Consider the following 114634-nt stretch of genomic DNA (forward strand, 5'->3'; position numbering starts at 1 on the left):
GGCGACGAGCCGCTTCAGACAGAGGTCGCGCACCCGGGCGCTGCCGTGCCGCCGCAGCATCAGCACATCCAGCAGGGGCGCGGAGCCGAGCGCGGCAGGACCGTGGTCGCTGGCGCCCTCGGCCTCGGCGACATGCGCGTACGACAGGAGAGGCAGGCCCTGGCCGCCGAGTTCGGCGGGGAGGGGCAGCGCCCACAGGCCCAGGTCCTTGGCCTCCCGCTGGAGCCCGCGCAGCGCGGCCGTCGCCTGAGGGCCGCCGCGGTCGAGCACCGGCTCCCGGGGCATCACGCGGTGCCGTACGAAGTCCGCGACCCGGTCCCTCAACTCCTGTACATCGGCCGGACATTCGGGATGTCCGGCCACCGCCGGCGTTTCGCCCTGCACCACTTTCCTCCGGCCTTCCGGGAACCCGTGGGAACGACTGTCCGACTGCCTCTCACACGGAACTGTCGGGTGCGAGGGCTCCCGGGTTCCCACCGCTTCGGGAGGGAGAGGCATGGCATCACCAGCCACCACGCGCACGGTCCGGCCACTGGACGGGCTGCGGGCGGAGACCGCGGGGCCGCCGGGCGGTCGAAGCGGTCCGGGCGGTCCGGGCGCCGGGCTCGTGGCCGAGCATCTGCGGCTGCTGGGCGCCGGAACGGATGACGCCGAGGGGTCCCGTTTCGTCGTCGAAGGTGCCGGGTTCGCCCCTCTCGTCGCCCGGACGGCATGGTCGGATGCGGGCGCCGACCTCACCGACGAGGCCACCGTGCAGGCCGCCACCGGGATCATGGCCGTGCACGGGCGGCGCGACGGCGGGCCACGCGGCATCACGGCCGACTACGCCGCGACCGCCACCGGCGTGCTGACCGTGCAGGGAGTGCTCGCGGGCCTGCTGGCCCAGGCGCGCGGCGGGCAGGTCGCACAGGTGTCGACCAGCGCGAGCCGGGCGGGGCTGCTGGCCGTCTCGCAGTATCTGGCCGCAGCCGGCGCCGACGAGGACGAGGCGGCCGAACTCGCCCCCGGCGGGCCGCCCTTCACTTCCGCCGACGGGACCGTCTTCGAACTGGAGACCCTGGACCCGGGGGCCTGGGCGGCGTTCTGGCGGGCGCTCGGTGCTGCGGAGAAGGCGGTACGGGCGGGCTGGCGGCCCTTCCAGTTCCGGTACGCCACGGCCTGCGCGCCGTTCCCCGAGGCCCTGCACATCGCGGTCCGGCAGATCGAGTGGGAGCGGATCCGGTACGCGGCCGAGGTCTCCGGCGCTCAGGTGTGCCCCCTGCGGTCCCTGGCCGACCGGGGCATCCCCGATGCGCCCCCGTGGAACCTGGTCCCGTACGAAGCGACGTACACATCGGGCGCCACCGCGGGCGGGCCGCAGCTCGCCGGAGCGCCGCTCGCCGGGCTGACCGTCCTGGAGGCCGGGCGGCGCATCCAGGCCCCGCTCGCCGCCCATCTGCTCGGCCTGCTCGGCGCCGAGATCGTCCGGATCGAACCGCCGGGCGGCGACCCCTTGCGCGGCATGCCGCCCGCCTGCTCCGGGATCTCCGCGCGCTGGCTCGCCCTCAACCGGGGCAAGAAGGCCGTCGAGGTCGACATCAAGTCCGCCGCCGACCGGCGGCGGCTGCGCGAGATGGCGGCCGGAGCGGACGTCTTTCTGCACAACTGGGCCCCGGGGAAGGCAGCCGAACTCGGCCTGGACCACGAGCACCTGGCCGCCGTGAACCCCGCGCTCGTCTTCGCGTACACCAGCGGCTGGGCGGACCGGCTGCCCGGCGCCCCCATGGGGACCGACTTCATGGTGCAGGCCCGCACCGGCGTCGGCGAGGCCGTCCGGCCTGCCGGTGAGCCGCCCGCGCCCTCGCTGATGACCCTGCTCGATGTGCTCGGCGGGCTGCTCGGCGCGGAAGCCGTGCTGGCCGGGCTGCTGCTGCGGGAGCGCACCGGTCACGGTGTACGGGTCGACTCGTCCCTGCTCGGCGCGGCCGAGGTCCTCACCGCGCCCGCGCTGGGCCGTCTCGCACAGGGCGGGGACGGGCGCCGGCCTGCCGGCTTCCGCCGCCCGCTGCCCACCGCCGACGGCTGGATCGCGCCCACCGACACATGCGCGCCCGCGGCCGCCGCCTACGACCTGCGCGGGCTCCCCACCGTGGATGCCCTGGCGCAGCTGCGCACGCACGGCCTGTCCGCGACACCCGTCACGACCGATCTGGCCGATCTGCACCACGACCCGCGCTTCGGCGGCTCGATCAGCCGCGATGTGCACGGTGCCCCTGCCGTTCCCGACCCCTGGAGCTTTCTGTGACCGTCGCACTGCACGACCTGCTGCCCGCCGAGCTGCGCCGTTCCTGGACCGTCGACGGCACCTGCCCCGACCTCGACGTCTACAGCCTCTTCCGGGCCCGCCAGATCGCCGATCTGCATCGCACCGCGGTGATCGACGCCAAGGGGAAACTCTGTTACACGGCCCTCGACCGCAAGGTGCGATGTCTGGCCGCCGGCCTCACCGCCCTGGGCATACGCCCCGGCGATGTGGTCGGCGTACAGCTGCCCGGCGGCCGCAACGCCGTCATCGCCGATCTCGCGCTGGCCGCGATCGGGGCTGTCGCGCTGCCCTTCCCGGTCGGCCGGGGCGGGCGCGAGGCGGCCTCGCTACTGGGCAGATCCGAGGCGGTCGCCGTGATCGCCGCCATCGAGCACCGGGGCTGCCGGCCCGCCGCCGCTCTGGTCGAGCTCGCGGGTGAACTGCCCGCGCTGCGTACGGTGATCGCCGCCGGGCCCGGCACGGCGCCCGAAGGATCCCTGCCGCTCTCGCAGCTGCTGCGTACCGACGCGAGCGCCTTCGTCCCGGCCCGCCCGGACCCCGATTCCGCCGTACGCATCCTGGTCTCGTCCGGCTCCGAGGCCGAGCCCAAGATGATCGCGTACTCGCACAACGCGCTGGCCGGGGGCCGCGGCAACTTCCTGGCATCCCTGATGAAGGACGGACAGCCGCCGCGCTGCCTCTTCCTGGTCCCGCTCGCCTCCGCCTTCGGCAGCAACGGCACCGCGGTCGCGCTCGCCCGGCACGGCGGAACCCTGGTGCTGCTCGACCACTTCACGCCCGCGGCCGCTCTGGACGCCATCGCCGAGCACGAGCCGACGCATGTGCTGGGCGTGCCGACGATGATCCGGATGCTGCTCGACCACCTGGCCGAGCAGCCGCGCGAACTGCCGTCGCCGACCGCGCTGGTGCTGGGCGGCTCCGCCCTCGACGCGGCCACCGCGGAAGAGGCGCGCCGCGCCTTCGGCTGCCCGGTCGTCAACCTGTACGGATCGGCGGACGGCGTCAACTGCCATACGGGGCTCGGTGATCCGCCCGTGCCGGTGGACGGGCCCGGGGTGCTCGCGGGACACCCGGACCCGCGGGTCGCGGACATCCGTATCACCGTCCCCGGCAGCGACGAGCCGGCGGAGGCACCGGTGGGTGCGGTCGGTGAGATCGTCGCCCGCGGCCCGATGACGCCCCTGTGCTACGTGGGCGCGCCCGAGCTCGACGCCCGCTACCGCACCGCCGACGGCTGGGTGCGTACGGGAGATCTCGGCATCCTGGGGGAGGACGGCGCGCTGCGGGTGGTGGGCCGGCTGAAGGACGTGGTGATCCGCGGGGGCGCGAACATCAGCCCGGCCGAGGTCGAGATCGAACTGGCCGCGCATCCGGGGGTACGGGACGTGGTGTGCGTCGGCGTCCCCGACTCCCTGATGGGGGAGCGGCTTGCGGCCTGTGTGGTCGCGCGGGACGGGCATGTGCCGCCGACGCTGGACGAGTTGTGCGCCCACCTCGACGCGCGGGGGCTGGAACGCCGCAAGCACCCGGAGCGGCTGCTGGCGCTGACCGCGGTGCCGCTGACTCCCGCGGGCAAGCCGGACCGGACGGCACTGCGGGAACGGAGTGCGCTGTCAAGCCCGTCCGGCGTTTGAGGACGGACAGTGCGCGGGGCCGCCCGGGCGTTCCCGGGCGGCGCCACCACACACCGCTCACGCCCCGCCCATCGCCGCCTTCACCGCAGCCGCCGCAGCGCGGTACACCGGAAGCAGATCCAGGTCGTCACCCGGATAGTTGACGATCTTCACCTGCTTCGCGCCCGAGTCCGGCAGCACCGTCCCCGTCGACATATGCGCGTTGTCCAATACCAGCGCCGGCTTCTTCGCCGACAGCCCGGACAGCTGCTTCGCGGTCACCGCCTCGGGCCCGTACGTCCCGACCACATCGGCGCCCGCCATCTTCGCCGACCACGCGGTGAAGACCTGGGTGACGACGGACGGGGCCCTGCCGCCCGGCCATGCGGCCTTCAGCTCCCGCTGCAGCCCTGCGTACTGCGTGCCGAAGGTCTTCTGCCAGCTCGCCGCCGCGTCCGCCGTACCGAACAGCTTGCCCAGCCGGGCGACTTCGGCCGTGGCCTTGTCGGCGTCGTTGTCGAGGTTCACCTCGACCAGTTCGGCGTCGGAGCCCGCGGCCTCCTTGATCTTCTCGGCGTACGGCTCGAAGGGCGCGTAGAGGACGAAGTCGGCGTCGGCGACAGCGGCGAGGTCGGAGGGCTTGGGGTCGTAGTCGGGCGCGTGCTGCACCGACTTGGGGACGATCACCTTCACGTCCTTCGCGCCCGCCGCCTTGGCGAAGGCGCCCTCCCAGGTCGTCGTGGCCACGACCACCGGTGCCCCGTCGTGAGCGTGCCCGCCGTCGCCGGACTCGGCGTCCGAGCTGCCACAGCCCGCGGTGAGGAGCAGTACGGCGGTCAGTGGTGCAAAGAGGCATGCGAGGCGGACGCGGTTGCGCGCCATGGGCGGGTTCTCCGTTCGGGTACGAGATGGACGCCGAGGGCCACGGCCCCCGCCGTCAGGACGAGGACCGGGCCTGGCGGCAGGTCCAGCCAGAGGGCGACGAGGAAGCCGGTCGCATTGACCGCCACGCCGATGGCGACGGCCCAGGCGCTGATCGACTTCAGTGAGGAGCCCAGGCGGCGCGCGGCCAGCGCGGGCAGCAGGGTCAGCGCGTCGACGAGCAGCGCGCCGGTCAGCTTGATCGCGCCGGCGACCGCCACCGCGACGAGGACGAGCAGGATCAGGGTGAGCCGTTCAACCCGCACGCCGGAACAGAGAGCGAGTTCGCGGTCGTACAGCAGCAGGGCGATGTCGCGCCGCCGCCACCAGAACAGGGCCGGGACCAGGACGGCGAGCGTCCCGAGCAGCCACAGGTCGGCGGCGGTGACCGAGAGGATCGACCCCCACAGCAGCGCGAACGCGCCCGCGGCATTGACGCCCGAGACCGCGAGCACCAGCAGCGCCGCCGCGATCGCCAGGCTCATCAGGAGGCCCATCGCACCGGAGAGCCCGTCCGGCGTGCGGGCGAGCGGGGCGACTGAGGCGCCGGCCAGCGCGCATGCGAGAAGCGCGCACAGCATGGGGTCGAGGCCGGTCAGCAGCCCCACGGCGATTCCCAGCAGGGCCACATGCATCATCGCGAAGCGCACCGGCATGATGTCGAGCCCGACGATCACGACGCCGACGATCGGCAGTCCGACGGCGGCCAGCAGCAGGGCCGCGCCGGCCCGTTGTACGGGGACAAGCTGGAGCAGGGCGCCGATGTCGGCGGTGGCGAGAGTCATACGGCCTCCCGCAGCCGCCCGGCCGCCATCTCGAGGACCCGCTCGCAGCGATCGGCGAGCGCCCGGTCGTGCGTCACCACGACCAATGTCACCGGCAGCGACAGCAGCAGGTCGGCCGCCTCCTCCTGACCCGCGAAGTCGAGCGCGGCGGTGGGCTCGTCGGCCAGCAGCACCCCGGCCCCGGCGGCGACACAGCCGACCGCCCGCGCCAGATGCATACGTTGCAGCTGCCCGCCGGACAGGGTGTGCAGCGGCCGGTCGGCCAGCTGCCCCACGCCCAGCTTCCCGGCCGCGTCCAGAGCGTCCGCCCGCGCGCCGCTGCTCGCCAGCAACTCCCCTGCCAGCAGCGGAAACCGCCCCGCCGCGGGCTTCTGCGGAATCCAGGCACACGCTCGCCGCCGCCAGGCCCACTCGGCGGCCGTGCGCGCCTGCCGCCCGCCGACGCCGATCTCACCGTCCACCGCGCGGTGCAGGCCGAGCAGGGCCCGCAGCAGCGTGCTCTTGCCGGAGCCGTTGGTGCCGGTCAGCGCCACGTGCTCGCCCGCCGCGACATCGAGATCGACGTCGCGTACGGCGTCCACGCGGCCGTGCCGGCAGCCCACTTGGCGCATCTGCACGTCAAGCCCGCCCATTCCGCCTCCCGCTCCCAGGTCACGGGAGAGGAGTCGGACGGCAGGTGCGGTCAGTTCCCGGGCCCGGCCAGGATCTGCCCGAAGGGTCAGCCCCCGGTCCTGACCACCACCGCCTGCGTCCGCACCGTGGTCCCGTCCTTGAAGCGCAGGACGAACTCGACACGCTCGCCGAGCTCCAGCGGGGGCGGAGACTCGACCATCACATCGCCCACGGACGGGGACATCTTCACCTCGCCGCCCGCCGGGATCCGCAGCTCGGGCACCTCCTCCATCCGGCCCGCCCCGCCGGACTCGACGTCGCGGGCCAGCATGGTCGGCGAGCCGAGCAGGGGTGCCGTGACCGAGACCAGCGTGGCGTCGGAGCCACCGGTGTTGCGCAGGTCGATGTAGGCCACGGTGTCCCGGTCCGCGATCGGCTGGACGAGCCGGGCGCGGGTCACCGTGATCTCTGCCGGGGCCGCGCCGGCCGCGCCGCTCGCCACATAGGCGACGAGCAGGGCGAGCGTCACGACGCAGGCACCGACCGGAACCAGGACGGCCGCCGCCATGGCGTCCCCGGTCCCGTCGGGGTCAGCGGAGGCTGAGGTCATCGGAGCCCCTCCAGGAGCCGGTGGCGCGACGGCCGGGGAGGCCGCCAGGACGTGTCGGCCGGCTGCGCGGCCGGGTCTCTTCGGCGCGCAGCCGCAGACTGTTGCCGACGACCAGGACGGAGCTCGCCGACATCGCGAGCGCCGCGAACATCGGGGTGAGCCAGCCGGTCGCGGCCAGCGGCACGGTGACCGCGTTGTAGCCGAAGGCCCACACGAGATTGGCCCGGATGGTGGCGAGCGTGCGGCGGGTGAGACGGACCGCCGAGACGACCGCGGCCATGTCCTCCCGTACGAGAGTTATGTCGGCGGCTCCGATCGCCGCGTCCGTGCCGCTGCCCATGGCGATGCCGAGATCGGCCGCGGCGAGAGCGGCCGCGTCATTGACCCCGTCGCCGATCACCGCGACCCGGCGTCCCTCGGCGCGCAGGGCGGTGACCAGTGCGGACTTGCCCTCGGGGGTGACCTCCGCATGGACCGTGGGGATGCTCAGCTCGCGGGCCACCGCCCGGGCCGCCGCCTGTCCGTCGCCGGTCACCAGGATCGGCTCGATGCCGAGCCGGGTCAGCTTGGTCACCGCCGCGCGGCTGGACGGCCGCAGGGTGTCCCCGACCGCGAGCAGGGCCACGGGCCGGGAGTCGATCTCGACGACGACCGCCGTGTGCCCGGCCTCCTGGGCGCGCCCCAGCCCCGCCCGCAGAGCGTCCGGCAGCGTGAGGCCGGCTCGTGGACGGCGTACGGAGATCTGCCGGCCCTCGACCACGCCGTGCACCCCTTCGCCCTGCACGGAGCGGAAGTCGCTCACGCCGGGCAGTACGTCACCGCCCGGCTGCTGGCGCGCGGCGGCCACCACGGCCCGCCCGATGGGGTGTTCGGAGCCGTACTCCACCGCGGCCGCGAGCCGCAGCGCCGTCGGGGCCGTGAGCGAGTCGTCGGCAACGGCCGACTCGACGAGCGTCATACGGCCCGTGGTGAGCGTCCCTGTCTTGTCGAGGACCGCCGTGTCGACCCGGCGCAGCCGCTCCAGCGCCCCCGGTTCCTTGATGAGCACGCCCAGTTGCGCGCCGCGGCCCGTCGCCGCCAGGAACGCGGTGGGCGTCGCCAGGCCCAGCGCGCACGGGCAGGCCACGACCAGGACGGCGACCGCCGCGGTGACGGCCGCCTCGGGATCGGCGCCCGCCCCGAGCCAGAAGCCGAGCACGCACGCGGCCACCGTCACGACCGCCGGGACGAACACGCCCGCGATCGTGTCGGCGAGCCGCTGCATGCGTGCCTTGCCGGCCTGCGCATCAGTCACCAGCCGGGTGATGCGGGCCAGTTGGGTGTCGGCGCCGACGGCGGTGGCGCTGACGACGAGCAGCCCGCCGGAGTTCACGGCCGCGCCCACCACCCGGAAGCCCGGCCCCACCTCCACCGGCGTCGACTCACCGGTGACCAGGGAGAGGTCCAGCGCGGAGCTGCCCTCGGTCACCACACCGTCGGTGGCGACCTTCTCGCCCGGCCGGACCAGGAACTCCTGGCCGGTACGCAGCGCGGACACCGGGATGCGGCGTCCCTGGGAACTGCCGCCGCCCTTCAACTCGACGTCCTTCGCGCCGAGTTCGACAAGCGCCCGGAGCGCCGAGCCGGTGCCGCGCTTGGCGCGCGCCTCCAGATAGCGGCCCGTGAGCACGAACAGCGGGACGCCGACCGCGGCTTCCAGATACACATGCGCGGTGCCGCCCTCCGCGCTCGGCACCGGGCTGAACGGCATCCGCATGCCGGGGTCGGCCGCGCCGCCGAAGTACAGGGCGTACACGGACCAGAGGTAGGACGCGATCACACCGAGGGAGACGAGGGTGTCCATGGTGGCCGTGGCATGCCGCAGGCCCCGCAGCGCCCTGGTGTGGAAGGGCTGGGAGCTCCAGACGACGACCGGCCCGGCAAGGGTGAAGCAGAGCCACTGCCAGTAGTCGAACTGCAGGGCCGGGACCATCGACAGGACCAGGACCGGCACCGCCAGCAACGCGGTGATCAGCAGCCGTTCGCGGCTTTCGGCCTGCTCCTCCTCCGCGTCGTCGGACTCCTCCTCCGCTGCGGGCGTCGGCAACTGCGCGGTGTAACCCGCCCGTTCCACCGTCGAGACGAGCATGTCCGCGCTCACCTCGGGCGGATGCGCGATCCGGGCGAGACCGGTGGCCAGATTGACCGTGGCGCTCACCCCGTCGAGGCGGTTCAGCTTCTTCTCCACCCGGGCCACGCACGCCGCGCAGGTCATGCCGCCGATCAGCAGGTCCGTCACCGGCTCTCCCCCATGCCGTGCATGCCCGGCATCCCGCCGGGATCCTCGGGCCCCGGGCTCCCCGGCTCCTCGGTGCGGTGCAGCCCCGGCGCCACCGGGCCGACGGCGCGGCCCACCGCGTACGAGAGGGTCGTCAGGGCGAGCACCAGGAGCACGAACCCCAGCAGGGCCGGGGGCACGGGTAGCCGGGAAGTCCTCATGAGCCAATACCGTACGGGGGTATTGGCGCCGGACGAACCCCCGGGCGCTGTGAGGAAGAACGGCACACCGGCCGGGAACTCCGTGGGGTGGCTGCGCGACTACGTGAGGGCTCACCCAGGCTCACCCGACGGTGGGATGCCCGGCCGGGCGATTGAGCCTGTCGAGTCCGCCGCGCAGTCCGAAGCCGACAGCCCGCGGCCCGCAGGCCGCAGGCCGAGCGACCCGATCACGAGGTGAGGACTCGTCCGCACGGCCGGGCTTACTGGCGACCCATCGGCGACCGAGTGATCATTCAGGGCATGAGCCCCACGATTCATCTCGCCCAGCAGCCCGAGGCCGACGAACTGCTCGGCCGCAGTCCGCTCGCCGCCCTGGTCGGCATGCTGCTCGACCAGCAGGTCCCCATGGAGTGGGCCTTCTCCGGTCCGTACACCGTCGCCCAGCGCCTCGGCAGCGACGACCTCGACGCCGCCCGGATCGCCGCGTACGACCCGGACGCGTTCGCCGAGCTGCTGAAGCAGAAGCCCGCGGTCCACCGCTATCCCGGGAGCATGGCCAAGCGGATCCAGCAGCTGTGCCAGTACATCGTCGACGAGTACGGCGGCGACGCGAGTGCCATCTGGCGCGATGTGAAGACCGGCGAGGAGCTGCTTGCCCGGCTGAAGGCGCTGCCCGGATTCGGCGAGCAGAAGGCGAAGATCTTCCTCGCGCTGCTCGGCAAGCAGTTCGGCGTGCAGCCCAAGGGCTGGCGCGAGGCGGCCGGCCCGTACGGCGAGAAGGGCTCGCACCGCTCGGCCGCCGACATCACCGGGCCCGATTCGCTGGCCAAGGTGCGCGCGCACAAGCAGGAGATGAAACGCGCCGCGAAGGAAGCCAAAAAGGCCTGAAAATTGGCGTGTTGAAGTGGATGGGTCACGTCCTGATGTCAATGCGCGTAAATGTGCCGTGAGTTGAGGCACAACTGTTCACAGAGCTCCCGAAGATCGCTAACTTCCCCTCAACCTCGTACACACCGGGAAGGAACTCTGTGAAGGCAACCCATCGCAGAGCCGTGGCCACCATGGCTGCAGCCGCACTCGCGACCCCGCTCCTGCTGGCATCCGCCTCCCCCTCCGCCGCCCGCCAGAACCCCGGCGAGCAGGCGGCCAAGGACGCCGCGAAGCTCGCCAGGAAGCTGGTGGCGAAGTCGTCCGCAGAGGACGCGTACAAGCATCTGCAGAAGTTCCAGCAGATAGCAGACACGACGGACGGCAACCGGGCCGCCGGCACGCTCGGGCACGACGCCTCCGCGGCGTACGTCTACCAGCAGCTCAAGAAGTACGGCTACGACGTCTCGTACCACCGGTTCGACTTCCTCTACACCGAGACGCAGGCCGAGAAGCTCTCGGTGCTCTCGCCCGCGCCGCACGATGTCGCGATCAAGGCGATGACCTACACCAAGTCCACTCCGGTGGGCGGCATCAAGGCCGATCTGGCCGCCGTGCCCGAGGATGCGACCACGGGCTGCGAGCCCGCCGACTACGCCTCCGGAACCTTCACCGGCAAGATCGCGCTGATCAAGCGCGGCGGCTGCACCTTCGGCGCGAAGCAGGCGGCCGCGGCGGATGCGGGTGCGGTCGGCGCGGTCATCTACAACAACACCGACGGGGCGCTCTCCGGCACCCTCGGCGACCCGGCCACCGGCCGGATACCGACGGGCGGTGTCACCAAGGCGGACGGCGACAAGCTCGTCGCCGACCTCGCCAAGGGCCCGGTGAACATCTCCTTCGAGATCCGCCAGCTCCAGCAGAACCGCTCCACCAACAACGTCATCGCGGAGACCCGCGGCGGCAACGCGGCCAACACCGTGATGCTCGGCTCCCACCTCGACTCGGTGACCGCGGGCCCCGGCATCAACGACAACGGCTCGGGTTCGGCCGGACTCCTCGAAGTCGCCCAGGAACTCGCCAAGTCGAAGTCGAAGCCCGCGAACAAGGTCCGCTTCGCCTGGTGGTCGGCGGAGGAGAACGGCCTGCTCGGCTCGGAGGCGTACGTCGCTCAGCTGAGCTCGCTGGGCAAGAAGGAGATCAAGCTCTACCTGAACTTCGACATGATCGCCTCGCCGAACTACGGGCTCTTCGTCTACGACGGCGACGACTCGGACCACGTGGGGGCGGGCCCCGGCCCGGCGGGCTCGGCCCAACTCGAGCGCGACATCAACGAGTTCCTCGACAAGCGGGGCACCCCGCACGAGGGCACGGACTTCACGGGCCGCTCCGACTACGGGCCGTTCATCGAGGTCGGCATCCCGTCCGGCGGCACGTTCACGGGCGCGGAGGGCATCAAGACGGCGGCCCAGGCGGCGAAGTTCGGCGGCACGGCGGGGGTCGCTTACGACGTGAACTACCACGCTGCCGGCGACAACCTGAGCAACATCAACATGAAGGCGTTCGCCGTCAACATCGGCGTGATCGCCAACGCGGTGGGCACATACGCCCATGACCTGAGCTCACTGCGCAAGCCGGTGACGCCGGTCCCGACGAGCGGCGACGCGGGCAGCGGCGGCGGCCTGCACGAGGGCCACGATCACGACGTGACGGAGTAGCCCGACGCTGCGTGGCCGCCCGCGGAGCCATCCGGCCCCGCGGGCGGCCACGTCTGTGTGGGCGCCCGTCCCACACCGTGGACCCGCCACGAAGTGGCGGAGACAAACCGGGCCCGGGGGCAGTCGCGGATGGGGACGAGGGTGCTGGTGTGGCGGTGGGCACCCCGGCCTCCGGCGCGATCGGCGGCTGTTCGCTTGCGCTCATGGCGGTCTCTATTTCGGTTCTGCATCATTTTGTCCAGAATTACACCGCCGCTGCCTGGCTGCGCCGACTGCCGCTCGCCCGGTAGGCTCTCCGTGTGATCTTCAAGCGCATCGGTAACGGGCGGCCGTATCCCGACCACGGCCGGGAAAGCACCCGGCAGTGGGCGGATGTCGCGCCGCGCCCGGTCCGCCTCGATCAGCTCGTGACCACCAAGGGCCAACTGGACCTGGAAACGCTGCTCGCCGAGGACTCCACGTTCTACGGGGACCTGTTCGCCCACGTGGTGAAGTGGCAGGGCGACCTCTATCTGGAGGACGGACTGCACCGCGCCGTGCGCGCGGCACTGCAGCAGCGCCAGGTTCTGCACGCCCGGGTCCTCGAGCTGGGCTGAGCCCCGGCACCGGTCCCCGGGCCGGTGCGGCGACTGAGCCTTTCGGGCCTTTTCGGGACCCTACGGACGCAATCCATTGATCATTTAGTAGGCATTGGCTTCCGGCCGCACTACGCTGCGCCCATGAGCATGCTCACTCCCCCCGGCATGGGCGGAAAGTACCGCATCACGGGCGACAGATACCCACGAATGCGACGCCCTCGCCGGCGAGGCAGGATCATTTTGGCGGCCGTCGCCGCGGTGGTCGCCCTCAGCCTGGCCGGATGGGGAACACTGCAGCTCATCGACGTCTTCAGCGGCGACGACACCAAGTCGTCCGCGGCCGCCCGCAAGGCGGACTGCAAAGCCGCACCGAAGCCGTCCGCGCTGCCCCCCGTGTCGCTCAAGCCCGGCCAGGTCACGGTGAACGTCTACAACGCGACCCCGCGCGGCGGACTCGCCAAGGCGGCCGCCGACGAGCTGAAGAAGCGCGGCTTCGCCATCGGCAAGGTGGGCAATGCCCCGGAGGCGTACGACAAGAAGGTGCCCGGCGCCGGGATACTGCTGGGCGGCACCGAGGCACAGCAGGGCGCGTTCCGCGTGCTCGCCACGCAGCTCCGGGGCAGCCAGGTGAAGACCGACGCCCGCAAGACGGCGGACGTCGACCTGATTCTCGGTACGGCCTTCACGACCCTGGCACCGAAGAAGGACTCCGACGCGGCGCTGGCCACGTTGGCCGAGCCCGCACCGGAGCCCTCCGGAAAGTGCTGACGCCGCTCCTCCCCGCCGGTCGCGCTGCATGCCGGCCCGTCCGGCGACGGAGGAGCGGCGACGAGGACAACGGCAGGTTCTACTCCGCCGAGCCGTACATCCGGTCGCCGGCGTCCCCGAGCCCCGGCACGATGTAGCCGTGCTCGTTGAGCCGCTCGTCGACCGCCGCGGTCACCACCGTCACCGGCGTCCCCGCCAGCTCGCGCTCCATCACCTCGACGCCCTCCGGCGCCGCCAGCAGGACCACCGCGGTCACATCGTCAGCGCCGCGCTTGATCAGTTCCCGGATCGCCGCGACGAGCGTGCCGCCCGTGGCCAGCATCGGGTCGAGTACGTACACCTGGCGGCCCGAGAGGTCCTCCGGCATCCGCGTCGCGTATGTCGACGCCTCCAGCGTCTCCTCGTTGCGGATCATCCCGAGGAAGCCCACTTCGGCGGTCGGCAGCAGCCGCATCATGCCGTCGAGCATGCCGAGGCCGGCCCGCAGGATCGGCACGACCAGCGGGCGCGGGTACGAGAGCTTGACGCCCGTCGTCCCGGTGACCGGGGTCTTGATGTCCACCTGCTCGGTGCGCACGTCCCTGGTGGCCTCGTACGCGAGCAGGGTGACCAGTTCGTCGGCCAGGCGCCGGAAGGTCGGGGAGTCGGTGCGCTGATCGCGCAGAGTGGTGAGTTTGTGCGCCACCAACGGGTGGTCGACGACATGGATCCGCATGTCGTCAACAGTAGCCGGGGGTCGCATCAAGGACGGGTCCGGAGGGAAGGTGGAGGCAGACGGACTCAGCCGTGGGGTGGTGAGTGGCCGATGCCGGAGCGAGATGCCGAGCAGTTCGAGCCGGAGACCGAGAGCGACGCCGACCGCAGGCGGCGACGCGCCCAGTTCCTCCGCGAACTGGGCGAGGCAAAAGCCCTGCGCGAGCGGGTCCAGCCCCGGCGGGCCCGAGCGGCCCGGATGCGCCAGCAGATGCGCATGCGCACCTTCCGCTGGTAACGGGTCCGCCGATAACAGATCCTTCCAGAGGGTCCTTGGAAGAACTGATGGCCGACGCAACGACGGAAGACCTCTCGCAAAGCCCAGGTTTCTGCCACGATTCCGAGTGGGCGGGGCACGCAGGAGCGCACCGCCGGTCGTCACACCTCTGATCAGTGGGAGAGTCACGGTGTACTTCGCCGCACTGCTCGCGCGCACTCAAGACGGGTGGGAAGCGAGCGACACAGAGCTCGACGATGTGGAGACGCTGTCGGATCTGACCGACCTGGCCCGTGAGGCCTCGGTTGACGAGGACACGGTGCTCGTCTACATCGAGCAGGAGGACGCCTGGTTCGGCATCGTCCGGGTGGAGGGCGAGGAGGACCCTCGTATCTTCGTCTCGGACGCGGCCGCGGCCGCCCGCTCCTCGTACGGGGAGATCCTCACCAATGAACTGCTCGGCGGGGAGGATGACGACCCGGCCGACGATCTCGACACGCTGGACCTCGACGGCACCGAGGACGGAGAGCCGGACGAGGACGACGAGGAGGACGCCGAGTCGTCTCCGGCCGGCGAGCTGGTGCCGGCGGGGCCCGTCGGTGACCGGGACATCCTCATGGACCTCGGACTTTCGGAGAAGGAGTTGCTGGCACTGGACACGGACGCACTGCTGGAGATCGCGGACGCGCTGGGCGCCGCCGAGGTGCTGGAGACCGTCCGCTAGTGAATTCGGCCGTACCCATGCACGTACCCATGCCTGATCCTGTGCCCGATCCCATACGGGATCCGTGGCAGGCGCCGATGCGTCTCGCCCTCGAGGAGGCCGAGCGCGCGGTGCAGTCCGGCGAGGTGCCGGTCGGTGCCGTTGTGCTGTCCCGGGACGGCACGGTGCTCGCCATCGGGCACAACGAGCGCGAGGCGACCGGCGATCCGACGGCGCATGCCGAGGTGCTGGCGATCCGCAGGGCCGCCGCGCAGCTCGGCGAGTGGCGGCTGTCCGGTTGCACGCTCGTCGTGACGCTGGAGCCGTGCACGATGTGCGCGGGCGCGATCGTGCAGTCGCGGCTGGACCGGGTGGTCTACGGGGCACGCGACGAGAAGGCGGGCGCGGCCGGTTCGCTGTGGGACGTCGTACGGGACCGGAGGCTCAACCACCGGCCCGAGGTGATCCTCGGTGTGCTCGAGCAGGAGTGCGCGAAGCAGCTGACCGGCTTCTTCCGCGACCGCTGATCCGGCGCTCGTCCCCCGCTCGTCCGCGGCTCTTCCACCGCTGATCCACTGGGTTCGGATACGGATTTCAGAGCACGGCCCACCTTGGGCTAAGCTCTCTCCCGGTAGCGTGTCCGAGCGGCCGAAGGAGCTCGCCTCGAAAGCGAGTGTGGCGCAAGTCACCGAGGGTTCAAATCCCTCCGCTACCGCAGGTAGACGAAGGGCCCGGTCCGTTGGACCGGGCCCTTCGTGATCTTCCGTCTCAGTTCGCCCCGCTCCCGCACTGCGGTCCGGAGGCACGGGCGTGGTGCCGCAGTTCCGCCCATCGCCCGGCCCTCCATCGTGGCGGTGTCGATGCCCTGCTCGATGACGTGCCGCCCGATGCCGCGCTCGCGCAGCTCGGCGCCGAGGGTCACCAGGCGCAGCACGGAGCGGGAGAGCCGGTCGAGCCCGGTCACCTTATGGCGGCGGGCCGCCGTGGCGGTGAGCACCACAACGGCCGCACCCCCGGTCGGTGTCGGCGTCGGTGGCGGCCTGGTCGTGCGCGGCCTGCACCTCGGTCGGCAGGGACGGCCAGGCGGTGAACGCCGGCGCGGTGCGGTCCTCGACCGACTTGAGCGCGGCCTGGTGCTGCGGGGATCCCGGGTACACGCCGTCCATCGCGGTGGCCTTGTAGCGGGACCACGCCCACGAGACGGCCGCGTACAGGGCCCTGATGGCGATGCCGATCGGGACGAGCAGCGCAAGAACGATGCCCATGGCGGGGGCTCCTGTCGATGTGGTGGGCCCCGCCTTCGGGGCTGTTCGCTGGTGAGCTCCGGCTGCTCGTGCTCGAAGGCGCGCTCCTGGTCCTCCGGCGTGAGGGTCCGGTAGCAGGCGCCACAGAGGTGCTCGTCGGCGAAGCGGCCAGTCGCCTCGTGCCGGTCGCCGTACTGCGGGAAAGTCCGCTTCCCGCAGCGGGACGAGCGTCTCCCGTGCATGGATAGCGACACTATCCACTATCCGATAGTTAAACTATCAACGATAGAGGGGACCTTGGCAAGAGGCGGAAGGGTGAACGGGCAGTGCGCATTGGCGAAATGAGCCGCAGGACCGGGGTACCGGTGCCGACGATCAAGTACTACGTACGGGAAGGGCTGCTCCCGCCCGGCCGGCTGACGAGCCCGAACCAGGCGACCTACGACGATGCGCACGAGCGCAGACTGCGGCTGATCCGCGCGCTGCTGGATGTGGGCGGACTGAAGGTGGCCGCGATCGCGGATGTCCTGGCGGCGGTGGACGACCCGGGCAAGTCCGTGCACAAGGTCCTCGGGGTGGCGACCGCCCTGATCGTCCCGAAGTACGCGGACGAGGAAGCGGACGCCGAACTGGACGCGGCACGGCACGAGGTGCGCGAGCTGATCGCCCGACGCGGCTGGCTGGTCGACGGGGACTTCCCCGCTGCGGAGGCCCTGGCGGCAGCGCTCGCCGCGCTGGAGAGGGTCGGCCACGGGGCCTTCTCCCAGGTGCTGGAGGCTTACGCGGACGCCGCGGAGCAGGTCGCGCGGGCGGATCTCGCCTATGTCGCGGGCCGGGCCGGTCTTGACGACCTGGTGGAGAGCGTGGTCGTGGGCACGGTGCTCGGGGACACGCTGTTCGCGTCGCTGCGGCGGCTCGCACAGGCCGACCGCTCGGCTCGCGTGTACGAGAGCGACGAGTCCGAGGGCGGTATGCCGGGAATCGAGGGCGATTGAGGCCGCCGCCTGGCGCAATGGCTCTCACAGGCCAATGGGTAGTGCCCGGTCGCGGCGCTCCGTCTCACTTTCCGTCTCGTTCACCCCAGTCCGTCGACGTTCACGGGCGTACGCAGGCGAGGTCAGCTACCGCTCTCGTCGAAGGGCCCCGGCGCATCGCGTCGGGGCCCTTCGACGTGCCGCGCGTACGGACACCGCGGTGCCGCGCGTACGGACACCGCGGTGCCGCGCGTACGGACACCGCGGCCCGGGCGGCAAAAGGCCCGATGACCCTGTCCTTGGTCCGATAGGGCTCGGTTAGACTCACGCGACGCACGGCCAGGGGGCCAAAGGGGTCACAGGGGAGGCAGGGGCTGATGGTGCAAACGAAGAAGATCGCTCTCTATGTTGTTGTCGTCTTCGTGCTGTACACGATCATCACGTCCCCGGCCAAGGCTGCCGACCTGGTCCAGATAGGGTTCGAGGGCATTTCGAGCGCAGCGCAGAGCGTCGGAGAGTTCATGACCGAGCTCGTCAATTAGGAGTCCCCTTGATCCGCCATCTGGTCCTCTTCAGGCTCAATGAGGGCGTCGAGCGCGACGAGCCCCGTGTGGTCGCGGGTGCGAAGGCTTTCCAGGAGCTGGACGGGCAGGTGCCCGAGCTGGAGTTCTGGGAGTGCGCCTGGAACATCACCGACCGGCCGATCGCCTATGACTTCGCGATCAACTCCGCGGTCGCCGACCGCGATGCGCTGAAGCGGTACATCGAGCATCCGGCCCATCAGGCGGCCGCCGGACAGTGGCGCGAGTTCGCCACGTGGGTGATCGCCGACTACGAGTTCTGAGCCCCGCGCTCCCCGGGCCTCTCGCCATCACGGCGGGGGGCCTTTTCTGGTTTAAATGCCAACTTGCCCTCAACACGGTGTTATCGGGTGCTTGCACACAGTGGACATGTCTTGTGATGCTATGACCGCTTTTGACGAATGAGTGGACCGTTGTTGACCGCAAAGGGGTGGCGTGACCGTGCCGGCCAGTACTGCGCCTCAGGTGCCACCCCAGAACGAGCGGCCGGACGACCCTCCGGCCGCCGGAAAACCGCAGACCAGGGGCGCAGACACCCGGGCACTGACCCAGGTGCTCTTCGGCGAGCTCAAGGATCTCGAGCCGGGCACCCCGGAACACTCCCGGGTGCGCGGGGCGCTGATCGAGGCCAATCTGCCGCTGGTGCGGTACGCGGCCGCCCGCTTCCGCAGCCGCAACGAACCGATGGAGGACGTCGTCCAGGTCGGCACCATCGGGCTCATCAACGCGATCGACCGCTTCGACCCGGACCGCGGGGTGCAGTTTCCGACCTTTGCGATGCCCACGGTCGTGGGCGAGATCAAGCGGTACTTCCGCGACAACGTACGGACCGTGCATGTGCCGCGGCGGTTGCACGAGCTATGGGTCCAGGTGAACGGCGCCACCGAGGATCTGACGACGGCTCACGGGCGCACGCCCACGACCGCCGAGATCGCCGACCGGCTGAAGATCGGTGAGGACGAGGTGCTGGCCTGCATCGAGGCCGGGCGCTCGTACCACGCGACCTCGCTGGAGGCTGCCCAGGAGGGCGACGGGCTGCCCGGACTGCTCGACCGGCTCGGTTACGAGGACCCCGCACTGGCGGGCGTCGAGCACCGCGACCTCGTACGTCATCTCCTCGTACAGCTGCCCGAGCGGGAGCAGCGGATTCTGATGCTGCGCTACTACAGCAATCTGACGCAGTCACAGATCAGCCAGGAGCTCGGTGTCTCCCAGATGCATGTGTCAAGGCTGCTTGCCAGAAGTTTTGCCCGACTCAGATCCGCAAACAGGATCGAGGCGTAGCTGAAACGGGTAGACCGTTTCGGGGCCGCTTCGGGCTGCCCAAAAGCCGTACACCCCCTGTTTCCTGCATAGTTTTGCCGGATACTTGTCGACATGTCACTACAGCGTGTTGCCGACATGTGACATTCTGCGGGAACCGCGTTTGCCGCAGCTCCGCCTCCGGTATTCAGGTGGAGGCTGCGTTCCTCCGATGGTCGTGGCCGTTGCGACCGTCCGCGACCTCAAGGGGGTGGCATGTCCGTAGAACAGGGCAGCTCGAAAGTGCTCACGCTCGCCAAGAGCGCACCCGCACCCGTCGTGCCTGACAGCTCGGAAGCCATCGACACGCGCACTCTGTCCCGCTCCCTGTTCCTGCGGCTTCGCGCACTGGACGCAGAGAACGAAGCGGGCACGGGCGACACTCCGGAGCGCACCTATGTGCGCGACACACTGATCGAGCTCAATCTGCCCCTGGTGCGGTACGCCGCGGCCCGCTTCCGCAGCCGCAACGAACCGATGGAGGACATCGTCCAGGTCGGCACCATCGGCCTGATCAAGGCGATCGACCGGTTCGACTGCGAACGCGGCGTGGAATTCCCGACGTTCGCGATGCCGACGGTCGTCGGCGAGATCAAGCGCTTCTTCCGCGACACCTCGTGGTCGGTACGGGTGCCGCGCCGGCTCCAGGAGCTGCGGCTCGCGCTCACCAAGGCAAGCGACGAGCTGGCACAGAAGCTGGACCGCTCCCCGACCGTGCCCGAACTCGCCGCGGTGCTCGGGGTGTCGGAGGAGGACGTGGTCGACGGTCTCGCCGTCGGCAATGCCTACACCGCCTCCTCGCTGGACTCGCCCTCGCCCGAGGACGACGGCGGCGAGGGCTCGTTGGCGGACCGGCTGGGGTACGAGGACTCGGCGCTGGAGGGCGTGGAGTACCGCGAGTCGCTCAAGCCCCTGCTGGCCAAACTCCCGCCCCGCGAGCGGCAGATCATCATGCTGCGGTTCTTCGCGAACATGACCCAGTCGCAGATCGGCGAGGAGGTCGGCATCTCACAGATGCATGTCTCGCGACTGCTGACCCGTACGCTCGCGCAGCTGCGGGAGGGCCTGATCGGCGACTGACCGATCTCCTTGTCCTCGACCGCCGGACGGGCCTGTGCATCAGGCCGGTCCGGCGATTTGGGAACGTGCCCCGAAGGGCGTACCCCTCCGCAGGGTTCCTTATTGACGGTGCGTCAGACACACTGGCGCGATGCGACGACGTCGGAGCACCGCTCTCGCCGCGGTCGCGCTCTGCCTCGGCGGGGCGCTGACCGCGTGCGGGAGCGGGGGTGGCGACGGCTATGTGGCGGTCGGGGCGGCCGGATCCGGGCCCGATGAGGCGCCCACCGCGGCCGTGCCGCCGAAGGGCAGGGTCGTACTCGTACCGCTGGACGGTGTCACCGCGACCGGCAGCCCGGCGGGCAAGCCGCCCGCGGAGCCCGGGAAGCCGGTCGGTGGCGGCGCGAGCGGACCGGGACTGCCCGGCGTACCAGGCGCCGGCTCGGGTGGGTCCTCAGGCGGTACGGGAGCGCAGGGTGGCACAGGGGGCACCTCGGACGGTACGGGCAACTCAGGCTCCGGCACCGGCGGGGAGTCGGGCGGCTCCGGCGGCTCAGGTTCCGGCGGGCCCACGTCGCCCGGCACCCCCTCCACACCAACCCCGAGCCCTGCCCCGCCCCCCGCCACACCTGCCGTACTCACGCTGGGCGAGCCCGTCCGCACCGCCCTGGACAAACGCTGGTGCGAGAAGGTGACCGTGGAGTTCCGCAACACCGGCGGCTCGCCCGTGACGTCGGGAACCGTCACCTTCGCGACGCACATCATCGGCCCGCTCGGGATCGACTGGGCGACCATCGAGTCGACTCAGCCGCTGCCCGCGCCGATCGCGCCGAAGGCCGTACGCAAGCAGGCGTACACCGTGTGCGTGGACGCCTGGCGGGTGCCGCTGGGCATGCACATCGACACCCAGGACGTCACCGCCGTATGGAAATGACCCGGACGGGGTCGAATGACCCGGCCGAGGGACGAATGACCTAGCCGAGGGCCAGCCAGGCCACCGCGCCGAGGATCAGGACGGCCGCGATCACGCCGACGATCAGTCCGACGCGCGAAGAGGACTGAGGGGCCGGCGCCGCCGCCCGGCGGCCCTGCGGCGCGCCCTCGTCGACGAAGGCCCGGAACATCTGGGTGCTGCCCGCCGGGTCGTAGTTGCCCTCGGGGCCCTGACCTTGGGGAGCGTGGGGGTTGTGTGCCATGGGGCAGGACCCTAGCGAACCCTCGGTCGAGGCCCAACCCCGGGCGGGTAGCAGACACACACCCTCCATGACCATGAGCGGCGGCGGGCGAAGCCTTTGGTGTTCCTTTACCACCGGGAGCGCCATTTCGTTTGCCTGTAGCAACCAACAGCTTCTATGGTTGCCCTAAGCAACAAGATGCCGGGAGGGACGGCCATGGCCGCACAGAGTCAGTACGCGGAACTGGCCCGTCAGCTCAGCGCCCTCGGCGCCGTGAAGCGCGGCCTCGCGCGGATCCTTCCCGGCGAGTGCCCGTCCGGTTCGGCCGCCGTACTCACCCTGCTGGACCGGCACGGTGAGATGCGGATGAGCCGGCTCGCCGAGCTCCTGGCCGTCGACATGTCGGTGACCAGCCGGCATGTCGCCCACGTCGCCGAGCGCGGCTGGATCGAACGGCTCCCCGACCCGGGAGACAGGCGCTCCCGCATCCTGCGGCTCACCCCTGCGGGGCTGGACATGGTCGACGAACTCGCCCAGCGAACCGCCGACATGTTCGCCCGCAATCTCGGCGACTGGTCCGACGACGACGTCGGGCAGCTCATCGCGATGCTGGCGCGCCTGCGCGACTCCTTCGGAGACTGCAGGGCGCGCCATCACGATGAGTCGTACTCCCGTACACCCGTGTGCTGAAACGCTGGAAAGGAAGTAAATGGCTACGACCATACCAACCGGTGTGCGGGGCGGCCACGCCAAGCACGGCGGCGGCCACGCCAAGCAGGGCAGCGGCCACGCCAAGCAGGGCGGCGGTCACGGCTCCGACGGCGGCGCGCCGATGACACACCGGCAGATCATGGAGGCGTTGTCCGGGCTGCTGCTCGGGATGTTCGTCGCCATCCTGTCGTCCACGATCGTCTCCAACGCCCTGCCGCAGATCATCTCCGACCTCGGCGGCGGGCAGAGCGCCTACACCTGGGTGGTCACGGCGGCGCTGCTGTCGATGACCGCGACCACCCCGCTGTGGGGCAAGCTCTCGGACCTGTTCAGCAAGAAGCTGCTGGTCCAGATAGCCCTGATCATCTATGTGGCCGGCTCGGTGGTGGCCGGTCTCGCGCAGAGCACCGGCATGCTCATCGCCTGCCGTGTCGTCCAGGGCATCGGCGTCGGCGGTCTCACCGCCCTCGCACAGATCGTCATGGCCGCGATGATCGCGCCGCGTGAGCGCGGCCGGTACAGCGGCTACCTGGGTGCGACCTTCGCCGTCGCCACGGTCGGCGGCCCGCTGCTCGGCGGCGTCATCACCGACACCGACTGGCTCGGCTGGCGCTGGTGCTTCTACGTCGGTGTGCCCTTCGCGATCATCGCCCTGCTCGTCCTGCAGAAGACCCTGAAGCTCCCGGTGGTGAAGCGGCAGGTCAAGGTCGACTGGGCAGGCGCGTTCTTCATCAGCGCGGCGGTCTCGCTGCTGCTGGTCTGGGTGACCTTCGCGGGCGACAAGTACGAGTGGATCTCCTGGCAGACGTACGCGATGGTCGGCGGCGCGGTCGCGCTCGGCGGGCTCTTCCTCCTCGTCGAGTCGAAGGCGAGCGAGCCGATCATCCCGCTGCGCCTCTTCCGCAACCGCACCATCACGCTGGCCTCGCTGGCCTCGCTGTTCGTCGGCGTCGCGATGTTCGCGGGCACAGTCTTCTTCAGCCAGTACTTCCAGCTTGCGCGCGACAAGTCGCCCACGATGTCCGGCGTCATGACCATCCCGATGATCGGCGGCCTGTTCGTCTCGTCGACCCTCTCGGGCCAGATCATCACCAAGACGGGACGCTGGAAGGCCTGGCTGGTCAGCGGCGGCGTGCTGGTGACGGCAGGCCTCGGGCTCCTCGGCACCATCCGGTACGACACGGAGTACTGGCACATCGCCGTCTTCATGGCCGTCCTGGGTCTCGGCCTCGGCATGATGATGCAGAACCTGGTGCTGTGCACGCAGAACCAGGTCGCTGCGGAGGACCTCGGCTCCGCCTCGTCCGTCGTCACCTTCTTCCGTTCGCTGGGCGGTGCGATCGGCGTCTCGGCGCTGGGCGCGGTCATGGCGAACCGGGTCACCCACTACGTCAAGGACGGGCTCGCCGAACTCGGCCCGCAGGGCGCGGCGCTGGGCCGCGGCGGCACGGGCGGCGGCATCCCCGACATGGACAAGCTGCCGGCTCCGATCCGCACGGTGATGGAGGGCGCGTACGGGCACGGTGTCGGCGATGTCTTCCTGTACTCGGCGCCGTTCGCGGTGCTTGCGTTCCTGGTGACGCTGTTCATCAAGGAGGTGGCGCTGAAGAGCCACGCGCGGCCGGAGGAGCCTGCTGCCGCCGCTGTTGAGGCCCCCGCAGCCGCCCCTGCGGCCGCCGCCACAGCCGCTGACACTCCCGCGGCTCCGGTGGCCTTGGTCACGGCGGCAGTCGTACGCGGCGTGGTGCGCGGCAACGAGGGCGCGGCGGTGCCGCAGGCCGCGGTCACGCTCATCTCCCAGGCCGGACGCCAGCTCGGCCTCTCGGTCGCCCAGGCCGACGGCAGTTACGCCCTGGACGCGCCGGGTGCGGGTTCGTACGTACTGATCGCCTCCGCCGACGGCTTCCAGCCGCAGGCGTCCACGGTGGTCGTCGGCGCCGAGCCGCTTGCCCACGACATCCTCCTGTGCGGCACCAGCGGTCTCGCCGGGACCGTGCGTGCCGCCGAGGGCGAGGCGCCGGTCGAGGGCGCGATGGTCGTCGTGACCGATGTGCGCGGCGATGTGCTGGCGACCGGGAGGAGCGCGGAAGGCGGCGAGTTCGCGTTCGGCGAGCTGGTGCCGGGGCCGGTCACCGTCGCGGTGAAAGCAGTCGGCTTCCAGCCGCTGGCGCTGCCGGTGGAGATCGGCGACCGGGGCGAGACCCGTATCGAGGCGGTCCTGCAGGTGGGCGCGCTGGTCCGGGGAACCGTCCGCGGCTCGGCACTCCGGCCGCTGGCCGATGCCCGGGTGACCCTGGTGGACGCCGCGGGGAACGTGCTCGCGTCCGCGACGACCGGGGACGACGGGGCGTACGCCTTCGCCGACCTGGACGCGGGGGAGTACACGGTCGTCGCGACCGGGTACCCGCCGGTGGCGAGCGCGCTGACCGTGGCCGGTGGCGGGGTTGACGGCCACGACATCGAACTCGCCCACCAACTCGCCCACCCCGGCGAGTAGTTGATCTCCCGGCCGTGCTTCGAGCGGAGAGGCGGCCGGGGCATAGGGGGTGTCTTTTGGACCAGGCCGGATCAGTGAGCGGGGTCTGGCGTGGTGCATCGCAAGGCGGAGGAAGGAGCCCATGCGGAGCATCGGCGACTGACGACAACGCAGCGAGGTGCCGTGCCAGGGCACGCGAGCCCGGCAAGATCCGAAAGACACCCCCTAAGGGGCGGCGGGCAGGGGACGGCCTGCCGCCCCGCTCTTTGCACAGGTGGTGGGGGCGGAAATCTCTGCGATCGGCACGACGCCGAAGGCGGAGCCGGCGTCCAGGCGGTGCAGGGGGAACTCCCCTAGTCTGCGGTGCATGGCACCCAACATCGCGAGCAACACCTCGGTGGATCTGGAGCAGTTGCTGGAGTTCGTGCGCCCCCGCCACCGCGCGATCCTGCTCACGCACCGCTCCGACGGAACCCCGCAGGGGTCCCCGCTGACGTGCGGGGTCGACGACTCGGGGCGGATCGTCGTCTCGACCTACCCCGAGCGCGCGAAGACCCGCAATGCGAAGCGGGACCCGCGGGTGAGCGTGATCGTCCTGTCGGACGACTGGAACGGCCCGTGGGTCCAGATCGACGGCACGGCGGAGGTAGTCGACGCACCGGACTCGGTGGAACCGCTGGTGGAGTACTTCCGGAACATCTCCGGGGAGCATCCTGACTGGGACGAGTACCGGGAGGCGATGGTGAAGCAGGGCAAGTCGATCATCCGTGTGACACCGGAGAGGTGGGGGCCGGTGGCGACGGGGGGTTTCCCGGCGAGGCTGAGCGGGTCCTAGGCGGGGGTCTGTTCCCCTACCCGCCCTCCCCCTACGGCCTGGCGGCCGTGGGAGGTACCCCCATCCCGTAACTGGGGGCTGCGCCCCCAGACCCCTGAGGGGAAGCCCCCGGTAGCGGGCAGCTTCGCGCCGCGGAGCTGGCGCCTTCGGGAACGGGGCGTCAGCCCCGCGAACCCCGCCCCGGTAGTGGGCAGCTTCGCGCCCGTGGGACGTCTCGTCCGGCCGGAGGAGCGGAACCGCGCGCCGCGGAGCTGGCGCCTTCGGGAACGGGGCGTCAGCCGCTGACCGTCACCGGTAGCGGCAGCTTCGCGCCGCAGGGGCGTGGACGTTTCGCGCCGCAGAGCTGGCGCTCTCGGGGCGCGGGGCGTCAGCCCCGCGAGTCCCTCCCCCCGGCGGGGGTCCGGGGCACAGCCCCGGTTTCGGGAAAGGGCGGGGTGGGGGACCGCAGCTACCCCTTCGACCGCGCCACCATCGACTCGATCCCCGCCACCAGCAGGTCCAGCGCAAAGCTGAAGTCCCGCTCCCTCATCTCCTCCACCGTGTCCCCGCCCCGCGCCTCCATCAGTTCCGTCGCGCTCTCGAAGCTCTTCGCGAAGGCCGGCTGCTCGCTGATCGTCCCCATCGCCTCGCGGAAGTACTCGTCCTGGCTCATCCCCGCCGCCGCGCACCGCGCAATGAAGTGGCCCTCAATCGTGCCGAAGCCGTACACGAACTGGAATACCGCCGAAAGACCACCCATCTGGCCGTGCGGCGGCAGGCCCGTGTTGCGCATGACCTGCTGCACCGCCGTCGAGAAAGCCATCGAGTGCGGGCCGATGTTGAGGAACGTGCCGATCAGCGCCGACACCCAAGGGTGGCGGACCAGCAGATCCCGGTATCCCGTGGCCAGTTCCCGCAGCTGCTCGCGCCAGTCGCCCTCCGCGCTCACGTCCGGCAGCGGGAACGTCCCGAAGACCGCGTCGAGGGCAAGCTCCAGCAGGTCGTCCTTGGTGTCCACGTACCAGTAGACCGACATCGCGGTGACGTTCAGCTCCGCGGCCAGGCGGCGCATCGAGAACTTCGCCGCGCCCTCGGAGTCCAGCAGCCGTACCGTCGCGTCGATGATCTTGTCGCGGTCCAGACCGGCCGGCTGGCCCGACTTACGGCCCCGCTCCCGGTCCGCCTTCCCCTCCAGCCAGACACTGGTCCGCGCAGGACCCTTCGCGCGGTCGGCCGCACTCACCATCGCGCATCCTCCTCGAACTCGCCCCCGGTCCCGATGCTATGCCGCTGCCTTGGGTGAGTCTGCCCGCTCGGCCCGCCGCAGCAGCATCGCGGCCAGCAGGCCACCGGCCAGCACCGCCACCGCGCCGACCAGCTGACTCGTCTGAAGGCCCGAGGCGAAGGCGTCAAACACGCGGACGCGTTCCGCAGGGCCGTCCCCGGCCGCCAGCGCGGCGGGCAGCGAGGCTGCGCCCACCACTGCCGGCACGAGTGCGGCGAAGCGGGAGTTCAGGACCGCGCCCAGGACGGCGACGCCAAGACCGTTGCCGAACTCGGCGAGTGTGCCGTTCACGCCCGCGCCCACCCCCGCCTTCTCGGGCGGAATCGCGCTCATGATGGCGTTGGCCATCGCCGGCATGGAGAGCGCCACGCCCGCGCCCATCACCACAAGACCGAGCAGCATCCCGCCGTACCCGTGCCGCCCGCCGAGGACAGCGATCGCCGCCAGGCCCGCGGCCACCAGGGTCATCCCGACCGCGATGGTCCCCGGCGTGCCGAGCTTCGGCACCAGCCGCGCCCCGACGCCGCTCAGATTGAGGGCGACGACGGTCAGCGCGAGCGGCGCCGTACGCAGACCCGCGTCCAGCGGTCCGTAGCCGAGGACGAACTGAAGGTGCTGGGTGAGCAGAAAGAGCGAGCCGCCCATGCCGAACGCAACGAGAATCGCGCCCGCGACCGCCCCGATGAAACGCTGGTTGCGGAAGAAGTGCATATCGAGCATCGGATACGGGATACGGAGCTCCCAGAGCACAAAGCCCCCGAGGACAAGGGCGCCGACCGCCGCCGGGACCAGCACCTCGGTGGAGGTCCAGCCGTGCTCGGGCCCGGAGATGATCGCGTACACGACCCCCGTCATGCCGATCGTGGAGAGCAGCGCACCGAGCAGGTCGGGACGGTCCCCCCGGGGGTTTTTGGACTCCGGCACGAGCGCGACGACCGCGAACAGCCCGATCGCCGCGACCGGGATGTTGACCAGAAAGATCGCGCCCCACCAGAACCGGTCGAGCATCACCCCGCCGATCAGCGGACCGGCCGCGAAGCCGAGGGAGTTGACGGTGGACCAGAGGCCGATCGCCTTGACCCGTTCCGCGTCGTCGAAGATCTGCACGACGACCGCGAGGGTCGTGGTCATCAGCAGCGCGCCGCCGACTCCCATGCCCGCGCGAGCGGCGATCAGCTGGGGCGCGGACTGCGCGAGGCCCGCGGCGAGTGAGCCCAGGCCGAAGAGTGCGAGGCCGCAGATGAGCATCTTCCTGCGGCCGTAGCGGTCGGCCGCGTTGCCCGCAGTGAGCAGCAGCCCCGACTGGACCAGCGAGTACGCGTTGATCATCCACTGGATGTCGGCGGTCGATGCGTCCAGCTCCCGGGTGAGGGAGGGGATCGCAACGCTGAGGACGGTGTTGTCGAGCAGCACGGTGAGCTGGGCGAGGCAGATGACGCCGAGGATCAGCCAGCGCTGCGGATGGCGGCCCGTGGGGGCCGTGCGGTGCTCGGCGGTCGTTGCCGTCATACACGCTCCTTGTACGGTGTACGGGATTTCGCCGTACACCGTACAAGGAAATGCCATACACCGTATAGGGCTATTTCTTCGCGGTCAGGTCGTAGAGGGTCGTGCCGTCCACGGTGACCTTGGTGAAGTTCGCCTCGATCCATGTGGTGATGGAGGAGCTGGAGTTGCCGCCGGGACCGCCGCCCTGGCCGCCGCCCGCGATGAAGTAGTGGATCTTCCCGGCCGCCACGTACTGCTTGAACTGCGCGAGCGTCGGGGAGGGGTCGCTGCCGTTGAAGCCGCCGATCGCCATCACCGGCTTCTCGGTGGCGAGCTGGTAACTGGCGGCGTTCTGGGAGCCGATGGCCGCGGCGACCCACGTGTAGTCGCCGGCGTTCTGCTTCAGCTTGGCCTCGACCTCGGCGTTGACCTTCGCGCCTCCGAGGAGGCCGCCCATACCGCCGCCCATGCCGCGCTCGCCCTGGCCGGGGAAGCCACCGGGCAGCTGGCCCTGGCCCGGTGCACCCTGACCCGGAGCACCCTGACCTGTGCGGCCCTGGCCCTGCTGCCCGCCGTTCGGGGGTTGGCCCATGCCGCCACCGGGCCCGCCCTGCTGGCCCTGGCCCTGCTGCTGCCCCTGCCCCTGCTGGCCGGGCGGCAGCATCCGGGCGCCCATACCCCCGGGACCGCCCGGACCACCCGGACCACCCGGACCGAAGCGCATACCGCCACCGCCCGGACCGCCGCGCATCGACGCCGGTCCCGCCGTCACGATCGACCCCGCGTGCGCCTCGCTCACCGTGGTGAGGGAGTACGCCACCGGCCCGGCCAGCGAAGCGGCGATACCCAACGCCGCTGCTCCCAGCGCCAGTTGACGCCCGACCCGACCCGCGAACAGCAGCCCGACCGCGGCCGCCAGACCGCCGATCAGCACCGCCCACCTCAGCCACGGCAGATAGTCCGAGCTCCGGCCGAGGAGTGTGTACGACCAGTACGCCGTCACCGCGACCGTGCCACCCAGCGCCGCCGAGCCGAGCAGTTTCGTCCGCTCCTCCCACAGCACCGTGGCACCCATGCCGACGAGCGCCGCGATGTACGGCGCCAGCGCCACCGTGTAGTACTCGTGGAAGATCCCCGCCATGAAGCTGAAGATCCCCGCGGTGATCAGCAGCGAGCCGCCCCAGACCAGGAACGCCGCCCGGGCCGTGTCCGTCCTCTTGGCGCGCCAGGTGACGACGAGCCCCGCGACAAGCAGCAGCAGCGCGGCGGGCAGCAGCCAGGAGATCTGGCCCCCGATGGTGGAGCTGAACATCCGGTCGATGCCGGTCTCGCCCCAGCCACCGCCACCACGGCCGCCTCCGCCTCCGCCACCTCCCACGCTGCCGGTCTCGTTGCCGCTGATCCGGCCGAGGCCGTTGTAGCCGAAGGTCAGCTCCAGGAAGCTGTTGTTCTGCGAGCCTCCGATGTACGGGCGCGAGGACGCCGGCCACAGCTCGACGACCGCCACCCACCAGCCGGCCGATACGATCACCGCCAGCCCGGCGAGGGCGAGTTGACCGAGCCGCCGCCGCAGCGTCGTCGGCGCGCACACCACGTACACCAGAGCCAGCGGCGGCAGAATCAGGAACGCCTGCAGCGTCTTCGTCAGGAACGCGAAGCCGATCGCCACACCCGCCCAGAGCAGCCACTTCGTACGTGCCCCTTCGAGGGCGCGCAGCACGCAGTACACCGTCACCGTCATCAGCAGGGTGAGCAGCGCGTCCGGGTTGTTGAAGCGGAACATCAGCGCGGCGACGGGCGTGACCGCGAGCACCGCGCCCGCGATCAGGCCCGCCGCGGGGGTGAAGCGCCGGCGTACGGCCGCGTACACCACAGCCACCGTCGCGACGCCCATCAGCACCTCGGGGACGAGGATCTGCCAGGAGCCGAGCCCGAAGAGCCGTACGGACAGGGCCATCGGCCAGAGCGCGGCCGGGGGCTTGTCGACGGTGATGGAGTTCGCGGCGTCGGACGAGCCGAAGAAGAAGGCCTTCCAGCTCTCGCTGCCGGCCTGTACGGCGGCGGAGTAGAAGGAGTTGGCGTAGCCGGACGCGCTGAGGTCGTAGAGGTAGAGCAGCACCGTGACCAGCAGAAGGCCGAGGAAGACGGGACGCACCCAGGGGGCGTCGTCGGCCCGCCCGCGCCAGAGGCGGGCAAGCGGTCCGGCGCCGGAGCGGGCATGCGGCCGGCCCGCCGCCCGGGCCACCGCGGGCCCGTCGTGCGGAAGAGTCGTGGTCATCGGGTGTTCCTCACGTCGTAAAGAAGGTGGGTGGCGTCGGACTCGTTGGGCGCGGCGGGCTCGTCGTCGCGCCGGTCGGGGAAGACCCAGGCCCGGAAGAGCAGGAACCGCAGCACCGTCGCCGCCAGGTTCGCGGCGATCAGGACCGTCAGCTCGGTGGCGTGCGACGGATTCCCGGCGGCCGCAGACAGGGCCGCCAGCGAGCCGCTCGTCAGCGCAAGACCGATGCCGAACACGACCAGGCCCTGGGCCTGATGGCGCAGGGCGCGGTCCCGGCCCCGTACCCCGAAGGTGAGCCGCCGGTTCGCGGCCGTGTTGGCGACCGCCGACAGCAACAGCGCGCCGGCATTGGCGACTTGAGGTCCGGCCCCGGCCCTGAAGAGCGAGTACAGCAGCAGATAGACCAGCGTGGAGAGCGCGCCGACGACGCAGAAACCGACCAGCTGGCGGGCGAGTCCGCCCGGCACCCCGGTCAGCTGACGGTCGCGCGGATCGTCCCCGAAGGGTCGCGCCAGCCGGTCCAGCGGCAGCGCGCCGACCGCCAGCGCACGCCCCACCCGCCACACGCCCTTGAGGTCCTCGGCCGCCGTACTCACAATGTGCACGGTCGAGTCCGGGTCGTCGACCCAGTCCACGGGCACCTCGTGGATGCGCAGCCCGGCGCGTTCCGCAAGCACCAGCAGCTCGGTGTCGAAGAACCAGCCGGTGTCCTCGACCATCGGCAGCAGGCGCTCGGCGACGTCGCGCCGTATCGCCTTGAACCCGCACTGGGCGTCGGAGAACCGGGCGGCGAGCGAGCCGCGCAGAATCAGGTTGTAGGCCCGCGAGATGAACTCCCGCTTCGCGCCACGCACCACCCGCGACGAGCGCGCGAGCCGGGACCCGATCGCGAGATCCGAGTGCCCCGAGATCAGCGGCGCGACCAGCGGCAGCAGTGCGTTGAGGTCGGTGGACAGATCCACGTCCATGTACGCGAGTACGGGAGCGTCGGAGTACGACCAGACGGTGCGCAGCGCCCGCCCCCGCCCCTTCTCCTCCAGCCGGTACGCCTCCACCTCGGCGATCGAGTGGGCGAGCCGGCTCGCCACCTGGGGCGTGCTGTCGGTGCTCGCGTTGTCCGCGACGGTGATCCGGAAGCCGTACGGGAAGGTCCGCACAAGGTGGTCGTGCAGCCTGCGCACACACCGCTCGAGGTCGGCCTCCTCGTTGTAGACCGGGATCACCACGTCGAGTACGGGCAGGCCGGCCGTGTCGGCGAGCAGATGCTCCCGGGCCGGCAGGGTCCCCCTTGGGGTGTCGGTTCGCATGACATCGACACTCGGGGGGCGCGCTGTCACAGCTGTGTGATGCGCCTGTGGCCTGTCTGTGAGTCGTGCGCGTACGAGCCGACCGGGGCCGAGGGGGCGCGCGAGCCGGGCGCCCGCGCTGTGGGCAGACGCACGGCGAAGACCGTGCGCCCCGGCTCCGACCGTACCCCCACTGTGCCGCCGTGCGCCGAGACCACCGCCTGCACGATCGCAAGCCCCAGACCGGTGGATCCGGCGTGCCGGGACCTGGACGCGTCGCCACGCGCGAACCGTTCGAAGATGTGCGGCACGAGCTCGGGCGGGACGCCCGGACCGTCGTCCTCGACCTCCAGCACGACCGCCGGGCCGCCGCACCGCACGCGCGCGGTGACGGTCGTCCCGGGTGGTGTGTGAGTGCGGGCGTTCGCCAGCAGATTGACCAGCACCTGATGGAGCCGGGCGCCGTCGCCCAGTACCGTCGCCGGTTCGACGGGCAGCTCGAGCCGCCACGTGTGGTCCTGCCCCGCCGCACGGGCATCGCTGAGAGCGTCCACGACCAGCGGGGAGAGATCAGTGCTCTCGTACGAGAGCGGGCGTCCGGCGTCGAGGCGCGCAAGCAGCAGCAGATCCTCCACCAGGCCCGTCATCCGGGTCGCCTCGGCCTCGATCCGCCCCAGGGCGTGCCGGGTGTCCGCGCCGACATGCTCGCGGCCGCGCCGGGTCAGCTCGGCGTATCCGCGGATCGACGCCAGTGGCGTACGCAGCTCATGGCTGGCGTCCGCGACGAACTGCCGTACCCGAGTCTCGCTCTCCTGCCGCGCGGTGAGCGCCGAACCGACGTGACCCAGCATCCGGTTGAGCGCCGCGCCGACCTGCCCGACTTCGGTCTGCGGATCGGCTTCGGCGTCCGGGACCCGCTCGTGCAGGGCCACTTCGCCGCTGTGCAGCGGCAGTTCGGAGACGCGTGTCGCGGTCGCGGCGACCCGCCGCAGCGGCCGCAGCGCAACACCGATCATCGCGGCACCGGCCAGGCCGACGGCAACGAGCCCGGCGCCGGTGACGCACAGCTCGACCACGACGAGAGTGCCGACCGTGTCCTGGACCGACTTGGCCGGGATGCCGACGAGGAACGAGCCGTGCATTCCTTCCGCGTACTCGACGCGGTAGTCGCCGAGCCCGCCCGGCAGTTCGACGCTGTGCGGGTCCCGGTCGCGCGGCACATCCTCCAGCGCGTCGATCTGCGCCTTGCTCAAGGGGCTCGCCGACGGCTTGGGTGTGCTCTCCTGCGGCTCGTTACTGACCGCGGCTTCCGTGACCTCGCCGTCAGGACCGACCACCGCGCCGATGGTGCCGATCTGCTGCCCGCCCCGGACCACGAAGTCCAGCGGGCCCCCCTCCATGAGGACGAACCCGGTGCCGGGCGGCTTCAGCGTGCCGGGGGCGGGTCCCGCCGCCCGCCTGGCCACACTCGCGAGCTCGCTGTCCAGCCGGTCGTACAGCGAGCCGCGCAGCGCGACCGTGGTGACCGTCCCGATCACCGCCGCGACCACCGCGATCAGTGTCACCGCGGAGACCACGAGCCGGGTCCGCAGCGACCATCTGCGCCGTCGTCCCCTGCTCACCTATTCACCGGGCTTGATCAGATAGCCGGCCCCGCGCCGGGTGTGGATCATCGGCGCCCGCCCCGCGTCGATCTTCTTCCGCAGATACGAGACATACAGCTCGACGACATTGGCCTGGCCGCCGAAGTCGTACGACCAGACCCGGTCGAGGATCTGCGCCTTGCTGAGCACCCGGCGCGGATTGCGCATCAAAAAGCGCAGCAGCTCGAACTCGGTCGCCGTCAGATGGATGGACTGGCCGGCCCGACTGACCTCGTGGCTGTCCTCGTCGAGGGTCAAGTCCCCCACGGCCAGCAGGGATTCACTGCGTACGGTCGCGGCCCCGGAACGCCGGATCAGCCCGCGCAGCCTGGCCACGACCTCCTCCAGCGAGAACGGCTTGGTGACATAGTCGTCGCCGCCCGCCGTCAGCCCGGCGATCCGGTCCTCGACGGCGTCCCGGGCGGTGAGGAAGAGCACCGGCACCTCGGGCAGCTCGCGCCGCAGCCGCCCCAGCACGGCGAGCCCGTCCATGTCGGGCAGCATCACATCGAGCACCACGGCGTCGGGCCGGAAGTCGCGCGCGGAACGCACCGCGCCCGCCCCGTCCCCGGCGCTGCGCACCTCCCAGCCCTCGTAGCGCAGGGCCATCGACAGCAGCTCGCTCAACGCCGCCTCGTCGTCCACGACGAGCACCCGGACGGGGCTGCCGTCCGGCCTGAGCATTTCGGTACGCCCCTGGGGCGAGGTCGTGGTCATGCTGGTCACCTTGCGACCCCGCCCTGAGAGGCTCCTTGCACTTTCCTGTGAATTCCCTGAGAAAGAGCTAAGGGACGGGGAGCGCGAACAGCCGTGCGCCGTTGTCGTGGCAGACCGCGCGCAGCCACTCGTCTCCCAGCTCCAGCCGCTCCAGCGCCTGAAGTTGATGGGCGTACGGATACGGGATGTTCGGGAAGTCCGTTCCGAGCAGCACCCGGTCCTGCACCTCCAGCAGCCGTGCCCGCTCCCCCTTCGGGAAGGGGCTGAAGCGCTCGCTGAAATCGGTGAAGGCCATTGTCGTATCCAGCATCACACCGTCGTAGGACTGCGCCAGTTCCAGGAAGTCGGTGTACTCCGGCATGCCCATGTGCGCGACGACGAGGCGCAGTCGCGGATGCCGCGCGAGCAGCCGCCCCACCGGCTCGGGCCCGGTGTGCTTGCCGGGCACGGGCCCGGACCCGCAGTGCATCACCACCGGGACACGAGCCTCGGCGAGCAGCCCCCACACGGGATCGAGCAGCGCGTCATTCGGGTCGTACGCCCCGACTTGGAGGTGCGCCTTGAAGACCCGCGCCCCGCTCTCAAGAGCCGTTCGTACGTACCGGTCCACGCCCTCCTCGGGGAAGAGGGTCGCGGTGTGCAGACACTCGGGCGTCCGCGCGGCGAAGTCCGCCGCCCAGCCGCACAGCCAGGCAGCCATGCCCGCCTTGTGCGGATAGAGCATCGAGGTGAAGGCACGCACCCCGAACTCCCTCAGCAGAGCGACCCGTTGTTCTTCCTCGTGCCGGTAGGTGATCGGCCACTCCATGCCGGTCAGCGGCCCGACCGCGTCGAAGTAGGCCCAGACCTTCTTCAGGACCTGCTCGGGCATGAAGTGGGTGTGTATGTCGACGAGCCCGGGCAGTCCGAGCCGACTCCAGAACCTCTTGACGTCCTCAGCCTCGCTCAAAGCCATAGCTCCGCTCGACCCTGCCCACATGGACGGTGTAGCTGTCGTACCACTCGGTGCGTCCGCGCTTCTGCGCGGCCTGGTGATCGAGGTTCCGCTGCCAGGTGGCTATGGCTTCCTCGTCCCTGAAGTAGCCGACGGTGATGCCGAGTCCGCCGGGGGTGCGGGCGGACTCGTATCCGAGGAAGCCGGGCACGTCCTTCACGAGTTCCTTCATCACCTCGGCGGTCTCGGCGTATCCGTCGGGCCGCTCGGTCAGAACCGAGGTGAAGACGACGGTGTAATAGGGCGGTTCATGTGCGGCGACAGGCTTGATGCTCTCGATACTCATGACGCCCACCTTCCGGTCCCGGTCAGGCGGGTGTCCACCCTCATTGCCGTAAGGGATCCGAACGGGATCCAAGACTTGACCATCGGGTCGGCGCCGGTCAGAAGAGCCCGTCCTGCACGGAGTCGGGGCCGGTGCGGAGTCCGACAACGGGCACCGTCACCCCCGCCGCCGAGTCCGCGCCGACCAGGGCCCACCCGGTCATCAGCCGCGTATCGAGGACGACGAGCCGCTCCCCGGCGGTCCGCAGATGCAGATCGGGCCCGGCGGCGGCCAGCAGCCGCCCCGCGACCACCCCGCCGTCCACCAGCTCGCGCACCACGCCGGTCGCGGGCGGCAGCCCGTCGAGCCCGAACATCTCCCCGTGGTCGACGGCCTCGAACTCCAGCCGCTCCAGCGACTCGGCCCACCCGGCGAGCCCGGTCGCGCGCCGGTGCAGCTCCGACAGCTCGGCGGCCCGTTCCGCCGCGCCCGGCAGGGCGGTCCGCACGGCGCGCTTGTCGGCGTACGGAATCCGGTCCGGCACCCCCAGCGCACTGCGCAGCAGCTCCTCCGTCCGCCGCGCGGCCATCAACGGACCGCGCCCCACCCAGCTGAAGGCAACGGCCCCCTGCTCGAGGAGCCGCGCGGGCCCGCGCTGCTCGGCGGTGATGCCGACCTTGACCATCGCAGGACCGAACCAGGCGAGATAGACGCGGTACGTCCTGGGGTCGTCGGCGATGGTGTCGGCGGCCACCGAATGCGCCCGGTCCAGCCGCGCGCACTCGGCACACCGCGCCTGCGTCCCCCGCCCGGCGACGACGGCCCCGGCCGGACAGGCATTCCCGCGCGCCCCGACACACCGCCGGGGACCCTCGGCCCGGAACCCCAGCTCCTTCCCGCCGGTCAGCGGACTGACCGGGCCGCCCTCCCAACGGAGTACGGGCATCCGCGCCCCCTGCGGCCAGCTGAGCCCCGCGCACCGCCATGCCATACACACACCTCCGGCCGAAAACGGGGAGGTTACCCGAGCCCACGGACAGCGGTCGCGGCCTTGTGCCCGGTTGCCGCGAAGCGCCGGCTGCCGTTGCTTGGCGCCGGCTGCCTCAGCCGCCACCTGTCCGCGCCGCAAGACCGCGGCGCAGACACTCGATCAGCCGAGCGGCGATGCTCCCGTCGGGGTCGAGTCGGGGATTGAAGATCGTGACATCGAGGCCGACGGCCCGCTCGTCGGCAAGGGCGGTCCGCAGCACGCTCTCCAACTCGGTCCAGCTCAGCCCACCGGGCAGCCGGTAGTCGACCGCGGGCATGACCGCGTCGTCCAGCACATCGACATCGAGGTGCACCCAGTACTCGCCGAGCCGCCCGACCGCGTGCCGCGCCGCCGCGGCGGCCCCCACGGCCCGCACCCCGTCGAGGTCGACCGCATGCAACGCGTCCGGCAACGGCTGCATCCCGGCCGCGGCCGACTCGGCTGCGTCCCGGAACCCGAGAACGACGACATCCTCGTCCCGCACGAGCGGCCCGAGCCCTCCCAGATCACTGAGCACCCGCGGCCCACGCCCCGTCGCCAGGGCGAGCTCCATCGAGGCCACCTCCCCGGTCGGCTCGGCGTCCGGCTGGTAGAAGTCGCTGTGCCCGTCCAGGAACAGCAGGCCGTAACGTCCGCGCCGCCTCAGCGCGAGCAGGTTGCCGAGCAGAATGCTGCAGTCCCCGCCGAGGACGAGAGGGAAGAGCCCGCGGTCGATCACCTGGCCGACACGGTCCGCCAGCCTGCTGGAGTACTGCGCGATCCCACCCGGGTTGAGCACCCCGGAGCCGGGGTCGCGCCTCGGGTCGTACGCAGGTGCGTCAACGCGCCCGCCCGCCATGGCCCCAAGGCCGTCCGCCAACCCGGCCCCGAGCAGGGCCGCGGCCATGCCCTCCACGCCGGTGGGCCGCAGCCCGAGGACCGATGGGGCCTCGATGATCGCGAGCTGGCGCACTGGGCACCCCAATCGTGGGCGGGGATGCCCATTGTGGTGCGTACGGTCCTCGTCAGACCGCAACGTCACCGCCCTCGGCGGCGTCGGCCCGTCGCTGCTGGTCAAGGCGTCGCCCGCCGCGATGCGGCTCGGTCCTCGCGTACGCGTACAGAGCGTCCCGGCTCTCCCACGCGGACAGTGTGCAGAAGACGCGCTTCATCGGCCGGGCGACGAGGGACGCACCCAGGGCTCCCGGCGCGGCGCGCACCTGCTTCCACGCAGCGAGCGACTTCCAGAAGAAGCGGGGCACGTCCCTGAGGGTTAGCACCTCGAAGCGGGAGGCCATGACGTAAGCCTGAGTGTGGGGCGGAGCCGGGTTCGGAGTGACCCAGGGAAGTGTCGGCACCGTACTCCTCGCCTTCATAGGAAGTGGCACTATTCATATTAGAGAGTCACACTCTCCAATTGCTACCCGAGAGCGAGTACAGGTGCGCATTTCCGAACTGAGCCGCCGCAGCGGGGTACCGATCACGACGATCAAGCACTACCTCCGCGAAGGCCTGCTGCCCCCCGGCCGGCCGACGGCAGCCACCCAGGCCGACTACGGAGACTCGCACCTGCGCCGCCTGCGGCTGATCCGGGCGCTCATCGGCATCCGGGGGCTGTCGATCAGCGCCACACGTGACGTCCTGAGCGCCGTCTCCGAACACGAGGCGGACACCCACCAGGTCCTCGGCCTCGTTCTCGGCGCCAGGCCGGTCACCCCGACCGACTCCGATGAGTCCGAAGAGGCAGAGGACCGCCCGGGCGTCGCCGACGCGGACGCCCTGCTGTCGGAAATGGGCTGGGACGTCTCGCCCCACGCGCCGGCCAAACAGATCGTCGCCGAGACCCTGGAGACCCTGCGCTCACTCGGCCTGGACTACGACTGGCGCTCCCTGCTCCCGTACGCCGCCCTCGCCCAGCGCACCGCCACCCTCGACCTCGACCAACTGGACGACGCCGCCGACACGGTGGAGCGGGCCGAGCGGGCGGTGCTGCTGACGCTGCTGCTGGAGCCGGCACTGCTGGCATTGCGGCGCCTCGCCCAGGAGGACGAGTCGGCGAAACGGTACGGCGGTTGACGTCCGCTTCGGGACAACGCAAGAGGCCCCTTGGATCTCTCCAAGGTGCCGGCTGCCGGCGTTAGTAACCGGTGCCGCGCTTGATCTGGGCCCGCTCGACCTCGGTGGTCCCACCCTTGTGGTCCAAGGTGTCGCACGCGTCGGCGATGTCCTGGGTCAGACGCTCGATCTGCTGGCGGCTCAGGGTCTCCTTGACCAGGGCACGCAGGATCTTCACCCGCTCCGCGTTGGGCGGGAGCGTGTACGCCGGCACCATCCAGCCGCGCTCGGCCGAGAGCTGCCAGGCGATGTCGGACTCGTCGTAGGCGTGCTTGCCGGCGAGGCGGAAAGCGACCAGCGGCAGCTGCTCAAGGTCGCTGCCGATCACTTCGAAGCGGCCGCTGCTCCGCAGGTTGTCCGCCAACGCGCGGGCGTTCTTCTGCATCGTCTCCATGACGTAGGTGTAGCCCTGGCGACCCAGCCGCACGAAGTTGTAGTACTGGGCGAGCACCATCGACGCGCCGGTCGAGAAGTTCAGCGTGAACGTCGCGTCGGTCTTGCCCAGGTAGTTCTCGTAGAACACGAGGTCCTTGGCCAGGTCGGACTCCTCGCGGAAGACCAGCCAGCCGATGCCGGGGTAGACCAGGCCGTACTTGTGTCCCGATACGTTGATCGAGCGGACCTGCTCGAGCCGGAAGTCCCATTTCGAGTCCGGATAGAGGAAGGGCCACACGAAGCCGCCGCTGGCGCCGTCGACGTGGATCGGGATGTCGAGGTCCCGCTCCTTGCGGACGTCCCGCAGGAGCTTGTCGATCCCGACGACGTCGTCCTTGTGGCCGGTGAACGTGGTGCCGACGACGGCGACGACACCGATCGTGTTCTCGTCGATGTGGGGCTCCACGTCCTCCGGGCCGATCGTGTACTTGTCCTCGGCAAGCGGCACGATCCGCGGCTCGACGTCGAAGTAGCGGCAGAACTTCTCCCACACGACGTGGACGTCGCCGCCGAAGACCAGGTTGGGCCGGTCGACCGACAGGTTGGCCGCCTGGCGGCGCTCCCGCCACTTCCACTTCAGCGACAGCGCGCCGAGCATGATCGCCTCGGACGAGCCCTGGGTCCGGCATCCGGTGGTCCTGCCCGGCGCGTGGAAGAGGTCGGCGAGCATGCGCACGCAGCGCTGCTCGATCTCGGCGGAGATGGGGTACTCCGCGTGGTCGATGAAGTTGCGGTGGAGGTTCTCGGCGATGATCCGTTGCGCCTCCGGCTCCATCCAGGTGGTGACGAACGTGGCGAGGTTGCGCTGCGGGTCCCCCTCCATGACGAGGTCCTCATCCAGCAGCCTCATGGTGTCCGTCGCGGTCATGCCCTCCTCGGGGAAGGTCTCCGAGGGAGCGGGCTCGGTCAGGAAGCGGTTTCCGAACAGGGCCGCGACGTCTCTCTTGGTCATGCCGACGATTCAACCGTTTCCTGAGCGGGAGCCATGCTCAGGACCTCGGGTCGGGCTTGGGATTCACGAGTACGGCGCACCTTGATGACTTCTCAACGCGATCACTCCCGTGCCCACGTCCGGGAGCTGTGTCGGTCATGAAACAGACCGTTGCCGAATATCTGGCGTACTGGCTGGAGCACGTCTCGAAACCGAAGGTGCGCCGGGTTACCTGGGTCAATGACGAATCCCTGGTGCGGAATTCAAGAAGCGGCCTGAGCGCAAGCGGCGGTGCTGTGCCGTCGGAGAGTGCTGCGAGAAGTACCCATCGGATCGAACGGTGCGCTTGCTCCTGGTGCTCCTGCGGTCGGCGCTCCAGCACGCCGTACGGGAGGACGAGCTACCGCGGAACGTTGCTCGGAACGTCGAGCTGAGCACAGGGACACGACGGGAGATCGAACTGCTGTCGGTGGCAGAGGGGCGCGGTTCAGGCTGCGCGGCTCCATCGGTGTCCCGCGGCAAGCAGTCCGAGGCGTTGGGCGGCACCGGCTGAGTCATCCACAGCCGCCCGCGTAGCAGTGCAGAAGACCTGGGGACTGCCCCCGGGTCTTCGCTGTTACGGCTGGCCTACGACGACGGGGCCTCTACGGTCAGCGCGTAGTCCACGCCCGTCGAGAATTCACCTGACTGACCTCGGATCCTCAGCGCATGTGCCCCGGGCTCCAGCGATTGCAGCCGGACCCACAGGCCGCACCCAATAGCTCTGATGTGGCCTTCTGTTCCGGTGACCGCGTTGCCCCGAACGCTGTGCAACGTGATCGACTCACCTTCGTAGGTCTCCGGCTCGAGCATTTCGCCATCCAGGAACGCTGTCCCGTATGCGCTGATCATGAAGGCTGCACAGTCCGTATGATCGCCAAAGCTATTCATGACGGGGAAAGCGACCGGGCGACCGGCGGGAATGGTGCACGCACGCTTGGCGTGGCCACCGAAGGTGCCTGCCAGGAACCACATGTCTCGTGGTTGGTTTCGATCACATGCGCTTCCGTCATCGTCGGCAATGGGGTTCGTCTCCTCGGGCTCGGACGCTGCCCACGTCCACCAGTGGCCCTGCAGCTCCGCAGACGAGGCACCAGCGCCCACTGTCGTTGGAGAGGCTGGCCGGCAGCCCGCCAGTGCGGCCAGCGCAATGGCCGCAAGCCCGACCAATCCACAGTTGAACTTCATGTAGGCCCCCTCCGGTCGCGGCACTGCTGCCAGAACCCCCCGGCATGGCACGACATCGAGCGGACACCCTACCTACGCGGCTCGGCCCAGAGATCAGTAGCCTTCGGCCGTTGCTGTACTTCGCTGCTGTACGACACGACAAAGCCCCCTGCGGGATGATCCCGAGGGTGCTTTGAGCTGTGTGCACTCGGCAGGATCGCCAGTTGCCGCGCAGACATGCCCGCCGCCGACATAGCCGATCGTAGAGCAGTGTTCAAGACTTCTCCTGGGACGTTTGGGCGTTCCTCAGACGCTACTGCCGAACGTCTCAACTGTCCCTAGCTTGGGGGCAGATACGTCCTTGATGGGGCGGCACGATGCCAGCGTGGCCAAGACGGAGACAGGCCCCGAAGGCGCTCAGAGTGGCCCAGCCATGACGGAGTGGTTCCGCGTAGGCGACGTCGTAAGTGACGGCATCCGATGCCAGGTCGGTGAAGTTAATGCCATCGAAGGTGACGAACTGGAGATCGTCCGGCCGTCGGGACTGACGTGGTGGGCGTCGAAATATCACTGCCGTCAGGCCAGTCGGCGCGAGCGCGAGACTCTGGAGACGAACCGGACGCTGAAGCTCAAGGCCCTGTCACCGCACGTGTCGCGGCCTGCTTCGAGCGCCGAGGGCCGGCGGTGAGGCACTTGTACGACACCGCTGCCCGATTCACAGGCGTACTGCTGATCATCACCATCAGTTGCTCGGTCAGTTGGGGAGGTAGCTTGATGCAATGTCCAAACTGCGGGGCATCTACCCAGCAGGGGCCGACGGGAGGCTGGCTGTGCGGCACCTGCGGATGGCAAAGCGGCGTGGCCCCGCGGCCGGTAGCCTGCGCACCATGGCTGGCCCAGCTTCCGGAACCCGCACCGACCGAGATTACGGAAACTGATTGCCGCCAGTGCGGCACTCGAATCGCCGGTCTTGATGGCCGGTATGCGTGCCCCCTTTGCGGCTGGGTGAACGATCACAGTGAGGGCCATCGCCCGCTGCCCCCGGCGAGCGATGACCCGGACGGCCCAGCCAACAGGTAGCGCGCGCAGGTAGCGACTCTCCCTCTGGCCCCCGCCGGGAGAGTGAGCGCTGAGCACAGAAAGTGGCCCCCCGCCGCGTTGGCAGCGGGGGGCCGCCCTCTTACTGGGCAGGCATGGAGGGTGTGGCCCGGTCGGCGAGTTGCTCACCGGTGTTCTTTCCCCTCGGTGTCGTGGTCGGTGTTCGACCGATCCTTCGCCCGGCGCCGATCGGGAGTCTCAGCTGCGGTAGGGCCTGTGGGGATTTGAACCCCAGACCCCCTCGATGCGAGGCACCTTGATGATCAAGGCCTGTATTCTTGCCCTCTCCTGCCCTGTCAGCGGATGAGGTGGACGGTGAGCTGCGTCTCCGTGTCACTGACGTAGACAGAGTGGATGAAGCCGCGGGCGGTGCGGTAGCCCCCCGTGCCTCCGGTGATCGCAAAGTTGGTGTCGCCGGGACCAGCGCTGGTGACGGTAAACCGTCCTTGCATGGTGATCTGCCCCTGGGCGAGGGCAAGGGAGCCCGCACACTGCATGTCGAACTCATCACCAGGGGCGGTACGGGTCAGCGTGCAAATCTCGCCGTAGTTGCCGACCGCGGTGGCGCCGACGAAAAGGTCTCCACTGATGACGATTTCGTCCCCTTGGCTGGGACCGGAGGACCCGTCAACATCGATGAAACCGCTGCCCTGAGTCTGCTGCGCGACCAGCTCGAAGACCTCCTCTTTCCCCCCGGAACTGCTCGAAGCTGCCGACACTGGGTGAGAGCAGAGAAGGAGGGCAGCCAATCCGGCGGCCGTGCTCAGACTGACATGCTTGAAGTGACGCACGCTGTGCTCCTGTGAGGCCAAGGGGACGGTTCACTGACCATGTGTCATGTGAGATAACCGATTCCCAGGTCAGCCTCATGTTGATCGCACGGCTCCGCGACTCGCGCCCACCCATCCGGGTGAAACGACACGTCCTCACGACGCGAATCTGCGGTGAAGACGCAACTGCCTGTGTGGGGCCGGAAGGTAATGCCGCGAAAACGCCGGGGCCCCTGGATGAACAGGTGACCCCGGCGTCGTCGGTCCGCCCTGAGCTGGCGGGGCTACTTGCAGACTGACGCGATGCAGACGTTGATGCTCTTGATCGTGACGCTCGGGTTGAAGGACTTGTAGGTGTTCACGGTCACGTTCTTCAGGGTCGTGACGTTGACGGTGGCGTTGTTGAGGTTGTTCTCCAGCACGCTGAGCTCGTTACCGGTCAGCGTCCGGTTTCCGGTGATCTTCACGATCACTGGGCCAACGTTCGTGTTGTTGCAGGTGACTACGTTGGCGAGGCCGTTGCTGCAGCTGTAGTGGCCTGTAGCGGACGCAGTGGTGGCGCCGACCAACAGGGCGGGGAGCAGACCCACGAACACGGCAGCAGGAACAAGCTTCTTCACGATGGTGTCCTTTTCTCTCGCACAACTGAACGGGCCCTAATGCCACGCCTGGCCTCGGATTGCCAAGCTTCAGCCCACACCGCATCGTTGCCGTCGGCACACCCACTACACCGAGCGCCCAGAAAGGGCCACCCTGATAGGGGTAACTCCCGGTTGCCCTGTCGAAGACATTCTCGAAAAGCGTTCTATCCCGGGGATGATTTTCGGATTGGGCTTTCAGGTGTCGCGCCAGTTCGGCGTGGATTCACGGGTGAGTCGCCTGCGGATGATGTCGATCATCGCGAGGTGAATCATGGCTTCAAACCGGTGCGGATTGGTTTCGCAGCCGTGGGCGAGGCGTCGGGAGGTGCCCTGACGATCCAGCGCCAAGGGATGACTTTTCGGCAAGCAGTATTAGAGCCTCACCCAGCCCTCCCGGACGCCGAACAACTTTACGAATCCCTGGTGCGGAATTACATCGTTCCGGGCATCGGCAGGAAGAAGATGGCCCGTCTCGCTGCTCGTGACATCCGCGCGTTCCTCGGCCAGGTGGCACGCACCTGCCAGTGCTGCGCGCTGGAGAAGGACAAGAAGTGGCCGGAGCGCAAGCAGCGGTGCTGTGCCGTCGGAGAGTGCTGCGAGAGGTACCACTCGGATCGAACGGCGCGCTTCCTCCTGGTGCTCCTGTGTACGAGCTGGCCGTACGGCTGGGCCTGCGACGGGGCGAAGTGCTCGGCCTTCGGTGGAAGGACGTGGATCTTCATGACGGTGTGATCCATATTCGGCAGAGTCTCCAGCGGGTCGGCGGTGAGCTGGTGCGGGCAGCCACCAAGACGCGTCGCTCCACGCGCGCCACTGCCCGCCGAGTGCGTGACCGCTCTACGCGCTCGTCGTGCTCAGCAGCGTGCCGACCAGCTGGCCCGCGGGGACAAGTGGACGACGACTGATCTGGTCTTCACGACCCGCAACGGGACACCGATAGAGCCGCGCAGCCTGAACCGCGCCTTCGAGACCCCGAGTCGGCGCGCGGGTATCCGGCAGCACGTGCGCTTCCACGATCTTCGGCACACCTGCGCCTCACTGCTCCACGATCAAGGGGCCGACGCCAGGACGATCATGGAAGTCCTCGGACACAGCTCGATCCGCGTGACCATGGACGCCTACACCTTCGTCCGGCCGGACACCCAGCGAGCCGCCTTCGACCGCGTCAGTGATGCGCTGGCAGGCATTGACGGCAACCGGCCGGACGGCGATGACGGCACACCTGGAGTAATCGCCGCGATCTAGAAGCGGTTGCCGTCAACCACCGCCGTCAACGCAAAACCAGAGGCCCTGTCGATCTCTCGACAGGGCCTCTGGCCTGTTGTGCACTCGGCAGGATTCGAACCTGCAACCTTCTGATCCGTAGTCAGATGCTCTATCCGTTAAGCTACGAGTGCTTGGCGTTCCGGGCTGTTGTGCCTGGTCGGCGTTGCGGGAACAACATTACATGACCCGCGCCGTCAGGTGAAATCCGTTAACCACAACCCACCTGACCTGCGAAAACGCCCCAGAAACGCCCACCCGAAGCCCCCTGCGAACGACCGAAGCCCCGGCCATCAGGACGGGGCTTCGGTGATCAGCCGGCGGAGGCGGAGGGATTTGAACCCTCGATGGGCTTTAAGACCCAAACCGCATTAGCAGTGCGGCGCCATAGACCGGACTAGGCGACGCCTCCAGCACACCCGCGCGGGCGCGAGTGGTGCGTGCAGATGATGACACAGCCGGGCGGGGTGTCACCAATCGCTGTCCACGGTACTAGGCACGCGGGCCGCAGGGCAAAGTCCCGGGGCATGGGGTGTCCCCCCGAAAGCCCGCGAGGGCGCCGCGCGTCACCCGGCGGCGGCGGCCCGGTTGCGCAACGCCCGGGCGCACGGAGCGTTAGAGATGCAGGCGCCTGGCGCCTCGCACGAAAACCGTGACCCTTCAGTTCGAGGAGCACCCATGCTGCGTCGCATCGTCCTGATCGCAACCGTCTCCGCCGCCGCCCTCGTCGGCGGCGTGCCTGTCGCCGGGGCCTCGCCCCTCCCCCTCCCCCTTCCGCTGCCGCTGCTGTCGGAGCCTGCGGATCATCTGACGGTCATCGTTGCCGAGACGGGGAACACGCGGACCGACGGGAGATACGAGCTCGAGTGCGAGCCCACCGGTGGGACGCATCCCGCGGCGGAGGGGGCCTGCGAACGGCTGGAGCAGCTCGCGCAGGATGGGCAGGACCCCTTCGCGCCGGTGCCGGAGGACATGATGTGTACGCAGCAGATGGGCGGGCCGGCCACCGCGCGGGTCACCGGCACCTGGCAGGGACGTCAGGTGGACGCCACGTTCCGCCGGAGCAACGGCTGTGAAATCTCGCGGTGGCAGACCCTGGAACCCGTACTGCCGAACACCAGGTCATAAGCCCAAGGCGTACGCCATGTGCACACAACCTTGGTGAGAGCTCCCCCTCATCCGCCGCGCCCGCGCATCTGCTGCCTTTAGACTCCCTCCAGTGACAGGCTGGGGCCCGAGAGGCAAGATGGGACCGGCCGTCCGCAATATGCAGTAGGTCAGGGAGGAACCGTCGTCGTGAGCAGCAGGCCATCCCGAGGCGCTGCTCGCCTCGCAGCCATACTCGACGCCCTTCCGGACGGGCTTGTGCTCGTCAACTGCAACGGCACGGTCGTCAACGCCAACACCATCGCCCTCGAACTTTTCGAGACGCCCGGCACCGCGCTCGTCGGACGCGGGTTGCTCGATCTGCTTCCCTCCTTCGACTCGCGGCTGATTCCCGGCTCCATGCGACGCCCCGAGGCGGCCGACGAACGCGGGCGCACCAAGCCCGCGCGGATGATCGCGCGGCGCACGGACGGCAGTGAGTTCCCGGTCGAGGTCACGAGCGCGAGCCTGGAGGACGGGCGCGAGGCGTACGACTCGTACAGCGGCTACACCGGCGACGAGCTGCTGATGCTCGTCGTACGGGATCTGTCGGGCACCGTGGACACGGAAGCGGAGCTGGCGCGTTCGCAGCGGCAGACCGAGATGATCCTGCGGGCGGCGTCCGAGGGCGTGGTCGGCACGGACACCGACGGGCGGGTCGTGCTGGTCAATCCGGCCGCCGCGCAGATCCTCGGGTTCCGGGCGAGCGACCTCGGCGGCCAGGAGCTGCACCCGCTGATCCTGCACTCGCGCGCGGACGGTGAGCCCTTCCCGTACGAAGGGTCGCCGCTCGCGGACACGCTCAAGTCCGGCCGCAAGCACCGGGTGCGCGGGCAGGTGCTGTGGGCCAAGAACGGTTCGAAGGTGGCGGTCGATCTGACGACCGCGCCTGTACGGGACGGGGACCAGCTCGTCGGCGCGGTGATGACCTTCACCGACCGGCGGCCGTACGAGGAACTGGCCGAGCAGCACGCCGCGGAGCTCGAGGAGACCACGAAGCGGCTGACGGCCGAGGTCGAGGAGACGACCGAACGGCTGACGGCCGAGCTCGCGGACAAGTCGGAGCGGTACGCGGCCGAGATCGAGGAGCGGACGGACCGGTACGAGGAGCTGGCCGCCCGGCATGCCCAGCTGACCGCCGTCCTGGGCGAGTCGCTGCGCGGGCCACTGGAGGAACTCCGCGCCGAACTGGGCACGCTGGCCGCCGATCCGGCCGGACAGCTGTGGCCCGAGGCCAATCAGATCCTGCATCATCTGGCCGCCGGATATGCCCGTATGACGACGCTTGTCGACAATGTCCTGGGTTATCAGCGGCTCGACACGGGCGCGGAAGAGCTTCATAAGGCCAACGTGCTGCTCGACGCCGTCGTTGCGGCCGGCGTCGAGGGCGCGATCGAGCTGATCGGCCCCGGGCGGGCGCAGTTCGCGGTGCACACGCCGCCGATAGAGGCAGAGGTGGACGCGGGGCGTCTGGCGACCGCACTCGCGCATCTGGTCGCGGACGTGGCCGGGGTCGACTCCACCGGCAAGACCAGGGTGGTGCCGGGCGGCGGGTATGTGGACTCGACGGTCGTGATCGCGGCGGCGCAGCGCGGTGATGTCGTACGGATCGAGGTGCGCGGGCCGTTCGCCGGGGGAGACCCGGTGCACGAGCCGATCGTGCGCGGAATCGTACGGGCGCACGGCGGTGTGCTGCAGACCCACGAGGTGCCGGGGATGAGCGGCAGCGCGTATGTCCTGGAGTTGCCGCTCGGCGACGGCTCGGGGACCGTGACTCCTCCGGAACCGGCCGTCGGCAGTGCCCTCGCTCTGCCGGAGCAGCAGACGGGCGGCTCCCCCGGTACGTCCGGCGGCGGCCGGCGGCGCGCGCGGCGGGCCTCCACGGATGCCTTCCTGGAGAGCCCGGTGGCCATGGAGGACCCGGTGGCAACCCCGCCGACCGGGCGTCGCCGGGGCCAGACCGAGGAGCCGCGGCAGGAACTGATCCCGGCCCAGGACCCGAGTGAGGGCAAGGGCGGCGGGACCGGACGGCGGCGCGGGCGGCCGAGCCCTGCCGACGAAGCCGTCGTGGTCGCCGCGGGAGCCGGCCGACCCGCCGAGGGCGCGGTCGTGACGGCCGCCGAGGGCGCGGCCGCGGCGAACGGGCGCGCGGCGCTCGGCGAGGCGGTGCCTCCGCAGGGTGTGCCCGTGGACGCGCACGGAACAGGGCGGCGCGCGCGGCGCGGCGCCGAAGGCGGGCTGCCGGAGCTGTCTGCCGCTCCTCCCGCGCTCAGTGCTCCGGTCGCTGCTCCGGTGCCGCCCGCCGGGCGGCGGGCCAGGCGGGCGCTGGCGACCGCGCCGGCCGAGGTGGAGGGCGCGCGCACGGCGTTCGCGCTTCCGCCGGCCGAGGCCGACCGGATCCCGCCGACGGCCGGTGAGGCCGATGCGTCGCTGCCGGGGTCGCTGCCGGGTGAGCACGAGGCCGTACGCACCGAGCCGGGCACGCACCACCACACGCCGCCGCAGCCGCATCCGGTGCCGACGGGCCGCCGACGGGCCCGCAAGGAGGCGCAGTCGCTGCCGACCGAGACGGCGCCGGACGCGTCGGCAGGCGTACAGCACGATGCGCAGCCGGATGTGCCGGTGGACGCGCCGGTGGACGCGCAGCCGGAGGTTCGGACCGGCGTGCAGCCTGGCGTGCAGACGGGCTGGGGGGAGAACGGCAGCTTGGGCGCCGGTCTCGCCGCGCTCGCCTCCGACGACTCCACCGGTCAGCACACGGCGACCGCCGACCAGGCCGCCCCGGCTCAGGGCGTCGAGCCGACCTCCCAGGGCACCGGCTCGACAGCCCTGCCCCAGCCGCTGCCCGCCGCCGAGCCCGCCACGCCGCGGGCCGCGCAGCCGCTGCCCGCGGAGGCGCCGGTGCCGGCCGACTCCACGCAGGGACGGGCGTTCAGCGTGCGCACGCTCGGGCAGGGCGTGCCGTTCTCGCAGCAGATCGCCGAGAAGCAGAACCAGACGCTCGGCTCCGGCCGCCGCCGCAAGCTGGCCACGCCTCCTGAGGGCGAGCGGCCCGAGCCCAGGACCGAACCCGGCGCCCGTCCGCACCCGCAGGCCCCGGCGCAGACCGGTCCGCGGCTGGCCGCCGATCGGACCGAGGGCCGGGCATACGCGATAGGAGCCCCCGACGAGGGCGCAGAAGGCCCCGAGCCGCTGGACGGACCTGGTGGCGCGGTCGAGGTGGCCAACCGGCCGCAGCCGCAGCCCGTCGACGACGAACTGCCTCCGGAGCCGCTGGACAACCCGCGCCGTCTGCTTGTCTGGCCGGCGCCCGACGTCTCGACCCAGCAGGCGCTGAGCGACCGCGGCTACCGCCCTGTGGTCGTGCACTCGCGCGAGGAGGTCGACGCGCAGATCGCTGCCTTCCCGGCGGCGCTCTTCGTCGACCCGCTGACCGGCCCGATCACCCGGACGGCGCTGCAGTCGCTGCGTCAGGCCGCGGTCGCCGCCGAGGTGCCGGTGCTGGTGACGGCCGGTCTGGGGCAGGCGACGCGGGAGGCCGCGTACGGCGCCGATCCGGCGGTACTGCTCAAGGCGCTGGCGCCGCGCGACAGTGAACAGCACCCCTCGCGCGTGCTGTTGATCGAGGAGCACGAGGAGATCGCGCTCGCGCTGACGGCCACGCTGGAACGCCGCGGCATGCAGGTGGCCCGGGCCGGCGCGGACACGGACGCGGTCACGCTCGCCACCCAGATGCGGCCGAACCTGGTGGTGATGGACCTGATGCAGGTACGCCGCCGACGCGCCGGGATCATCGACTGGCTGCGTGCGAACGGCCGGCTGAACCGGACGCCGCTGGTCGTCTACACATCGGCGGGCCTCGACCGGGCGGAGCTGCCGCGCCTCTCGTCGGGGGAGACGGTGCTCTTCCTCGCGGAGCGCTCCACCAGCAACGAGGTCCAGGCCCGCATCGTCGATCTGCTCGCGAAGATCGGCACGAATTGATGTGACGCGAGATGTCGCATGCGATGCGGCATGAGATGCCGTATGAGGCGGCATGAGGCCGCAGGCGATGTGACGCGAATTGGTGTGAATTGGTGTGAATTCGCGCGAAAGGGGCGGCAGTTGTCAAGGCCGCCCCTCCGCGCTCCGCACTAGAGCTGGGTGACGTCCAGCTCACCGTCCGCGTACTGCTTGCGGATCACCTTCTTGTCGAACTTGCCCACACTCGTCTTCGGCACCGCCGGGATCACCGCCCACCGCTCGGGCAGCTGCCACTTCGCGATCCGCTCGGCGAGGAAGTCCCGCAGCGACTCGTAGGTCGCGGTCGACCCCTCCGTGAGCACCACCGTCGCCAGCGGGCGCTCGCCCCACTTGTCGTCCGGGACTGCGACCACCGCGGCCTCGGCGATCTCGGGGTGCGCCATCAGCGCGTTCTCCAGATCAACGCTGGAGATCCATTCGCCGCCGGACTTGATCACGTCCTTCGCCCGGTCGGTCAGTGTCAGGAAGCCGTCGGTGCTGATCACACCGACGTCTCCGGTCTTCAGCCAGCCGTCCTCGCTGAACTTGTCCTCGGGCTTGAAGTCGTCGCCGCCCGCGCCGCCGTAGTACGCGCCCGCGATCCAGTTGCCGCGCACCTCCAGCTCACCCGCCGACGCGCCGTCCCACGGCAGGATCTCGCCGCCGGGGCCGACCAGCCGCGCCTCGACGCCCGCCGGGAAACGGCCCTGGGTGATGCGGTAGGGCCACTCCTCCTCCGCGCTCAGTCCGGCCGGCGGGTGGGCCATCGTGCCGAGCGGGGAGGTCTCCGTCATGCCCCAGGCGTGGAGCAGCCGCACGCCCAGCTTGTCGTACGCCTCCATCAGCGCCGGTGGGCAGGCCGCGCCACCGATGGTGACGTGCTTCATGGAGCTCAGGTCGCGAGGGTTCGCGGTGACTTCGGCGAGCAGGCCCTGCCAGATGGTGGGGACGGCGGCGGCGTGCGAGGGCTTCTCGCGCTCGATCATCTCGGCGAGCGGCGCGGGCTGCAGGAAGCGGTCGGGCATCAGCATGTTGATGCCGGTCATGAACGTGGCGTGCGGCAGGCCCCAGGCGTTGACGTGGAACTGCGGGACCACGACGAGCGTGGTGTCCCGCTCCGTGAGGCCCATCGACTCGGTCATATTGACCTGCATCGAGTGCAGATAGATCGAGCGGTGGGAGTAGACGACGCCCTTGGGGTCGCCGGTGGTGCCGGAGGTGTAACACATGGCGGCCGCGGTGCGCTCGTCCAGCTCCGGCCAGTCGTACGTGGTCGGGCGGCCGGCGATCAGCTCCTCGTACTCATGCACCTGCGCCTGGGCGTCGTCGAGCAGGCTGCGGTCGCCGGGGCCGGAGACGACGATGTGCTCGATCGTCGGCAGATGCGGCAGAAGCGGTGCGAGCAGCGGGAGCAGCGAGCCGTTGACGATGACGGCCCGGTCGGCGGCGTGGTTGACGATCCATACCAGCTGCTCCGCGGGCAGGCGGAGGTTGAGGGTGTGCAGTACGGCGCCCATGGCAGGGATCGCGAAGTACGCCTCGACATGCTCGGCGTTGTTCCACATCAGTGTGGCGACGCGCTGGTCGCCGTCGATCCCGAGCTCGTCGCGCAGGGCGTTGGCCAGCTGGGTGGCGCGCTCGCCGACTTCCGCGAAACTGCGGCGCTGCGGCTCGGCCTCCCCCGTCCAAGTGGTGATCTGCGACTTTCCGTGGATCGTCATCCCATGGCGAAGGATGCGGGTCACAGTCAGTGGTACGTCCTGCATGGTGCTCAGCACGGCGTCCTCCCGGTGGGCGCTAGCGCTACGTGGCAGTAAGGGTGTGACGATTCTGCTCACATACCGCGCGGTATGTCACTACCCCCGGGTAGTGGGATTCGGCGAGGGATCCGCGGACCTTCAGCGCGCGGGAGACACGAGAGGCACGGGAGAAACCAGAGGCCCGGGCGGCGCGGGCAGCCTTCAGCGCACGGGCGACAGCTCCGGGTCCTCGCGCAGCTTGCCGAGCGCCCGGGACACCGCGCTCTTGACCGTGCCGACGGAAACGCCGAGCACCTCGGCGGTCTGGGCCTCGCTGAGATCCTCGTAGTAACGCAGCACGACCATCGCCCGCTGCCGGTCCGGCAGTTTCATCACGGCGCGCCACATCGCGTCGTGCAGCACCTGCTGCTCGGCGAGGTCGGGCTCGGGCACGGTCTCCGGCTCGGGCAGCTCGTCGCAGGCGAACTCGTCGACCTTGCGCTTGCGCCACTGTGAGGTACGGGTGTTGAGCAGGGCTCGCCGGACATAGCCGTCGAGTGCCCGGTGGTCCTCGATCCGCTCCCACGCGACGTAGGTCTTCGTGAGCGCGGTCTGCAGCAGGTCCTCGGCATCGCTCGGGTTCGCGGTGAGCGAGCGGGCGGTTCGCAGCAGCACGGGCCCCCGCGCCCGTACGTACGACGAGAACGACGAATAGGCGGCATGGCGCACGGTCGGTGCGTACGAAGGCAGCGGCGAGGCGGCCTTCGAAGCGCTTGTGCAGACTGGCGTGGTCATGGGTCCACGCTAGGAGCGGCTACTACTGTCGCGGATCGGCCCCAAGTCCCGAAGCGGTGTCCGCCTCAGGTTGTACTGCTGGTGCCGGCCCCACCTCCTTCAGGTGGAGGAGACCCTCAGGGAGGGATGCGGGCCAGGGCGGTCGGCAGAATCGTCCGTGCCACTCTTCGCTCAGTCGTCCGTACCAAGGATCAGTCCGGATGTGGGAACGCCCGTGCCCGCCGTGACCAGTGCCCTCGCCGCGCCCGGTATCTGGTTCACCGAGGTGCCGCGCAGCTGTCTGACCGCCTCCGCCACGCCGTTCATCCCGTGCAGATACGCCTCGCCCAGCTGACCCCCATGGGTGTTGAGCGGCAGCACGTCCGCCGCCACGAACTCCGCGGCCTCGCCCGGGTCGCAGAACCCGAACTCTTCCAACTGCATCAGCACAAATGGGGTGAAGTGGTCATAGATGATGCCGACGTCCATCTGGCACGGGGTGAGCCCCGAGGTCTGCCAGAGCTGCCGGGCGACCACGCCCATCTCGGGCAGGCCGGTGAGGTCGTCGCGGTAGAAGCTGGTCATCTGCTCCTGCGCCCGGCCCGCCCCCTGCGCTGCCGCGACGATCACTGCGGGCGGCCTGCGCAGATCGCGGGCCCGCTCGACGCTGGTCACCACTATCGCCTGGCCGCCGTCGGTCTCCTGGCAGCAGTCGAGGAGACGCAGCGGCTCGACGATCCAGCGCGACGCGGCATGGTCGGCGAGGGTGATGGGCTTCTCGTGGAAGTACGCGGCGGGGTTGTTCGCCGCGTGACGGCGATCCGTGACGGCGACATGGCCGAACGCCTCGGGCGTCAGCCCGTACGTGTGCAGATAGCGCTGCGCCGCCATGGCGACCCAGGAGGCGGGAGTGAGCAGCCCGGACGGCAGGTTCCAGCCGAGTGCCGTGCCCTCGGCGGAGGGTTCGCGATGCTGCACCCCCGACCCGAAGCGCCGTCCGGAGCGCTCGTTGAACGCCCGGTAGCAGACGACGACTTCGGCCACATCGGCGGCGACGGCGAGGGCCGCCTGCTGCACGGTGGCGCAGGCCGCGCCGCCTCCGTAGTGGATGCGGGAGAAGAAGGACAGCTCACCGATGCCGGCCGCCTGGGCAACGGTGATCTCGGGGCTGGTGTCCATCGTGAAGGTGACCATGCCGTCGACGTCGGCGGGGGAGAGGCCGGCGTCGTCGAGGGCGGCATGCACCGCCTCGACGGCCAGCTTCAGCTCGCTTCGCCCGGAGTCCTTGGAGAACTCGGTCGCCCCGATGCCGACGACTGCCGCCCGGCCACCGAGCGAGTCCCGGCTGCGGATGCTCATATGGCGGCCTCCGGGCTCTTGGAGAGGCTCACCGTCACCGTGCCGGTGACGTGGTTCCCGATGCCGTTGGCACCGACGACGCGGACCTCCGCCGTGTCCCCGTCGACGGCCGCGACCGTACCGGTCAACGTCATGGTGTCCCCCGGGTAGTTGGGCGCACCCAGCCGTATCCTCACTGACCGCAACCGGGCGTTGGGCCCGAAGTGGTCGGTGATGTACCGGCCGACCAGGCCGTTCGTCGTCAGGATGTTCATGAAGATGTCCGGTGATCCCTTCTCCTTCGCGAGCTCGGCGTCGTGGTGCACGTCCTGGTAGTCGCGGGAGGCCACGGCACCGGCGACGATCAGGGTGCGGGTGATGGGGATGGTCAGCGGCGCGAGTTCGTCACCGGCTTTCACGAGAGGGCTCCTTTGTGCGTGCGGTCGCTTTTGCGCGTGCGGTCGCCTTTGCGGGCGTGGGCTCCCTTGCGAGCAACTGGCCCAGTTCGGCGAGGAGTTCCGGGCCGCTGCCGAGGTAGGCGTCCAGCTGGCGCCCCCAGAGGAAGTGCCGGTGGACCGGATGGTCCAGGTCGGCACCGGCCCCGCCGTGCAGATGCTGGCCGGCGTGGACGACGCGCTTGCCCGCTTCAGAGGCCCACCAGGCCGCAGTCAGCACCTCGGCGGCCGCGTCCATGTCTTCGTCCTGCCGCCAGGCGGCTTCGTACGCCGTGACCCGGATCGACTCGGTGTCCATGTACGCGTCGGCCGCACGCAGCAGCACGCCCTGGTTCGTGGAGAGCGGCCGCCCGAACTGCTCACGGGTCGAGGTGTACGCGACCGCCCGGGCCAGCGAGCCCGCGCACACACCCGCCTGGAGTCCCGCGAAAGCGGTACGGGCCATGGCCAGCACCGACTCGTACGCATCGGGCCCGCCGAGGCGTTCGCCGGGGGTCCCGGAGAGGACGAGCCGTCCGGCCGCCCAGGGAGCGGTGGTCTCCACCGCCGTCACCTCCGCGTCGGCGGTCCGTACGAGCCAGAGCGCCCCGTCGGCGTCGGGAAGCAGCACATGCGTGGCGTCCCGCAGCCATGGCACCAACGGCAACGAGCCGGTCAACTGCCCTGGTGCCGCAGTCCGTACGCCCCCGCGGGCCGTGGCCCGTACGCCCCCGCGGGCCATAGCCCGTAGGCCGCCGCGGGCCGTAGCCCGTAGGCCGCCTGGTGCGGCCGGTACCCCTTCGCCCGCCGCGGCTCGTATGGCACCGCGCTCGGGAAACGCACCGGTCGCCACTGACGTGCCGTCGCGCAGGCCGGGCAGCAGCCGCGCCTTCTGCTCGTCCGTGCCGTGGGCTGCGACCGCCAGCAGTCCGTAGACACAACTCGCCGCGAAGGGCACCTGCGCGGTGGTCCGTCCCTGCTCCTCCAGAAGCAGCACCAGTCCGCGCAGGCCCATGTCCTCGACAGCGCCGGGGAGGCCCGCCGCGCAGAGCGCCTTCCACAGCTCGGCGTCCGTTCCTGTCCCGGCGGCGGTCAGCCGGTCGTGCGTGGAGAGATCGCCGAAGATCCGCGCCGCGAGTTCCCGCGCCGTCGTCTGCTCCTCCGTGGGTGTGAAGTCCATGGTCAGCCCGCACCCCCTGGCAGTCCCCTGAACACCGGCAGCTCCCACTCTTCATCGACGCGCAGGAATTCGAGCTGGACGGGCATCCCGATCCGCACCTTGTCGTGGGGCACACCGACCACGTTGCCGACCATCCGCACGCCCTCGGCGAGTTCGATCAGCCCTACGGCGTACGGGGGATCGAAGGCGGGGAAGGGCGGGTGGTGCATCACCACGTACGAGTAGACGGTCCCCTGGCCACCTGCCTCGACCGTGTCCCAATCGGCCGATCCGCATGCATTGCACCCCGGCAGCCAGGGGAAGCGCAGCTCCCCGCATCCCTCGCACCGCTGAATCAGCAGCCGGTGCTCGGCGACCCCCTCCCAGAATCCGGCGTTGTCTCTGTTGATCACGGGCCGCGGTCTCTTGCCCTCGGAGTGCGGCTCTGGCTTCGCGGGCTGCGGCTCTGCCTTCGCGGGCTGATGCTCAAGCTGCGCGCGGGCGGCCGGGGCGTACTTCAGGATCCGGAAGCGGTGCGTGCCCGCCGGTTCGCCATCCGCCCGGACATCCATACGCGTCGTGACGAAGTGCCCCGTCCCCAGCTTCGTCGTCTTGCGCTCCGACACCGACTCGATCACCGCGTCGAAGGTGATCCGGTCCCCCGGCCGCAACGGCCGCAGATACTCCTGCTCGCAGTCGGTCGCGACCACCGAGGTGAATCCCGCACCGTCGAGCAGCCCGAACAGCTCGTCCTGTGCGGCCGATCTGTCCGTGTGCCCCGAGAGACCGCCCATGGTCCACGCCTGCAACATCGTCGGTGGCGCCATGGCGTCCGGCCCGGTGTAGGCGGGGTTGGTGTCCCCCATTGCCTCGCACCAGTGCCTGATCATCGGCTCGTTGACCAGGTCCTTCCCTGCGCCGGCGGTCGTGGCGGCCTGCCCTTCGTACGCCTTCAGCCGTGCGTAAAGGTCCTCGCTCACCTCTTCCCCCTCTTCATGCCGAGCCGCATCGTCGCGACGATCTCCCGCTGCACCTCGCTCACCCCGCCCCCGAAGGTGTTGATCTGCGCCGCTCTGTTCATCCGCTCGAGCTCCCCGTCCCCAGGAGCTCCGAAGTCGAGCGAGCCGGGCGATCCGGCCCGGATCAGCGCCGCCTCCCCCGTGATTTCCTGGCACATTCGATACACCTCGACCGCGGATTCGGTTCCCGCGAATTTCACGCCGCTCGCGTCGCCGGGGGCCGGCCGGCCAGCACCCACATCCCCCACCAAACGCCAGTTGAGCAGGCGCGTTGCCGCGAGCCGGGCATGCGCTTCGGCCGCTCTGGACTGCACCCACGGCTCGTCAATCCGACGCTCGCCCGTTATCGGATCGGGTGTACGGGCCCGCTCCAGCGCCGCCTGGTAGAAGTCCTCGGCCTGCATTCCGATCGCGGCCAGCGCCACCCGCTCGTGGTTGAGCTGGTTGGTGATCAGCCCCCAGCCACCGTTCTCCTCGCCGACCAGGTTCGCGGCAGGAACCCGCAGCCCGTCGTAGTACGTCGACGTCGTGGTCAGACCGCCCACCGTCTCGATCGGCGTCCATGCGAAGCCGGGCGCGTCCGTGGGCACCAGGAGGATCGAGATGCCCTTGTGCCTGGGCGCCTGCGGGTCCGTGCGGCAGGCCAGCCAGATCCAGTCCGCGTGCTGACCGTTGCTGGTGAAGATTTTCTGCCCGTCGACGACCCACGAGTCGCCGTCACGCACGGCGCGCGTACGCAGCGAGGCCAGATCCGTCCCGGCCTCGGGCTCGCTGTAGCCGATGGCGAAGACGATCTCGCCGCTGAGGATGCGCGGCAGGAAAAAGGCCTTCTGCTCCTCGGTCCCGTACTTCATGAGGGTCGGGCCGACGGTGTTCAGGGTCACCATGGAGACGGGCGCGCCTGCCCGGTAGGCCTCGTCGAAGAACACGAACTGCTCGTCCGGGCCGCGCCCCTGGCCTCCGTACTCGACGGGCCAGCCGAGCCCGAGCATCCCGTCCGCGCCGATCCGTCGCAGCAGCGTGCGCCCACCCGGGTCGTCGCCGGTGGGCGGCGGCCCGTCCGGCATCAGTCCGCGGAAGTACGAGCGAAGTTCGGCACGGAGCTGCTGCTGCCGCTCCGTAGGGGCGAGGTGCACGGCGGCCGCCTCCCGGACGTACGGATCGCACGGATCGCACGAATGACAGGGACAGGAATCAGGGACACGAATCAGGATTCCTGACTGTCCGTCAGAAACGTGGCCGCTGTCAAGGTCACTGCCGCGTCGGGCGCCCGTACGCACAACCGCCTGCGCGACGACACCGAAGTGCCGTCGCGCAGGCAGTCGTTCGCCCCTTGCTTCAACCCCCCATCGGGCCGGTCACCACCACAGATTCGTGAAGTTCACCACCGCGTTGGACTGATGGATGGCCGTGAAGCCGGAACCGTTCACGCTCGCGGTGTTGTTCTGATTGGACGCGCCGGCACCGCTCGCCACCTGCTGGGTGGTTGTCGAATTCCCCCAGTTGTCACCGCCGACGCCGCTGCCCCTGATCGAGGCCACCGTCGCGTTCGATCCGTCGTCCGCGAAGGCGCCGTTGTCGGCCAGGGCAACACCCGAGAAGAGGGTGGCCGCGAGGGGCAGGGCGGCGACGACGGCGAGGGCGCGGGCGGTACGGATGCTTGCCATGTCATTTCCTCCAGGTAGCGGAACTGCTGAAGTACGGCTTGTCCCAAGGCAGTTGGCCGACCGCCCCGGATCGTGGTCACGACGTCGCGGGATCAGAGTTGCCCACCGAATCACCGCCGAACCACCCGATGCCCCCCAATTCCTCCTCAAGCGTGATGACCTATCAATAAACCCCCTTCACGCCCGCAGAACCCCAGTTCGGGGCCGGTGCACGCCGGGAAACCCGGCCGAGGCAAGGGATGAAGCGGTACGTAATATTCTCGGCCGAATTTTCCCCCTTCCTTTCTTCGAACACTCGTACGAAAATAGAGCCATGGCCACCACCGACCGGCAGACCGCCACCCTGGCCCTGGCCCACGCTCTCTCCGCCGCGGAGCGCGGGCTCGCCGTCATCCCGCTGTCCCCCACGAAGCTCCCGGCCCTGCGCTCCCCCCACCGGGGCGACCCGGAGCCGGTCCTGTGCCGCGGCGAGTGCGGCCTCCCCGGTCATGGCGTCCACGACGCGACCGCCGACCCCGCCGGAGTGCGCGCCCTCTTCGCCGCCGCCCCCTGGGCCACCGGCTACGGCATCGCCTGTGGCCGGCCGCGGCACCATCTGATCGGCATCGACCTCGACACCAAGTCCTCGACGGACTCCGTGGCCGCGCTCCAAGATCTGGCGCTTCGGCATCTGTTCACGATCCCGGAGACGGTCACCGTCCTCACGCCAAGCGGAGGCCGCCACCTCTGGCTCACCGGCCCGCCGGACGTCGTCGTCCCGAACTCGGCGAGCCGACTCGCCCCCGGCATCGACGTCCGCGGCGCCGGCGGCTATCTCGTCGGACCCGGCTCGGTCACCGCCCATGGCGCGTACCGCCTGGCTCCGGGCACCGGGGACCTCAACCCGGCGCCCTGCCCCCGCGCACTGCTCCGCCTCATCACACCCCCCGCGCGCCCCCACGACCCCACACACTCCGCCCAGTCCCGTCCGCCCCAGGGCCAGGGCCTGGTCCAGTTCGTACTCGCGGCACACGAGGGCCAGCGCAACACCCGTCTGTTCTGGGCGGCCTGCCGCGCGTACGAAAACGGCTTCGGTGACGAACTCGCGGACGCCCTGACGGAGGCCGCGGTCCGCGCGGGCCTGACCGAACGGGAGGCCCGAGCGACGATCGCCTCGGCGGACCGGCTGACCTCGGGGCGGGGCCGCGGCCGCTGACCGGGGGACGGCCGGCGACGGCACAAGTCGACTCGTCCACGGGATCGAGCCGCACAGCGGGAAGGTCCAACTCGCTGTCCAGCAACCCCTCCAGTTGGCAGAATGAACGGGCTCGTCAGGGGCCCTCGGCGTCCGGATGTACCGCTCCTCCACTCGATTCCCATCTTCGGAGACGCTTCGTGCGTGCCGACGGGCGAAGGTGACAGCGGCACGTGGCCGCTCCGGGCTGATCGAAAGATGCGGAGGGACTATGGCTGGTACGCATGACCGCGATGACCTGGTGGTCAGGGCTCGGCCGGCGGATCTGGACCCCGGAGCGGTGATCGCACAGTCGCTGGACAACCAGTGGGTAAGTGCGGAGCTGACCCAGCAGATGATCAAGAAAGGGAAATCGCTGCAGGACATGGCGGACCTGCGCGGCAATGAGGTCCGTGCCGAATACTTCCGCAGCCTCATCAATACGCGGCAGGTGGTCGTGAACCGCGTCTTCTTCTACAACAATCTCGCCGTCAGCCGCGACCTTGTCGAGGGTGGTGAGGCCCGCCGGGCACACCAGAAACTGCTGGCGGAAGGCGCCCTGGTTCCTTTTCTGTTGAGCGAGCGGGAGCCTACCGACCGCCCACGAGGAGTGCATGTGGACGAGGCCGCATTCACCGCGTGGCAGGACACCGTGGAAAGCATGCCCGCCACAGACCGGGTGACGTGTGCTCGCATGTCCTGGAATGACCAGGACAACGTGAGGGACACAAATTCGGCGCTCATCAACCCTTTTGCCGCCAAGGTGCAAGGGTTAACTGCCAAGGACATCCCCCTGCTCGCCTCCCAGGTCGGTGTACCGGAGGAGAAAGTCCCGCAGTTCGCGGAGACGATCGGCGAAGTCGTCCAGTTCAGTAACGAACGGCGGATCCGCGACGCGGTGGTCACCCGGAATCTGCTGTACGAGAAGTTCGTGTCCGTCCCCGGCTCACCCGTCTCCGACGGCAGGTACGACAAGACCAAGCCATTCGCCGGGGAGATCAAGCAACTCCTGGACCTCATCTACAACGTCAATCTTGCCGACGCCTTGGGAATGTACCCGCTCACCCCGATCGGGAGCCTGCGAAGAGTCGCGCTGCAAGAGTGGCGGGACGTGCGCGCCACCCCGTCGAGCGAAACCATCCAGGACCCCGAACAGCTCGTCCTCTTCCTGCAGCAGCAAGCCTTCGCCACTGTTCAGGACCGCCTCACTCCTTCCGAGATAGACACGCTGTCCCTCGAAGACATCTGGTTGCTCCGCCAAAGCGCCCCCTGGAACCACTACATGAAAGCGTTCAGATCGCTGACGGCTGACCCGGCGTCGTTCCACGACAGCGTGGGCGACGTCTTCGATCGCTACGTCAAGCTCAACTCCGAAATCGTCAGCCTGGCTTCGGCACGGCCCGGCACTAGGGCCAAGGCGAATAGTTGGGTGCCGATTGTCGAGGTGGCTGTCACAGTCGGTGGCGCAGTTTTCACCGCGGTGACCGGCAACGAGGGCTGGGCCGTGGCCGGAAGTATCGGCGCGATGTCGACCGGCTCGTTCGGCGGCTCTGTACAACTCACCCTGCGCAATCGGCTGGCAGGGCGCCGCGAGCAGAAGTTCGCCCGCGAGATGGCCACCGTCCGGCTCGACAGCGAAGCCGAATGGCGCCAGTTCCACGACTTGGTCCAGAGGCTGCCCGGGTACGAGGAGGGGGTCGGCGCACCGGCGGCCACCAGTACCACCACCATCCAGGAACGCGAAGAGATTCCGGAGTACTGAGCGCCTTGCGAATCGTCCTGTGACTAACTACGAGGCCCTGCGCCGGACCCACCCCGAACTGTTCGACAATGACCCGAGCGGCATTGAGATCCTTTTCGATCCCGACGACATCGAGGCGGCCCGACACAGCGCCGGCTCCGGAGAAGCAGAGCCGGTCGGTGTGGTGTACGCCGACCAGTTCATCACCATCGTCCGCGACGCGGTGCGCTTCCCGGGCGGGGCCTTGGGCCTCTACGTGAGGATCCTGCCTACGTCGGCGACTCCTGGTGTGGTGGTCCTGCCGCTGCTCGGCTCCGCACCCGACCTGGTCCTGGTTGAGCACTACCGGCATGCCACCCGTGCGTGGCACCTCGAGGCACCCCGCGGCATGGGGGAGGCAGAAACAGCCGGGGCAGAGGACGCGGCACGCGAACTCGAGGAGGAACTGGGTACGCAGCCCGACGTGCTGATCCCCCTCGGCGAAGTGCATGCCGACAGCGGACTGCTGGGCGGCCGCGCCGAGTTGTACGCCGCGCGCATCCACGACGTGGGAAGTCTGAACACCGCCGAAGGCATTCGTCGCGCGATGATCGTGCCCTTCACCGAGGCGGAGGACATGATTCGACGCGGAGCCATCACCGACGGCTTCACCATCGCAGTCATCACTCGAGCCCGCCTGGCCGGTCTGTTCGACGCCTGTGCAGCAGACGGCCACACCGCCTGAGCCGCCACACCGACCGCGCTGTACCGTCCACGCCGTCACCTGCGGCTGACTGCCCGTCAGGACAGCACGCCGACCGGGTACTGAGCCCGCAATCCGCGCCCCGCCGGGCCCTGACTAGAGTGCCGGGCATGGCGTTCGACGCGGATGTGGCGGTGGTGGGGGCAGGGCCGGTCGGCCTGAGCGCCGCACTGCTGCTCGCCCGGGCGGGGCTCGGTGTGGTGGTGCTGGAACGCTGTCCCGATCCGGTCACCGAGTCCCGGGCGACGGACCTGCACGCGCGGACCATGGAGGCCCTGGCCCCGAGCGGGCTGGCCGAGTCGCTGCACCCGCTGGGCCGGCGCGTGGACATGGTGGAGATGTGGTCGCAAGGGCGCAGGCTCGGCGGCTTCGGCCTGGCACGGCTGCGCTCCCCGTACCCGTACATCCTGACCGTCCCGCAATGCGCGACCGAGGGCCTGCTCGCCGCGGAGGCCGAGCGCGCGGGTGTGCGTGTGCACCGCTCGGTGGCCGTCCGGTCGGTCGACGAGGACGCCGACGGCGTGACCGTACGGTCGGACGCCCTCGACCCGCTGCGCGCCCGCTGGGTGGTGGCGGCCGACGGTGCGTCGAGCACACTGCGCGCCCTGGCCGGTACGGCATTTCGCGGCCGGACCTATGCCGGCACGTGGCAGCTCGCCGACCTGCGGGTCGAGGATCCCTCGCTGGACCCGGCGCGAGTGCACATGGTCGGCGGGCCGCGCGGCCTTCTCGTGGTACTGCCGATGCACCTCGACGGCTGGGCCCGGGTGGTGCTGCACCTGCCGCACGGCCCCGCGCCGAGCGGTGCGGACGGCCCGGCGCTGCTCGCCGCCGAAGCGGCGGCCCGGGGGTGGACGGCGGCCGTCCGCGAATGCCGCTGGACGAGTACCTTCCGCACCCACCGACGCATAGCCGCACGCCACGGGAGCCGGCGGGTACTGCTGATCGGCGACGCCGCCCATGTGTGCAGCCCGGTCGGCGGGCAGGGACTCAACCTCGGCCTGCGGGACGCCGTCTCCCTCGCCGCCGCGCTGCCCGGTGCGCCCGACCCGGCGGCCGACGCGCTCACGGCCTGGCGCCGCGCCCGCCGCGCCGACGCCCTGCGCGTGCTCGCCCGCACCGACCTCGCGACCCGCGCCTGGACGCTGCGCTCGGCACCCGCCCGCGCCGTACGGGACGCGGCCCTGCGCGGCGTCCTCACCACCCCGGCCGGGCGCCGCCTGCTCGCCGAGGCGGTCGCCGGACCTCGCCCGCCCCGATCCTGAACCCGCCGCGGGCCCGCATCGCCGCATCGCCGTCAGCAGCATGGCCGTCGGCGCCAAGTCGGGCTCACCCGACCGCAATTCCCGAAGCGCCGACCTGAGCTCGTCCACGTGGCGGAGGTCTCATCGCTGAATCCGCGGCGAACCGAGCTCATGGACCGCCGTTTCGCCGACCGTGAGGCCCGGCAGGCACGAGGACGCAATCTGGTTCGACTCCTGGCCGGCCTGTCGAACACGTGGAAGTCGCCCGCCGGGCCGGCCACAGCATCGCTGTGCTGTTCCGCTTCTACGCCAAGCTCCTGCGCGGCGAGCAGTCCCGTTCCAACCAGCTCATCGCGCAGGAGCTGAACAAGGATTAAAAGGATTAAGAGGAGCCAACTGGGGCGGGTCGTGGCGAAGGGGACCGGCCCGCAGTGGCTGGTGTCGGACGACCTGGGAAGGGGGGTTGCGCCTCTCTTGCCGGTGCGAACGCGTCGGCGTTGCTATCCCGGCATCCGTCTTCACGCACTGCGCCAGCGCGTGGTCGCACAGCCAGGGCCGTCCAGCCGTCCCGGTAGTGCGGCAGTTCCACGACCCGTGCTCCGGCCGCCTGCAAGAAGTCTTTGACGGCGCCCGCCCTACGGTCGTCGAGGGAGAACACCCATTGTCCAGGGATAAGGACCGTGTGAATGAGGCCCACCGACGCCCGGGCGAGCAGCAGCCGCAGCTGGGGCTGAACCATCCGGTGGGAGACGCCATTGTCCAGGAAAACAGAGGGGGCGTGGAGTCCAAGGATGTCTGCGTGTACTTCCAGCGCTCGCACATGGAGTGTCATGCCCCAGATGTCGTAGGGGAAGCAGCGCAGGTAGGCCGCGGTGGGGGTGCCGATCTGGCAGGGGTGGGTGCTGGTCATGGGACGTTCCTAGCTGAGCGAAGAGCCGTGCCGGCCCTGCGATTCCGCTCGTTTGTGCCCGGTGCCTGAACGAGGAGGCTGGGATGGGTGCCGACGCTTGAGAACGTGGCTGTGCGTGTCCGACGCGGTGCCGCCTGGTGGGTGGCTTGACGGGGCGGGCATAGGCCGGACCTGCAAATCGCCGCGATCGGCAGCGCTCTGCGGGGCTGCTCTCTCAGGGCTTTCCCGCAAACAGGGTTCGGCTCGGGAAGCGGGTGGCGTGGGCCGGTTGCGGCTCTGCCGTTCCCACTCTTCGGTCCACCTCTCACAATGGACCGAACCCTGCAAAATGTCTAGACCACTTCAAATACTTCACCGTCGTCGGCGCAGCCTGCGACTACTTGATGAGCAAGTAGCCCTCAGAACGGTCTGCCACAGAGGTGCAGGAGCAGTATCAGGCGATCGTCTTGACCGACGGGGCGCTCACGATGTCTGTCGCCAGTGATGTTCAGACAGGCGTCGCTCGGACGCCGCAAGCCTAGGAGGCTGGCCCACAGATGGCCCATACGCACTGGTCAAACCTGGGACACGGGCGAGTCAGGGTGAGACAGGGTGCATGAGAAGGGGTGCCACTCCGGAGAGTGGCACCCCCTTCTGACCTGCAACCTTCTGACCTGCTGCGGTGGGTGTGGGATTTGAACCCACGGTGACATCGCTGCCACGACGGTTTTCAAGACCGTTCCCTTAGGCCGCTCGGGCAACCCACCCACGCCCCGGCCACCTGCCCCGGAGCGGGCTACAGACTACCGGCCCGGCGTAGTGCGCCGCAGCAGCGTTCCGCAGGCGCGAGCCCGAGGGAGGACACCGCCGGCCGGCGCTCCCGAGCCCGCCCGGGGGAGGGGCGTGGTCAGCTGTCGCCCGTGCGCTTGCCCAGGGTGACCTCAGCCGTGTGCTCCTTGCCGTCTCGCTGGTAGGTCAGCGTCACCTTGTCACCCGGCTTGTGGTTCCAGATCTCGCTGATCAGCGTCGGGCCGCTCTCCACCGGCTTGCCGTTGAACCTCGTGATGACGTCGCCCGCCTTCAGCCCCGCCTTCGCCGCCGGGCCGTTCGGGGTCACCGCCTCCGTGCCGCCCGCGCCCTCGGAGGCGATCTTGGCGCCCTGGTCCTTGCCCGACATGTCGACCGTCGCGCCGATCACCGGGTAGACCGGCTTGCCCGTCTTGATCAGCTGTTCGGCGACGTTCTTCGCCTGGTTGATGGGGATCGCGAAGCCGAGGCCGATCGAGCCGGCCTGCGTCTGGCCGAAGCCGCCGGTGCCCGCCGACTGGATCGCGGAGTTGATGCCGATCACCGCGCCGCGCGAATCGAGCAGAGGGCCGCCGGAGTTGCCCGGGTTGATCGAGGCGTCGGTCTGCAGGGCGCTCATGTACGAGTTCTTGCCGCTGGAGCCGTCGCCGGAGGCGACAGGACGGTTCTTCGCGCTGATGATGCCGGTGGTGACGGTGTTGGACAGGCCGAAGGGCGCGCCGATCGCGATGGTCGAGTCGCCGACCGCGACCCTCTCGGAGTCGCCGAGCGCCAGCGGGGTCAGCCCCGAGGGCGCGTTCTTCAGCTTTACTACGGCGACGTCGTAACCCTGCGCCCGGCCCACGACCTCGGCGTCGTACTTCTTGCCGTTGGAGAAGGTCGCGGAGAGCGTGCCGCCGTCGGCTGCGGAGGCCACCACATGGTTGTTCGTGAGGATGTGGCCTTCCTTGTCGTACACGAAGCCGGTGCCCGTGCCACCCTCGGTGCTCTCTCCGCTGTCGCCACCGCCGCCCGCCTTCGCCTCGATGGTGACGACGCTCGGCAGGGCCCCGGCCGCGACCGCGGCGACCGTTCCCGGATCACGCTTGAGGTCTCTGGGGGCGTCCTGCGCAGCGACCGTGGTCGAGCCGAAGTTGTCGTCGTTGCGTTCGGCTGCCCAGTAGCCGATGCCGCCGCCGACGCCGCCCGCGACGAGTGCGGCGACGAGCACTGCTGCGACCAGTCCGCCGGAGCGTTTGCGCGGTGGCTGCGAGGCCTGGTCCGGCGCGCCCCATGCCGGACCGACGCCGCTGCCCCCGCCCCCGTAGGAGGGGAGGGAGGGTGGGGGCGGCGGCCATCCGGCCTCCGGGTGCTGCGCCGTGGCCGGCGCGGCACCCGGGAGCGGACCAGGCAGCGGCGCGGTGGCGGGCTCGGGCTGGGGGGGATGCCCGGGCCGCTCCGCCGCGGCCGCTGCCGGCTCAGTGGGGTGTGTCCCCTGGTGCGTCCCGTCGTGTGTCCCCTCGTCGGTTCCGCGGTGGGTGTCGTATCGCGTGTCCGATGTCCCGTCCGAACCGGACGTCTCGGCTCCCGGTGCGGACGCGGGCGTGCCCTCGGGAGCGGCGACCGGCACAGGAGGTACGGACGGGGCGGCCGGAACCGCAGTGCCCTCGTTGCCCTCGTTCTCGGTGCTCACAGCTCTTTCTCCTCAGGTTCCACGTCAGTCTTCGGCAAGAGTCCGCTCTGCAGCTGTCTGCCGTCAGCTTTTCCCACCGCACGTCAGGCCGCTGTAAGCAGGACCTGTGCATGTCTCGGGCAATCCTTTACTTCCGACAAAACGGATGCAGCTCCAACGCCACCGTACGGCCCCTCGGACTAACCCGAACGACCCTCGGACGGCCCCGTGCACGCGCCTACCCCGTCACGGTGGCACCATGACGCGGTGACCCAAGCACGGCAGCACAACATCCAGGTCGTTGCCCACCGAGGGGCCTCCGAAGCCGCCCCCGAGCACACCCTGGCCGCGTACAAGATGGCCATCGAGGACGGCGCGGACGCCCTCGAGTGCGATGTGCGGCTCACCGCCGACGGCCACCTCGTCTGCGTCCACGATCGTCGCGTCAACCGGACCTCCAACGGCCGGGGCGCGGTCTCCGCACTGGAGCTCGCGGATCTCGCCGCCCTCGACTTCGGCTCCTGGAAGGACAGCGAGGAGAGCCCCGACTGGGGGGACAGGTCCTTCACCTCCGTACTCACTCTCGAACGGCTCCTTGAGCTGGTGTCCGACTCCGGCCGCCACATCGAACTGGCCATCGAGACCAAGCACCCCACGCGCTGGGCCGGTCAGGTGGAGGAGCGACTGATCCAGCTGCTCGGGCGCTTCGGTCTCGCCGACCCGGTGACCGCCGACGACTCGCCCGTACGGATCATGAGTTTCTCGGCACGTTCCCTGCACCGGATCGCGGCGGCCGCGCCGAACATCCCCACCGTTTATCTGATGCAGTTCGTGACGCCGCGGCTGCGCGACGGACGGCTGCCCGCCGGGGCGCGGATCGCGGGCCCGGGCATGCGGATCGTACGCAACCAACCCGGCTACATCGCCCGGCTGCACGCCGCGGGCCACCGCGTCCATGTCTGGACCGTCAATGAGCCGGAGGACGTCGAGCTCTGCGCCCGCCTCGGCGTGGAAGCAATCATTACCAACCGCCCCAAACAGGTGCTGTCCCAACTGGGTCGCCTTTAAAGCCAGTTACAGGGAGTGCACCGGCGCGTTCGCTCCGTACTGGATCGTTACGAGTGCGTCACTGCCTCGCACTTGGCCGGTTTCCGGTCCAGTCCATTGGGGCATTCACACCGTGGCGTGGGGCAAAGGAGGTCTCGGGGGTGGCGTTTGTGGTGGCACAGGAGGTGCCCACGTCGTCGAGCATGGCCGTACCCCATGGCCCTGCGGGCGTGGGTAAGGCAAGACACCGTATGCGTGAGCAATTGCGCCGCAGCGGGGTCTCCGAATCGGTGGTCGACGATGCAGTTCTGATCCTTTCCGAACTTCTCAGTAACGCATGCCGACACGGCAGACCGCTGGGTCGCGCCGATGTGGGCGACGGTGACATCCGCGCGGCCTGGCGCTTCGACCGGGCGGGTCGGCTCACCGTCGAGGTGACGGACGGAGGCGGCCCGACCCGGCCGGTTCCAGCCACGCCTTCGGTCACCGCACGTGGCGGCCGGGGGCTCAACATCATCAGCGCGCTGGCCCAGGACTGGGGTGTCCGTGACGGCGCGACGGGTGAGGTCACGGTGTGGGTGATCGTCACCGAAGGCCACCGCCATGAGGATTTTGCTACGCGCGTCGCTGGTCCCGGCTTCGACTTCGCGGAGTCGTTCGACCATCTCGACTGAGGGGCGCGCGGGATGGTGCGACGGTCCCGGCCCGGGGCGGAGCGGGGGCGGGACCCGCGGGGCGTACGACAGCCTCGCCCGATGCCGGACCGGCTCGCCCGATGCCGGACCGGCTCGCTCGACCAACGCCGGACCCGCGCCACTGAGCCCCCGAAGCGGCGGCGGGCGGCTAGGCTCGCGCCCGACACAGCACCACCGCAGTCGGGAGAGAGCCGCATCATGGCCAAGAAGCGCCCCCAGACCAAGGCCGCCAAGTCGCAGACCGCCGGCGGAGCCCGCGCCGCAGGCGCTGATGTGAACGTCCCGGTCGTCGGAGCCCGCGAGCCCTGCCCATGCGGCTCCGGCCGCCGCTACAAGGCCTGTCACGGCCGGGCCGCCGCACACGCCGTGACCGAGCTGGTCCAGCGCCCCTTCGAAGGACTCGCCGGCGAGTCCGACTGGGTGGCCCTGCGCGAACTGGTTCCCGCCGCGACCGCCACGCTCACCCTGAAGGACGGACTGCCCGAGGGCGTGCCGTCAGTGACCCTTGCGACCGTACTGCCGATGGCCTGGCCGGCGCTGCGCCGCGAGGACGGCTCCGTCCTGATCGGCCTGCAGAACGACACATCGTCCGGCGACCTCAGCCGCGACCTCGCCGACACCCTTCAGCGGGCGCTGACGGCCAAGCCCGGCACCCCGGTCGCAGGACAGCGCGCGTCGGCCGACGGCCCGCGGCTGCAGGACCTCCTCGACGAGAGCGCCGGATTCGAGCCGACCGTCCACTCCGGCTTCGAGTTCTGGGTCCCGGACTCGGCGGAGGGCGCCACCCCCGAGGTGTCCGCCTCGCTGGAGCGCGCGAACGCCGCTGCGATCCCGACAGTGAAGCTCTCCGGTGTCGACGCCGCCTACTGGTGCGAGACCCCGGACAAGAACCATCTGCGCTGGGTCATGCCGCACCCCGAGGAGCAGCTCCTCGACGCGCTCGCCCGTCTCCACGCCGCCGGTGGGTCCACGCTCGGCGAGGGCACCCGCCTGGTCGGCTCCTTCCGTGCGCACGGGCTGATGGTCCCGGTCTGGGACCTGCCGAGCTCGATGGGCGCCGAGGAGTGCGAGAAGCCGGCGGCCGAGCTCGCCGAGCGGCTGGCGAAGGCGCTGAAGACCGACACTCCCCTCAGCGCGGAGGAGCGCCGGGCGCGCGGCGGGCTCACCAACCGGCAGGTCACCCTGAGCTGAGAGTGACGGTTTCTGTCGACCGATAGGTGACTCCAGTCACAACTCGCGCTATCGGCAGCTAAATCACTGTCCGAATACCCGAGATCGAATTTGCGAACTGCAGATCTCTTGTTACCGTTCTAGAAGCCCGGTCGCTGGTGCATCCCCCGTCGCCAGCGACCGGGCGCTTCCATTTCCGCGGAACGGTTGGTTCCATCAATGGCCAGCAGGAGCAGCCGAGTTGCTGCCCGAGCGCAGCAGCAGCGGCCCCTCCCCAGAACCGTCCGCAGTCGCGAACTCCGCCACCGCGGAATATGCCGATACAGCGCCCCGAGAGGGCTCACGCGGCGTCTCACAGGCATCCGGATCATCCCTCTCGCCGACCGCGCAGTTGGTCTGCAGAGTGCGCCCTCCCGGCCCCATCAGGGTGAGTACGGACGTCAATTTCCCGCCCGTCGCATTGCGGTAGTAGGTACGCGCCCAGGTGTCGTGCCCCTCGGTCAGTACGCAGGTCTGCGCCTCGACCCCGTCGGGAGAGGTGAGTTCCGGCCCACATAGGGCGGAGGTCTGCGGGGCAGTCGCGCCGGTCACTGGGGATGGCGCCGACGGGGTGGCGGCACCGCCGAGCCCGGGCCGCGCCGCCGGCTTCCGTTCGCTCTTCGGCTTCGCCTCGTCCGCGGGCTCGGCGCCGGATACCGGCCATAGTCCTCCGCCGGAGCCTTTGGCCCGCGAGGTACCCCCAATAGGGCCGGCCTCGGCGGCCAGCGGCAGCAGCGCGGTGAACACCACGGCCACGGCGAGCCCGATCATGCGGAGATTCATGGGTCCACCTGCCGAGTGCGCGGGAATTCCTGACGGTGGGCCGAAGATATCGACGGAATGCGGGCGCCCGGGGAGCCGCGCGCCCAATTCCCGTACAAGTCGGGCCGGCTGCTACCCGTACGAGTGACGCAGCCGGCCCGGTTCGTGATCCCTGGGCTCGGTGGTCGTGATCCCCGGGCTCTGCTGTCGTGATCCCCGAGCTCGGTGGTCGAGATCCATCGACTCGGTGGTCGTGACCCCTCGACCGGGTGGTCGAGATCCCTGGACTCAGTAGGCGAGGCGGCTGCCGCCGTCAGGTGCGCTCGTGCTCGCCTCGACCAGCGCGTCCACCACCGCCTCCACATCCGGCAGCCAGGGAGCCGCGGAGCCGGGCAGCGGCGCGCGCTCCCAGCGCACCTGGCCCGTCCCTGTCTCGGACGGCGGCAGCACGAGATAGCCGCCCTCGCCGTGGAAGCGCAGCGAGCTCGGCACGCAGTCCTTGACGAAGAGCAGCTCACCGAGCTGTTCGAGGGTGTACGGAGCCACCAGCAGCGACCAGCGGGTGGGCGTCGCCACAACGGGGCCGAGCCGCATGCCCATCCGGTCCAGCGCGGAGAGCGCACGAGCCCCCGCGACAGCGGGCAGGCTCACCGCGCAGGGCGCGCGGCCTCCGGTGGCCAGCATGATCGGAGCGGTGGGCCGGTTGGTCCACCACCAGCGCACCATCCGCTCGTCGGTGGTCGCAGCGAGGATTCCGGGGTCGAAGGGGTGCGCGCCGGGTACGACGCACTCGGGGTCGGGGCAGGCGCAGCCGCGCCCGCGGTCACCGCGACTTCCGGCCACTTTCAGTCCTACACCGGGGAGCACGGGCCATTTCCACTCGGCGGCGCAGGTGAGCGCCGCTTCAAGCTGAACAGGCCCCCTCTTGCGCCGGAACCGGAGCCTGCGTCGCCTTCCGAGGATCTCGCGCATGAGCGCTCGTTCCTTTCCGTTGAACGCCGAGGTCCACATCACACCATGTGTGCAGCTCTTCACTGTGCGTACAAATCGGCGCATCACCGCCCCTTGCCGGTGGCATGGGCGACCCCCCGCTTCGCCTGCGACAGGATCGCCGCCCGGGGGCCGAACGTGGGCTGTAGTCCATTAAACGCGTGGCGAGGGGTGGCGCGCGCCTGGCGCTTGCTGTCCCGTTGAACTTTTTCCCCGCCACTCGGGGATGAGGCGTGGGTCTCCGGATGTTAGGACGCCCGGGCCCGTCGCCAGGTTCCGGGGCGATCCCAACTGCCCCTGGCCATCACCGTTTACGTACCCATCACGCTTGGAATGACGCGTTGCCGAACGCCTTCAGTCGACCTCAATTGGCCGCCAGGGGGCGCATTTTTCGGCCAAGTTCAAGGTCACGTAGACACCACCAATCCCACTGGTCCAATGCTGGACATCCCCTTACTTGTGCGTGTACATGTGGATGCATTGATAGCGGCGCAGAATGACATGGGGGTTTGCGATGCTATTGAGCGAAACGCACCAGTCGGAAAGCCGGCTGCCATGAGCGCCCCTCACCTGCCGAAAGTGGCTGGAATCGATTCAGCGGTTCCGGCTCACCCGCACACTGCGGCGGACCTGCCCGCCATCCCTGCCGCTCAGCCCCCTCCCGGCGCGGTGATTCAGGACCGGCTGGCCGGCTGGGTCTCCGATCTGACCACCCTCCACGAACTCACCGAGCGCCTGGCCAGAACCGGTTCTCTGGACGATGCCCTGCATGAACTGCTGCGCGCGGGAGCCGCCCTGGTCGGCGCCCGCCGCGGCCTGGTCGTCCTCGAACCTGTGCCGGATCCCTCGGGGGCCGACTGCTTCGAACCGGACCGCGGCCCCGCCCTGACCAAGGGTCTCGGATTCACCCATGCCGAACTGGGCCACATCGAGACGGTGCCGCGCGACGCGACCGCGTACGGCCGGATCCTCGACGGCCGGCTCCCGGACGGGCGGTCCGGTCCGGCCGGCCCCCTCCAGGCCGTCGCCCAGTCCGATCTGCTCGGGGACAAGAGCCTCGACACCCGCCACCGAGAGGTCGCCGGCCGCCTCGGCTACGCGGCCAGCTACACCGTGGCGCTCGCCTCCGAGGCGGCCGGCACGCTCGGCGCGGTCGTCTGGATGTACGACGAGCCCGCAACGCCGGTGGAGCGCCAGTGCCATCTCGTCGGGCTCTATATGCGGTACGCCACCGAGCACCTGGCCCGTCTGCTCGAGCTGGAACACGCCCGGGAGACGGTGGCGACCGTCGCCGAGGAGTTGCTGCCCAGCAGACTGCCCCGGGTGCCCGGTGTCCAGCTCGCGGCCAAGCACCGCACGACTGAGCACGGCGGCGGCGACTGGTACGACGCGCTGCCGCTGCCCGAGGGCGCGCTGGGGCTCGCCGTCGGCTCGGTCAGCGGATCCGGGCCGAGCGCGATGGCCGCAATGGGGCGGCTGCGCGCATCGCTGCGGGCGTACGCCGTGATGGAGGGTGAGGACCCTGTCGCCGTACTCTCCGATCTGGAGCTGCTGCTGCGGCTGACCGAGCCGGCGCGCACGGCGACCGCGCTTTTCGCGTACGCCGAGCCGGCCAACAGAAAGATCGTGCTGGCCGGGGCGGGGCACACGCCGCCGCTGGTGGTCGGCGAGCGGCGCACCGAGTTCGTCGAGACGTCCCTCTCGGCGCCGCTGGGGATGCTCGCCTGCTGGGAGGCGCCCAGCGTCGAGCTCTCCCCCGAACCTGGAGAAACGGTGCTGCTGTACACGGACGGGCTGCTGCGGCGTACCGGAGATCCCATGGACCGGGCGTTCGCCAGGCTGCATGCCGCGGCCGCGAGCGTGCCGAAGTCGCTGCGCGGCGACCCGGGGGCGATCGCCGACCATGTGCTGCGCACGGTGTTGCCGGAGGGGCTCGACGAGGCCGGCAGCGGTGAGGACGTCGTGCTGCTCGCCGCCCGTTTTGACTGATTCCTCGCACGTTGTCCACAGGGCGCCGGGCCGTCTTCCCGTCGCACATACGATGGAAGGCGGTCCAGTCGTATCGAGGAGGCAGACGTGGCCGAGGAGCTCACCCCGGCGGCATCCGATCCTGCTGCTGACGCAGCGGGCCCGGACGAAGAAGAGCAGCCCATCAAGCAGCGCAAAAACGGCCTGTACCCGGGCGTGTCCGACGAGCTCGCCGAGAACATGACGAGTGGCTGGGCGGACACCGAACTGCGCGATCTGGAGCCCATCGCGCAGGCCCCGCACACCGCAGCCCGCCGTGCCGCTCTCTCGGCGCGTTTCCCCGGCGAGCGTCTGGTGATCCCCGCGGGCAATCTGAAGACCCGCTCCAATGACACCGAGTACGCCTTCCGCGCCTCCACCGAGTACGCGTACCTCACCGGTGACCAGTCCGAGGACGGCGTCCTGGTCCTGGAGCCCAAGGGCGACGGGCACCGGGCCACCATCCATCTGCTGCCCCGCTCCAACCGTGCGAACGGCGAGTTCTGGCTCTCCGGCCAGGGCGAGCTCTGGGTCGGCCGCCGGCACTCTCTCGCCGAGGCCGAGCAGCTGCTCGGTCTGCGTGCCAAGGACGTGCGCGAGCTGCCGGAGCGGCTGCGCGAGGCGAGTGGACCGGTCCGCGTGGTACGCGGACACGACACCGGCGTCGAGGCCGCGCTGACGGACAAGGTCACCGCGGAGCGCGACGAGGAGCTGCGCGTCTGTCTCTCCGAGGCGCGTGCGGTGAAGGACGAGTTCGAGATCGGCGAGCTGCAGAAGGCGTGCGACTCCACCGCGCGCGGCTTCGAGGACGTCGTACGGGTCCTGGACAAGGCCGAGGCGACCAGCGAGCGCTATATCGAGGGCACCTTCTTCCTGCGCGCCCGCGTCGAGGGCAACGACGTCGGCTACGGATCGATCTGCGCGGCCGGCCCGCACGCCACCACGCTGCACTGGGTGCGCAACGACGGCCCGGTCCGCTCCGGCGAGCTGCTGCTGCTGGACGCCGGTGTGGAGACGGACTCTCTCTACACCGCGGACGTCACGCGCACGCTGCCGATCAGCGGCCGTTTCAACGAGCTGCAGCGCAAGATCTACGACGCGGTCTACGAGTCGCAGGAGGCCGGTATCGCGGCCGTGCAGCCGGGCGCCAAGTTCAGAGACTTCCACGACGCCTCGCAGCACGTGCTCGCCGAGAAGCTCGTCGAGTGGGGTCTGGTCGAGGGCCCGGTGGAGCGCGTCCTCGAGCTGGGTCTGCAGCGCCGCTGGACGCTGCACGGCACCGGCCACATGCTCGGCATGGATGTCCACGACTGTGCCGCGGCGCGCACCGAGGCGTATGTCGAAGGGACGCTGGAGCCGGGCATGTGCCTGACGGTGGAGCCCGGGCTCTATTTCCAGGCCGACGACCTGACGGTGCCGGAGGAGTACCGGGGCATCGGCGTCCGGATCGAGGACGACATCCTGGTCACCGAGGACGGCAACAGGAATCTGTCGGCGGCGCTGCCGCGGCAGGCCGACGAGGTCGAGGCGTGGATGGCCTCGCTCAGGGGCTGACCGTACGACGTCGGACAGACGTGCGGAATGACGTACGGAGCGTAATGACGTAGGGAGCGGAGGGCGCGCGGCTCAGGAGACCTTGAGCAGCGCGTTCTCCCGCCATTTCAGGATCTTGTCGAAACTGACCACCGCGCCGTGGCCCGGCCGGTTGCGAAAGTCGACATGGTCGGCGAGCTGCTCGATCAGGCACAGACCGCGGCCGCTCTCGGCGGTCGGCGAAGCCTGCGGCACGGAGTACGGGCACTGCTCGCCGTGCCGTACGGCGAAGCCTGAATCCGGCACCGGGAAGCCCGGGCCCGAATCGGCCACCTCGATACGGCACTTCTCGCCGTCGAGATAGGCAGTCACGCGGTACGCCGCCGAGGCATCGCCGGAGTCCTGGCCGCCGCCGTGCTCCACGGCGTTCGCACAGGCTTCGCCGAGTGCGACCGAGAGCTCGTAGGAGACGTCGGGATCGACCCCCGCGGTCTCCATCGTGCCGAGCAGCAGGCGACGGGCGAGCGGGACGCTCGCGGCTTCGCGCCGCAAGTGGAGAGACCACCAAATGCTCATGCTCCAGCCTCCTGGCTGCGGCTCGACATACCGATACGTATTGCCACAAGACACGGTCCGTAAGCGCACAGTTGACGTGATTGCGCTCATTCGGCGGACGCGCGCGGCTCGCGCGGCGGTGTATGCCGCCGCGCACCCGTCAAGCAGTGCACTCGCCCCTGAGGATCTTCGACAAAGGGGATCTTCCGGACCTGGCGCATGAGCCGTCCCACCACAGTGCGATGATGACCCGGCCATGTCGTCCATCCCCGTTGCACGCGCCGGAGCCGGTCCCCGGCTGCTGAGGGCCGCGGTGTTCACCGCGGTCTGCGTTGTGCTGTCCGCGACGGGACATGCGCTGGCCGCCTGCGCGGCGGTCCCGTGGTGGACGCTGGCCGCAGGGTTCATCGGGGTGTTCGTGCTGGTCGCGCCCTTCGCCGGGCGGGTTCGCTCGCTGCCGTCGATCACCGTCGCGCTGGCCGTCGGACAGCTTGCTCTGCACGCGCTGTTCGGGCTCGGGCAGCAGCACCGGCTGCAGCTCGCCCCGACGGCGGACGACGCGCTGATCAGGATGGCCGCGAGGCTGGTCTGCGGGGCAGGTGCTGCCTCGCTGAGCCCCGCGGACGCCCAGCGGATCGTCAGCAACGCGGGCATCATCCCGCCCGGGCACGCCGCCCATGCGCACATGGCCGAGGCAGCCGCCGCATCGCCGCGGCTGCTGCCCACACTCCCCATGCTGCTGGGACATCTGCTGGCCGCGCTCGCGACCGGCTGGCTGCTGCGGCGCGGGGATCTGGCGCTCGGGCGCCTGATCCGGCTGTCGGCGGACTCCGCCCAAGAGGTGGCCGAGGTGGCGTGGCTGCGCCCGTTGCGCGCGGCGCTCGGACTCGTACGCGCCTTGCGCGCCGGTCTGGCGGGGGCACCCGCGGTGGATCCGCGCGCTCCCCGGCGCGCGTCCGGCCTTCCCGCGCCATCGGCCGGCGAGGCACTCCAGCACACGGTGATCAGGCGCGGGCCTCCCGCACAGCTCGCTCTCGCAGCCTGACGCGGCCCACTCGACGGGAGTGGTGCCGTGGTGCCCGCGCACCCCGATGTGCCCGGCACACACCCACCTCTTCTGAACTGTGGAGTGTCCACCGCCATGAACGTTTCCCGTATCGCTCTCGCGACCGGTGTTGCCGCCTCCTCCGTGCTGCTGCTGTCCGGCACCGCCTTCGCGCACGTCAGCGTGCAGCCGCAGGGCGAGGCCGCCAAGGGCGGTTATGCGACGGTCAACTTCAAGGTCCCCAACGAGCGCGACAACGCCTCGACCGTGAAGCTCGAGGTCAACCTGCCGACCGAGCACCCGCTGGCGTCGGTGATGCCGCAGCCCGTGCCCGGCTGGAAGGTCGAGGTCACCAAGGCGAAGCTGGCCAAGCCGCTCGAGGTGCACGGCAAGCAGATCACCGAGGCCGTCTCGAAGGTCACCTGGACCGCTGACGGTTCCAAGATCGGGCCGGGCCAGTTCCAGCAGTTCCCGCTCTCCCTCGGCCGGCTGCCCGAGGACGCCGACCAGTTGGTCTTCAAGGCACTGCAGACGTACGACAACAAGGAGGTCGTGCGCTGGATCGAGGAGACCAAGGAGGGTGCTCCCGAGCCCGAGTCCCCCGCGCCGGTCCTGAAGCTTTCGGCGGCGACCGAGGACGAGCACGGCGGCGCGAAGGAAGCATCCGCCAAGGACGGCAAGAACGCCGGGCACGGGCACGACGAGGACGCCAAGTCCGAGACGGCGTCCGACGAAAGCAGCGACACGACGGCGCGCGTCCTGGGCATCGTCGGCATCCTCGCCGGCATTGCCGGTGTCGCCTTCGGCGTCCTGGCCGGCCGTCGCCGCTCCTCCTGACGCTCCTCCGAACGCTCCTCCGGACGCGGGACCCGGCGCGCCTCGTGATGCGCCTCCTGAGGCCCCGTACACCACATTTGGGATATTTCTCCATGCGTAAGAAGACCGTGTTCGCGGCCACGCTCGTCGTGGCCGCAGCGCTCACCCTCTCCGCCTGCTCGGGCAGCGACTCCGCCAAGGGTCCCGTAACCGATGTCTCCGCGGCTGTCCAGAAGCCGGCGACCGTGCTCGACCAGCCGTTCACCAAGCCGAACCTCGTGCTCACGGACACCCACGGCAAGAAGTACGACCTGCGCGAGCGGACCAAGGGCAAGCCGACGCTGATCTACTTCGGCTACACGCACTGCCCCGACGTCTGCCCGCTGACGATGAGCAATCTCGCCATCGCCAGGAAGAAGCTCGCCAAGGCCGACCAGGACAAGCTCCAGGTCGTGTTCGTCACCACCGATCCCGAGCGGGACACCCCGGCCGAACTCGCCAAATGGCTGCCCAGCGCGGGCGACCCGTCCTTCACCGGTCTCACCGGCGACTTCGCAACCATCCAGGCCGGTGCGCGGCAGATGGGTATCGGCATCGACCCGCCGAAGAAGGAGAAGGACGGCACGATCGTCTCCATGCACGGCGCGCAGGTCATCGCCTTCTCCCCGAAGACCGACGCGGGTTATGTGCTCTACGGCGACGACACCTCGGCGGACGAGTACGCCAAGGACCTGCCGAAGATCATCCGTGGGGAGAACCCGTGAACTGCCGTTCCACCGCCGCCTCCGTCATAGCCCTGACCGCGGGCCTGGCGGTGGCGGGCTGCTCGTCCGACGGCCTGTCCGGATCGCCCGAGTTGAAGGTGAGCGGCGCGTTCATGCCACAGCCCGTCGGCGCCGACATGGCCGCCGGGTTTCTGACGGTGCAGAACACCGGAGGCGGAGCGGACAAGCTCACCTCCGTCACCAGCGACATCTCCGACGACATCACGATCCACGAGTCGACGAACCAGAAGATGCAGAAGGTGAAGGCCTTCGACGTCCCGGCGGACGGTGAGCTCGACCTCGAACGCGGTGGAAACCACATCATGTTCATGAAGCTCAAGCAACAGCCGAAGCAGGGCGAGAAGGTCACCGTGGAGCTGCGATTCGAGAAGTCCGACCCGATCAAGGTCGAACTTCCCGTCAAGGAGCCCACGTACAACCCGGAGAAGCACTGAGCACCGAGGGACTGATCACGCCATGACAGCCACCGCCCCGCGCTTCGGCCCAGCCCCGGTCGTCCGGCTGCTCCTCGCCGCGACCGTGCTCATCGGCACGCTCATCGGCGCGCTGCTGGCCGGCGCGAGCCCCGCCTCGGCACATGCCGCGCTGACCGGGAGCAACCCGAAGGACGGGGCGGTGGTCGCCACCGCCCCCAAGGAGGTCACGCTCACCTTCTCCGAGCAGGTCGCCATGGGGAACGACTCGATCCGGGTCCTCGAACCCAGCGGCAAACGCGCCGACAAGGCCAAGATCCGCAACCTGAGCACCGGCGGCAAGGTCACCTACGGCGTCGATCTGCTGCCGGGACTGCCCAACGGCACGTACACCGTGGCCTGGCAGGCCGTCTCCGCAGACAGCCATCCCGTCTCCGGGGCCTTCACCTTCGCCATCGGGGCGCCCTCCGCGACCTCCGCCGCCCTGCCCGACCAGAAGGCCGGCGAAGGAGTGGTCGGCGTTCTCTACGACATCGCGCGCTACGCCGCGTACGCGGGCTTCGTGCTGCTCGTCGGCGGCGCCGCCTTCGTCCTCGCGTGCTGGCAGCGCGGCGCTTCCGTACGCCCGCTGCAACGCCTCGTCGCACAGGGCTGGGTGGCGCTCACCGCGGCAACGCTCGCGATGCTGCTGCTGCGCACCCCGTACACCGGCTCCGGGAACCTGGCGGACGCCTTCGACCTCGGCGGACTGCGGGACGTCCTGGAGACCAAGACCGGGGCCGCGCTCATCTCGCGGCTGCTGCTGCTCGGGGCGGCCGCGCTGTTCGTCGCCGTGCTCTTCGGGGCGTACGCGAAGCGGGAGGACGAGAACGGGGACGAGGGCGAGGGCGAGGGCGAGGGCGAGAAGAAGGATCTGACCTTCGGACTCGCCATCGGCGGCACGGTCGTCGCGGCCGGGATCGCCGGGACGTGGGCCCTGTCGGAACATGCGTCGACCGGCATCCAGCCGGGCCTTGCGATGCCGGTGGACGTCCTGCATCTGCTGGCCGTGGCGACCTGGCTGGGCGGGCTCGCGGCGCTGCTCACGGTGCTCTACCTGGCACCTTCGATCGAGCGGGCGGCGGTACGGCGGTTCTCCCGGGTGGCGTTCGGCAGCGTCGTCGTGCTGACCGCGACCGGGATCTACCAGTCCTGGCGGCAGGTCGGCTCCTGGTCGGCACTGACCGGGACGTCGTACGGACAGCTGCTGCTGGTCAAGGTCGCGCTGGTCGTCGTCATGGTCTGCGTGGCATGGATCTCGCGGCGGTGGACGGCGCAGCTGGGAGAGGTGACGGAGGCCGAGGACACCGCGGAGGCGGAGGACGAGGCGGACGCGGACCCCGAGCGTGCGGCCCAACTCGCCCGGCAGAAGGCCGCGGTGGCCACGGCCCTGAAGAAGAGGGCGAGGGATGCCGACCCCGAGCGTTCCGGACTGCGCCGTTCCGTGTTGGCGGAGGCGGGCATCGCCGTGGTCCTGCTGGCGGTGACCACCATCCTGACGTCCACCGAACCGGGTCGTACGCAAGAGGAGGCGGCCAAGTCCGCGGGGGCATCGGGCACCCGGGCGGCCTCCAACGCGCCGGCCGGCCCCACCGAGATCAAGCTGCCCTTCGACACGGGCGGCCAGAACGGCAAGGGCACCGTCCGGCTCAGCCTCGACCCCGCCACCTCCGGCGGCAACGCGATGCACGTCTGGATCTACAACCCGGACTTGAAGCCGATGGACGTGCCCGAGGTGAAGGTCTCCTTCACCCTCAAGGCCAAGCAGATCGGCCCGCTGCCGATCACGCCCGACCGCGTCACCGTCGGACACTGGAGCGCGGACCCGGTCCAGATCCCGATGCCCGGCGACTGGCAGGTCCAGGTGATGGTACGGACCTCCGACATCGACCAGACGACCGTCGACAAGAACATCAAGATCGGCTGAACCACCCGTGAGCGACAACCTCGTGAGCGACAACCCTGTGAGCGACAATCCCGTGAGCAACAAGGACATCTCCCGGCGGCGGCTGCTCGGCACCGTGGGCGGGGCGGGCGCGACCGGCCTTGTCCTGGGAGCGGCGGGCGGCGCCGCGGCGCACGCGGCCGCGGCCGGCGACGCCCCGACGGCACTGACCACGCTCGGCTCGACGGGCATCGGCTTCCACGGCACCCACCAGGCGGGCATCGCCACGCCGCTGCAGGCCTGCGGCCATCTGATCGCCTTCGATCTCGCGCCGGGAGCAGGCCGCAAGGAGGCCGCCGCACTGATGCGCCGCTGGTCCACGCTCGCGGGCGATCTGATGGCAGGCCGGTCGGCCGGCGACGGCGACACCGGCGTCGCCCTCGACGCCGGGCCCTCATCGCTGACCGTGACCTTCGGCTTCGGCCACACCTTCTTCGACCGTACGGGGCTGACAGCGCAGCGTCCGCCGGAGCTGGACCCGCTGCCCGCGTTCTCCTCCGATCAGCTGGACGCCAAGCGGTCGGACGGCGATCTGTGGGTGCAGATCGGCGCGGACGACGCGTTGGTCGCCTTCCACGCGCTGCGCGCGATCCAGAAGGCGGCGGGGGACGCGGCCCGGGTGCGATGGCAGATGAACGGCTTCAACCGCTCGCCCGGCGCCACCGGAAAGCCGATGACCGCCCGCAATCTGATGGGCCAGATCGACGGCACCGGCAATCCCAAGCCGTCCGAGCCGGACTTCGACAAGCGGATCTTCGTGCCGCCGGGGACGAAGTACGAGTGGCTGGCGGGAGGCTCGTACGCCGTCGTACGCAGGATCCGCATGCTCCTCGACGACTGGGAGAAGCTCTCACTGAAGAAGCAGGAGCAGGTCATCGGCCGCCGCAAGTCCGACGGCGCACCGCTGACCGGCGGCAGCGAGCTGACCGAGCCCGCGCTCGATGAGACCGGCCCGGACGGAAAGCTGGTCATCCCGGACAACGCACATGCCCGGATCTCCGCCCCGGAGCAGAACGGCGGCGCGGCAATGCTGCGGCGGCCGTTCTCCTTCCATGACGGCATCGCCGCCGACGGGACGCCGGACGCGGGGCTGCTCTTCATCTGCTGGCAGGCCGATCCACTGCGCGGCTTCGTTCCCGTGCAGCGCAAGCTCGACCGGGGCGATGCGCTGTCGGCGTTCATCCGGCACGAGGCGAGCGGACTGTTCGCGGTGCCGGGCGGTCCGAAGAAGGGCGAGTACGTGGGACAGCGGCTGCTGGAGTCCTGAAGATCGCGAGTCGTCCGGTTCGCGGGCCCATTAGGGTGACGGTATGTCGGCCACGCGCTACACGTATCTCGGTCCCGAGGGCACCTTCACCGAAGCCGCCCTGCGCACCCTCCCGGAAGCAGCCACCCGGGAGCTGGTCCCGATGGTGTCCGTACCCGCGGCGCTCGATGCCGTACGGAACGGGGACGCCGCGGCCGCCCTCGTACCGATCGAGAACTCCGTCGAGGGCGGCGTCACCGCGACCCTCGACGAGCTGGCCTCGGGCCAACCGCTGATGATCTACCGCGAAGTGGTGCTGCCCATCGCCTTCGCGCTGCTGGTGCGTCCTGGCACCAAGCTGTCCGAGGTGAAGACGGTGACCGGCCATCCGGTCGCTCAGCCCCAGGTGCGCAACTGGCTGCGGGCCAACCTGCCGGACGCCCTGTGGGAGTCGGCCGCGTCGAATGCCGACGGCGCGCGCCTCGTCCAGGAGGGGCGCTACGACGCGGCCTTCGCCGGTGAGTTCGCGGCGGCCACCTACGGCCTTGAGCCACTGGTCACCGAGATTCACGACGCCGAGAACGCGGAGACCCGCTTCGTCCTGGTGGGCCGGCCCGCCAGGCCCGCCGCGCCGACCGGTGCGGACAAGACGTCGGTGGTCATCTGGATGGGCGAGGACCACCCGGGTGCGCTGCTTGAGCTGTTGCAGGAATTCGCCGTACGCGGGGTCAACCTGATGTTGATCCAGTCCCGGCCGACGGGCGCGGGCATCGGGAACTACTGCTTCGCCGTGGACGCCGAGGGCCATATCTCGGACCGGCGGGTGGGTGAGGCGCTGATGGGGCTGAAGCGGATCTGCCCGAAGGTGCGGTTCCTCGGCTCGTATCCGAGGGCGGGCGTGGCGGTCGAGGACCTACGGCAACTGCGGGCGGGAACGTCGGACGAGGAGTTCACGGCCGCTTCGGACTGGCTGGCGCGCTGCCAGGACGGCCGGGCCTGAGCGGTGGAGCGGCGGTAGAGCAGCTGGCAGCAGTGGAGCAGCGGCCCGGTCCTACCTGCAGATTTTCGTTGTCCACAGAACTTATCCACAGGCTTGCTTCTCGACCTGGGGACAAGTCGACAACACAACCCGACATGGTCGACAAATCTGCTCAGTCACCCCAACTCCGTCCACAGGGCCGCACGGTGGCCCGTGTCACCTCAATTCCATTGATCAACTCTTTAGAGCGAGGAATTCCCGCCCGAATGAGCCCGTGAGGTGCGTTTGCGTGGTGAATCCTCCGACTCACCCGCTGCATTGGAATGATCTTTTCCGCGGTCCACAGACCCCCCACACAACCTGTGGATAACTTTGCGAAGGGCCGTATCCCCTGTGGACAGTCGGGCTCCAGCCCCCACCCCACAAGGGATGCCGGTCAATGTGAGCCTTCGCCAGATGCCCCATTTCAGCGAATAGCGTGGCATTTATTGACGCTTACCCTCGGAGCAATTTCCCAGGGTTTTCTAAACTCCGACAATTCAAGCAATTCGGACAAAGTGACACGCAAGGCTATATCGATTGAGGTGCCACCGGTCCGCACCGGTAGCCTGGTGGGGTGATTGACCTTCGCCTGCTTCGTGAGGACCCCGACCGTGTTCGCGCCTCCCAGCGCGCCCGTGGAGAGGACGTCTCTCTTGTGGACGCCCTGCTCTTGGCCGATGAGCGGCGCAGGTCGTCCGGCCTCCGCTTCGACGAGCTGCGCTCCGAGCAGAAGCAGCTCGGCAAGCTCGTCCCCAAGGCCTCTCCCGAAGAGCGCACCGAGCTGCTGCAGAAGGCCGAGCAGCTGAAGGCCGACGTCAAGGCGGCCGACGCCGCGCAGGACGAGGCCGACGAAGAGACCAGGCGGCTGCTGCTCCAGCTCGGCAACATCGTCCACCCGGACGTCCCGGTCGGCGGCGAGGAGGACTTCGTCGTACTGGAGACACACGGCACCATCCGCGACTTCGGCGCCGAGGGATTCGAGCCCAAGGACCACCTGGAGCTCGGTGAGGCGCTCGGCGCCATCGACGTCGAGCGCGGCGCCAAGGTGTCGGGCTCGCGCTTCTACTATCTGACGGGCGTCGGCGCGCTGCTCGAGCTCGCGCTGGTCAACGCCGCGATCGCGCAGGCGACCGAGGCCGGCTTCATCCCGATGCTGACCCCGGCGCTGGTCCGCCCTCGCGCAATGGAGGGCACCGGCTTCCTCGGCCAGGCCGCGGAGAACGTGTACCACCTGGAGAAGGACGACTACTACCTGGTCGGCACCTCCGAGGTCCCGCTCGCCGCGTACCACATGGACGAGATCATCGAGGCCGAGAAGCTGCCGCTGCGGTACGCGGGCTTCTCGCCCTGCTTCCGCCGAGAGGCCGGGACGTACGGCAAGGACACCCGAGGCATTTTCCGGGTGCACCAGTTCGACAAGGTCGAGATGTTCTCGTACGTCGCGCCCGAGGACGCGGAGGCCGAACACAAGCGGCTCCTCGACTGGGAGAAGCAGTGGCTGACCGGCCTTGAGCTGCCCTTCCAGGTGATCGACGTGGCGACCGGTGACCTGGGCGCATCGGCCTCGCGCAAGTACGACTGCGAGGCGTGGATCCCGACCCAGGGCAAGTACCGCGAGCTGACCTCGGCGTCGAACTGCGACAGCTTCCAGGCCCGCCGGCTGTCCGTGCGCATGCGCGACGGCAAGAAGGTGCAGCCGCTGGCGACGCTGAACGGCACGCTGTGCGCCGTACCGCGCACGATCGTGGCGATCCTGGAGAACCACCAGCTGGCAGACGGTTCGGTACGGGTGCCCGAGGTGCTCCGGCCGTACCTGGGCGGGCGTGAGGTGCTGGAGCCGGTCTCCAAGTGAGCCCCGCCCCCTTCCCGTACCGCCTGATAGCAACGGATCTCGACGGCACGCTGCTGCGGGGCGACGACACGGTCTCGCAGCGCACACGCGACGCGCTCGCCGCCGCGACGGCGGCGGGCGCCGCCCACATCATCGTCACCGGCCGCGCCGTTCCCTGGACGCGGCACATCCTGGACGACCTCGGGTACGAGGGCCTGGCGGTCTGCGGCCAGGGCGCGCAGGTCTACCATGCGGGCGAACAGCGGCTGTTGACGTCGGTGACGCTGGACCGCCAACTGGCGGCTCTGGCACTGGCCAAGCTCGAGGCGGAGATCGGCCCGCTGGCGCTGGCCGCAAGCCGCGACGGGCTCGATGGCGAGGTGCTGGTCGGCGCGGGTTACCGGGTGCAGGAGGGCCCGCTGCCGGTGGTGACCTTCGAGGACCGGTCCGAACTGTGGTCCGCCCCGATCAACAAGCTCTATATGCAGCATCCGGGGCTGGACGACGACGCACTGACGAAGGTGGCCAGGGCGACGATCGGCGGCCTGGTGAACGTGGTGATGGCGGGTCCGGCGATCGTGGAGATCCTGCCGCTGGGGCTGAGCAAGGCGACCGGACTCTCGCTGGCGGCGCGACGGCTGGGGCTGCGGGCTTCGGACACGATCGCGTTCGGTGACATGCCGAACGACATCCCGATGTTCCGGTGGGCGGCGCACGGTGTGGCGATGGCCAACGCGCACGACGAGTTGAAGGCAGTGGCGCACGAGATCACGGCGTCGAACGACAACGACGGCATCGCGATGACGCTGGAACACCTGCTGGGCTAGTCCGGCCTGTCTTGCGGCCCGCCCAAGGGCCCTGCGGAGGATGCGCGGATCGAACGCGCGCGAGGCTTCCACCCCGACGACGGCTTAGCAAGCCGCTGCCTTACCACTCGGCCAATCCTCCGGGAGGGGGCGGCCCGCGCAGATGCGCGCTCGAAGCGGCCGCCCCCCGGGCAACTGCTCGCGGGCGGCTCCGCGGAGTGTCGGTGGCTACTCCGCGTCCTGCCCGGCGCTGCCCTGCTGGGAGCTCGACGGACTCGCACTCGTACTCTCGGTCATCGCCGCGCTCCTCTCCCGGTCGGATGGCGTCGGTCGCACTGGCGTGCGCCGGCTCAACTACTCTGCCCCGGCAGCCGGTTCGCCGCCACTGATTTTCTTCCGGCCGGATTCCGTGTGAGTGGCCGGCAGAGGAGGCCGATGCCAAGGGCGATGGCATGCCCGAGGTCGGTGAATGTCCCGCCGGTCGCAAGCGGCACGCCGAAGAAGGCGAGCGCGCCCGCGAGATAGAGCCGGCGCCAGGGGTACGGAAGCCGGTAGGCGAGGATGCCGACCGATGCGGCGATGCCGCAACCTACGAACTCTCGTCGTCACGAACTCCAGTTGCCTCCACGCGCAGTGAACAACGAGCCGATAAACGTACAGTTACGCGCATATACGTCAACCCCCGTCCATCGGACGGGGGTTGACCGACAACGCAAGGGTCTTCGTCTCACTCCTCGCCGGCGAGCTTCAGCACCCTCAGCTTCTGTCCCGCGTACCACGTCGCCACGACCGTGACCCCCGCCAGCAGCGCCACCGCCAGCGGCAGCCCCACGTCCGAGCCGATCAGGCCCTCCCCGCCGATCTTCTCGGCGAGCGACAGCGACCACTGCTGGACGCTCAGCGTGCGCGCCCCCGGCACCAGGCTGCCGAACAGCGTCTCCCACACCAGCGCGTAGACGAGTCCGATGACCACCGCATGCCGACTGACCGTCCCGAGCAGCAGGAACAGTGCGCTGTAGGCGATCGACGCGACCAGCGCCGCCACGGTGTACGCCACCGCGACCTGCTGGCCGTTGCCGTTGAGGATGAACCCGGCGATCAGCGTGGGGATCGCCGAGAAGGCCATCGTGATCGCGATGGCCACGACCAGCTTCGTGACGATGATCGTCGGACGCTTCACCGGCTTGGCGAGCAGATAGACGATCGACCCGTCGTCGATCTCGGGGCCGATCGACCCGGTGCCCGCGATCACCCCGATCAGCGGCACCATCGTGGCGATGGCGAACCCGCCCAGGAGATCGGCGGCGACCTGGTCGTCGACGCCGTTGAAGCTCCGTACCGCCGCCGCGATGAGCAGCAGCAGACCGGGCAGTACGAACAGGATCGCGGCCCGGCGCCTGCCGAGCACGGCCCGGTAGGTGAGCCGGGCGACTGTGGGGTTGTACATGGACGTCACAGCTCCTTTCAGGCCGCTACGAGGTAGGAGAAGACCGACTCGAGGGACTCGTCCGAAGGCGAGACCGTCAGCAGCCTGATGGAGTGCTCGCGGGCGACCCTCGGCAGCAGTTCGGTGAACCGGCCGAAGTCGACGGCCTGGATACGCAGCGCGCCCTCGGCCAGGTCGACCTCGATACCCGCCGTCGACGGATCGGCGATCAGGGCCGCGGCGAGGGCCCGGTCGTCGCTGGACCGTACGAGATAGCGGTGCGGCCGGTCCGTCATCAGCCTGCGGATCTTGCGGAAGTCACCGGATGCGGCATGGCGACCGGCCACGATCACCTCGATGTGGGAGGCGAGTTGCTCGACCTCCTCCAGGATGTGCGAGGAGAACAGCACGGTCCGGCCCTCTGCGCCCATCGACCGCAGCAGGTCCATCAGCTGCATGCGCTGGCGCGGGTCCATGCCGTTGAAGGGCTCGTCGAGCAGCAGCACGGACGGCTCGTGCACAAGGGCCGATGCCATCTTCACGCGCTGCCGCATGCCCTTGCTGTACGTCGCGATCTTACGGTCCTGCGCGTACTCCATCTCGACCGTGGCGAGCGCCTTCTGGGCGGCCTTCTTGCCCAGGCCGTGCAACTCGGCGTTGGCCACGACGAATTCGCGGCCGGTGAGGAAGTCGTACATCGCTTCCCGCTCCGGTACGACGCCGATCTGCCGGTAGACGGACTCGTTGCGCCAGATCGCGTGGCCGTCGAGGGTCACGCTTCCCGTCGACGGGGCGAGGAAACCACCCATCATGTTGATGAGCGTGGACTTTCCGGCGCCGTTGGGGCCGAGCAGACCGGTGACGCCCGGGCCGATCGTCATGGTCACGTCGTTGACGGCCACGACATTTCCGAACCACCGGGAGGTGTGCTCGATGTGAAGAGTGCTCATGGGCGCAGCCCATTCCTTGGAGGGGTGGTGGCGGGCGACGGGTGGGCGGTCACAGCCCGACCTTTCGGTAGCGGCGCATCAGTACGGCGTACGAGCCGGCGACGAGCGCGAGGACGACGAGCAGATAGACCACGCCGGGCCCGGCTCCCGGACCGGCCTCACCGGGGAAGGCCGAGGTGGCGCCGAGGAAGGCGGTCTGTACGCCGTCGATGAGCGTGACCGGTGAGAACAGGCCCAGCCACTTGATCACCTCGGGCGATCCGGTCTCCCAGGCGATCGCCTGGACGGTGGAGACGGCGCCGTAGGTGATGGTCATCGTGGCGATCACGGCGGCGACGCCGAAACCGCGGCGCGGCGTGAGCGCGGCCATCACCAGTCCGATCCCGCCGAAGAGGACGGAGAGAAGCGCCACGGAGACCATGCCCTGCGCGAAGCCCTTCGTCTGGTCCGCGAAGTCCATCTTGGCAAGCAGCGAACCGACGTACAGGATGACCAGCGGCGCCGCGGTGAGCACGAACAGGGCCGAGGCCATCGCGCCGTACTTGGCGAGGACGTAGTCGATGCGCTCGATCGGGCGCGAGAAGTACAGCGGCACCGTCTTGAAGCGCAGATCGCGCGAGACGGACTGCGGAGCCTGCGCGGCCAGGAAGAGGCCGATGACCGCCTGCGTGACGATCGCATAGCGGGTGTAGTCGAGCGGGAGGTCCTTGAGCTTCGTGGCGACTGCGACGGCGACGATGATCGCCGCGGGCAGGCACATCACCGCGAAGAGGATCATCGGCAGCACCTTGGACTTGGCCGAGCGGCCGAGGCCGTAGGCGCCGCGCAGCGACTGGGAGTAGAGGGAGCGGCGCGCATACGCACGGCCGAGCCGCGGGCCCTCGTAGTTCCGGTAGCCGATGTTGTGGATCCGGGTGGTCTCGTTCTGGACCCCGGTGAGCTCTGTGCTCATCGCGCCTGCACCTCCATGGGCTGTGCCGCCGCCTCCGGACGGAAGACCTCCGCGATGTGGTGGCGGCGCTGTTCCATCCGTACGAGACCGAGGCCGAGCCCGGCGACTGTGTCGCGCACGACGTCGTACGTCTCCTCGCCCGTCGCCTCGATCAGCAGGATGTGGCCCGCTCCGGGCAGACCGTCCTCCACGCGCGCGTGCAGCGTGACTCCGGCGGCGGCCAGTGCCTTCCGGAGCACCGCCGTGCCGTCGGGGTGCGTGTCCGTGTCGGTGACCTCGACCGCGAGGGTCGCGGTGGTCTGGGTGAAGTCGCTGGTGGAGCTGGAGCGCAGCAGCGAGCCGCCGTCGATGACGACGACGTGGTCACAAGTGCGCTCGAGCTCGCCCAACAGGTGCGAGGTGACCAGGACCGAGATGCCGAAGTCGGTGTGGACGCGGCGGATCAGATTGAGCATCTCGTCGCGGCCGACCGGGTCGAGGCCGTTGGTCGGCTCGTCCAGGAGGACCAGCTTGGGGTCGTGGACCAGGGCCTGCGCGAGCTTGACGCGCTGCTTCATGCCGGTCGAGTAGCCGCCGATGGGGCGATAGCGCTCCTCGTACAGGCCGACATGGCGCAGGGTGTCGGCGGTGCGCTCGCGGGCCGCCGTCGGCGGCAGCCCGGACATGCGCGCCATGTGGACGACGAACTCGGTGGCCGAGACATCGGGCGGCAGGCAGTCGTGCTCGGGCATGTACCCCACCTGTTCCCGGATGGCGGCGCCACTGGTGGCGACGTCGAGACCGAGCACGGCGGCCCGGCCCTCGGTGGCGGGGGACAGACCCAGCAGGATCTTGATCAACGTGGACTTGCCGGCTCCGTTGGCGCCCACCAGGCCGGTCACACCGGGTCCGATGTCCAACGAGAGCCGGTCAAGCGCGGTCACCCGGGGGAACCGCTTGCTCAGGCTTTCGGTCGCGATCACAGTCACATTTCGAAGGTAGTGGCGCACGACACAACGGGCGTCAGCCCTGACGGCTGGATCGGTGTCCGACTCCAGAGGTACGGACCCGTAGGGGCCTGCGACCAAAGTCGACCGGGCCACCGCGACCGGTGAGTTTTCCACAGGCTGATGCACGGCCCTTGACGCAGCCGCCGGTCATTGTCACATTCATCGGTGTCAGTGACGAGCGAGCACCGCACACGGGACGGGCGGGTGGCATGAGCTCAGCAGCGGAGAGTGAACTGACCGCGGAACTACGGGGGTTCAAGGAGGTGCAGCGCCTCGCGTACGCATGCGCCGAGGCAGTGGCGGCACAGCTCAAGCCGGGTGTGACCGAGCGCGAGGCGGCCCGGATGCAACGGGAGTGGCTGCGCGAGCGTGGCGTGCGGGACTGGTTCCATCTGCCCTTCGCATGGTTGGGGGACCGTACGGCCTTCGTGAACTTCCGGATACCGCTCCAGTTCTTCCCGACCAACCGGAAGCTCGAGGCGGGGATGCCTTTCATCCTCGACATGGCGCCTGTCCACCAAGGCTTCACCGCCGACATCGGGTATTCGGGCTGCCTCGGACTCAACCCCGTGCACGACAAGCTGCTGACCGACCTGGAGGCACACCGCGAGCTGATCCTGCGGGAGGTGCGGGAGCGGCGCTCACTGCGCGAGATCTACGAGGACGTGGACCGGCTGATGATCCGCCAGGGGTACGCCAACCGGCACCGCGCCTACCCCTTCGGTGTCATCGCCCACAAGATCGACCGGGTGAAGGAGCGACGCTGGTCGCCGCATCTGTTCGGTTTCGGCGCCCAGTCGCTGAAGGGACTGGCGAGCGACGCGCTGCACGGCCACCGGGACGGCTGGTCGCCCCTGTGGAGTCCGTACGCATTCTCCGACCACCCGCCCCGGCCGGGGTTGTGGGCTGTCGAGCCGCACCTCGGGTTCCGGGGCACGGGCGCGAAGTTCGAGGAGATCCTGGTCGTCACCGACTCCACCGACCCGGAGCAGAGCGCGTTCTGGCTGGACGACGATCTGCCGCATGTGCGGCGCTGGGCGGATGACTCGTGCCGGATGTCGGCTCTGGGAGACAACCATGAGAAGGAGCCGGCGTGAGTCTCAAGGGGGCGCGGGAGCGCTGGGTCCGTACGGGCGGAATCGAGCTGTGCGTCGCCGAGCTGGGTGATGCGACGCAGCCGACGGTGCTGCTCGTGCACGGCTATCCGGACAGCAAGGAGGTGTGGGCGGAGGTCGCCGGGCGCCTCGCGGACCGCTTCCATGTGGTGCTGTACGACGTCCGGGGGCACGGCCGCTCCACCTCGCCGGCTCCACTGCGCGGCGGCTTCACCCTGGAGAAACTGACGGACGACTTCCTGGCGGTCGTTGACGCGGTGAGTCCGGACAAGCCGGTGCATCTGGTCGGCCACGACTGGGGGTCGGTGCAGTCGTGGGAGTTCGTCACCGTACAGCGCACCGAGGGCCGTATTGCCTCCTTCACCTCCATGTCCGGCCCGTCCCTCGACCACTTCGGGCACTGGATCAAGAGGCGGATGAGCCGGCCGACGCCCCGCAGAGTGGGGCAGTTGCTCGGCCAGGGCGCCAAGTCCTGGTATGTGTACATGCTGCATACGCCGGTGCTGCCGGAGCTCGCCTGGCGCGGGCCACTGGGCAAGCAGTGGCCGAAGATCCTGCAGCGGATGGAGAAGGTGCCGGCGGGCGGCTACCCGACGCCGTCGCTGCCGCAGGACGCGGCGCACGGCGCATGGCTCTACCGGGACAATGTCCGGGCCAGGCTGCGCCGCCCGCGCCTTGACGCCTACGCCCACGCGCCGGTCCAGCTGATCACGCCGACCGGCGACGCCTTCCTGTCCGAGCGGCTCAATGACGAACTGGGCGAGTGGGTCCCGCAGTTGACCCGCCGCTCGCTGCCCGCCAAGCACTGGATACCGCGCACCCGGCCGGACCAGCTGTCGGCCTGGATCGGCGAGTTCGTCACGGCCAACGAGCACTTCGCGGCGGGCATGGCCGCGCGTCAGACCGTGGCCAAGGGGCCTTATGCCGAGCGGTTCGGGGGCCAGCTCGTCCTGGTGACTGGCGCTGCGAGCGGCATCGGGCGGGCCACGGCCTTCGCATTCGCCGAGGCGGGGGCGCGGATCGTGGCGGTGGACCGGGATGCCGAAGGCGCGGCCAGGACCGCGGAACTGTCCCGGCTGATAGGTGCGCCCGAGGCCTGGGGCGAGACCGTGGACGTGAGCGACGAGCCGGCGATGGAGAAGCTCGCCGTCAAGGTCGCCGCCGAATACGGCGTGGTGGACGTTCTGGTCAACAACGCAGGCATCGGGCTGTCCGGCTCCTTCCTGCAGACCAGCGCCGAGGACTGGAAGAAGGTCCTCGACGTCAATCTGTGGGGTGTCATCCACGGCTGCCGGCTCTTCGGCAGGCAGATGGCCGAGCGTGGCCAGGGCGGCCATATCGTCAACACCGCGTCCGCTGCCTCCTACCAGCCCACGAAGTCGCTGCCCGCGTACAGCACGTCGAAGGCGGCCGTGCTGATGCTCAGCGAGTGCCTGCGGGCGGAGCTGGCCGGCCAGGGCATCGGGGTCTCGGCGATCTGCCCCGGCATCGTCAACACCAACATCGCGGCCTCTGCGCGCTTCGCCGGGGCTGACGAGGCCGAGGAGAAGCGGCGCCGGAAGAAGTCCGCCAGGCTGTACAGGCTGCGCAACTACCCGCCGGAGAAGGTCGCCGACGCGATCCTGCGCGCCGTCGTCAGGAACCAGGCGGTTGTACCGGTGACGCCCGAGGCGCGCGGCGCCCACTTCATGTCCCGTTTCATGCCCCGGAGCCTGCGGGCAATAGCACGATGGGAGCCGCCCTTGTGAGCACCGTGGGAGCACAGTCAGTAGCCGAGTACCGGATCGAGGATCTGGCGCACCACAGCGGTGCCACGGTCCGTACGATCCGCGCCTACCAGGACCGCGGACTGCTGCCCAGACCGGAGCGGCGCGGGCGGGCCAATGTGTACGGCTCCACCCATCTGGCCCGGCTGCGGCAGATCGCCGACCTGCTGGACCGCGGCTACACCCTGGCCTCGATCAAGGAGTTGCTGGAGGCCTGGGACGCCGGGCGTGGGCTCGGCGGGGTGCTCGGTCTGGTGGCGGAGGTGCAGGGGCCGTGGACGGACGAGGAGGCGGCCCGGATCACCCGCGCCGAGCTGGACGGGAAGTTCGGCGGGAAGCCGGACGAAGTCGCCGTCGAGGAGGCGGTGGAGCTCGGGGTACTGGAACGCATCCCGGGGCGGGACGACGAGTTTCTGGTGCCCAGTCCCCAAGAGCTCGCCGTGGCGGCCGAGTTGTACGCAGCGGGGGTGCCGCTCCCGGCAATCTCCGGTCATCTGCGGGAGCTTCGTGGACAGGTCGAGCACATGGCCTCCCGCTTCCTGGAGTTCACCACCGAGCATGTCTTCGCGCGCTGTCTCGGCCATCTGCCCCCGACAGACGCGGACGCGGCCGAGGCGGCGGCTCTGGTGCGGCGGCTGAGACCGCTCGCACAGCAGACGGTCGACGCCGAACTGGCCCGTGCCATGCGGACGTTCGCCACCCGGCATCTGCATCAGCATCTGACTGCCGACGGACCGCCACCGGTGGAGAGCGAGCCCCGGTCGGTGCTGCTGCCCCCGGAGACAATTCGAGCGGTGCAGGCACTGGTTGGCGAGGAGAACGCGGCCGCCTTCATCGCGGCGGCGGCCGAACGGGAGGTACAGGCCAGAACATTGGACGCTCTTGCCTCAAGGAGTGTTCATTCAGGGTAATTTGCCCAAAGAGCCTAAATTGGCGTTCCGTTGTCCACAGAAGCGTCAATTCCCTTGTGGATAACTACAGTTGGCTGTGGATCAAACCTGTAGAGCGATTTTTTTCAGTGGCGACGGAACCGGGACGAGGGCACGCTGACGGGATGAACGAAAGACCCGACAACCGACCCGACAACCGACCTCATGAGAGACCCGATGACCGACGCACCGTGAAGGTGTCCAAGTACCTGTCGAAGCATCTTCGGCATCAGCCGGAGCGGATCGGCATCATCCTCGACGAGAACGGCTGGGTGGCGGTCGACGAACTGATGCGGGCCGCGGCCGCGCACGGCTTCCGGTTCACCCGGGCCGAGCTCGACCATGTCGTGGCCGTCAATGACAAGCGGCGCTTCACCATCGACGGCACCCGCATCCGCGCCAACCAGGGCCACACCGTCGAGGTCGACCTGGACCTCCCCACGGCCGAGCCGCCCGCGTATCTCTACCACGGCACGGTCGCCCGGAGTCTGGAGTCGATCCGCGCCGAGGGCCTGCGCCCCATGAACCGCCACCATGTGCATCTCTCGCCCGACCGCGAGACCGCGACCCGCGTCGGCGCCCGCCGCGGCCGCCCGGTCGTCCTGTCCGTGGACGCCGGGGCGATGCACCGGGCGGGCCACGTATTCCACGTCAGTGCCAACGGCGTATGGCTCGCCGACGCCGTACCGCCGGAGTTTCTGCGCTTCCCCGGCGCATGAGCGCGTCCGCCGATCCGCGACGGCGGGACGGTGAGCCTCAGCGGATCAGCCGGTGATCCTCAGCGGGTGAGCCGGTGATCCTCAGCGGGTGAGCTGGGCGAGGCCCTCCGTCGCGATCTGCTCGAAGACCGTCTGGTCCGCGGCGAAGTACGAGTCCGGGATCGGAGCGTGCAGCACGATCTCCGTGAAGCCGAGCTCGAAGTGCCTGCCCGCGAAGTCGACGAAGGCGTCGAGGGACTCCAGTACCCGGCCGGGCTGCGGAGTGAAGCCGGTGAGCAGGATCTTGTCCAGCTCGGCCACATCCCGGCCCAGCTCCGCGCACGCCTTGCCGAGCTTGTCGATCTGGCCGCGGATCGCCTCGACGGACTGCTCCGGCGTTCCCGTCTCGAAGAGCTTCGGGTCACCCGTGGTCACCCATGCCTGCCCGTGCTTCGCCGCGAGCTTGAGCCCGCGCGGCCCGGTGGCCGCGACCGCGAACGGCAGCCGGGGCCGCTGCACACAGCCGGGGATGTTGCGGGCCTCCACCGCCGAGTAGAAGGTCCCCTCGTACGTCACCGAGTCCTCGGTCAGCAGCCGGTCGAGCAGCGGAACGAACTCTCCGAAGCGGTCGGCCCGTTCGCGCGGCGTCCAGGCCTCCTGGCCCAGAACCGTCGCGTCGAAGCCCATACCGCCCGCGCCGATACCGAGCGTGATGCGGCCGCCGGAGATGTCGTCGAGCGAGATCAGCTCCTTGGCGAGGGTCACCGGATGCCGGAAATTCGGCGAGGTGACCAGCGTGCCGAGACGCAGCCGCTCGGTGGCAGCAGCAGCGGCGGTCAGCGTCGGGACCGCGCCGTACCACGGGCCGTCGCGGAAGGTCCGCCACGAGAGGTGGTCATAGGTGTACGCGGTGTGGAAGCCGAGCTGCTCTGCTCGCAGCCACTCGTCGCGGCCACCGTCGTGCCAGCGGCGGACAGGGAGGATCACGGTACTCAAACGCATGCCTTCGAGCGTACGTGGCTCCACAGGTGCCGGTGCACACTCACGGCAGCGGCCGGTGAGCACTCAGATGTGCGCCCACTCGCACGCCCGTGCGCAGCCGTACGGGAGAATGGATCTGTGACCTCAGCTATCGATTCACGCGCCCTGCCCGCTGTCCCCCGGCTGATCGCCACAGACCTGGACGGAACGCTGTTGCGCGACGACAAGTCCGTGTCGGAACGTACGATCGCCGCCCTGGCCGCCGCCGAGGAGGCAGGGATCGAGGTCTTCTTCGTCACCGGGCGGCCCGCCCGCTGGATGGATGTCGTCAGCGATCATGTCCACGGCCACGGGCTGGCGATCTGCGCCAACGGCGCCGCCGTCGTCGATCTGCATGCCGGCGGAAAGGTGCTGGAGGTCCGTGCTCTGGAACGGGACACCGCCCTCGAGGTCGTACGGGCGCTGCGCGATGCCGCTCCCGGCACCTCCTTCGCGGTCGAGCTGACCACCGGCATCCACTACGAGCCGGACTATCCGCCGTTCCATCGCGACCCGGTCGCGACCATCGCCACCGCCGAGAAGCTGCTTCACACGGAGCACCCGGACGCCGACGCGCCGGTGATCAAGCTGCTCGCCCACCACCCGGAGCTGACGCCCGACGGCTTCCTCACCCTGGCCCGTACGGTGGCCGGCGAGCTCGCGTCGTTCACCCGGTCGAGCCCGACCGCTCTGCTCGAGGTCAGCGGCCCGGGCGTGAGCAAGGCCAGCACCCTGGCGCTCTGCTGCGCCGAGCGCGGGATCTCCTCGGACGAGGTCGTCGCCTTCGGAGACATGCCGAACGACGTGGAGATGCTGACCTGGGCAGGCACTTCGTACGCGATGGGCAACGCCCATCCGGACGTGATCGCCGCGGCGTCCGGTCGGACCGTTGCCAACAACGAGGACGGCGTCGCCATCGTCATCGAGCAGATCCTGGCCCGGCGCGCGGAAGCCGACGGCAGTACGAAGCGCTGGAGCGGCGGCACGGAGCTCGGGAACGGCGGCACCAGGCTCCAGGACGGCAGCGCGGGGCTCTAGCGGGACGCTCAAGGCGCGGCTAGATGTCGACGCCGTGTTCGCGCAGCCACACCGCCGGATCCACCCCGGACCCCAGATACGGCGTGAGCCGCACCTCGAAGTGCAGGTGCGGCCCCGTCGAGTTGCCCGTGGTGCCCGACTGCCCGATCAACTGCCCGGTGCGCACCTGCTCGCCCTGGTCGACGGTTACCGCCGCAAGATGCGCGTACTGCGTGTAGTAGCCACCCGGGTGCTGCACGACGATCTCGATCCCGAAGGCCCCGCCGCAGGAGACCGAGATCACACGCCCCGCCCCGACCGACCGCACCGGCGTCCCGATGTCGACCGCGAAGTCCTGCCCGGTGTGCCGATGTGCCCAGTGCTCGCCCTGGCTGTCGAACCCTGCGGAGAGCTCGTAGTGCTCCACCGGCGTCACCCACGCACGCCCGCGCGGCACGCCCCCGCTCCCCTTGAGGTCTACGGCACCGGTGCACTTTCCGGCCGCGACGCTGCTGTCCGCCTCCTCCTGCAGCTGCCACTGCGCGGCCTCCAGCTTCGTCTCGATGCCGCGTTTGATCGTCGCCAGCTGCTCCCTGCGTACGTCGAGTTCGCGCCAGGCGGACTGGGCCTTCCCCTCCGCGGCGGTGAACCGCTGCTCGGCCTGCCTCGCCCGGCCGAGCAGCTGGTTCACAGCCATCTCCGCCTGCCACGCCAGCCGCCGGGAGCGCATCAGCTCGTCCGGATTCTTCGCGAGCAGCAGCTGCGCGGTGAGCGCGAGCGGGCCGCCGGTGCGGTACTGGGCGCGGGCGACGCCGCCCACCGCGTCGTGGACCTTCGCGAGTTCACGCCGCTGTCGGATCAGCAGTCCCTCGAGCCGGCCTGCCGTGGTGCGCTGCGCTTCGGCGACGTGCCTGCCCTTTTCGTAGGTCGCGGTCGCCTTCGCCGCTTCCTCGAAGAGGCGCGCCACCTCGGCACTGGTGCCGGCTTCCGGCCCGTCGGATGCCGTGGCCGTCGGCGCCGCCGTACCGAGGAGCGCGCACAACGCCGCCGGGACGAGCAGCAGCCGGTCGCGGGGTCTCAAACGCATGGACGGATCGTTACCCGGCGCCGCGGCGATTTCGGGTACCCGCGAGGTGTCGTACCGCCACCTGGCCCAGATTCCCGACCTGCCTGGCGGGTCCCCGCTCGGGCTTCGACCTCGACGCGTGCCGGGTCGCGCCGACCGGAGCGACCTATGTCACGAGGGAAGCCGGATCCTCGGCTTCGGCGAGCCGCGCGCCCAGCAGGTCCGCCGCCCGTTCGCGTTCCAGCATCAGGCGAAACGGCCCCTCGGCCGCGGCGAGCTCTTCGTACGAACCGCGCTGCACGGTACGCCCCGCCTCCAGGACGACGATCTCGTCCACGGCGTCCAGTCCCCGCAGCCGGTGCGTGATCAGCAGCGTCGTCCGCCCTTGGGTGGCCGTCAGCAGATCCGCGGTCAGCGCGTCCGCCGTCGCCAGGTCGAGATGCTCGGCCGGCTCGTCGAGTACGAGTACGGGGAAGTCGGCGAGGAGCGCACGAGCCAGCGCCAGCCGCTGCCGCTGACCGCCGGAGAGCTGTGCGCCGTGCTCGCCCACGAGGGTGTCGAGGCCGGCGGGCAGCCCGTCGATCCACTCCAGCAGCCGTGCCTTGGCGAGGGCCTGCCTGAGTTCGTCCTCCGTCGCCTCGGTGCGGGCCAGCCTCAGGTTCTCCCGCACGGAGCTGTCGAAGAGGTGGGCGTCCTGCGCACACAACCCGACGAACCGCCTGACCGCGTCCCCGTCGAGCGCTGCCGCCGCCACACCGCCGATCGTGTACGTCCCCTCCTTGGCATCCAGGAAGCGGAGCAGCACTTGGGCGAGGGTGGTCTTGCCCGACCCCGAGGTACCGACGACGGCGATGCGCCTTCCCGCGTCGAGGGTGAGATCAAAACCGTCGAGCGCGTCCCGCTCCTGCCCTGCGTACCGCGCCCGTAGCCCCCGCACTTGGAGCGGGAACGGCGTCCCGGGCGGTGTTGCCGCCCGCTCCGGCTCGTGTACGGGAACGGGCGCATCGAGCACCTCGTACACCCGCTCGGCGCTCCGCTTGACGCGCTGCCGGTACTGCACGGCGAGCGGCAGGCCGGTGACCGCCTCAAAGGCGGCGAGGGGGGTGAGCACGACGACCGCGAGGGACACTCCGTCGAGCCGCCCGTCGCGCACCGCCTGCACTCCCGCGAACGCGGCGCACACGACCGTCAGTCCGCAGGCCAGCGCGGAGAGCCCGGCGCCGAGCGCGGTGGCCGCGGCGGTCCGCGAGGCGATCCGCGTCAGCTGCCGGTCGGCCTCTCGCGCCGTGTTCAGGCGGCCCTTCAGCGCCCCGGCGACGGTCAGTTCGGCGGTCCCGCCGAGCAGGTCGACGACTCGGGCGGCCAACGTGCCGCGCGCGGGCGAGAGTTGACGCTCGGCCCGGCGTGCAAAGGTCCCACTGATCAGGGGCACGGCCACCCCGGCGACGAGCAGCCCGACGGCGAGCACTGCCCCGGCCTCGGGCAGCAGCCACGCGGTGAAGGCGACGGCCCCCGCTCCCACGGTGACGGCGACACCCGCGGGCAGCAGCCAGCGCAGCCAGTAGTCCTGCAGGGCGTCCACATCGGCGACGAGCCGGGACAGCAGATCTCCGCGCCGGGTCTGCCGCAGCCCGGCGGGTGTGATGCGCTCCAGCCTGCGGTAGACGGCGACCCTCAGCTCGGCGAGCATCCGCAGTACGGCGTCGTGCGACACGAGCCGCTCGGCGTAGCGGAAGACGGCCCGCCCGATGCCAAAGGCCCGGGTCGCCGTCACGGCCACCATGAGATAGAGGACGGGCGGCTGCTCCGAGGCACGCGAGATGAGCCAGCCGGAGACGGCCATCAGCCCCACGGCGGCACCGAGGCCGAGGCTACCCAGCCCCAGGGCAAGCACCAGCTGCCCCCGCAACGCGCCGGCCATCCCCCGCACCCGCGCAAGTACACCCCCGACGGCCCGCGCGCGGCGCGGCTCCCCGCCGCGACCTGAGCAACGCTCGGCGGGGGCGCTCTGCCGCTCGACGGCGCCGGCTACCGGGCCGTCCGGCGAAGCCGACTGCCGCACCACCCCGGCACCTCCCTCTCCCGTCAGGGGCGCGCGGGCGGGGAAAACACCCACCCCGTCGCAGCGGGAGAGCGTGACCACCCGGTCCGCCACCCCCAGCAGCGCCGGCCGGTGGACGACCAGCAGTACCGTCCGCCCCGCCGACAGCCGCCGCACCGCCTCGACGATGCCCGCCTCCGACCCCCCGTCCAGCGCCGCTGTCGGCTCGTCGAGCAGCAGCAGCGGCCGGTCCGCGAGGAACGCCCGGGCCAGCGCCAGTCGTTGCCGCTGACCGGCCGAGAGCCCCGCGCCGTCCTCCCCGAGCAGTGTGTCCACACCCTGGGGGAGTCCCGCCACGAAGTCGTACGCCCCCGAGTCCCGCAACGCCTCCTGCACCGCCGCGTCGTCCGCGTCCGGCCGCGCCAGCCGCACGTTTTCCGCGATCGTCCCCGCGAAGAGATACGGCCGCTGCGGCACCCACGCGATCCGCTCCCGCCACCGCGCCAGGTCCAGCGCGGAAAGGTCCACGCCCCCGACCTGCACCCGCCCCGCGGCAGGCTCGACGAACCCGAGCAGCACATCCAGCAGCGTCGATTTCCCGACCCCGCTCGGCCCGACCAGCGCCACCGTCTCGCCGGGCTCCACCACGAGCGTTGCGGCGTCCAACGACGCCTCAGTGCGACCCGTATGCCGGACGGTCACCCCGTCGAGCTCCAGCCGGAGCGTGCCGGGCACCTCCCCCGTACCGACCGCCCTCGGCTCGGTCTCCAGGACCTCGAAGATCTCCTCCGCGGCCGAAAGCCCCTCGGCCGCCGCGTGGTACTGCGCCCCCACCTGCCGGATCGGCAGATACGCCTCGGGCGCCAGGATCAGGATCACCAGCCCCGTGTACAGATCCAGTTCCCCGTGCACCAGCCGCATGCCGATACCGACGGCCACGAGCGCCACCGACAGCGTCGACAGCAGCTCCAGTGCGAACGACGAGAGAAACGCGATGCGCAGGGTCCGCAACGTGGCCCGCCGGTACTCCGAGGTGATCGCCCGGATCGACTCGGCCTGCGCCTTCGCCCGCCCGAAGACCTTGAGGGTCGGCAGTCCGGCCACCACGTCCAGGAAGTGCCCCGACAGCCGGGACAACAGCCGCCACTGGCGGTCCATCCGGGCCTGCGTGGCCCAGCCGATGAGCACCATGAACAGCGGAATCAGCGGCAGCGTCAGCACGATGACCGCCGCCGAGACCCAGTCCTCGGTCACGATCCGCGCGAGCACCGCGACCGGCACGACCACCGCGAGCCCCAACTGCGGCAGATAGCGCGAGAAGTAGTCGTCCAGAGCATCGACGCCACGCGTGGCGAGCGCGACAAGCGACCCGGTTCGCTGCCCGCTCAGCCACCCGGGCCCCAGCTCGGCGGCCCGTTCCAGCAGCCTCCCCCGCAGCTCAGACTTGACCGCCGCGCTCGCCCGGTGCGCGGCCAGTTCGGTCAGCCACGAGACAACCGCCCGGCCGACGGCAACCGCCGCCAGCAGCGCCAACGGCGTACCGAGACCGGAGGGGGAGAGCCCCTTCTGGAAGGCCCCCACCACCACCTCGGCGATAAGCATCGCCTGGGCGACGACCAGCGCCGCCCCGACAAGTCCGAGCAGCACCACCGCGATCAGGAATCGACGGGTGGCCCGGGCGTACCGGAGCAGACGCGGGTCGATCGGTTTCACGTGAAACATCCCCCACTAATGCGCATCGGCGATGTGCTGCGTACCGATCCGCTTGCGGAACACCCAGTACGTCCAGCCCTGGTAGGCCAGCACCAGCGGCGTGGCGATGGCTGCCAACCAGGTCATGATCTTCAAGGTGTACGGACTCGACGAGGCGTTGGTGACCGTCAGGCTCCACTCCTCATGGAGGGTGGACGGCATGACGTTCGGGAAGAGCGTGAGGAAGAGCATCGCGACCGCGGCCACGATCGTCACACCCGACAGCGCGAACGACCATCCTTCGCGCCCCGCCTTGATCGTCACGATCGCCCCGACCAGCGCGAGCACAGCGACGATCATCGCGATCAGGCTGGTGCCGTCTCCGCGCGAAGCCTGGGTCCACAGCAGAAAACCGAGCGCCAGCACGGCCGTGAGCAGCCCCAGCTTCAGCGCCAGAGCCCGCGCCCGGAGCCTGATCTCCCCGACCGTCTTCAGCGCGGTGAAGACCGCACCGTGGAAGGTGAACAGGGTCAGCGTCACCAGCCCGCCGAGGAGCGCGTACGGGTTGAGCAGATCGAAGAGGTTGCCGACGTACTCCTTGTGTCCGTCGATCTTCACGCCGCGCACGATGTTGCCGAAGGCGACTCCCCACAGCAGAGCCGGCAGCAGCGAGGTCCAGAAGATCGCCTGCTCCCAGTTGGTCTGCCAGCGCTCCTCGTCCCGCTTGTGCCGGTACTCGAAGGCGACTCCGCGCACGATCAAGCAGACCAGGATGAGCAGCAGCGGCAGATAGAAGCCGGAGAAGAGCGTGGCGTACCACTCGGGGAAGGCGGCGAAGGTCGCGCCGCCCGCGGTCAGCAGCCAGACCTCGTTGCCGTCCCAGACGGGCCCGATGGTGTTGATCAGCACCCGCCGCTCGGTCCGGTCCCGGGCCAGCAGCTTGGTCAGGACGCCGACGCCGAAGTCGAAGCCCTCCAGGAAGAAGTAGCCGATCCACAGGACGGCGATGAGTACGAACCAGACGTCGTGAAGTTCCATGCCTCAGCAGCTCCTCAGGGCCTCAGTACGAGAAGGCCATCGGCCGGTCGGCGTCACGGTCGTCGCCGCCGATCTTGGTGGGCGGGTTGAGGTCGGCTTCGGTCAGCTCGGGCGGTCCGGCCTTGACGTACTTCACGAGCAGCTTGACCTCGATGACGGCGAGCATCGCGTAGAGCAGAGTGAAGACGATCATCGAAGTGAGCACCTCGCCCTGCGAGACACCGGGGGAGACCGCGTCGCGGGTGCGCAGCACGCCGTAGACGACCCAGGGCTGACGCCCCATCTCGGTGAAGATCCAGCCCCAGGAGTTGGCGATCAGTGGGAAGCCCATCGTCCAGAGGGCGATGATCCAGTACCACTTGGTGAACCTGGGGCTCAACGCCTTGCTCTTGAAGACCACCAGATTCGGCACTTCGTCCTCGCTCGTCCGCAGGCCCGGCGGCAGCATGAACTTCTTGCGGGTGAGCCAGAGCCCGAGCAGACCGATGCCGAGTGACGTCATGCCGAAGCCGATCATCCAGCGGAAGCCCCAGTACGCGACGGGGATATTGGGCCGGTAGTCGCCGGGCCCGAACTTCTCCTGCTCGGACTTGTTGACGTCGTTGATGCCGGGGACGTACGAGGAGAAGTCGTCGTTGGCCAGGAAGGACAGCAGTCCCGGGACCTCTATCGCTACCGTGTTGTGGCCCTTCTCGACATCTCCGTACGCGAACACCGAGAAGGGTGCGGGCGCCTCGCCGTCCCACAGCGCCTCGGCGGCGGCCATCTTCATCGGCTGCTGCTTGAACATGACCTTGCCGAGCAGGTCGCCGCTGACCGCAGTGAGCAGTCCCGCGATCACGATGGTCACGAGCCCGAGCCGCAGCGAGGTCCGCATCACCGGGATGTGCTTCTTGCGCGCCAGATGGAACGCGGCGATGCCGACCATGAACGCGCCGCCGACGAGGAAGGCGGCCGTAATGGTGTGGAAGAACTGGGTGAGCGCGGTGTTCTGGGTGAGCACATGCCAGAAGTCGGTGAGCTCTGCCCGGCCACGCTCTTTGTTGATCCGGTAGCCGACGGGGTGCTGCATCCAGGAGTTGGCAGCCAGGATGAAGTACGCGGAGAGGATGGTGCCGATGGACACCATCCATATGCAGGCCAGATGGACCTTCTTCGGCAGCTTGTCCCAGCCGAAGATCCACAGCCCGATGAAGGTGGACTCGAAGAAGAACGCGATCAGCGCCTCGAAGGCGAGCGGGGCGCCGAAGACGTCACCGACGAAGCGCGAGTAGTCGGACCAGTTCATGCCGAACTGGAACTCCTGGACGATGCCGGTGACGACGCCCATGGCGATGTTGATCAGGAAGAGCTTGCCCCAGAACTTCGTGGCCCTGAGGTACTTCTCCTTCTGCGACCGCACCCAGGCCGTCTGCAGGCCCGCGGTGAGCGCGGCGAGCGAGATCGTGAGGGGAACGAAGAGGAAGTGGTAAACGGTGGTGATGCCGAACTGCCAGCGCGCCAAAGTCTCCGGCGCCAGAGCCAGGTCCACGTCGTCATCTCCTTACATCGCCGTGGGCAAGCGGCGGTTTGCCCCGTTAATCCCAGTGATCACGGGAGAAACGGGACGCGCTTGTGAACGCGTTCACATTCACAAGCATTATGACCCATGCGAAATCCGCACTGTCGAGCGGGGGGTACCTGTTCGCATCCACCTGACCGCGACCTCGAAGAAACCCCCACGAGCAAGGGCGCTCATGGGGGCTCTGCCGCTCCGGTCGCGGCCTTCGTGCCTGGTGGCCGAGGAGGCCGGAGCCTAGAGCTCCTTGCGGAAGGCCTCCGCGGTGTGCAGGAAGATGTCGTTGGCCTCGTCCTCCCCGATGGTGACCCGGACGCCCTCACCCGCGAAGGGCCGGATCACCACGCCGGCCTTCTCACACGCCGCGGCGAAGTCGAGCGTACGGTCGCCGAGCCGCAGCCAGACGAAGTTCGCCTGAGTCTCGGCCACGGTCCACCCCTGCTTGACCAGGCTGTCGTAGACCCGCGTGCGCTCGCAGACCAGCGAGCCGACCCGGCCGAGCAGCTCGTCCTCGGCCTGCAGCGAGGCGACCGCCGCGTCCTGCGCGAGCTGTGAGACGCCGAAGGGGACCGCGGTCTTACGCAGCGCGGCGGCCACCGGCTCATGCGCGACCGCAAAGCCGACCCGTAGCCCGGCCAGTCCGTATGCCTTGGAGAAGGTACGCAGCACCGCCACATTGGGGCGGTCGCGGTAGATCTCGATGCCGTCCGGCACCTCGACGTCACGGATGAACTCGCGGTAAGCCTCGTCCAGCACCACCAGGACGTCCGACGGCACCCGGTCCAGGAAGCGCTCGAGCTCTGCCCGGCGCACCACCGTGCCGGTCGGATTGTTGGGGTTGCAGACGAAAATCAGCCGCGTCCGGTCGGTGATCGCGTCCGCCATCGCGTCCAGATCGTGCACCTCGCCGGCGGTCAGGGGCACCTGCACCGGCTTCGCACCACTGATCCGCGTGATGATCGGGTACGCCTCGAAGGACCGCCAGGCGTAGATGACCTCGTCGCCCGGTCCCGACGTGGACTGCAGCAGGGACTGGGCAACGCCGACCGATCCCGTGCCGGTGGCCAGATGCGTCACCGGCACACCGAAGCGGTCCGCCAGCTCGTTCATCAGAGCGGTGCAGGCCATGTCGGGATAGCGGTTGAACCCGTGCGCCCCGGCGATCACGGTCTCCATGACACCCGGCAGCGGCGGATAGGGGTTCTCATTGGACGACAGCTTGTACGCGACCGGGCCACCGGCGGCCGCGGGCTTGCCGGGCTTGTAGGTGGGGATGCCGTCCAGCTCGGCGCGCAGCTTGGGGCTGGTCTCGCTCACCGCAGGTCCTCCTCGTGCCTTTTCGTGCCTTCTCATGCGTTCAGCAGATTCGAATACTGCTCACCTTATGAGGATTCCCGGCCGGTGCGAATGGCAGTGGCCGGGAAAGGGGGCGCGCTCCTTCCAGGGCGTGCGCCGGTAGCTCACTCCGTGGCGCGCATCCCCCGTAGTGGTGAGTTGAGACCTCTTCGAAACATCGACCATTCGACAGGCCCGCACGGCTCGATACCCGAGACCCTGTTGGTGTGTCGCTCAACTGCCTTGACTTCCAATGAAGTTGGACGAAAACGATCATGCAGAAACGTGCCTGTCAACGAGTGAATATGCGACCGGCCCAACCACCCGCCCGAGCCCTACTATCGGCTCGCCATGACAGCAGCAGGGAAGCACCAGGTGAGCCGGACGGAGACATCCCGCCGGGGCAGCCGGCAGAGTCGAGCGGGCATCCGGGACGTGGCCGCCGCAGCCGGTGTCTCCATCACGACTGTCTCCGACGCACTCAACGGCAAGGGGCGGCTCCCGGACGCCACCCGCCGACACGTCCGCGAAGTCGCCGATCGGCTGGGCTACCGGCCCTCAGCCGCAGCCCGAACACTCCGTACCGGTAAGTCAGGCCTAATCGGCCTGACAGTGACCACGTACGGGGATGAACCCTTCACCTTCACCGAGTTCGCGTACTTCGCCGAAATGGCGAGAGCCGCGACCTCCGCCGCGCTCGCGCGCGGCTACGCCCTCGTCATCCTGCCCGCCACCTCACGCCATGACGTCTGGTCGAACGTCGCCCTCGACGGCACCGTCGTCATCGACCCCTCCGACCACGATCCAGTGGTCACCGAACTCGTCCGCCAAGGCCTGCCCGTCGTCTCCGACGGCCGCCCGGCCGGCACTCTTCCGGTCACCGCCTGGGTCGACAACGACCACGAAGCCGCCGTACTCGATCTCCTCGACCATCTCGCCGCCGCCGGCGCCCGCCGGATCGGCCTGCTCACCGGCACCACCACAGACACCTACACCCGCCTGTCCACCACCGCCTATCTGAACTGGTGCGAGCGCATGGGCCAGGACCCGGTCTACGAGTCCTATCCCGCCCATGATCCGTGCGCGGGCGCCGTCGCGGCCGACCGGCTGCTCGCCCGCCCGGACCGGCCCGATGCCGTGTACGGACTCTTCGATCCCAACGGCACCGATCTGCTCGCCGCCGCCCGGCGGTACGGCCTGCGCGTCCCCGACGATCTGCTGCTGGTGTGCTGCAGCGAGTCGACCGTGTACGCCGCCACCGACCCGCCCATCACCACGCTCTCGCTCAAACCCCGCAGGATCGGCACCGCCGTCGTCCAGCTCCTCATCGACGCGATCGAGGGAATCGCCGAAGACCGGCCGGTCGAGCAGGTGATACCGACCGAACTGATCGTCCGGACGTCCTCACAACGCCGCCCTCCGCGCACGACTGTCAGCGCTCCGCGATCCCCTTCACCGGACTAGGTCTGCCTAATCAGGACGAAACAACCGGCGAACCAGGGGTGCAAACGGATTCACCACCCCTGGTGCGTCACACAGCGCGGACCTCATTCCTATGATGGGCGGACGACACCGCGGACCACCCCGACCAGGCTGGGCCGAGAGGTGAACGGCGGCGCGACGGTGGTGGAGGGGTCGATGACTCAGGGGGCCGGTCAAGGACCCGTGGTGCGGACGGCAACATTGCGCGATTTCCGCGTTCCGCCGTACGCGCAGGTTCCCGTGCAGTCGCAGGTTCCGCCGCACGCAGACGTGGCTCAGGAACACGCGGCTCAGGAACAGACAGCGCAGGAACAGGCAGCTCAGGAGCACGTGATGCCGCAGGACCAGGCACCGCCTGCTCGGACTGAGCAGTCGCAGCAGCCGCCGGAGCCCGCCCATCCCGGTAACGCCGTCCCGGAGGGCGAGGCCCCTGACGGCTACACCCCTACCGAGCGCGATCTCCCGGTGATCAACCTCGGCGGTCCCGGCGACACCGTCCAGGTCCAGGTCGACCCGGACGAGGCGCCCGCGCCCGACGGCCTCGGCCCGCTCTATGTGGTCGGTGACGTCCACGGCTACCTCGACGAACTCGTCGCGGCCCTCGGCGCACAGGGCCTCATCGACGCCGAGGGCCACTGGGCCGCGGGTCACGCCCGCCTCTGGTTCCTCGGCGACTTCACCGACCGCGGCCCCGACGGCATCGGCGTCATCGATCTCGTCATGCGGCTCTCCGCCGAGGCCGCGGCCGCCGGCGGTTACTGCAAGGCCCTGATGGGCAACCACGAGCTGCTGCTGCTCGGCGCCAAGCGGTTCGGCGACACCCCCGTCAACTCCGGCGCCGGCACCGCCACCTTCCAGGCCGCCTGGCTGCTCAACGGCGGCCAGAAGTCCGACATGGACCGGCTGCAGGAGGTCCACCTCCAGTGGATGGCGCGGCTGGACGCGGTGATCGAAGAGGACGAGCATCTGCTGATGCACTCCGACACGACCGCCTATCTGGAGTACGGCTCCAGCATCGAGGACGTGAACGACAACGTGCACGAGATCCTCACGCGCAATGACGCCGACGAGTGCTGGGACCTGTTCCGCAAGTTCACCAAGCGCTTCGCCTTCCGCGACGAGGCCGGGCCGCAGGCCGTACGCGAACTGCTCGCCGCCTACGGCGGCCGCCGCATCGTGCACGGCCACAGCCCGATTCCGTATCTCCTCGGCGAGGTCGGCACCGAGGACGGCGAGGACGGCGAGCGTCCGGTCGTCGAGGGCCCGCATGTGTACGCGGACGGGCTCGCGATCGCCATGGACGGCGGCGTAACCATGGCCGGAAAGCTCCTTGTCGTCCAACTTCCGCTGTCCAACTGAGGCGAGCCCGGCAGGCGATTTACTGAAACCCCCTGTCACCCCGTGCCGTAACCGCTCTACCATCGGCTTATCCGTAGCAGGCTCTCCTCCGTTTCTGCCCAACTGCCCGATCGATGCGGGCGATCCGGCCCTACGGAGCATCGGGGGATGCACATGAACAGCGCTCCGCACCTGCTGACCGAGGACCGCGCCGAGTACGAGCGCATCCTCGACGACGCGCTGCGCAACGCCCATGACCGTCCGGATCTCGCTGCCGTGGGACAGCGACTGAACGCCGAACAACTGCGCACGATGGCCCTCAACGCGACGGCACTGATCACCACCGCCGCCGCTGCCGAGTACGAGCACTACATCAAGATCCGCGAGGAGATGCGGGCGCCGACGGCCGCCGACTCCGTGCGCAACTCCGTGCTGGCCCCAGCCGGGGAGGACGAGGACTCCGAGCGCGGCGCCGGATTCACCGCCGTCATAGCCGTGCTGGCCCCGGTGCTCGCGGGGACGGCCGCGCTGATCTTCCTTCTGGTCGGCTACATACTGAAGATGCTCAGCCCCGCGCCGTCCTTCGCCGAGACCATGGTCTCCGCAGGCTGGTTCTTCGGGGCTCTGACGGCTGTCGCCATTCTGTTCGCAGCGATCGCGCTGCTGCTGACGGCTCTGCGCAACGGCGCTACGCAGGTCCCGGCCGAGGAGTCGACGGGCGAGCTGCCCGACGAGGTGTCCCGGGCCAAGGAGGCCTGGCGGCACGCCCTGCTTGAGCGTGGACTCCTTCCCTTCCTGCGGGCCGCGCTGGCGGACCCCAGCGCCGACCCGACCTCGTCGGCTCCACCGCGCCATGTGAGCCGTATCCCGAAGGTCGGCTACAGCGGCCCGGACTACTCCAGCCCGAACGAGGGCTCGACGGCGGGACAGCGGCCCACCTTCACCAGCCCGGACTTCACCAGCCCGGACTTCGGCGGCCCCGAGCACCAGCCGGAGTGACCCCCGGCCGGCGCTCGGGGCGGAAGGTCACTCCGGCTGGTGCTCGGGGCCGGGAGGTTCACTCCCGGAGGTCAGCAGCTCCCTCCCGGAGGTCACTCCCGGTGCGCAGGCGTCCGCGCGAGCGAAGTCGTTACTCCGCGATCGGCAGATAGACACGGTTGCCCGCGGCGGCGAACTCCTTGGACTTCTCCGCCATGCCGTCCTCGATCTCCTGCTGCGAGCCGCCGTGCTGCCGCCGGATGTCCTGAGAGATCTTCATGCTGGACAACTGCACCCCTGAAAGGCTCAACAGGGTCGACTCAGAGGATGCCGGCCTGACTGACGGCAGTCATCCAGGCCAGGAACTCAGACAGAAGCCGGTCGTACAGTTCCGAGTCGGGGTGCGCGCCGGGTGACCAACCCGACGTGGGCCGGACACGGCATCGACGGTATCGGGGAGTGGGGGGTCTCGGTCCGCCCGCGGCTGGCCATCATGCTGATGCCCTCGGCACGAGTCGACGAACCGTGTCATATCGCCAGAATAGCGGAATCGTCACCTAACCTGACGAGTGATCACATTGGGTGATCCGCGGCTTGTTGTCGGCGCCATCGGTGCGACCGGCGGAGGCCGGCCCCTTTTCGTGCGACGGAGGTACCGGTGGTCAGACGCAAGGGCAAACAGACTGGGTCCTATCGCGGTCCGGGGCCCGAGAGGAGTGGGCTTCGGCCGTGGTCATGGGCGTGGCTGCGGGCCTGCATGGCGGGACTGGCCATGTTGGCGGGAGTGGCCTTGCCGGTCATCGCCTCGTCACCGGCCTGGGCCGCACCGGGCCCGAACGCTTACGTCACCAACACGAACGACGACACGGTGTCGGTGATCGACACCGCCACCAACGCGGTCACCGCCACCATCACCGTCGGCGACAACCCGTTGGATGTCGCGGTCACCCCGGACGGCCTGCACGCCTACGTCGCCAACCTGGACTCGGACAATGTGTCGGTGATCGACACCGCCACCAACACGGTCACCACCACCATCCCCGTCGGCAACGGCCCGTTCGCTGTCGCGGTCACCCCAGACGGCCAGCAGGTCTACGTCCCCAACGTGAACTCGGAAGATGTGTCGGTGATCGACACCGCCACCAACACGGTCACCACCACCATCCCCGTCGGCAACGTACCGGTCGCTGTGGCGATCACCCCGGACAGCCTGCGCGCCTACGTCACCAACTACGGCTCGGACAATGTGTCGGTGATCGACACCACCACCAACACGGAGATCCTGCCCCGCATCCCCGTCGGCGACGGCCCGTCTGGCGTGGCGATCACCCCGGACGGCCTGCGCGCCTACGTCACCAACCAGAACGTGCACAACGTGTCGGTGATCGACACCACCACCAACACGGAGATCCTGCCCCGCATCGCCGTCGGCAACCAGCCGGTGGGGGTGGCGATCACCCCGGACGGCCAGCAAACCTACGTCGTCAACAGCATCCCGGACACCGTGTCGGTGATCGACACCGCCACCAACACGGTCACCACCACCATCCCCGTCGGCGACAACACGGCCGAGGTGGCGATCACCCCGGACGGCCAGCACGCCTACGTCCCCCGCGCAACCGCGGACAGTGTGGCGGTGATTGACACCGCCACCAACACGGTCACCACCAGCGTCCTCGTCGGAAGCGGGCCGCGTGGTGTCGCGATCAGCCTGATCAGCCTGCCGTCGGCGCCTGCCTTGACCATCACCAAGAGCCACACCGGGAACTTCGTCCGAGGCCGGCAGGGCACCTACACCATCACCGTCGGCAACAACGGAACTGCCCCGACCAATGGCACCACCGTCACCGTTCACGACACCCTCCCAGCAGGACTCTCTGCTGCCAGCATCACCGGCTCCGGATGGCGCTGCACCCGCTCCACCCTCACTTGCACCCGCAGCAACGTCCTGGCCGCCGGGAGCAGCTACCCGCCCATCACCCTGAGAGTCCAGATCGCTCGCAACGCCCCCGCCTCAGTCACCAACACCGCCACCGTGACCGGAGGCGGCGACACCACCACCCACACCGCCACCAACCCCACCACCATCACCGGCAACTGGCAGAACTGGAACTGGGGCTGGAACCGGCCACCCCACCGCCCCTGGTGACGACACCGCAGGCCGCCCCGAACGACGGCAGCGACGTTGCCCGACAAGGACCGGCGCTCGGATCTGAGTAGTTCTCACCGGACCCTGGGCTGCCGCCCATACCGGCAACCACCCTCCCGACTCGGCTCTCCCTGGCCGTCACCGTCGTCTCGGACAGTGGTCGAACTCAATGTCCGAACGGTGCCCCTGTTCCGTTCCGGTCCACCGCGCGGGTTGGGCCAGACGGACAGGGGCACGGCCGACGTCCTCAGTCGGCGAGCGGCAGGTACACGCGGTTCCCCGCCTCGGCGAACTCCTTCGACTTCCGGAGCATCCCCTCAGCGACCTCCTCAGCCGTCGCCCCCGCGGCCGCAGTACCGCCAAACTGCTCTGTGATGCTTTGACTAATCTTCATGCTGCAGAACTTCGGGCCGCACATCGAGCAGAAGTGCGCGGTCTTCGCCGGCTCGGCCGGCAGCGTCTCGTCGTGGAACTCCCGTGCCGTGTCCGGGTCGAGAGCCAGATTGAACTGGTCCTCCCACCGGAACTCGAAGCGCGCGTCGGACAGCGCGTCGTCCCACTCCTGCGCGCCCGGGTGGCCCTTGGCGAGGTCGGCAGCATGTGCCGCGATCTTGTAGGTGATGACGCCGGTCTTCACGTCGTCGCGGTTGGGCAGGCCCAAGTGCTCCTTGGGCGTCACGTAGCAGAGCATTGCCGTGCCCCACCAGGCGATCATGGCCGCCCCGATGCCGGAGGTGATGTGGTCATACGCCGGGGCCACGTCCGTGGTGAGCGGGCCGAGCGTATAGAAGGGGGCCTCCTCGCAGATCTCCTGCTGGAGGTCGATGTTCTCCTTGATCTTGTGCATCGGGACGTGACCGGGGCCTTCGATCATCGTCTGCACATGGAAACGCTTGGCGATCGTGTTGAGTTCCCCGAGCGTGCGCAACTCCGCGAACTGCGCCTCGTCGTTGGCGTCCGCGATCGAGCCGGGCCGCAGTCCGTCACCGAGGGAGTACGTCACGTCGTACGCGGCGAGAATCTCGCAGAGCTCCTCGAAGTTCTCGTACAGGAACGACTCCTTGTGGTGCGCCAGGCACCAGGCCGCCATGATCGAGCCACCGCGCGAGACGATGCCGGTCTTGCGGTTGGCAGTCAGCGGGACGTAGGGCAGCCGCACGCCCGCGTGGACCGTCATGTAGTCCACGCCCTGCTCGGCCTGCTCGATGACCGTGTCCTTGTAGATCTCCCAGGTCAGCTCCTCGGCCTTGCCGTCGACCTTCTCCAGCGCCTGATAGAGCGGCACGGTACCGATCGGCACGGGGGAGTTGCGCAGCACCCACTCGCGCGTGGTGTGGATGTTGCGGCCGGTGGAGAGGTCCATGACGGTGTCCGCACCCCAGCGGGTCGCCCAGGTCATCTTCTCCACCTCCTCCTCGATGGAGGAAGTGACCGCGGAGTTGCCGATGTTGGCGTTGACCTTCACCAGGAACCTCTTGCCGATGATCATCGGCTCGATCTCCGGGTGGTTGACGTTGGCGGGCAGGACCGCACGGCCTGCGGCGATCTCCTCACGTACGACCTCGGGGGAGACGTTCTCGCGGATCGCGACGTACTCCATCTCCGGCGTGATCTCGCCACGTCGGGCGTACGCGAGCTGCGTCACCGCCACTCCGGCACGGCCCCGGCGGGGCTGCCGCGGGCGGCCGGGGAAGACGGCGTCGAGGTTGCGCAGACCGCCCCGCGGCGAGGTGTGCTTGATCCCGTCGTCCTCGGGGCGGACCGGGCGGCCCGCGTACTCCTCGGTGTCGCCGCGGCCGATGATCCAGTTCTCCCGCAGCGGCGCCAGACCGCGGCGGACGTCGGTCTCGACACTCGGGTCGGTGTACGGACCGGACGTGTCGTACAGCGTCACGTCCTTGCCGTTGGTGAGGTGCACCTGGCGGACCGGCACCCGGAGGTCGGGGCGCGAGCCCTCGACGTACCCCTTGTGCCAGCCCGGCTTGCGCTCGTCCTGGCTGGTGGCAGGCGTGCGTGCATCCTGAACGGTCATGAGACCTACTCCCTACGCCGGCATTACCCGGTAACAGGTTCGGCGGTCGACGCAGCGGCTTCCGTACGTCTCGTACGGAGGTCAGCGCCCTCTCAGCCCGGTGCTCCGAGCTCCCGCGTGTGCAAAGGTGCCACCACGCTAGCGTCATTTCTGGCGTGCTGAACAGAGGGGCCCTGTCGTTCTTGCGATGATCGGTCGGTGACAGCATCGCCGACCTCATCGCCGCAGCCGCCCGAGTCCCATGGCCATTCCCACAGCCATGGGCCCGCCGCGCCCGTCTCGCTGCATCTCCGCAAGGTCATTGCCGCGGTGCTGATTCCTTTCGCCGCCGCGGTCGTCGTGGGCCTGGTCGTGCTCTGGCCGGGCGGCGCCCCCGGCCATGAGCGCACGGGCGTCGGCTTCGACCGGCAGACCCAGCAGGGCAAGGTCACGCAGGTCGAGAAGGTCAACTGCAAGGACGTGAACGTCGCGGTCCCGCCGACCGGTGACACATCCACGCCGGAGGGACGTGAGGCGGTCAATTCCCGGAAGGGCAGCTGCAAGAAGGCGACGATCGAGGTCACCACGGGCAAGGACAAGGGCCGCACCTTCACCGAGATCATCCAGCCCGACGCGTCACGGCAGTTGAGCGAGGGCCAGGGCGTAGTGGTGGCGTACGCCCCCGACGCGCCCCGCGATCTGCAGTACTCCGTGACCGATGTGAACCGGAAGTTCCCGATTGCGGTGCTGGCCGGGATCTTCGCACTCGCGGTGGTGGTGGTGGGACGGATGCGCGGCGTGATGGCTCTGATCGCGCTCGCGGCCTCCTTCGCCGTCCTGACGCTGTTCATCCTGCCCGCTATCCTGCAGGGCTCCAATCCACTGATCGTCGCGGTGGTCGGAGGCGGCGCGATCATGCTGATCGCGCTCTATTTGTGCCACGGTCTCAGCGCGCGCACCTCGGTCGCGGTCCTCGGCACACTGGTCTCGCTGCTGCTGACCGGACTGCTCGGCTCGCTCTTCATCGGCTGGGCGAGCCTGACCGGCAACACCGACGACAACACCGGCCTGATCCACGGCCTGTATCCGAACATCGACATGAGCGGTCTGCTGCTCGCCGGAGTCATCATCGGCTCGCTCGGCGTGCTCGACGACGTGACGGTGACCCAGACCTCCGCGGTGTGGGAACTGCACCAGGCGGACCCGGACATGGGCCCGCGAAGGCTCTACCGGGCAGGTATGCGGATCGGCCAGGACCACATCGCCTCCGTCGTCAACACGCTCGTACTGGCTTACGCGGGCGCGGCGTTGCCGCTGCTGCTGCTCTTCTCGATCGCGCAGAGCAGCGTGGGGACGGTGGCCAACAGTGAGCTGGTGGCGGAGGAGATCGTACGGATGCTGGTGGGGTCGATCGGCCTGGTCGCCTCGGTGCCGGTGACCACCGCGCTCGCGGGGCTGGTGGTCTCCGCCGACCGGCCGGGGGCGCCTGCGAAGGCCGGCAGATCGCCGGTGCGGGGCGGCAGGGGCCGTCGCCGCAAGACGTAGCCCACCGAGGACGCCACGTGGCTCACCGGACCAGGCACACGGGCGGTGGTCTCAGCCGGCGTTCTCCTCGGCGAGGATGCGCCCGAGCGCATCCTCGAGACTGACCTCGAAGTCACCGAACGTACGCTCCTGCCCCAGGGGCACCAGCTTGTCGGTGCGGTCGAGGAAGGCCACGAGCGGCGCCACGCCCACCCGGAACCGCGCCCGGTCGCAACCGACCTGGAGCTGGACGACGACGTCCGACAGCCCCTCGGGCCCGGTCGGCGCGATGCGCACGTCACCGTCCCCGCTCGGCCCGTTGATCCCGTCGAGCAGCAACTCCCGCCCGAAGGCCCAGGTCACCGGGGCGTCTCCGGGCAGATGGAAGGTCATCCGCACCGCGAACGGATCTCCCGTCTCGTATCGGAGCTCCACCGGGATCCGGAATGAGAGCTCCTCGGAGACAAGGAAGTTCATCTGGACCTCGGCCTGGACCGACTCGCGCATCTTGTAACCCCACATTGGATCAAGCACTGAACACATAACTCGGCTCAAAACGGCC

Annotated in this window: 104 protein-coding genes, 5 tRNA genes, 2 pseudogenes and 1 riboswitch (1 of these 112 cut by a window edge); of the genes and pseudogenes, 54 read left to right on the top strand and 57 right to left on the bottom strand. The window is 69.7% G+C overall.

Annotation, left to right across the window (positions count from 1 at the left end):
- Window positions 1-384, bottom strand: partial view of an acyl-CoA dehydrogenase family protein gene (locus ACI2LP_RS15225; RefSeq protein ID WP_404724994.1) — the 5' end (the start) only. The gene continues 801 nt to the left of window position 1, outside the view; the window shows 384 of its 1185 coding nt (coding positions 1-384); the start codon lies at window positions 382-384; its stop codon lies beyond the left edge, outside the window.
- 112 nt (window positions 385-496) lie between these two features.
- On the opposite strand from ACI2LP_RS15225, the gene ACI2LP_RS15230 reads away from it, so the two are divergent.
- Together ACI2LP_RS15230 and ACI2LP_RS15235 are read left to right on the top strand one after the other, a co-directional pair.
- A complete protein-coding gene (locus tag ACI2LP_RS15230; protein ID WP_404724995.1) occupies window positions 497-2284 on the top strand; it encodes a CoA transferase in 1788 nt (595 codons plus the stop codon).
- Window positions 2281-3939 carry a class I adenylate-forming enzyme family protein gene (locus tag ACI2LP_RS15235; protein WP_404724996.1) on the top strand — a complete coding sequence of 553 codons (1659 nt, stop codon included), beginning with the start codon at window positions 2281-2283 and terminating at the stop codon, window positions 3937-3939. The genes ACI2LP_RS15230 and ACI2LP_RS15235 overlap by 4 nt, the downstream gene beginning before the upstream one ends.
- A 57-nt stretch (window positions 3940-3996) precedes the next feature.
- Here ACI2LP_RS15235 and ACI2LP_RS15240 read toward each other — a convergent pair whose 3' ends face one another.
- From ACI2LP_RS15240 to ACI2LP_RS15265, 6 genes are all read right to left on the bottom strand, one after another.
- Window positions 3997-4800: a metal ABC transporter solute-binding protein, Zn/Mn family gene (locus ACI2LP_RS15240; protein WP_404724997.1), complete on the bottom strand. Its 804-nt coding sequence runs from the start codon at window positions 4798-4800 to the stop codon at window positions 3997-3999.
- The gene (locus ACI2LP_RS15245; protein ID WP_404724998.1) at window positions 4755-5624 is read right to left on the bottom strand and encodes a metal ABC transporter permease; all 870 of its coding nucleotides are present in this window, start codon (window positions 5622-5624) and stop codon (window positions 4755-4757) included. The genes ACI2LP_RS15240 and ACI2LP_RS15245 overlap by 46 nt, the downstream gene beginning before the upstream one ends.
- Window positions 5621-6256, bottom strand: coding sequence for a metal ABC transporter ATP-binding protein (locus tag ACI2LP_RS15250; protein WP_404724999.1), 636 nt, complete (start codon window positions 6254-6256; stop codon window positions 5621-5623). The genes ACI2LP_RS15245 and ACI2LP_RS15250 overlap by 4 nt, the downstream gene beginning before the upstream one ends.
- Before the next feature lie 86 nt (window positions 6257-6342).
- A complete protein-coding gene (locus ACI2LP_RS15255; protein ID WP_404725000.1) occupies window positions 6343-6846 on the bottom strand; it encodes a copper chaperone PCu(A)C in 504 nt (167 codons plus the stop codon).
- Window positions 6827-9100 (bottom strand): heavy metal translocating P-type ATPase, encoded by a 2274-nt coding sequence (locus ACI2LP_RS15260; protein ID WP_404725386.1) that lies wholly within the window; start codon window positions 9098-9100, stop codon window positions 6827-6829. Before ACI2LP_RS15260 ends, ACI2LP_RS15255 begins: the two co-directional genes overlap by 20 nt.
- A 20-nt stretch (window positions 9101-9120) precedes the next feature.
- The gene (locus tag ACI2LP_RS15265; protein ID WP_404725001.1) at window positions 9121-9324 is read right to left on the bottom strand and encodes a hypothetical protein; all 204 of its coding nucleotides are present in this window, start codon (window positions 9322-9324) and stop codon (window positions 9121-9123) included.
- A 300-nt stretch (window positions 9325-9624) separates the two neighbouring features.
- On the opposite strand from ACI2LP_RS15265, the gene ACI2LP_RS15270 reads away from it, so the two are divergent.
- The 4 genes from ACI2LP_RS15270 (at window position 9625) to ACI2LP_RS15285 (ending at window position 13255) form a co-directional block, all read left to right on the top strand.
- Entirely contained in the window at window positions 9625-10212 is a 588-nt protein-coding gene (locus ACI2LP_RS15270; RefSeq protein WP_404725002.1) for an HhH-GPD-type base excision DNA repair protein, read from the top strand.
- 164 nt (window positions 10213-10376) lie between these two features.
- Window positions 10377-11909, top strand: coding sequence for a M28 family metallopeptidase (locus ACI2LP_RS15275; RefSeq protein ID WP_404725387.1), 1533 nt, complete (start codon window positions 10377-10379; stop codon window positions 11907-11909).
- A 299-nt stretch (window positions 11910-12208) separates the two neighbouring features.
- Complete coding sequence (locus ACI2LP_RS15280) at window positions 12209-12505, top strand: type II toxin-antitoxin system VapB family antitoxin (protein ID WP_003955420.1); 297 nt, start codon at window positions 12209-12211, stop codon at window positions 12503-12505.
- A gap of 123 nt (window positions 12506-12628) precedes the next feature.
- Complete coding sequence (locus tag ACI2LP_RS15285; RefSeq protein WP_404725003.1) at window positions 12629-13255, top strand: LytR C-terminal domain-containing protein; 627 nt, start codon at window positions 12629-12631, stop codon at window positions 13253-13255.
- Window positions 13256-13334: 79 nt separating this feature from the next.
- On the opposite strand, the gene upp is transcribed toward ACI2LP_RS15285, so the two are convergent.
- Complete coding sequence (gene upp, locus ACI2LP_RS15290) at window positions 13335-13970, bottom strand: uracil phosphoribosyltransferase (protein WP_404725004.1); 636 nt, start codon at window positions 13968-13970, stop codon at window positions 13335-13337.
- Window positions 13971-14060: 90 nt separating this feature from the next.
- Between upp and ACI2LP_RS15295 the strand changes: the two genes are divergently transcribed.
- From ACI2LP_RS15295 to ACI2LP_RS15310, 4 genes are all read left to right on the top strand, one after another.
- Complete coding sequence (locus ACI2LP_RS15295) at window positions 14061-14246, top strand: hypothetical protein (RefSeq protein ID WP_404725005.1); 186 nt, start codon at window positions 14061-14063, stop codon at window positions 14244-14246.
- A 169-nt stretch (window positions 14247-14415) separates the two neighbouring features.
- Window positions 14416-14949 carry a hypothetical protein gene (locus ACI2LP_RS15300; protein WP_404725006.1) on the top strand — a complete coding sequence of 178 codons (534 nt, stop codon included), beginning with the start codon at window positions 14416-14418 and terminating at the stop codon, window positions 14947-14949.
- 29 nt (window positions 14950-14978) lie between these two features.
- Window positions 14979-15455 (top strand): tRNA adenosine(34) deaminase TadA, encoded by a 477-nt coding sequence (tadA, locus tag ACI2LP_RS15305; RefSeq protein ID WP_404725007.1) that lies wholly within the window; start codon window positions 14979-14981, stop codon window positions 15453-15455.
- A 103-nt stretch (window positions 15456-15558) separates the two neighbouring features.
- Window positions 15559-15643: transfer RNA gene (locus ACI2LP_RS15310), tRNA-Ser, on the top strand.
- On the opposite strand, the gene ACI2LP_RS15315 is transcribed toward ACI2LP_RS15310, so the two are convergent.
- Window positions 15638-15928: a recombinase family protein gene (locus ACI2LP_RS15315; RefSeq protein ID WP_404725008.1), complete on the bottom strand. Its 291-nt coding sequence runs from the start codon at window positions 15926-15928 to the stop codon at window positions 15638-15640. The genes ACI2LP_RS15310 and ACI2LP_RS15315 overlap by 6 nt on opposite strands.
- Entirely contained in the window at window positions 15894-16193 is a 300-nt protein-coding gene (locus tag ACI2LP_RS15320) for a hypothetical protein (RefSeq protein WP_404725009.1), read from the bottom strand. Before ACI2LP_RS15320 ends, ACI2LP_RS15315 begins: the two co-directional genes overlap by 35 nt.
- A 305-nt stretch (window positions 16194-16498) precedes the next feature.
- Here ACI2LP_RS15320 and ACI2LP_RS15325 point away from each other — a divergent pair, with 305 nt between their 5' ends.
- From ACI2LP_RS15325 to ACI2LP_RS15350, 6 genes are all read left to right on the top strand, one after another.
- Entirely contained in the window at window positions 16499-17167 is a 669-nt protein-coding gene (locus ACI2LP_RS15325; RefSeq protein ID WP_404725010.1) for a MerR family transcriptional regulator, read from the top strand.
- 356 nt (window positions 17168-17523) lie between these two features.
- Window positions 17524-17688, top strand: coding sequence for a hypothetical protein (locus ACI2LP_RS15330; RefSeq protein WP_215092471.1), 165 nt, complete (start codon window positions 17524-17526; stop codon window positions 17686-17688).
- An 8-nt stretch (window positions 17689-17696) separates the two neighbouring features.
- Window positions 17697-17990, top strand: coding sequence for a Dabb family protein (locus ACI2LP_RS15335; RefSeq protein WP_404725011.1), 294 nt, complete (start codon window positions 17697-17699; stop codon window positions 17988-17990).
- 178 nt (window positions 17991-18168) lie between these two features.
- Complete coding sequence (locus tag ACI2LP_RS15340) at window positions 18169-19011, top strand: RNA polymerase sigma factor SigF (protein ID WP_404725012.1); 843 nt, start codon at window positions 18169-18171, stop codon at window positions 19009-19011.
- A gap of 234 nt (window positions 19012-19245) precedes the next feature.
- Window positions 19246-20109 carry an RNA polymerase sigma factor SigF gene (locus ACI2LP_RS15345; RefSeq protein ID WP_404725013.1) on the top strand — a complete coding sequence of 288 codons (864 nt, stop codon included), beginning with the start codon at window positions 19246-19248 and terminating at the stop codon, window positions 20107-20109.
- A 130-nt stretch (window positions 20110-20239) separates the two neighbouring features.
- Window positions 20240-21022 (top strand): hypothetical protein, encoded by a 783-nt coding sequence (locus ACI2LP_RS15350; RefSeq protein WP_404725014.1) that lies wholly within the window; start codon window positions 20240-20242, stop codon window positions 21020-21022.
- 40 nt (window positions 21023-21062) lie between these two features.
- Here ACI2LP_RS15350 and ACI2LP_RS15355 read toward each other — a convergent pair whose 3' ends face one another.
- A complete protein-coding gene (locus tag ACI2LP_RS15355) occupies window positions 21063-21284 on the bottom strand; it encodes a hypothetical protein (RefSeq protein WP_404725015.1) in 222 nt (73 codons plus the stop codon).
- A 195-nt stretch (window positions 21285-21479) separates the two neighbouring features.
- Here ACI2LP_RS15355 and ACI2LP_RS15360 point away from each other — a divergent pair, with 195 nt between their 5' ends.
- The 3 genes from ACI2LP_RS15360 (at window position 21480) to ACI2LP_RS15370 (ending at window position 25285) form a co-directional block, all read left to right on the top strand.
- Window positions 21480-21953 (top strand): MarR family winged helix-turn-helix transcriptional regulator, encoded by a 474-nt coding sequence (locus ACI2LP_RS15360; protein ID WP_404725016.1) that lies wholly within the window; start codon window positions 21480-21482, stop codon window positions 21951-21953.
- A 19-nt stretch (window positions 21954-21972) separates the two neighbouring features.
- On the top strand, window positions 21973-24471 hold the full coding sequence (locus tag ACI2LP_RS15365; RefSeq protein WP_404725017.1) for an MFS transporter: 2499 nt from the start codon (window positions 21973-21975) through the stop codon (window positions 24469-24471).
- Between the two features lie 346 nt (window positions 24472-24817).
- On the top strand, window positions 24818-25285 hold the full coding sequence (locus ACI2LP_RS15370; RefSeq protein WP_404725018.1) for a PPOX class F420-dependent oxidoreductase: 468 nt from the start codon (window positions 24818-24820) through the stop codon (window positions 25283-25285).
- 448 nt (window positions 25286-25733) lie between these two features.
- Here the strand turns inward: ACI2LP_RS15370 and ACI2LP_RS15375 are convergent, their stop codons facing one another.
- The 11 genes and pseudogenes from ACI2LP_RS15375 to ACI2LP_RS15425 all read right to left on the bottom strand — a co-directional run.
- Window positions 25734-26510 carry a TetR/AcrR family transcriptional regulator gene (locus tag ACI2LP_RS15375; RefSeq protein ID WP_404725019.1) on the bottom strand — a complete coding sequence of 259 codons (777 nt, stop codon included), beginning with the start codon at window positions 26508-26510 and terminating at the stop codon, window positions 25734-25736.
- 36 nt (window positions 26511-26546) lie between these two features.
- Complete coding sequence (locus ACI2LP_RS15380) at window positions 26547-28058, bottom strand: MFS transporter (RefSeq protein WP_404725020.1); 1512 nt, start codon at window positions 28056-28058, stop codon at window positions 26547-26549.
- Window positions 28059-28128: 70 nt separating this feature from the next.
- Window positions 28129-30315 carry an ArnT family glycosyltransferase gene (locus ACI2LP_RS15385; protein WP_404725021.1) on the bottom strand — a complete coding sequence of 729 codons (2187 nt, stop codon included), beginning with the start codon at window positions 30313-30315 and terminating at the stop codon, window positions 28129-28131.
- Window positions 30312-31622, bottom strand: coding sequence for a glycosyltransferase (locus ACI2LP_RS15390; protein WP_404725022.1), 1311 nt, complete (start codon window positions 31620-31622; stop codon window positions 30312-30314). Before ACI2LP_RS15390 ends, ACI2LP_RS15385 begins: the two co-directional genes overlap by 4 nt.
- Window positions 31623-31648: 26 nt before the next feature.
- Complete coding sequence (locus ACI2LP_RS15395) at window positions 31649-33223, bottom strand: sensor histidine kinase (protein WP_404725023.1); 1575 nt, start codon at window positions 33221-33223, stop codon at window positions 31649-31651.
- Window positions 33224-33961 (bottom strand): response regulator transcription factor, encoded by a 738-nt coding sequence (locus tag ACI2LP_RS15400; protein WP_360872964.1) that lies wholly within the window; start codon window positions 33959-33961, stop codon window positions 33224-33226.
- Between the two features lie 67 nt (window positions 33962-34028).
- Window positions 34029-34940, bottom strand: a complete 912-nt coding sequence (locus tag ACI2LP_RS15405) for an amidohydrolase family protein (protein WP_404725024.1) — start codon at window positions 34938-34940, stop codon at window positions 34029-34031.
- Complete coding sequence (locus ACI2LP_RS15410) at window positions 34897-35241, bottom strand: antibiotic biosynthesis monooxygenase family protein (protein WP_404725025.1); 345 nt, start codon at window positions 35239-35241, stop codon at window positions 34897-34899. Before ACI2LP_RS15410 ends, ACI2LP_RS15405 begins: the two co-directional genes overlap by 44 nt.
- 97 nt (window positions 35242-35338) lie before the next feature.
- Window positions 35339-36211, bottom strand: a complete 873-nt coding sequence (locus ACI2LP_RS15415; RefSeq protein WP_404725026.1) for a DUF2797 domain-containing protein — start codon at window positions 36209-36211, stop codon at window positions 35339-35341.
- Between the two features lie 112 nt (window positions 36212-36323).
- Window positions 36324-37202, bottom strand: a complete 879-nt coding sequence (locus tag ACI2LP_RS15420) for an arginase family protein (RefSeq protein ID WP_404725027.1) — start codon at window positions 37200-37202, stop codon at window positions 36324-36326.
- A gap of 118 nt (window positions 37203-37320) precedes the next feature.
- Window positions 37321-37587: pseudogene (locus ACI2LP_RS15425) on the bottom strand (DUF3291 domain-containing protein); the annotation flags it as partial.
- Between the two features lie 82 nt (window positions 37588-37669).
- Here ACI2LP_RS15425 and ACI2LP_RS15430 point away from each other — a divergent pair.
- Window positions 37670-38305, top strand: a complete 636-nt coding sequence (locus ACI2LP_RS15430; RefSeq protein WP_404725028.1) for a MerR family transcriptional regulator — start codon at window positions 37670-37672, stop codon at window positions 38303-38305.
- A 61-nt stretch (window positions 38306-38366) separates the two neighbouring features.
- Here ACI2LP_RS15430 and ACI2LP_RS15435 read toward each other — a convergent pair whose 3' ends face one another.
- Both ACI2LP_RS15435 and ACI2LP_RS15440 read right to left on the bottom strand, forming a co-directional pair.
- On the bottom strand, window positions 38367-39731 hold the full coding sequence (locus tag ACI2LP_RS15435) for a glutamate decarboxylase (protein WP_404725029.1): 1365 nt from the start codon (window positions 39729-39731) through the stop codon (window positions 38367-38369).
- Window positions 39732-40337: 606 nt separating this feature from the next.
- On the bottom strand, window positions 40338-40937 hold the full coding sequence (locus tag ACI2LP_RS15440) for a signal protein (RefSeq protein ID WP_404725030.1): 600 nt from the start codon (window positions 40935-40937) through the stop codon (window positions 40338-40340).
- Window positions 40938-41301: 364 nt separating this feature from the next.
- Between ACI2LP_RS15440 and ACI2LP_RS15445 the strand changes: the two genes are divergently transcribed.
- Entirely contained in the window at window positions 41302-41604 is a 303-nt protein-coding gene (locus ACI2LP_RS15445; RefSeq protein ID WP_404725031.1) for a hypothetical protein, read from the top strand.
- A 706-nt stretch (window positions 41605-42310) separates the two neighbouring features.
- Here ACI2LP_RS15445 and ACI2LP_RS15450 read toward each other — a convergent pair.
- The 3 genes from ACI2LP_RS15450 to ACI2LP_RS15460 all read right to left on the bottom strand — a co-directional run bounded on the left by ACI2LP_RS15450 (window position 42311) and on the right by ACI2LP_RS15460 (window position 43773).
- Entirely contained in the window at window positions 42311-42805 is a 495-nt protein-coding gene (locus tag ACI2LP_RS15450) for a hypothetical protein (protein ID WP_404725032.1), read from the bottom strand.
- Between the two features lie 263 nt (window positions 42806-43068).
- Window positions 43069-43404: a hypothetical protein gene (locus ACI2LP_RS15455; protein ID WP_404725033.1), complete on the bottom strand. Its 336-nt coding sequence runs from the start codon at window positions 43402-43404 to the stop codon at window positions 43069-43071.
- A 216-nt stretch (window positions 43405-43620) separates the two neighbouring features.
- Complete coding sequence (locus ACI2LP_RS15460) at window positions 43621-43773, bottom strand: hypothetical protein (protein ID WP_404725034.1); 153 nt, start codon at window positions 43771-43773, stop codon at window positions 43621-43623.
- Between the two features lie 75 nt (window positions 43774-43848).
- Here ACI2LP_RS15460 and ACI2LP_RS15465 point away from each other — a divergent pair, with 75 nt between their 5' ends.
- Both ACI2LP_RS15465 and ACI2LP_RS15470 read left to right on the top strand, forming a co-directional pair.
- Window positions 43849-44157 carry a hypothetical protein gene (locus ACI2LP_RS15465; RefSeq protein WP_404725035.1) on the top strand — a complete coding sequence of 103 codons (309 nt, stop codon included), beginning with the start codon at window positions 43849-43851 and terminating at the stop codon, window positions 44155-44157.
- Between the two features lie 96 nt (window positions 44158-44253).
- Window positions 44254-44670 (top strand): tyrosine-type recombinase/integrase, encoded by a 417-nt coding sequence (locus ACI2LP_RS15470; protein ID WP_404725036.1) that lies wholly within the window; start codon window positions 44254-44256, stop codon window positions 44668-44670.
- Between the two features lie 79 nt (window positions 44671-44749).
- On the opposite strand, the gene ACI2LP_RS15475 is transcribed toward ACI2LP_RS15470, so the two are convergent.
- Window positions 44750-44822: transfer RNA gene (locus tag ACI2LP_RS15475), tRNA-Arg, on the bottom strand.
- Between the two features lie 187 nt (window positions 44823-45009).
- Window positions 45010-45100, bottom strand: a tRNA-Ser gene (locus ACI2LP_RS15480).
- A gap of 266 nt (window positions 45101-45366) precedes the next feature.
- Between ACI2LP_RS15480 and ACI2LP_RS15485 the strand changes: the two genes are divergently transcribed.
- Both ACI2LP_RS15485 and ACI2LP_RS15490 read left to right on the top strand, forming a co-directional pair.
- Entirely contained in the window at window positions 45367-45816 is a 450-nt protein-coding gene (locus tag ACI2LP_RS15485) for an SSI family serine proteinase inhibitor (protein ID WP_404725037.1), read from the top strand.
- Window positions 45817-45984: 168 nt separating this feature from the next.
- Entirely contained in the window at window positions 45985-49818 is a 3834-nt protein-coding gene (locus tag ACI2LP_RS15490; protein WP_404725038.1) for a PAS domain-containing protein, read from the top strand.
- 149 nt (window positions 49819-49967) lie between these two features.
- Here the strand turns inward: ACI2LP_RS15490 and ACI2LP_RS15495 are convergent, their stop codons facing one another.
- The 8 genes from ACI2LP_RS15495 to ACI2LP_RS15530 all read right to left on the bottom strand — a co-directional run bounded on the left by ACI2LP_RS15495 (window position 49968) and on the right by ACI2LP_RS15530 (window position 57966).
- The gene (locus ACI2LP_RS15495) at window positions 49968-51614 is read right to left on the bottom strand and encodes a long-chain fatty acid--CoA ligase (protein ID WP_404725039.1); all 1647 of its coding nucleotides are present in this window, start codon (window positions 51612-51614) and stop codon (window positions 49968-49970) included.
- Window positions 51615-51797: 183 nt separating this feature from the next.
- Entirely contained in the window at window positions 51798-52370 is a 573-nt protein-coding gene (locus tag ACI2LP_RS15500) for a SigE family RNA polymerase sigma factor (protein WP_404725040.1), read from the bottom strand.
- Between the two features lie 171 nt (window positions 52371-52541).
- Entirely contained in the window at window positions 52542-53708 is a 1167-nt protein-coding gene (locus tag ACI2LP_RS15505; protein WP_404725041.1) for a lipid-transfer protein, read from the bottom strand.
- On the bottom strand, window positions 53705-54106 hold the full coding sequence (locus ACI2LP_RS15510) for a MaoC family dehydratase (protein ID WP_404725042.1): 402 nt from the start codon (window positions 54104-54106) through the stop codon (window positions 53705-53707). Before ACI2LP_RS15510 ends, ACI2LP_RS15505 begins: the two co-directional genes overlap by 4 nt.
- Window positions 54093-55301: an acyl-CoA dehydrogenase family protein gene (locus tag ACI2LP_RS15515; RefSeq protein ID WP_404725043.1), complete on the bottom strand. Its 1209-nt coding sequence runs from the start codon at window positions 55299-55301 to the stop codon at window positions 54093-54095. Before ACI2LP_RS15515 ends, ACI2LP_RS15510 begins: the two co-directional genes overlap by 14 nt.
- Before the next feature lie 2 nt (window positions 55302-55303).
- Window positions 55304-56260 (bottom strand): bifunctional MaoC family dehydratase N-terminal/OB-fold nucleic acid binding domain-containing protein, encoded by a 957-nt coding sequence (locus ACI2LP_RS15520; protein WP_404725044.1) that lies wholly within the window; start codon window positions 56258-56260, stop codon window positions 55304-55306.
- The gene (locus ACI2LP_RS15525) at window positions 56257-57435 is read right to left on the bottom strand and encodes an acyl-CoA dehydrogenase family protein (protein ID WP_404725045.1); all 1179 of its coding nucleotides are present in this window, start codon (window positions 57433-57435) and stop codon (window positions 56257-56259) included. The genes ACI2LP_RS15520 and ACI2LP_RS15525 overlap by 4 nt, the downstream gene beginning before the upstream one ends.
- A 222-nt stretch (window positions 57436-57657) precedes the next feature.
- Complete coding sequence (locus tag ACI2LP_RS15530) at window positions 57658-57966, bottom strand: hypothetical protein (protein WP_404725046.1); 309 nt, start codon at window positions 57964-57966, stop codon at window positions 57658-57660.
- Window positions 57967-58279: 313 nt separating this feature from the next.
- Between ACI2LP_RS15530 and ACI2LP_RS15535 the strand changes: the two genes are divergently transcribed.
- From ACI2LP_RS15535 to ACI2LP_RS15555, 5 genes are all read left to right on the top strand, one after another.
- Complete coding sequence (locus ACI2LP_RS15535) at window positions 58280-59161, top strand: bifunctional DNA primase/polymerase (RefSeq protein ID WP_404725047.1); 882 nt, start codon at window positions 58280-58282, stop codon at window positions 59159-59161.
- 250 nt (window positions 59162-59411) lie between these two features.
- A complete protein-coding gene (locus ACI2LP_RS15540; protein WP_404725048.1) occupies window positions 59412-60941 on the top strand; it encodes a hypothetical protein in 1530 nt (509 codons plus the stop codon).
- A 19-nt stretch (window positions 60942-60960) separates the two neighbouring features.
- Entirely contained in the window at window positions 60961-61644 is a 684-nt protein-coding gene (locus ACI2LP_RS15545) for an NUDIX hydrolase (RefSeq protein WP_404725049.1), read from the top strand.
- Window positions 61645-61772: 128 nt separating this feature from the next.
- Window positions 61773-62927, top strand: coding sequence for an FAD-dependent oxidoreductase (locus ACI2LP_RS15550; protein ID WP_404725050.1), 1155 nt, complete (start codon window positions 61773-61775; stop codon window positions 62925-62927).
- Between the two features lie 233 nt (window positions 62928-63160).
- A complete protein-coding gene (locus ACI2LP_RS15555) occupies window positions 63161-63283 on the top strand; it encodes a hypothetical protein (protein WP_404725051.1) in 123 nt (40 codons plus the stop codon).
- 1192 nt (window positions 63284-64475) lie between these two features.
- On the opposite strand, the gene ACI2LP_RS15560 is transcribed toward ACI2LP_RS15555, so the two are convergent.
- Window positions 64476-64562: transfer RNA gene (locus ACI2LP_RS15560), tRNA-Ser, on the bottom strand.
- A gap of 140 nt (window positions 64563-64702) precedes the next feature.
- Window positions 64703-66274, bottom strand: coding sequence for a S1C family serine protease (locus ACI2LP_RS15565; protein WP_404725052.1), 1572 nt, complete (start codon window positions 66272-66274; stop codon window positions 64703-64705).
- A gap of 246 nt (window positions 66275-66520) precedes the next feature.
- Here ACI2LP_RS15565 and ACI2LP_RS15570 point away from each other — a divergent pair, with 246 nt between their 5' ends.
- The 3 genes from ACI2LP_RS15570 to ACI2LP_RS15580 all read left to right on the top strand — a co-directional run bounded on the left by ACI2LP_RS15570 (window position 66521) and on the right by ACI2LP_RS15580 (window position 69186).
- Entirely contained in the window at window positions 66521-67321 is an 801-nt protein-coding gene (locus ACI2LP_RS15570; protein ID WP_404725053.1) for a glycerophosphodiester phosphodiesterase, read from the top strand.
- 53 nt (window positions 67322-67374) lie between these two features.
- Window positions 67375-67974: an ATP-binding protein gene (locus ACI2LP_RS15575; RefSeq protein ID WP_404725054.1), complete on the top strand. Its 600-nt coding sequence runs from the start codon at window positions 67375-67377 to the stop codon at window positions 67972-67974.
- 219 nt (window positions 67975-68193) lie between these two features.
- On the top strand, window positions 68194-69186 hold the full coding sequence (locus tag ACI2LP_RS15580; protein ID WP_404725055.1) for a DUF5926 family protein: 993 nt from the start codon (window positions 68194-68196) through the stop codon (window positions 69184-69186).
- Window positions 69187-69381: 195 nt separating this feature from the next.
- Here ACI2LP_RS15580 and ACI2LP_RS15585 read toward each other — a convergent pair whose 3' ends face one another.
- Both ACI2LP_RS15585 and ACI2LP_RS15590 read right to left on the bottom strand, forming a co-directional pair.
- On the bottom strand, window positions 69382-69987 hold the full coding sequence (locus tag ACI2LP_RS15585) for a hypothetical protein (protein ID WP_404725056.1): 606 nt from the start codon (window positions 69985-69987) through the stop codon (window positions 69382-69384).
- 267 nt (window positions 69988-70254) lie between these two features.
- Entirely contained in the window at window positions 70255-70938 is a 684-nt protein-coding gene (locus tag ACI2LP_RS15590; RefSeq protein WP_404725057.1) for a bifunctional DNA primase/polymerase, read from the bottom strand.
- Between the two features lie 456 nt (window positions 70939-71394).
- On the opposite strand from ACI2LP_RS15590, the gene ACI2LP_RS15595 reads away from it, so the two are divergent.
- Both ACI2LP_RS15595 and ACI2LP_RS15600 read left to right on the top strand, forming a co-directional pair.
- Window positions 71395-72945 (top strand): PP2C family protein-serine/threonine phosphatase, encoded by a 1551-nt coding sequence (locus ACI2LP_RS15595; protein WP_404725058.1) that lies wholly within the window; start codon window positions 71395-71397, stop codon window positions 72943-72945.
- Between the two features lie 87 nt (window positions 72946-73032).
- Window positions 73033-74517, top strand: a complete 1485-nt coding sequence (locus ACI2LP_RS15600) for an aminopeptidase P family protein (RefSeq protein ID WP_404725059.1) — start codon at window positions 73033-73035, stop codon at window positions 74515-74517.
- Between the two features lie 72 nt (window positions 74518-74589).
- Here the strand turns inward: ACI2LP_RS15600 and ACI2LP_RS15605 are convergent, their stop codons facing one another.
- Window positions 74590-75072 carry an ATP-binding protein gene (locus ACI2LP_RS15605; RefSeq protein ID WP_404725060.1) on the bottom strand — a complete coding sequence of 161 codons (483 nt, stop codon included), beginning with the start codon at window positions 75070-75072 and terminating at the stop codon, window positions 74590-74592.
- Window positions 75073-75307: 235 nt separating this feature from the next.
- On the opposite strand from ACI2LP_RS15605, the gene ACI2LP_RS15610 reads away from it, so the two are divergent.
- The 9 genes from ACI2LP_RS15610 to ACI2LP_RS15650 all read left to right on the top strand — a co-directional run bounded on the left by ACI2LP_RS15610 (window position 75308) and on the right by ACI2LP_RS15650 (window position 85019).
- On the top strand, window positions 75308-76096 hold the full coding sequence (locus ACI2LP_RS15610; protein WP_404725061.1) for a hypothetical protein: 789 nt from the start codon (window positions 75308-75310) through the stop codon (window positions 76094-76096).
- 96 nt (window positions 76097-76192) lie between these two features.
- Entirely contained in the window at window positions 76193-76933 is a 741-nt protein-coding gene (locus ACI2LP_RS15615) for a YcnI family protein (protein WP_404725062.1), read from the top strand.
- 92 nt (window positions 76934-77025) lie between these two features.
- Window positions 77026-77676, top strand: coding sequence for an SCO family protein (locus ACI2LP_RS15620; protein ID WP_404725063.1), 651 nt, complete (start codon window positions 77026-77028; stop codon window positions 77674-77676).
- Complete coding sequence (locus ACI2LP_RS15625) at window positions 77673-78131, top strand: copper chaperone PCu(A)C (RefSeq protein WP_404725064.1); 459 nt, start codon at window positions 77673-77675, stop codon at window positions 78129-78131. The genes ACI2LP_RS15620 and ACI2LP_RS15625 overlap by 4 nt, the downstream gene beginning before the upstream one ends.
- 22 nt (window positions 78132-78153) lie before the next feature.
- Window positions 78154-80076, top strand: coding sequence for a copper resistance CopC/CopD family protein (locus tag ACI2LP_RS15630; protein WP_404725065.1), 1923 nt, complete (start codon window positions 78154-78156; stop codon window positions 80074-80076).
- Between the two features lie 22 nt (window positions 80077-80098).
- The gene (gene efeB, locus ACI2LP_RS15635; RefSeq protein ID WP_404725066.1) at window positions 80099-81361 is read left to right on the top strand and encodes an iron uptake transporter deferrochelatase/peroxidase subunit; all 1263 of its coding nucleotides are present in this window, start codon (window positions 80099-80101) and stop codon (window positions 81359-81361) included.
- A gap of 43 nt (window positions 81362-81404) precedes the next feature.
- Window positions 81405-82340 carry a prephenate dehydratase gene (gene pheA / locus ACI2LP_RS15640; RefSeq protein WP_404725067.1) on the top strand — a complete coding sequence of 312 codons (936 nt, stop codon included), beginning with the start codon at window positions 81405-81407 and terminating at the stop codon, window positions 82338-82340.
- A gap of 595 nt (window positions 82341-82935) precedes the next feature.
- Complete coding sequence (gene serS / locus ACI2LP_RS15645; protein WP_404725068.1) at window positions 82936-84213, top strand: serine--tRNA ligase; 1278 nt, start codon at window positions 82936-82938, stop codon at window positions 84211-84213.
- Window positions 84210-85019, top strand: a complete 810-nt coding sequence (locus ACI2LP_RS15650) for an HAD family hydrolase (RefSeq protein WP_404725069.1) — start codon at window positions 84210-84212, stop codon at window positions 85017-85019. The genes serS and ACI2LP_RS15650 overlap by 4 nt, the downstream gene beginning before the upstream one ends.
- 34 nt (window positions 85020-85053) lie before the next feature.
- Here the strand turns inward: ACI2LP_RS15650 and ACI2LP_RS15655 are convergent.
- From ACI2LP_RS15655 to ACI2LP_RS15680, 6 genes are all read right to left on the bottom strand, one after another.
- Window positions 85054-85140 (bottom strand) — tRNA-Ser (locus tag ACI2LP_RS15655).
- A 208-nt stretch (window positions 85141-85348) separates the two neighbouring features.
- A complete protein-coding gene (locus ACI2LP_RS15660; protein ID WP_404725388.1) occupies window positions 85349-85579 on the bottom strand; it encodes a rhomboid-like protein in 231 nt (76 codons plus the stop codon).
- Between the two features lie 146 nt (window positions 85580-85725).
- Window positions 85726-86445, bottom strand: a complete 720-nt coding sequence (locus ACI2LP_RS15665; protein WP_360867288.1) for an ABC transporter permease subunit — start codon at window positions 86443-86445, stop codon at window positions 85726-85728.
- Between the two features lie 17 nt (window positions 86446-86462).
- Window positions 86463-87374, bottom strand: coding sequence for an ABC transporter ATP-binding protein (locus tag ACI2LP_RS15670; RefSeq protein WP_404725070.1), 912 nt, complete (start codon window positions 87372-87374; stop codon window positions 86463-86465).
- Between the two features lie 49 nt (window positions 87375-87423).
- Window positions 87424-88326, bottom strand: a complete 903-nt coding sequence (locus ACI2LP_RS15675; protein WP_404725071.1) for an ABC transporter permease — start codon at window positions 88324-88326, stop codon at window positions 87424-87426.
- Window positions 88323-89288 (bottom strand): ABC transporter ATP-binding protein, encoded by a 966-nt coding sequence (locus ACI2LP_RS15680; protein WP_360867403.1) that lies wholly within the window; start codon window positions 89286-89288, stop codon window positions 88323-88325. Before ACI2LP_RS15680 ends, ACI2LP_RS15675 begins: the two co-directional genes overlap by 4 nt.
- Window positions 89289-89524: 236 nt before the next feature.
- Here ACI2LP_RS15680 and ACI2LP_RS15685 point away from each other — a divergent pair, with 236 nt between their 5' ends.
- The 4 genes from ACI2LP_RS15685 to ACI2LP_RS15700 all read left to right on the top strand — a co-directional run bounded on the left by ACI2LP_RS15685 (window position 89525) and on the right by ACI2LP_RS15700 (window position 93844).
- A complete protein-coding gene (locus ACI2LP_RS15685; protein WP_404725072.1) occupies window positions 89525-90412 on the top strand; it encodes a M24 family metallopeptidase in 888 nt (295 codons plus the stop codon).
- Window positions 90409-92178 carry an SDR family oxidoreductase gene (locus ACI2LP_RS15690; protein WP_404725073.1) on the top strand — a complete coding sequence of 590 codons (1770 nt, stop codon included), beginning with the start codon at window positions 90409-90411 and terminating at the stop codon, window positions 92176-92178. Before ACI2LP_RS15685 ends, ACI2LP_RS15690 begins: the two co-directional genes overlap by 4 nt.
- The gene (locus ACI2LP_RS15695; RefSeq protein WP_404725074.1) at window positions 92160-93107 is read left to right on the top strand and encodes a MerR family transcriptional regulator; all 948 of its coding nucleotides are present in this window, start codon (window positions 92160-92162) and stop codon (window positions 93105-93107) included. The genes ACI2LP_RS15690 and ACI2LP_RS15695 overlap by 19 nt, the downstream gene beginning before the upstream one ends.
- A 143-nt stretch (window positions 93108-93250) precedes the next feature.
- Window positions 93251-93844 carry an RNA 2'-phosphotransferase gene (locus ACI2LP_RS15700; RefSeq protein ID WP_404725075.1) on the top strand — a complete coding sequence of 198 codons (594 nt, stop codon included), beginning with the start codon at window positions 93251-93253 and terminating at the stop codon, window positions 93842-93844.
- 81 nt (window positions 93845-93925) lie between these two features.
- On the opposite strand, the gene ACI2LP_RS15705 is transcribed toward ACI2LP_RS15700, so the two are convergent.
- Entirely contained in the window at window positions 93926-94825 is a 900-nt protein-coding gene (locus ACI2LP_RS15705) for an LLM class flavin-dependent oxidoreductase (RefSeq protein WP_404725076.1), read from the bottom strand.
- A gap of 117 nt (window positions 94826-94942) precedes the next feature.
- Between ACI2LP_RS15705 and ACI2LP_RS15710 the strand changes: the two genes are divergently transcribed.
- Window positions 94943-95881, top strand: a complete 939-nt coding sequence (locus ACI2LP_RS15710) for a Cof-type HAD-IIB family hydrolase (protein WP_404725077.1) — start codon at window positions 94943-94945, stop codon at window positions 95879-95881.
- 19 nt (window positions 95882-95900) lie between these two features.
- On the opposite strand, the gene ACI2LP_RS15715 is transcribed toward ACI2LP_RS15710, so the two are convergent.
- The 5 genes from ACI2LP_RS15715 to hisC all read right to left on the bottom strand — a co-directional run bounded on the left by ACI2LP_RS15715 (window position 95901) and on the right by hisC (window position 104572).
- Complete coding sequence (locus ACI2LP_RS15715) at window positions 95901-96947, bottom strand: M23 family metallopeptidase (RefSeq protein ID WP_404725078.1); 1047 nt, start codon at window positions 96945-96947, stop codon at window positions 95901-95903.
- 145 nt (window positions 96948-97092) lie between these two features.
- A complete protein-coding gene (gene cydD, locus ACI2LP_RS15720; RefSeq protein WP_404725079.1) occupies window positions 97093-100680 on the bottom strand; it encodes a thiol reductant ABC exporter subunit CydD in 3588 nt (1195 codons plus the stop codon).
- 15 nt (window positions 100681-100695) lie between these two features.
- The gene (gene cydB / locus ACI2LP_RS15725) at window positions 100696-101697 is read right to left on the bottom strand and encodes a cytochrome d ubiquinol oxidase subunit II (RefSeq protein WP_404725080.1); all 1002 of its coding nucleotides are present in this window, start codon (window positions 101695-101697) and stop codon (window positions 100696-100698) included.
- A 22-nt stretch (window positions 101698-101719) separates the two neighbouring features.
- Window positions 101720-103228, bottom strand: coding sequence for a cytochrome ubiquinol oxidase subunit I (locus tag ACI2LP_RS15730; protein WP_404725081.1), 1509 nt, complete (start codon window positions 103226-103228; stop codon window positions 101720-101722).
- A 264-nt stretch (window positions 103229-103492) separates the two neighbouring features.
- Complete coding sequence (gene hisC, locus ACI2LP_RS15735) at window positions 103493-104572, bottom strand: histidinol-phosphate transaminase (RefSeq protein ID WP_404725082.1); 1080 nt, start codon at window positions 104570-104572, stop codon at window positions 103493-103495.
- A 369-nt stretch (window positions 104573-104941) separates the two neighbouring features.
- On the opposite strand from hisC, the gene ACI2LP_RS15740 reads away from it, so the two are divergent.
- From ACI2LP_RS15740 to ACI2LP_RS15750, 3 genes are all read left to right on the top strand, one after another.
- Complete coding sequence (locus tag ACI2LP_RS15740; RefSeq protein WP_404725083.1) at window positions 104942-106054, top strand: LacI family DNA-binding transcriptional regulator; 1113 nt, start codon at window positions 104942-104944, stop codon at window positions 106052-106054.
- Window positions 106055-106213: 159 nt separating this feature from the next.
- Window positions 106214-107431, top strand: a complete 1218-nt coding sequence (locus tag ACI2LP_RS15745; protein WP_404725389.1) for a metallophosphoesterase — start codon at window positions 106214-106216, stop codon at window positions 107429-107431.
- A 147-nt stretch (window positions 107432-107578) separates the two neighbouring features.
- Entirely contained in the window at window positions 107579-108409 is an 831-nt protein-coding gene (locus ACI2LP_RS15750) for a hypothetical protein (protein WP_404725084.1), read from the top strand.
- Window positions 108410-108539: 130 nt separating this feature from the next.
- Here ACI2LP_RS15750 and ACI2LP_RS15755 read toward each other — a convergent pair.
- A pseudogene (locus ACI2LP_RS15755) lies at window positions 108540-108677 on the bottom strand (thiamine biosynthesis protein ThiC); the annotation flags it as partial.
- Between the two features lie 369 nt (window positions 108678-109046).
- Between ACI2LP_RS15755 and ACI2LP_RS15760 the strand changes: the two are divergent.
- A complete protein-coding gene (locus ACI2LP_RS15760; RefSeq protein ID WP_404725085.1) occupies window positions 109047-110537 on the top strand; it encodes a YncE family protein in 1491 nt (496 codons plus the stop codon).
- 247 nt (window positions 110538-110784) lie between these two features.
- Here ACI2LP_RS15760 and thiC read toward each other — a convergent pair whose 3' ends face one another.
- Window positions 110785-112569, bottom strand: a complete 1785-nt coding sequence (gene thiC, locus ACI2LP_RS15765; protein WP_404725086.1) for a phosphomethylpyrimidine synthase ThiC — start codon at window positions 112567-112569, stop codon at window positions 110785-110787.
- Window positions 112562-112696, bottom strand: a riboswitch (TPP riboswitch). It overlaps the preceding gene by 8 nt.
- Window positions 112697-112767: 71 nt before the next feature.
- On the opposite strand from thiC, the gene ACI2LP_RS15770 reads away from it, so the two are divergent.
- The gene (locus ACI2LP_RS15770) at window positions 112768-114093 is read left to right on the top strand and encodes a YibE/F family protein (RefSeq protein ID WP_404725087.1); all 1326 of its coding nucleotides are present in this window, start codon (window positions 112768-112770) and stop codon (window positions 114091-114093) included.
- Window positions 114094-114144: 51 nt separating this feature from the next.
- On the opposite strand, the gene ACI2LP_RS15775 is transcribed toward ACI2LP_RS15770, so the two are convergent.
- A complete protein-coding gene (locus ACI2LP_RS15775; RefSeq protein ID WP_404725088.1) occupies window positions 114145-114579 on the bottom strand; it encodes an SsgA family sporulation/cell division regulator in 435 nt (144 codons plus the stop codon).
- Window positions 114580-114634: the final 55 nt, after the last annotated feature.

Source organism: Streptomyces sp. NPDC019890, assembly GCF_044903445.1.
Taxonomy (GTDB): Bacteria; Actinomycetota; Actinomycetes; order Streptomycetales; family Streptomycetaceae; genus Streptomyces.

Coding starts and splice junctions, on each gene's coding strand:
- pheA (WP_404725067.1), top strand. CDS start 81,405: ATGTCGGCCACGCGCTACACGTATCTCGGTCCCGAGGGCACCTTCACC.
- ACI2LP_RS15700 (WP_404725075.1), top strand. CDS start 93,251: ATGAACGAAAGACCCGACAACCGACCCGACAACCGACCTCATGAGAGA.
- ACI2LP_RS15285 (WP_404725003.1), top strand. CDS start 12,629: ATGAGCATGCTCACTCCCCCCGGCATGGGCGGAAAGTACCGCATCACG.
- ACI2LP_RS15440 (WP_404725030.1), bottom strand. CDS start 40,937: ATGAAGTTCAACTGTGGATTGGTCGGGCTTGCGGCCATTGCGCTGGCC.
- ACI2LP_RS15295 (WP_404725005.1), top strand. CDS start 14,061: ATGCCGGAGCGAGATGCCGAGCAGTTCGAGCCGGAGACCGAGAGCGAC.
- ACI2LP_RS15380 (WP_404725020.1), bottom strand. CDS start 28,058: ATGACGGCAACGACCGCCGAGCACCGCACGGCCCCCACGGGCCGCCAT.
- ACI2LP_RS15775 (WP_404725088.1), bottom strand. CDS start 114,579: ATGCGCGAGTCGGTCCAGGCCGAGGTCCAGATGAACTTCCTTGTCTCC.
- ACI2LP_RS15610 (WP_404725061.1), top strand. CDS start 75,308: ATGTCGTCCATCCCCGTTGCACGCGCCGGAGCCGGTCCCCGGCTGCTG.
- ACI2LP_RS15500 (WP_404725040.1), bottom strand. CDS start 52,370: ATGACCACGCCAGTCTGCACAAGCGCTTCGAAGGCCGCCTCGCCGCTG.
- ACI2LP_RS15230 (WP_404724995.1), top strand. CDS start 497: ATGGCATCACCAGCCACCACGCGCACGGTCCGGCCACTGGACGGGCTG.
- ACI2LP_RS15415 (WP_404725026.1), bottom strand. CDS start 36,211: ATGGCATGGCGGTGCGCGGGGCTCAGCTGGCCGCAGGGGGCGCGGATG.
- ACI2LP_RS15740 (WP_404725083.1), top strand. CDS start 104,942: ATGACAGCAGCAGGGAAGCACCAGGTGAGCCGGACGGAGACATCCCGC.
- ACI2LP_RS15535 (WP_404725047.1), top strand. CDS start 58,280: ATGGCCACCACCGACCGGCAGACCGCCACCCTGGCCCTGGCCCACGCT.
- thiC (WP_404725086.1), bottom strand. CDS start 112,569: ATGACCGTTCAGGATGCACGCACGCCTGCCACCAGCCAGGACGAGCGC.
- ACI2LP_RS15375 (WP_404725019.1), bottom strand. CDS start 26,510: ATGGTGAGTGCGGCCGACCGCGCGAAGGGTCCTGCGCGGACCAGTGTC.
- ACI2LP_RS15260 (WP_404725386.1), bottom strand. CDS start 9,100: ATGACCTGCGCGGCGTGCGTGGCCCGGGTGGAGAAGAAGCTGAACCGC.
- ACI2LP_RS15250 (WP_404724999.1), bottom strand. CDS start 6,256: ATGGGCGGGCTTGACGTGCAGATGCGCCAAGTGGGCTGCCGGCACGGC.
- ACI2LP_RS15355 (WP_404725015.1), bottom strand. CDS start 21,284: ATGGCACACAACCCCCACGCTCCCCAAGGTCAGGGCCCCGAGGGCAAC.
- ACI2LP_RS15530 (WP_404725046.1), bottom strand. CDS start 57,966: ATGGCAAGCATCCGTACCGCCCGCGCCCTCGCCGTCGTCGCCGCCCTG.
- ACI2LP_RS15330 (WP_215092471.1), top strand. CDS start 17,524: ATGGTGCAAACGAAGAAGATCGCTCTCTATGTTGTTGTCGTCTTCGTG.
- ACI2LP_RS15370 (WP_404725018.1), top strand. CDS start 24,818: ATGGCACCCAACATCGCGAGCAACACCTCGGTGGATCTGGAGCAGTTG.
- ACI2LP_RS15750 (WP_404725084.1), top strand. CDS start 107,579: ATGCACATGAACAGCGCTCCGCACCTGCTGACCGAGGACCGCGCCGAG.
- ACI2LP_RS15550 (WP_404725050.1), top strand. CDS start 61,773: ATGGCGTTCGACGCGGATGTGGCGGTGGTGGGGGCAGGGCCGGTCGGC.
- ACI2LP_RS15705 (WP_404725076.1), bottom strand. CDS start 94,825: ATGCGTTTGAGTACCGTGATCCTCCCTGTCCGCCGCTGGCACGACGGT.
- ACI2LP_RS15695 (WP_404725074.1), top strand. CDS start 92,160: ATGGGAGCCGCCCTTGTGAGCACCGTGGGAGCACAGTCAGTAGCCGAG.
- upp (WP_404725004.1), bottom strand. CDS start 13,970: ATGCGGATCCATGTCGTCGACCACCCGTTGGTGGCGCACAAACTCACC.
- ACI2LP_RS15400 (WP_360872964.1), bottom strand. CDS start 33,961: ATGACCACGACCTCGCCCCAGGGGCGTACCGAAATGCTCAGGCCGGAC.
- ACI2LP_RS15585 (WP_404725056.1), bottom strand. CDS start 69,987: ATGAATCTCCGCATGATCGGGCTCGCCGTGGCCGTGGTGTTCACCGCG.
- ACI2LP_RS15350 (WP_404725014.1), top strand. CDS start 20,240: ATGCGACGACGTCGGAGCACCGCTCTCGCCGCGGTCGCGCTCTGCCTC.
- ACI2LP_RS15515 (WP_404725043.1), bottom strand. CDS start 55,301: ATGGACTTCACACCCACGGAGGAGCAGACGACGGCGCGGGAACTCGCG.
- ACI2LP_RS15435 (WP_404725029.1), bottom strand. CDS start 39,731: ATGACCAAGAGAGACGTCGCGGCCCTGTTCGGAAACCGCTTCCTGACC.
- ACI2LP_RS15670 (WP_404725070.1), bottom strand. CDS start 87,374: ATGAGCACTCTTCACATCGAGCACACCTCCCGGTGGTTCGGAAATGTC.
- ACI2LP_RS15675 (WP_404725071.1), bottom strand. CDS start 88,326: ATGAGCACAGAGCTCACCGGGGTCCAGAACGAGACCACCCGGATCCAC.
- ACI2LP_RS15540 (WP_404725048.1), top strand. CDS start 59,412: ATGGCTGGTACGCATGACCGCGATGACCTGGTGGTCAGGGCTCGGCCG.
- ACI2LP_RS15410 (WP_404725025.1), bottom strand. CDS start 35,241: ATGAGTATCGAGAGCATCAAGCCTGTCGCCGCACATGAACCGCCCTAT.
- ACI2LP_RS15485 (WP_404725037.1), top strand. CDS start 45,367: ATGCTGCGTCGCATCGTCCTGATCGCAACCGTCTCCGCCGCCGCCCTC.
- ACI2LP_RS15245 (WP_404724998.1), bottom strand. CDS start 5,624: ATGACTCTCGCCACCGCCGACATCGGCGCCCTGCTCCAGCTTGTCCCC.
- ACI2LP_RS15345 (WP_404725013.1), top strand. CDS start 19,246: ATGTCCGTAGAACAGGGCAGCTCGAAAGTGCTCACGCTCGCCAAGAGC.
- ACI2LP_RS15595 (WP_404725058.1), top strand. CDS start 71,395: ATGCTGGACATCCCCTTACTTGTGCGTGTACATGTGGATGCATTGATA.
- ACI2LP_RS15405 (WP_404725024.1), bottom strand. CDS start 34,940: ATGTGGGCAGGGTCGAGCGGAGCTATGGCTTTGAGCGAGGCTGAGGAC.
- ACI2LP_RS15240 (WP_404724997.1), bottom strand. CDS start 4,800: ATGGCGCGCAACCGCGTCCGCCTCGCATGCCTCTTTGCACCACTGACC.
- ACI2LP_RS15265 (WP_404725001.1), bottom strand. CDS start 9,324: ATGAGGACTTCCCGGCTACCCGTGCCCCCGGCCCTGCTGGGGTTCGTG.
- ACI2LP_RS15630 (WP_404725065.1), top strand. CDS start 78,154: ATGACAGCCACCGCCCCGCGCTTCGGCCCAGCCCCGGTCGTCCGGCTG.
- ACI2LP_RS15685 (WP_404725072.1), top strand. CDS start 89,525: ATGAGCTCAGCAGCGGAGAGTGAACTGACCGCGGAACTACGGGGGTTC.
- ACI2LP_RS15320 (WP_404725009.1), bottom strand. CDS start 16,193: ATGGGCATCGTTCTTGCGCTGCTCGTCCCGATCGGCATCGCCATCAGG.
- ACI2LP_RS15590 (WP_404725057.1), bottom strand. CDS start 70,938: ATGCGCGAGATCCTCGGAAGGCGACGCAGGCTCCGGTTCCGGCGCAAG.
- ACI2LP_RS15255 (WP_404725000.1), bottom strand. CDS start 6,846: ATGACCTCAGCCTCCGCTGACCCCGACGGGACCGGGGACGCCATGGCG.
- ACI2LP_RS15270 (WP_404725002.1), top strand. CDS start 9,625: ATGAGCCCCACGATTCATCTCGCCCAGCAGCCCGAGGCCGACGAACTG.
- ACI2LP_RS15390 (WP_404725022.1), bottom strand. CDS start 31,622: ATGCGAACCGACACCCCAAGGGGGACCCTGCCGGCCCGGGAGCATCTG.
- ACI2LP_RS15365 (WP_404725017.1), top strand. CDS start 21,973: ATGGCTACGACCATACCAACCGGTGTGCGGGGCGGCCACGCCAAGCAC.
- ACI2LP_RS15505 (WP_404725041.1), bottom strand. CDS start 53,708: ATGAGCATCCGCAGCCGGGACTCGCTCGGTGGCCGGGCGGCAGTCGTC.
- tadA (WP_404725007.1), top strand. CDS start 14,979: ATGCCTGATCCTGTGCCCGATCCCATACGGGATCCGTGGCAGGCGCCG.
- ACI2LP_RS15580 (WP_404725055.1), top strand. CDS start 68,194: ATGGCCAAGAAGCGCCCCCAGACCAAGGCCGCCAAGTCGCAGACCGCC.
- ACI2LP_RS15665 (WP_360867288.1), bottom strand. CDS start 86,445: ATGTACAACCCCACAGTCGCCCGGCTCACCTACCGGGCCGTGCTCGGC.
- ACI2LP_RS15385 (WP_404725021.1), bottom strand. CDS start 30,315: ATGACCACGACTCTTCCGCACGACGGGCCCGCGGTGGCCCGGGCGGCG.
- ACI2LP_RS15620 (WP_404725063.1), top strand. CDS start 77,026: ATGCGTAAGAAGACCGTGTTCGCGGCCACGCTCGTCGTGGCCGCAGCG.
- cydB (WP_404725080.1), bottom strand. CDS start 101,697: ATGGAACTTCACGACGTCTGGTTCGTACTCATCGCCGTCCTGTGGATC.
- ACI2LP_RS15605 (WP_404725060.1), bottom strand. CDS start 75,072: ATGAGCATTTGGTGGTCTCTCCACTTGCGGCGCGAAGCCGCGAGCGTC.
- ACI2LP_RS15715 (WP_404725078.1), bottom strand. CDS start 96,947: ATGCGTTTGAGACCCCGCGACCGGCTGCTGCTCGTCCCGGCGGCGTTG.
- ACI2LP_RS15360 (WP_404725016.1), top strand. CDS start 21,480: ATGGCCGCACAGAGTCAGTACGCGGAACTGGCCCGTCAGCTCAGCGCC.
- ACI2LP_RS15615 (WP_404725062.1), top strand. CDS start 76,193: ATGAACGTTTCCCGTATCGCTCTCGCGACCGGTGTTGCCGCCTCCTCC.